General features: G+C 37.0%; 114 protein-coding genes, 1 tRNA gene and 1 pseudogene (2 of these 116 cut by a window edge). 73 read left to right on the top strand and 43 right to left on the bottom strand.

Translation table 11 applies throughout. The features are described from left to right. A protein-coding gene (locus ACLI50_RS04315) for a TonB-dependent receptor (protein WP_395973468.1) crosses the window boundary here: on the bottom strand, window positions 1–850 show its 5' portion. 1,760 nt of this gene lie to the left of the window's left edge; the window shows 850 of its 2,610 coding nt (coding positions 1–850); it begins with the start codon at window positions 848–850; the stop codon falls past the left edge of the window. Between the two features lie 373 nt (window positions 851–1,223). Between ACLI50_RS04315 and ACLI50_RS04310 the strand changes: the two genes are divergently transcribed. The 7 genes from ACLI50_RS04310 to ACLI50_RS04280 all read left to right on the top strand — a co-directional run bounded on the left by ACLI50_RS04310 (window position 1,224) and on the right by ACLI50_RS04280 (window position 6,790). Further along, the gene (locus tag ACLI50_RS04310; RefSeq protein WP_395973470.1) at window positions 1,224–1,619 is read left to right on the top strand and encodes a low affinity iron permease family protein; all 396 of its coding nucleotides are present in this window, start codon (window positions 1,224–1,226) and stop codon (window positions 1,617–1,619) included. Window positions 1,620–1,646: 27 nt separating this feature from the next. Further along, the gene (locus ACLI50_RS04305; RefSeq protein WP_411413236.1) at window positions 1,647–2,216 is read left to right on the top strand and encodes a CinA family protein; all 570 of its coding nucleotides are present in this window, start codon (window positions 1,647–1,649) and stop codon (window positions 2,214–2,216) included. Window positions 2,217–2,240: 24 nt separating this feature from the next. Continuing rightward, window positions 2,241–2,993 carry an SDR family oxidoreductase gene (locus ACLI50_RS04300; protein WP_411413235.1) on the top strand — a complete coding sequence of 251 codons (753 nt, stop codon included), beginning with the start codon at window positions 2,241–2,243 and terminating at the stop codon, window positions 2,991–2,993. An 11-nt stretch (window positions 2,994–3,004) separates the two neighbouring features. Next, window positions 3,005–4,483 carry an alpha-amylase gene (locus ACLI50_RS04295; protein ID WP_411413234.1) on the top strand — a complete coding sequence of 493 codons (1,479 nt, stop codon included), beginning with the start codon at window positions 3,005–3,007 and terminating at the stop codon, window positions 4,481–4,483. Between the two features lie 163 nt (window positions 4,484–4,646). Next, window positions 4,647–5,213, top strand: coding sequence for a YciE/YciF ferroxidase family protein (locus ACLI50_RS04290; RefSeq protein WP_395973476.1), 567 nt, complete (start codon window positions 4,647–4,649; stop codon window positions 5,211–5,213). Between the two features lie 227 nt (window positions 5,214–5,440). Further along, on the top strand, window positions 5,441–6,049 hold the full coding sequence (locus ACLI50_RS04285) for an alpha-ketoglutarate-dependent dioxygenase AlkB family protein (protein ID WP_411413233.1): 609 nt from the start codon (window positions 5,441–5,443) through the stop codon (window positions 6,047–6,049). 129 nt (window positions 6,050–6,178) lie between these two features. After that, window positions 6,179–6,790: a DUF4142 domain-containing protein gene (locus ACLI50_RS04280; RefSeq protein WP_411413232.1), complete on the top strand. Its 612-nt coding sequence runs from the start codon at window positions 6,179–6,181 to the stop codon at window positions 6,788–6,790. A gap of 122 nt (window positions 6,791–6,912) precedes the next feature. On the opposite strand, the gene ACLI50_RS04275 is transcribed toward ACLI50_RS04280, so the two are convergent. After that, window positions 6,913–7,374 (bottom strand): PA2169 family four-helix-bundle protein, encoded by a 462-nt coding sequence (locus tag ACLI50_RS04275; protein WP_202842374.1) that lies wholly within the window; start codon window positions 7,372–7,374, stop codon window positions 6,913–6,915. A gap of 256 nt (window positions 7,375–7,630) precedes the next feature. Here ACLI50_RS04275 and pnuC point away from each other — a divergent pair, with 256 nt between their 5' ends. Together pnuC and ACLI50_RS04265 are read left to right on the top strand one after the other, a co-directional pair. Further along, a complete protein-coding gene (pnuC, locus tag ACLI50_RS04270; RefSeq protein ID WP_411413231.1) occupies window positions 7,631–8,227 on the top strand; it encodes a nicotinamide riboside transporter PnuC in 597 nt (198 codons plus the stop codon). Further along, window positions 8,214–9,245, top strand: a complete 1,032-nt coding sequence (locus ACLI50_RS04265; RefSeq protein ID WP_411413230.1) for an acyl-CoA dehydrogenase family protein — start codon at window positions 8,214–8,216, stop codon at window positions 9,243–9,245. Before pnuC ends, ACLI50_RS04265 begins: the two co-directional genes overlap by 14 nt. Before the next feature lie 494 nt (window positions 9,246–9,739). On the opposite strand, the gene ACLI50_RS04260 is transcribed toward ACLI50_RS04265, so the two are convergent. Continuing rightward, the gene (locus ACLI50_RS04260; RefSeq protein WP_411413229.1) at window positions 9,740–10,276 is read right to left on the bottom strand and encodes a GNAT family N-acetyltransferase; all 537 of its coding nucleotides are present in this window, start codon (window positions 10,274–10,276) and stop codon (window positions 9,740–9,742) included. 163 nt (window positions 10,277–10,439) lie between these two features. On the opposite strand from ACLI50_RS04260, the gene ACLI50_RS04255 reads away from it, so the two are divergent. The 5 genes from ACLI50_RS04255 (at window position 10,440) to ACLI50_RS04235 (ending at window position 17,128) form a co-directional block, all read left to right on the top strand. Continuing rightward, window positions 10,440–10,513, top strand: a tRNA-Ala gene (locus ACLI50_RS04255). A gap of 411 nt (window positions 10,514–10,924) precedes the next feature. Then, entirely contained in the window at window positions 10,925–11,359 is a 435-nt protein-coding gene (arr, locus tag ACLI50_RS04250; RefSeq protein ID WP_411413318.1) for an NAD(+)--rifampin ADP-ribosyltransferase, read from the top strand. Window positions 11,360–11,751: 392 nt separating this feature from the next. Further along, complete coding sequence (locus ACLI50_RS04245) at window positions 11,752–14,769, top strand: sensor histidine kinase (protein WP_411413228.1); 3,018 nt, start codon at window positions 11,752–11,754, stop codon at window positions 14,767–14,769. Then, window positions 14,766–15,380 (top strand): response regulator transcription factor, encoded by a 615-nt coding sequence (locus tag ACLI50_RS04240; protein WP_343641082.1) that lies wholly within the window; start codon window positions 14,766–14,768, stop codon window positions 15,378–15,380. Before ACLI50_RS04245 ends, ACLI50_RS04240 begins: the two co-directional genes overlap by 4 nt. A 161-nt stretch (window positions 15,381–15,541) precedes the next feature. Then, the gene (locus ACLI50_RS04235; protein WP_110008795.1) at window positions 15,542–17,128 is read left to right on the top strand and encodes an autotransporter outer membrane beta-barrel domain-containing protein; all 1,587 of its coding nucleotides are present in this window, start codon (window positions 15,542–15,544) and stop codon (window positions 17,126–17,128) included. 336 nt (window positions 17,129–17,464) lie between these two features. Here ACLI50_RS04235 and ACLI50_RS04230 read toward each other — a convergent pair whose 3' ends face one another. Continuing rightward, window positions 17,465–18,148 carry a hypothetical protein gene (locus tag ACLI50_RS04230; RefSeq protein ID WP_062669796.1) on the bottom strand — a complete coding sequence of 228 codons (684 nt, stop codon included), beginning with the start codon at window positions 18,146–18,148 and terminating at the stop codon, window positions 17,465–17,467. Window positions 18,149–18,533: 385 nt separating this feature from the next. Between ACLI50_RS04230 and ACLI50_RS04225 the strand changes: the two genes are divergently transcribed. Next, window positions 18,534–18,902 (top strand): hypothetical protein, encoded by a 369-nt coding sequence (locus tag ACLI50_RS04225; protein ID WP_202842359.1) that lies wholly within the window; start codon window positions 18,534–18,536, stop codon window positions 18,900–18,902. A gap of 38 nt (window positions 18,903–18,940) precedes the next feature. On the opposite strand, the gene ACLI50_RS04220 is transcribed toward ACLI50_RS04225, so the two are convergent. Then, the gene (locus ACLI50_RS04220; protein WP_395973490.1) at window positions 18,941–19,576 is read right to left on the bottom strand and encodes a hypothetical protein; all 636 of its coding nucleotides are present in this window, start codon (window positions 19,574–19,576) and stop codon (window positions 18,941–18,943) included. Between the two features lie 154 nt (window positions 19,577–19,730). Here ACLI50_RS04220 and ACLI50_RS04215 point away from each other — a divergent pair, with 154 nt between their 5' ends. The 17 genes from ACLI50_RS04215 (at window position 19,731) to ACLI50_RS04135 (ending at window position 35,311) form a co-directional block, all read left to right on the top strand. Beyond that, window positions 19,731–20,303: a C40 family peptidase gene (locus tag ACLI50_RS04215; protein WP_062669794.1), complete on the top strand. Its 573-nt coding sequence runs from the start codon at window positions 19,731–19,733 to the stop codon at window positions 20,301–20,303. Window positions 20,304–20,516: 213 nt separating this feature from the next. After that, window positions 20,517–20,858, top strand: a complete 342-nt coding sequence (locus ACLI50_RS04210; RefSeq protein WP_411413227.1) for a hypothetical protein — start codon at window positions 20,517–20,519, stop codon at window positions 20,856–20,858. Window positions 20,859–20,861: 3 nt separating this feature from the next. Next, the gene (locus ACLI50_RS04205; protein ID WP_411413317.1) at window positions 20,862–21,128 is read left to right on the top strand and encodes a methyltransferase family protein; all 267 of its coding nucleotides are present in this window, start codon (window positions 20,862–20,864) and stop codon (window positions 21,126–21,128) included. A 71-nt stretch (window positions 21,129–21,199) separates the two neighbouring features. Beyond that, window positions 21,200–22,012: a 2,3,4,5-tetrahydropyridine-2,6-dicarboxylate N-succinyltransferase gene (locus ACLI50_RS04200; RefSeq protein WP_089691708.1), complete on the top strand. Its 813-nt coding sequence runs from the start codon at window positions 21,200–21,202 to the stop codon at window positions 22,010–22,012. A gap of 29 nt (window positions 22,013–22,041) precedes the next feature. Further along, entirely contained in the window at window positions 22,042–23,211 is a 1,170-nt protein-coding gene (locus ACLI50_RS04195; protein WP_411413226.1) for a glycosyltransferase family 87 protein, read from the top strand. A gap of 5 nt (window positions 23,212–23,216) precedes the next feature. Beyond that, window positions 23,217–24,146, top strand: coding sequence for a glycosyltransferase family 2 protein (locus tag ACLI50_RS04190; protein WP_227942718.1), 930 nt, complete (start codon window positions 23,217–23,219; stop codon window positions 24,144–24,146). A gap of 1 nt (window position 24,147) precedes the next feature. Next, window positions 24,148–24,924, top strand: coding sequence for a polysaccharide deacetylase family protein (locus ACLI50_RS04185; protein WP_411413225.1), 777 nt, complete (start codon window positions 24,148–24,150; stop codon window positions 24,922–24,924). After that, a complete protein-coding gene (locus ACLI50_RS04180) occupies window positions 24,921–26,018 on the top strand; it encodes a glycosyltransferase family 4 protein (protein ID WP_202840132.1) in 1,098 nt (365 codons plus the stop codon). Before ACLI50_RS04185 ends, ACLI50_RS04180 begins: the two co-directional genes overlap by 4 nt. Before the next feature lie 245 nt (window positions 26,019–26,263). Continuing rightward, window positions 26,264–27,121 (top strand): ATP phosphoribosyltransferase, encoded by an 858-nt coding sequence (hisG, locus tag ACLI50_RS04175; protein WP_202840133.1) that lies wholly within the window; start codon window positions 26,264–26,266, stop codon window positions 27,119–27,121. A 212-nt stretch (window positions 27,122–27,333) separates the two neighbouring features. Continuing rightward, a complete protein-coding gene (gene hisD / locus ACLI50_RS04170) occupies window positions 27,334–28,608 on the top strand; it encodes a histidinol dehydrogenase (protein WP_411413224.1) in 1,275 nt (424 codons plus the stop codon). A 436-nt stretch (window positions 28,609–29,044) separates the two neighbouring features. Beyond that, on the top strand, window positions 29,045–30,070 hold the full coding sequence (hisC, locus tag ACLI50_RS04165) for a histidinol-phosphate transaminase (protein WP_411413223.1): 1,026 nt from the start codon (window positions 29,045–29,047) through the stop codon (window positions 30,068–30,070). Between the two features lie 83 nt (window positions 30,071–30,153). Continuing rightward, window positions 30,154–31,248, top strand: coding sequence for a bifunctional histidinol-phosphatase/imidazoleglycerol-phosphate dehydratase HisB (gene hisB / locus ACLI50_RS04160; RefSeq protein ID WP_411413222.1), 1,095 nt, complete (start codon window positions 30,154–30,156; stop codon window positions 31,246–31,248). Between the two features lie 2 nt (window positions 31,249–31,250). Then, window positions 31,251–31,829 (top strand): imidazole glycerol phosphate synthase subunit HisH, encoded by a 579-nt coding sequence (gene hisH / locus ACLI50_RS04155; RefSeq protein WP_411413221.1) that lies wholly within the window; start codon window positions 31,251–31,253, stop codon window positions 31,827–31,829. Window positions 31,830–31,831: 2 nt separating this feature from the next. Further along, a complete protein-coding gene (hisA, locus tag ACLI50_RS04150) occupies window positions 31,832–32,554 on the top strand; it encodes a 1-(5-phosphoribosyl)-5-[(5-phosphoribosylamino)methylideneamino]imidazole-4-carboxamide isomerase (RefSeq protein ID WP_227942710.1) in 723 nt (240 codons plus the stop codon). Beyond that, entirely contained in the window at window positions 32,547–33,299 is a 753-nt protein-coding gene (gene hisF / locus ACLI50_RS04145; protein WP_343638629.1) for an imidazole glycerol phosphate synthase subunit HisF, read from the top strand. Before hisA ends, hisF begins: the two co-directional genes overlap by 8 nt. Next, complete coding sequence (gene hisIE / locus ACLI50_RS04140) at window positions 33,296–33,883, top strand: bifunctional phosphoribosyl-AMP cyclohydrolase/phosphoribosyl-ATP diphosphatase HisIE (protein WP_411413220.1); 588 nt, start codon at window positions 33,296–33,298, stop codon at window positions 33,881–33,883. Before hisF ends, hisIE begins: the two co-directional genes overlap by 4 nt. Before the next feature lie 63 nt (window positions 33,884–33,946). After that, a complete protein-coding gene (locus tag ACLI50_RS04135) occupies window positions 33,947–35,311 on the top strand; it encodes a S41 family peptidase (RefSeq protein WP_411413219.1) in 1,365 nt (454 codons plus the stop codon). 88 nt (window positions 35,312–35,399) lie between these two features. On the opposite strand, the gene ACLI50_RS04130 is transcribed toward ACLI50_RS04135, so the two are convergent. From ACLI50_RS04130 to ACLI50_RS04105, 6 genes are all read right to left on the bottom strand, one after another. Next, window positions 35,400–36,569, bottom strand: coding sequence for a M28 family peptidase (locus tag ACLI50_RS04130; RefSeq protein WP_411413218.1), 1,170 nt, complete (start codon window positions 36,567–36,569; stop codon window positions 35,400–35,402). A 195-nt stretch (window positions 36,570–36,764) separates the two neighbouring features. Continuing rightward, window positions 36,765–37,940, bottom strand: coding sequence for a M28 family peptidase (locus ACLI50_RS04125; protein WP_395973513.1), 1,176 nt, complete (start codon window positions 37,938–37,940; stop codon window positions 36,765–36,767). A gap of 58 nt (window positions 37,941–37,998) precedes the next feature. Further along, window positions 37,999–39,180 carry a M28 family peptidase gene (locus ACLI50_RS04120; RefSeq protein WP_411413217.1) on the bottom strand — a complete coding sequence of 394 codons (1,182 nt, stop codon included), beginning with the start codon at window positions 39,178–39,180 and terminating at the stop codon, window positions 37,999–38,001. 351 nt (window positions 39,181–39,531) lie between these two features. Continuing rightward, window positions 39,532–39,876 carry a 50S ribosomal protein L20 gene (gene rplT / locus ACLI50_RS04115; RefSeq protein ID WP_002979659.1) on the bottom strand — a complete coding sequence of 115 codons (345 nt, stop codon included), beginning with the start codon at window positions 39,874–39,876 and terminating at the stop codon, window positions 39,532–39,534. 118 nt (window positions 39,877–39,994) lie between these two features. Further along, complete coding sequence (rpmI, locus tag ACLI50_RS04110) at window positions 39,995–40,192, bottom strand: 50S ribosomal protein L35 (RefSeq protein ID WP_034694453.1); 198 nt, start codon at window positions 40,190–40,192, stop codon at window positions 39,995–39,997. 230 nt (window positions 40,193–40,422) lie between these two features. Beyond that, window positions 40,423–41,244 (bottom strand): alpha/beta fold hydrolase, encoded by an 822-nt coding sequence (locus ACLI50_RS04105; RefSeq protein ID WP_076594815.1) that lies wholly within the window; start codon window positions 41,242–41,244, stop codon window positions 40,423–40,425. 976 nt (window positions 41,245–42,220) lie between these two features. Between ACLI50_RS04105 and ACLI50_RS04100 the strand changes: the two genes are divergently transcribed. From ACLI50_RS04100 to ACLI50_RS04090, 3 genes are all read left to right on the top strand, one after another. Further along, a complete protein-coding gene (locus tag ACLI50_RS04100; protein WP_411413216.1) occupies window positions 42,221–44,689 on the top strand; it encodes a tetratricopeptide repeat protein in 2,469 nt (822 codons plus the stop codon). Window positions 44,690–44,750: 61 nt separating this feature from the next. Then, complete coding sequence (locus ACLI50_RS04095; protein ID WP_411413215.1) at window positions 44,751–46,958, top strand: tetratricopeptide repeat-containing sensor histidine kinase; 2,208 nt, start codon at window positions 44,751–44,753, stop codon at window positions 46,956–46,958. Between the two features lie 2 nt (window positions 46,959–46,960). Continuing rightward, window positions 46,961–47,590, top strand: coding sequence for a response regulator (locus ACLI50_RS04090; RefSeq protein WP_411413214.1), 630 nt, complete (start codon window positions 46,961–46,963; stop codon window positions 47,588–47,590). A gap of 81 nt (window positions 47,591–47,671) precedes the next feature. Here ACLI50_RS04090 and ACLI50_RS04085 read toward each other — a convergent pair whose 3' ends face one another. Together ACLI50_RS04085 and ACLI50_RS04080 are read right to left on the bottom strand one after the other, a co-directional pair. After that, window positions 47,672–48,238 carry a hypothetical protein gene (locus ACLI50_RS04085; protein ID WP_120231060.1) on the bottom strand — a complete coding sequence of 189 codons (567 nt, stop codon included), beginning with the start codon at window positions 48,236–48,238 and terminating at the stop codon, window positions 47,672–47,674. Between the two features lie 86 nt (window positions 48,239–48,324). Next, complete coding sequence (locus ACLI50_RS04080) at window positions 48,325–49,398, bottom strand: resolvase (RefSeq protein WP_411413213.1); 1,074 nt, start codon at window positions 49,396–49,398, stop codon at window positions 48,325–48,327. Between the two features lie 158 nt (window positions 49,399–49,556). Between ACLI50_RS04080 and ACLI50_RS04075 the strand changes: the two genes are divergently transcribed. Next, window positions 49,557–50,120, top strand: coding sequence for a hypothetical protein (locus tag ACLI50_RS04075; protein WP_411413212.1), 564 nt, complete (start codon window positions 49,557–49,559; stop codon window positions 50,118–50,120). Between the two features lie 96 nt (window positions 50,121–50,216). Here the strand turns inward: ACLI50_RS04075 and infC are convergent, their stop codons facing one another. Both infC and thrS read right to left on the bottom strand, forming a co-directional pair. Beyond that, window positions 50,217–50,717 carry a translation initiation factor IF-3 gene (infC, locus tag ACLI50_RS04070; protein WP_027372223.1) on the bottom strand — a complete coding sequence of 167 codons (501 nt, stop codon included), beginning with the start codon at window positions 50,715–50,717 and terminating at the stop codon, window positions 50,217–50,219. A 164-nt stretch (window positions 50,718–50,881) separates the two neighbouring features. Beyond that, entirely contained in the window at window positions 50,882–52,801 is a 1,920-nt protein-coding gene (gene thrS / locus ACLI50_RS04065) for a threonine--tRNA ligase (RefSeq protein WP_227942696.1), read from the bottom strand. Between the two features lie 242 nt (window positions 52,802–53,043). Between thrS and ACLI50_RS04060 the strand changes: the two genes are divergently transcribed. Beyond that, window positions 53,044–54,018: a dipeptidase gene (locus ACLI50_RS04060; RefSeq protein ID WP_202840163.1), complete on the top strand. Its 975-nt coding sequence runs from the start codon at window positions 53,044–53,046 to the stop codon at window positions 54,016–54,018. A 169-nt stretch (window positions 54,019–54,187) separates the two neighbouring features. On the opposite strand, the gene ACLI50_RS04055 is transcribed toward ACLI50_RS04060, so the two are convergent. After that, window positions 54,188–55,732: a hypothetical protein gene (locus ACLI50_RS04055; RefSeq protein WP_288444622.1), complete on the bottom strand. Its 1,545-nt coding sequence runs from the start codon at window positions 55,730–55,732 to the stop codon at window positions 54,188–54,190. 148 nt (window positions 55,733–55,880) lie between these two features. Here ACLI50_RS04055 and ACLI50_RS04050 point away from each other — a divergent pair, with 148 nt between their 5' ends. The 4 genes from ACLI50_RS04050 to leuB are packed head-to-tail and all read left to right on the top strand — an operon-like array spanning window position 55,881 to window position 60,191. Next, a complete protein-coding gene (locus tag ACLI50_RS04050; protein WP_082798676.1) occupies window positions 55,881–57,044 on the top strand; it encodes a 2-isopropylmalate synthase in 1,164 nt (387 codons plus the stop codon). A 29-nt stretch (window positions 57,045–57,073) separates the two neighbouring features. After that, window positions 57,074–58,462, top strand: a complete 1,389-nt coding sequence (leuC, locus tag ACLI50_RS04045) for a 3-isopropylmalate dehydratase large subunit (protein ID WP_216444644.1) — start codon at window positions 57,074–57,076, stop codon at window positions 58,460–58,462. A gap of 15 nt (window positions 58,463–58,477) precedes the next feature. After that, a complete protein-coding gene (gene leuD / locus ACLI50_RS04040) occupies window positions 58,478–59,086 on the top strand; it encodes a 3-isopropylmalate dehydratase small subunit (RefSeq protein ID WP_062669734.1) in 609 nt (202 codons plus the stop codon). After that, a complete protein-coding gene (gene leuB, locus ACLI50_RS04035) occupies window positions 59,067–60,191 on the top strand; it encodes a 3-isopropylmalate dehydrogenase (RefSeq protein ID WP_110008826.1) in 1,125 nt (374 codons plus the stop codon). The genes leuD and leuB overlap by 20 nt, the downstream gene beginning before the upstream one ends. Before the next feature lie 96 nt (window positions 60,192–60,287). On the opposite strand, the gene ACLI50_RS04030 is transcribed toward leuB, so the two are convergent. From ACLI50_RS04030 to ACLI50_RS03985, 10 genes are all read right to left on the bottom strand, one after another. Next, a complete protein-coding gene (locus ACLI50_RS04030; protein WP_062669731.1) occupies window positions 60,288–60,473 on the bottom strand; it encodes a hypothetical protein in 186 nt (61 codons plus the stop codon). 72 nt (window positions 60,474–60,545) lie between these two features. Further along, the gene (locus tag ACLI50_RS04025; protein ID WP_227944270.1) at window positions 60,546–61,151 is read right to left on the bottom strand and encodes a DUF4230 domain-containing protein; all 606 of its coding nucleotides are present in this window, start codon (window positions 61,149–61,151) and stop codon (window positions 60,546–60,548) included. 3 nt (window positions 61,152–61,154) lie between these two features. Then, window positions 61,155–61,718 (bottom strand): TlpA family protein disulfide reductase, encoded by a 564-nt coding sequence (locus ACLI50_RS04020; protein WP_202840171.1) that lies wholly within the window; start codon window positions 61,716–61,718, stop codon window positions 61,155–61,157. Window positions 61,719–61,721: 3 nt separating this feature from the next. Further along, complete coding sequence (locus ACLI50_RS04015; protein ID WP_110008830.1) at window positions 61,722–62,189, bottom strand: pyrophosphohydrolase domain-containing protein; 468 nt, start codon at window positions 62,187–62,189, stop codon at window positions 61,722–61,724. 231 nt (window positions 62,190–62,420) lie between these two features. Continuing rightward, entirely contained in the window at window positions 62,421–62,840 is a 420-nt protein-coding gene (locus tag ACLI50_RS04010) for a hypothetical protein (RefSeq protein WP_343638573.1), read from the bottom strand. 10 nt (window positions 62,841–62,850) lie between these two features. Beyond that, entirely contained in the window at window positions 62,851–63,564 is a 714-nt protein-coding gene (locus ACLI50_RS04005) for a hypothetical protein (RefSeq protein WP_411413211.1), read from the bottom strand. 456 nt (window positions 63,565–64,020) lie between these two features. Further along, entirely contained in the window at window positions 64,021–66,240 is a 2,220-nt protein-coding gene (locus ACLI50_RS04000) for a zinc-dependent metalloprotease (RefSeq protein ID WP_411413210.1), read from the bottom strand. Between the two features lie 189 nt (window positions 66,241–66,429). Continuing rightward, on the bottom strand, window positions 66,430–69,360 hold the full coding sequence (locus ACLI50_RS03995) for a reprolysin-like metallopeptidase (RefSeq protein WP_411413209.1): 2,931 nt from the start codon (window positions 69,358–69,360) through the stop codon (window positions 66,430–66,432). 372 nt (window positions 69,361–69,732) lie between these two features. After that, window positions 69,733–70,230 carry a DinB family protein gene (locus ACLI50_RS03990; protein ID WP_343638565.1) on the bottom strand — a complete coding sequence of 166 codons (498 nt, stop codon included), beginning with the start codon at window positions 70,228–70,230 and terminating at the stop codon, window positions 69,733–69,735. A gap of 23 nt (window positions 70,231–70,253) precedes the next feature. Continuing rightward, window positions 70,254–71,393 (bottom strand): acyl-CoA dehydrogenase family protein, encoded by a 1,140-nt coding sequence (locus tag ACLI50_RS03985; protein WP_110008837.1) that lies wholly within the window; start codon window positions 71,391–71,393, stop codon window positions 70,254–70,256. A 192-nt stretch (window positions 71,394–71,585) separates the two neighbouring features. Here ACLI50_RS03985 and ACLI50_RS03980 point away from each other — a divergent pair, with 192 nt between their 5' ends. The 6 genes from ACLI50_RS03980 (at window position 71,586) to ACLI50_RS03955 (ending at window position 78,699) form a co-directional block, all read left to right on the top strand. Beyond that, a complete protein-coding gene (locus ACLI50_RS03980) occupies window positions 71,586–73,499 on the top strand; it encodes an endonuclease (RefSeq protein WP_411413208.1) in 1,914 nt (637 codons plus the stop codon). Window positions 73,500–73,953: 454 nt separating this feature from the next. Continuing rightward, window positions 73,954–74,559 carry a SatD family protein gene (locus tag ACLI50_RS03975; RefSeq protein ID WP_110008839.1) on the top strand — a complete coding sequence of 202 codons (606 nt, stop codon included), beginning with the start codon at window positions 73,954–73,956 and terminating at the stop codon, window positions 74,557–74,559. Between the two features lie 2 nt (window positions 74,560–74,561). Continuing rightward, window positions 74,562–75,257: a DUF3307 domain-containing protein gene (locus tag ACLI50_RS03970; protein ID WP_202840186.1), complete on the top strand. Its 696-nt coding sequence runs from the start codon at window positions 74,562–74,564 to the stop codon at window positions 75,255–75,257. 36 nt (window positions 75,258–75,293) lie between these two features. Continuing rightward, the gene (purC, locus tag ACLI50_RS03965; RefSeq protein WP_110008841.1) at window positions 75,294–76,016 is read left to right on the top strand and encodes a phosphoribosylaminoimidazolesuccinocarboxamide synthase; all 723 of its coding nucleotides are present in this window, start codon (window positions 75,294–75,296) and stop codon (window positions 76,014–76,016) included. Between the two features lie 99 nt (window positions 76,017–76,115). Beyond that, complete coding sequence (gene purF, locus ACLI50_RS03960) at window positions 76,116–77,615, top strand: amidophosphoribosyltransferase (protein WP_411413207.1); 1,500 nt, start codon at window positions 76,116–76,118, stop codon at window positions 77,613–77,615. A gap of 136 nt (window positions 77,616–77,751) precedes the next feature. Next, on the top strand, window positions 77,752–78,699 hold the full coding sequence (locus ACLI50_RS03955) for a glycerophosphodiester phosphodiesterase family protein (RefSeq protein ID WP_343638556.1): 948 nt from the start codon (window positions 77,752–77,754) through the stop codon (window positions 78,697–78,699). Window positions 78,700–78,788: 89 nt separating this feature from the next. Here the strand turns inward: ACLI50_RS03955 and ACLI50_RS03950 are convergent, their stop codons facing one another. The 6 genes and pseudogenes from ACLI50_RS03950 to aroB form a co-directional block, all read right to left on the bottom strand. Then, window positions 78,789–79,508 carry a porin family protein gene (locus ACLI50_RS03950; RefSeq protein WP_137904080.1) on the bottom strand — a complete coding sequence of 240 codons (720 nt, stop codon included), beginning with the start codon at window positions 79,506–79,508 and terminating at the stop codon, window positions 78,789–78,791. Window positions 79,509–79,872: 364 nt separating this feature from the next. Next, complete coding sequence (locus tag ACLI50_RS03945) at window positions 79,873–80,568, bottom strand: porin family protein (RefSeq protein ID WP_202840190.1); 696 nt, start codon at window positions 80,566–80,568, stop codon at window positions 79,873–79,875. A 446-nt stretch (window positions 80,569–81,014) separates the two neighbouring features. Further along, complete coding sequence (locus ACLI50_RS03940) at window positions 81,015–81,608, bottom strand: porin family protein (protein ID WP_227942044.1); 594 nt, start codon at window positions 81,606–81,608, stop codon at window positions 81,015–81,017. A gap of 188 nt (window positions 81,609–81,796) precedes the next feature. Continuing rightward, window positions 81,797–82,412 (bottom strand): annotated as a pseudogene (locus ACLI50_RS03935) (porin family protein). Between the two features lie 228 nt (window positions 82,413–82,640). Next, window positions 82,641–83,288: a porin family protein gene (locus ACLI50_RS03930; protein WP_110008847.1), complete on the bottom strand. Its 648-nt coding sequence runs from the start codon at window positions 83,286–83,288 to the stop codon at window positions 82,641–82,643. Window positions 83,289–83,563: 275 nt separating this feature from the next. Beyond that, window positions 83,564–84,610, bottom strand: a complete 1,047-nt coding sequence (gene aroB, locus ACLI50_RS03925; RefSeq protein ID WP_395973542.1) for a 3-dehydroquinate synthase — start codon at window positions 84,608–84,610, stop codon at window positions 83,564–83,566. Window positions 84,611–84,712: 102 nt separating this feature from the next. Here aroB and ACLI50_RS03920 point away from each other — a divergent pair, with 102 nt between their 5' ends. Beyond that, complete coding sequence (locus ACLI50_RS03920) at window positions 84,713–85,894, top strand: pseudouridine synthase (protein ID WP_228449368.1); 1,182 nt, start codon at window positions 84,713–84,715, stop codon at window positions 85,892–85,894. An 84-nt stretch (window positions 85,895–85,978) separates the two neighbouring features. Here ACLI50_RS03920 and pncA read toward each other — a convergent pair whose 3' ends face one another. Beyond that, window positions 85,979–86,584 (bottom strand): bifunctional nicotinamidase/pyrazinamidase, encoded by a 606-nt coding sequence (gene pncA, locus ACLI50_RS03915; RefSeq protein WP_202840198.1) that lies wholly within the window; start codon window positions 86,582–86,584, stop codon window positions 85,979–85,981. 214 nt (window positions 86,585–86,798) lie between these two features. Between pncA and ACLI50_RS03910 the strand changes: the two genes are divergently transcribed. The 5 genes from ACLI50_RS03910 (at window position 86,799) to ACLI50_RS03890 (ending at window position 90,117) form a co-directional block, all read left to right on the top strand. Continuing rightward, complete coding sequence (locus tag ACLI50_RS03910; RefSeq protein ID WP_343638544.1) at window positions 86,799–87,941, top strand: DEAD/DEAH box helicase; 1,143 nt, start codon at window positions 86,799–86,801, stop codon at window positions 87,939–87,941. Window positions 87,942–88,155: 214 nt separating this feature from the next. Further along, entirely contained in the window at window positions 88,156–88,692 is a 537-nt protein-coding gene (locus tag ACLI50_RS03905) for a YfiT family bacillithiol transferase (RefSeq protein WP_202840202.1), read from the top strand. Next, window positions 88,686–89,147, top strand: a complete 462-nt coding sequence (locus tag ACLI50_RS03900) for a DUF1569 domain-containing protein (protein WP_262896820.1) — start codon at window positions 88,686–88,688, stop codon at window positions 89,145–89,147. The genes ACLI50_RS03905 and ACLI50_RS03900 overlap by 7 nt, the downstream gene beginning before the upstream one ends. Then, a complete protein-coding gene (ytxJ, locus tag ACLI50_RS03895) occupies window positions 89,144–89,524 on the top strand; it encodes a bacillithiol system redox-active protein YtxJ (protein WP_110008852.1) in 381 nt (126 codons plus the stop codon). The genes ACLI50_RS03900 and ytxJ overlap by 4 nt, the downstream gene beginning before the upstream one ends. Beyond that, the gene (locus ACLI50_RS03890; RefSeq protein WP_110008853.1) at window positions 89,521–90,117 is read left to right on the top strand and encodes a Crp/Fnr family transcriptional regulator; all 597 of its coding nucleotides are present in this window, start codon (window positions 89,521–89,523) and stop codon (window positions 90,115–90,117) included. The genes ytxJ and ACLI50_RS03890 overlap by 4 nt, the downstream gene beginning before the upstream one ends. 137 nt (window positions 90,118–90,254) lie before the next feature. Here ACLI50_RS03890 and ACLI50_RS03885 read toward each other — a convergent pair whose 3' ends face one another. Next, on the bottom strand, window positions 90,255–91,676 hold the full coding sequence (locus ACLI50_RS03885; RefSeq protein WP_343638537.1) for an aminotransferase-like domain-containing protein: 1,422 nt from the start codon (window positions 91,674–91,676) through the stop codon (window positions 90,255–90,257). Window positions 91,677–91,773: 97 nt separating this feature from the next. Between ACLI50_RS03885 and ACLI50_RS03880 the strand changes: the two genes are divergently transcribed. From ACLI50_RS03880 to ACLI50_RS03810, 15 genes are all read left to right on the top strand, one after another. Continuing rightward, window positions 91,774–92,658, top strand: coding sequence for a DMT family transporter (locus ACLI50_RS03880; RefSeq protein ID WP_343638535.1), 885 nt, complete (start codon window positions 91,774–91,776; stop codon window positions 92,656–92,658). A 639-nt stretch (window positions 92,659–93,297) separates the two neighbouring features. After that, the gene (locus tag ACLI50_RS03875) at window positions 93,298–93,894 is read left to right on the top strand and encodes a Crp/Fnr family transcriptional regulator (protein ID WP_202840207.1); all 597 of its coding nucleotides are present in this window, start codon (window positions 93,298–93,300) and stop codon (window positions 93,892–93,894) included. A 56-nt stretch (window positions 93,895–93,950) separates the two neighbouring features. After that, window positions 93,951–94,349, top strand: coding sequence for a hypothetical protein (locus ACLI50_RS03870; protein ID WP_411413206.1), 399 nt, complete (start codon window positions 93,951–93,953; stop codon window positions 94,347–94,349). A 267-nt stretch (window positions 94,350–94,616) separates the two neighbouring features. Next, window positions 94,617–95,420, top strand: coding sequence for a KGG domain-containing protein (locus ACLI50_RS03865; RefSeq protein ID WP_343638527.1), 804 nt, complete (start codon window positions 94,617–94,619; stop codon window positions 95,418–95,420). Window positions 95,421–95,492: 72 nt separating this feature from the next. Continuing rightward, complete coding sequence (locus ACLI50_RS03860) at window positions 95,493–96,080, top strand: ferritin-like domain-containing protein (RefSeq protein WP_343638525.1); 588 nt, start codon at window positions 95,493–95,495, stop codon at window positions 96,078–96,080. A 47-nt stretch (window positions 96,081–96,127) separates the two neighbouring features. Continuing rightward, complete coding sequence (locus tag ACLI50_RS03855; RefSeq protein WP_202840211.1) at window positions 96,128–96,445, top strand: hypothetical protein; 318 nt, start codon at window positions 96,128–96,130, stop codon at window positions 96,443–96,445. A gap of 15 nt (window positions 96,446–96,460) precedes the next feature. Further along, window positions 96,461–96,838 (top strand): hypothetical protein, encoded by a 378-nt coding sequence (locus tag ACLI50_RS03850; RefSeq protein WP_110008860.1) that lies wholly within the window; start codon window positions 96,461–96,463, stop codon window positions 96,836–96,838. A gap of 58 nt (window positions 96,839–96,896) precedes the next feature. Then, window positions 96,897–99,035, top strand: coding sequence for a catalase (locus tag ACLI50_RS03845; RefSeq protein WP_411413205.1), 2,139 nt, complete (start codon window positions 96,897–96,899; stop codon window positions 99,033–99,035). 49 nt (window positions 99,036–99,084) lie between these two features. Beyond that, a complete protein-coding gene (locus ACLI50_RS03840; RefSeq protein ID WP_343638517.1) occupies window positions 99,085–100,263 on the top strand; it encodes a zinc-dependent alcohol dehydrogenase in 1,179 nt (392 codons plus the stop codon). Between the two features lie 36 nt (window positions 100,264–100,299). Continuing rightward, window positions 100,300–100,800, top strand: coding sequence for a CinA family protein (locus ACLI50_RS03835; RefSeq protein WP_343638515.1), 501 nt, complete (start codon window positions 100,300–100,302; stop codon window positions 100,798–100,800). A gap of 4 nt (window positions 100,801–100,804) precedes the next feature. Then, the gene (locus tag ACLI50_RS03830) at window positions 100,805–101,602 is read left to right on the top strand and encodes an SDR family NAD(P)-dependent oxidoreductase (protein ID WP_343638512.1); all 798 of its coding nucleotides are present in this window, start codon (window positions 100,805–100,807) and stop codon (window positions 101,600–101,602) included. 8 nt (window positions 101,603–101,610) lie between these two features. After that, window positions 101,611–102,360 carry an SDR family oxidoreductase gene (locus ACLI50_RS03825; RefSeq protein ID WP_411413204.1) on the top strand — a complete coding sequence of 250 codons (750 nt, stop codon included), beginning with the start codon at window positions 101,611–101,613 and terminating at the stop codon, window positions 102,358–102,360. A 40-nt stretch (window positions 102,361–102,400) separates the two neighbouring features. Then, window positions 102,401–102,565 (top strand): hypothetical protein, encoded by a 165-nt coding sequence (locus ACLI50_RS03820; protein ID WP_157885741.1) that lies wholly within the window; start codon window positions 102,401–102,403, stop codon window positions 102,563–102,565. A 24-nt stretch (window positions 102,566–102,589) separates the two neighbouring features. After that, a complete protein-coding gene (locus ACLI50_RS03815; protein ID WP_411413203.1) occupies window positions 102,590–104,119 on the top strand; it encodes an FAD-dependent oxidoreductase in 1,530 nt (509 codons plus the stop codon). Window positions 104,120–104,192: 73 nt separating this feature from the next. Continuing rightward, window positions 104,193–104,849, top strand: a complete 657-nt coding sequence (locus tag ACLI50_RS03810) for a DUF6766 family protein (protein WP_411413202.1) — start codon at window positions 104,193–104,195, stop codon at window positions 104,847–104,849. Here the strand turns inward: ACLI50_RS03810 and ACLI50_RS03805 are convergent. Beyond that, the gene (locus tag ACLI50_RS03805; RefSeq protein WP_411413201.1) at window positions 104,831–105,634 is read right to left on the bottom strand and encodes an AraC family transcriptional regulator; all 804 of its coding nucleotides are present in this window, start codon (window positions 105,632–105,634) and stop codon (window positions 104,831–104,833) included. The two genes, ACLI50_RS03810 and ACLI50_RS03805, sit on opposite strands and share 19 nt — an antisense overlap. Before the next feature lie 115 nt (window positions 105,635–105,749). Between ACLI50_RS03805 and ACLI50_RS03800 the strand changes: the two genes are divergently transcribed. Next, complete coding sequence (locus ACLI50_RS03800; RefSeq protein ID WP_343638503.1) at window positions 105,750–106,886, top strand: Atu1372/SO_1960 family protein; 1,137 nt, start codon at window positions 105,750–105,752, stop codon at window positions 106,884–106,886. Window positions 106,887–107,031: 145 nt separating this feature from the next. Here the strand turns inward: ACLI50_RS03800 and pdxR are convergent, their stop codons facing one another. Next, a complete protein-coding gene (pdxR, locus tag ACLI50_RS03795; protein ID WP_411413200.1) occupies window positions 107,032–108,459 on the bottom strand; it encodes a MocR-like pyridoxine biosynthesis transcription factor PdxR in 1,428 nt (475 codons plus the stop codon). A gap of 100 nt (window positions 108,460–108,559) precedes the next feature. On the opposite strand from pdxR, the gene ACLI50_RS03790 reads away from it, so the two are divergent. The 3 genes from ACLI50_RS03790 to ACLI50_RS03780 all read left to right on the top strand — a co-directional run bounded on the left by ACLI50_RS03790 (window position 108,560) and on the right by ACLI50_RS03780 (window position 110,303). Beyond that, entirely contained in the window at window positions 108,560–109,015 is a 456-nt protein-coding gene (locus ACLI50_RS03790) for a cupin domain-containing protein (protein ID WP_062669648.1), read from the top strand. Window positions 109,016–109,174: 159 nt separating this feature from the next. After that, window positions 109,175–110,065: a dihydrodipicolinate synthase family protein gene (locus ACLI50_RS03785; protein WP_411413199.1), complete on the top strand. Its 891-nt coding sequence runs from the start codon at window positions 109,175–109,177 to the stop codon at window positions 110,063–110,065. A 4-nt stretch (window positions 110,066–110,069) separates the two neighbouring features. Then, window positions 110,070–110,303, top strand: coding sequence for a thioredoxin domain-containing protein (locus tag ACLI50_RS03780; RefSeq protein WP_202840240.1), 234 nt, complete (start codon window positions 110,070–110,072; stop codon window positions 110,301–110,303). A gap of 100 nt (window positions 110,304–110,403) precedes the next feature. Here the strand turns inward: ACLI50_RS03780 and ACLI50_RS03775 are convergent, their stop codons facing one another. The 5 genes from ACLI50_RS03775 to ACLI50_RS03755 all read right to left on the bottom strand — a co-directional run bounded on the left by ACLI50_RS03775 (window position 110,404) and on the right by ACLI50_RS03755 (window position 112,872). Then, the gene (locus ACLI50_RS03775; RefSeq protein WP_411413198.1) at window positions 110,404–110,910 is read right to left on the bottom strand and encodes a pyridoxamine 5'-phosphate oxidase family protein; all 507 of its coding nucleotides are present in this window, start codon (window positions 110,908–110,910) and stop codon (window positions 110,404–110,406) included. Window positions 110,911–111,088: 178 nt separating this feature from the next. Next, window positions 111,089–111,451: a rhodanese-like domain-containing protein gene (locus ACLI50_RS03770; RefSeq protein ID WP_202840244.1), complete on the bottom strand. Its 363-nt coding sequence runs from the start codon at window positions 111,449–111,451 to the stop codon at window positions 111,089–111,091. After that, complete coding sequence (locus tag ACLI50_RS03765) at window positions 111,448–111,750, bottom strand: DUF3817 domain-containing protein (RefSeq protein WP_343638487.1); 303 nt, start codon at window positions 111,748–111,750, stop codon at window positions 111,448–111,450. The genes ACLI50_RS03770 and ACLI50_RS03765 overlap by 4 nt, the downstream gene beginning before the upstream one ends. A 2-nt stretch (window positions 111,751–111,752) precedes the next feature. Then, entirely contained in the window at window positions 111,753–112,211 is a 459-nt protein-coding gene (locus ACLI50_RS03760; RefSeq protein WP_343638486.1) for a hypothetical protein, read from the bottom strand. 70 nt (window positions 112,212–112,281) lie between these two features. Further along, window positions 112,282–112,872 (bottom strand): TetR/AcrR family transcriptional regulator, encoded by a 591-nt coding sequence (locus ACLI50_RS03755; protein WP_343638484.1) that lies wholly within the window; start codon window positions 112,870–112,872, stop codon window positions 112,282–112,284. A gap of 150 nt (window positions 112,873–113,022) precedes the next feature. Here ACLI50_RS03755 and ACLI50_RS03750 point away from each other — a divergent pair, with 150 nt between their 5' ends. After that, window positions 113,023–114,243 (top strand): MFS transporter, encoded by a 1,221-nt coding sequence (locus tag ACLI50_RS03750; RefSeq protein ID WP_202840252.1) that lies wholly within the window; start codon window positions 113,023–113,025, stop codon window positions 114,241–114,243. A 60-nt stretch (window positions 114,244–114,303) separates the two neighbouring features. Here ACLI50_RS03750 and pdeM read toward each other — a convergent pair whose 3' ends face one another. Both pdeM and ACLI50_RS03740 read right to left on the bottom strand, forming a co-directional pair. Then, complete coding sequence (pdeM, locus tag ACLI50_RS03745; RefSeq protein ID WP_411413197.1) at window positions 114,304–114,948, bottom strand: ligase-associated DNA damage response endonuclease PdeM; 645 nt, start codon at window positions 114,946–114,948, stop codon at window positions 114,304–114,306. Between the two features lie 49 nt (window positions 114,949–114,997). Continuing rightward, window positions 114,998–115,343 carry the 3' portion of a 2,3-bisphosphoglycerate-dependent phosphoglycerate mutase gene (locus tag ACLI50_RS03740; RefSeq protein WP_411413196.1) on the bottom strand. Its footprint extends 257 nt past the window's final position, so the window shows 346 of its 603 coding nt (coding positions 258–603); the start codon falls outside the window, past its right edge — the gene reads right to left on this strand; it ends in the stop codon at window positions 114,998–115,000.

Genomic DNA, 115,343 nt, shown 5'->3' with positions numbered 1-115,343 from the left:
TCAGCATTCCTGTTTGAGGGTTATATCTTCTTCCGTAAGTTCCAAATTGCTGTAAAGTGGCAACATTGGCTCCGGTTGCAGAAGACCTTCTCGTATCGTGTACCTGTGGTGCTCCGGTTGCAATTAAATTGAATGCATGTTTGTCATTAGGCTTAAATCCTGTTGAGAAAAACCATGAATAACCTTCTCCTTTTGTTCCGTTGATATATCCGTCACCTTGCCAGCGGGAAAGCAATACGGTTGTTCCCCACTTGTTTTTTAACCCTGAAGAGTACATGGCAGAAATTCTGGAGTAGTTATCGTTTCCAACTTCTCCTTTCACCATTGCTTTTTGCTCGGAATCGGTAGCTTTGGTAACAATATTGATCGTTCCTCCAACAGAAGGTACTACAAATTTAGAAGCACCCAATCCTCTCTGAATCTGAATATTGCTGGCAATATCAGCCAAACCGGTCCAGTTGGACCAATACACGGTACCTCCCTGCATGTCATTCACCGGCTGTCCGTTGATGATTACCGCAATGTTAGCTCCGTCAAAACCTCTCATGTTGATTCTGCTGTCTCCGAATCCTCCACCTACTTTCGTTACGTAAACGGATGGAGTAGACTTCATAATTTCAGGGAATTCTCTGTTTCCCAGTTTCTCCTGAATTTCTGCAGCCTTAATGTTGGAAACCGCAACAGGTGTTTTTCTCTCTTTGGCTGTTTGGGAAAGGTTTCTACCTACCAACATAACCTCATCAATAGATTTGGATTTCTCTAAAGAATCCTTCGTACTCTGCCCATAATATATGGCGGCCGTAGGTAATACAAGCGCTATAATAAGTCGCTTTTTAAAAGTAATGCTCATGAAATAAACTAGCGTGTTTGATTTTTAAGGCTGCAAAGATGGATAATTATTTTTTAATTAAGTATTAAATCTTAACGAAGTGATTTTATTCAGTTGTTGGAATATGCTTTATTTCTCACTTTTTGCAATGTGTTAATTATTCTACATATTTAGTTTACAGTTTGTTATAATAGAAAATGATAAAAGAATGGCTTGTTTTTAACGGGTAAAAATAATTATGCGGTTCTCCACATTTTTAAACAAAACTCAATATTGTTGGAAAATATACTATAATAATAGCTAAGTCATAAAAGGCATAGGTGACTTGAGTCATAATTTTTATACTGTTGTTTTGATAACTTGTATTACCATTTTATTCAAAATCGTGTTATTTATGAAAAAAAATTTTTTTGAAAGGTTTTCAGATCGTGTTGTCTGTATAACCGGAAGTCCGGGTGCTTTTATTACAGCAAGTTTACTGGTTATTGTCTGGGCTGTATGTGGACCTCTTTTCAATTATTCTGAAACCTGGCAGCTTGTTATCAATACGGGAACCACAATTGTAACTTTTCTAATGGTATTTCTGATTCAGAAAACTCAGAATAAAGACTCTAAGGCTATTCAGATAAAACTCAACGAATTGATAGCCTCCTACGAAAAAGCCAGTAACAGACTGGTGGATATTGAAGATCTGACGGAAGAAGAACTGGACAAGCTTCACAAATATTATGAGAAACTTGGACAACTATCTCAAGAAAAAGAACATTCACAGGATCCCGTGCAAAAATAGTCTTAATACTATTATAATATATATAGCATGATTTTAAAATCTTCTCAAATTGCCCACGCTGATTCATTGTCAGTGAAATCCCTGGTGCATTTCGTCATAGAATTGGAGAAACTGTTTAAACGTATCGGTGAATATCTTCTTTCCGGACAGGAAACTGTTTCAACGGCTGAAAGTGTTACAGCCGGATTTTTACAGTTTTCGTTTTCCCAGATGAAGGATGCCTCCCAATTTTTTAAAGGCGGCATGACAGCGTATACTTTAGAAGAAAAGGTAAACCTTCTTGATGTAGATGCTATGGAAGCAAGACAATATAACTCTGTATCTCCTCATATTGCTGAGACAATGGCGTTGCAGGCAGGTAAACTCTACAAAACCGACTGGTCTATTGGAGTAACAGGATATGCCACTCCGGTGGAAGAATCAGAAGGGAAGCTCTTCGCTTACTTTGCCATTGCTCACAAAGGAAAAGTGGTTCTTTCAGAGAAATTAGATCTGCACTCCAGAACCAAACCTGTTAATGCCCAGCTCTATTACAGTGAATTCATTCTGGGATGCTTTAAGCTGGAACTGGATAAGAACCGGAAAAACAAAGAATAAACCTATTTCAATAATAAACTACCTATGAAAGATTTACAACTGAAAAATAAATCTGTCCTTATTACAGGAGCAGACAGCGGAATTGGTAAAGCCATCGCTCTTTTATTTGCTCAGGAAGGAGCTGATATTGCCTTCATACACTATCATGATGCCAAAGATGCCATGAAGACAGTGGATGAAATAAAAAAAACAGGAAGAAAAGTCCTTTCGTTTGAAGGAGATATTAATAACAGCAAATTTTGCGAATCTGTTGTTAATGAAGTCGTTTCCAAACTGGGCGGAATAGATATCCTGATTAATAATGCCGGAACCCAGATTCCTTGTGAAAGTATAGAAAATCTTAAAGAAGAGGATATCCGCAAAACTTTCGATTCCAACATTATTGGAATGATCCTGCTCACAAAGATTGTATTTCCTTATTTAAAACAAGGGGATTCTATTATCAATACTACTTCAGCTACTGCCTATCTGGGACATGAAGAATTACTGGATTATTCAGCAACCAAAGGAGCCATCGTTTCGTTCACCCGTTCACTGGCATTACAGGCTAAACCTAAAGGAATAAGAGTGAATGCTGTTGCACCCGGACCGGTGGCCACGCCGCTTACGGAAAAAACATTCGGAGAAGAAGATGAAGATCAGAATAAACCGCCGCTAGAACGTAATGCTTCTACCGAAGAAGTGGCAGCAAGTTTTCTATTTCTTGCCACAGATGCTTCATCACAGATAACGGGACAGGTTCTTCATCCTAATGGAGGTTTAATTGTTAACGGTTAATCTTAACGGATATGAATGGAGTTATTATTCAGTTTTTCCATTGGTATCATCCCGGAAACCTATGGAATGAGTTTGCTGAAAAAGCAGAATATTTAAGAGATTTGGGGTTTACTGCCGTCTGGTTTCCTCCTGCCAATAAATGCAGTCTCAATAGGGAAGGGCGTGGCTATGATGTATATGACCTTTATGATTTGGGAGAATTTGATCAGAAAGGAAGTATACCAACACGATATGGGACGAAAGCTGAATATTTAATGGCTATAGAGAAAGCGCATGAAGCGGGAATGTCTGTGTATGCAGATATTGTTTTAAACCACAGGATGGGTGGAGATGAAGAAGAAAAGATTATGGTACATCAGCTGAATGAAGAAAACCGTAATGAAAGAATCTCAGAAAATATGGAGGTTTCGGCTTATACGAAATTTACTTTTCCGGGAAGAAAAGGAGTGTATTCGGACTTTATATGGGACTGCCACTGTTTCAGCGGTATTGACTATGTGATCAGAGAAGGTGAGGAGATGAAGGGGGTTTTTAAAATCCATAATGAATATGGTGAGGAGTGGACAGATGCCGTAAGTCATCAGTTCGGTAATTATGATTATCTGATGGGAGCTGACATAGAGTACCGTAATCCTTATGTTGTGGAGGAAATGAAAAACTGGATCAGATGGTATATGGAAACAACGAAAGTAGACGGTATCAGATTGGATGCCTTAAAACATATCTCCTCCGACTTTTTGAAAGACTGGATCTCCTATATTAAAACAGAAGTAAATCCTGAATGTTTTGTTTTAGGCGAATTCTGGAAAGACGAGGCAGAAAAAATTGAGTATTTTTCCGATAAAATGTCTGATCTTATCTCTTGTTTTGATGCTCCGCTGCATTATAATTTCTTTAAAGCATCACAGGATGGTAAAGATTATGATATGAGCCGGATTTTAAAAGGAAGCTTCCTGGAGAAGAAACCGGTATTCTCAGTTTCTTTTGTTGAAAATCACGATACACAGCAGCTTCAGGCTCTTGAATCTGCGGTGAAAGACTGGTTCAAACCCTTGGCTTATGCTATTATTCTTCTTACCGATGAAGCTTATCCCTGCATATTTTATCCCGACCTTTTTGGTGCAGATTATATCGATATAAAGGATGAGCAGGAAGTGCATATCATCATGCCGAAGGTTGAAGAGCTTCCGGGTCTGCTTGAAGCAAGAAAGCTTTTTGCATATGGTGAGCAGATCGATTATTTTGATCATCCCAACTGCGTGGCTTTTGTACGGAAAGGAGATGAAAAACATCCGGGATGCATTGTAATCATGTCTAATAGCGAAGAAGGTTATAAAGAAATAGAATTGGGAAAAGAACATGCGGATTCGGTTTATACCGATTTTTTAAAGAACCGTCATGAAGAAATTTATACGGATAAAGACGGGAAAGCGGTGTTTACTGTAAATTCGGGTTCGGTAAGTATATGGGTAAAAAAACAAACACCGTAATGATTGGCAAATTTTCAGGCCTTTTATTCTCTGCGAACAGCTATTCTAATTTTAACTTACCATATAAGCTCCTGTAATTTTAGATACCACATCTCAGTATTTTGGACAAAAATGGTCTTATAGTTGCAGATTTACCACCAATCAATCACTAAATTATTATAATATGGAAACTAAAACGGCAACCAAAAAAACACCAGCCAAAAAAGCAACAACAGCAAAAGCAAAAACTCCGGCTAAAAAAAATGCAGCCAAAAGTTTGGAAGATCTTTTTGAAGATGCGCTGAAAGATATTTACTGGGCTGAAAAAGCACTGCTGAAAGCGCTGCCGGCAATGATGAAAAATGCAACCAGTGAAAAGCTTAAACAAGGCATCGATAAGCACATCACAGAAACGGAAGGCCATGTGGAAAGACTGGAAGAATGTTTTAAAGCATTAGGGAAAAAAGCCCAGGCAAAGAAATGCGATGCTATGCAGGGATTACTGGATGAAGGAAAGAGCATTATGGAAGAAACAGAACCCGGAGCTGTAAGAGATGCAGGAATTATTGCAGCAGCACAAAAAGTTGAACATTATGAAATCGCCACATATGGTACACTTGCTGCATTCGCTAAAGTATTAAAAGAAGAGGATTGTCTTAAAAATCTTTTAAGTACACTGGAAGAGGAAAAAAAATGTGATGAACTGCTTACAAAAGTTGCTGATACCAATCTTAACAGCAAAGCAATGTAAATACAATCTTTATAAAAGAGGAGACCGATTTTTTCAGGTCTCCTTTTTATTGAAATCCGGAAAGGTTTAAAATGCAGCATTTTTATCTTGGTTAATTTTGTATCTGTTTTAGTATATTTGTGGATATGATTTGTATCAATTTGGTTTTTTATAATGAACCGTAATTGAATAACAAAACTGTTATACTGTAAAAGAAAACTGTATTCTGCCATTTATAAAGTTTAAAAATGACCCAACTTAGCCTGTTCGACTCAGCAGATCTGTACGAATTTCCAAAAGACCTTCTGGAATACAGAGAACATTTCCTGAATCAGGAAGAAGCTGACCATCTTAAAATTCATCTGCTTGAAACAGCTCCGTGGAAACAACGTACCCAGAAAATGTATGATAAAATGGTGCTGACACCACGCTTAACCGCCTGGTATGGAGATGAGAAAAATGCCTATCCTGCAGACAATGAACTGGATGCCCATCATTGGACACCCGAACTGTTTTCTTTAAAACAAAGAATAGAAGAAACATTTGGGTATCAGTTCAATTCCGTATTATTAAACCTTTACAGAGATCATAACGATTCTGTTGCCTGGCATCGGGATAAGGAAAGCAGATATGGGAAACGTCCGGTGATTGCATCAGTAAGTCTGGGGCAGACCAGAAATTTTGATTTCAGGAAAAAAGACCATCATCAGAGTAAATACAGCCTGCCTCTTCCTCACGGATCATTATTGATTATGAAAGGAGACCTTCAGGAAAACTGGGAACATCGTATTGCCAAGTCTCTAACCGCTATGAAGGAGCGTATTAATCTTACATTCCGGTTGGTTAACAAGTTGTAAGATATTTATTCATAATGTTTTATGATTAGGTTAGAAGTGTTGTAATCGGTTTTTGGCAGATAAATTGTTGCATTTATAAACAAAGTCATTGTTTGACTTCATTAATATCACCACTTAAAATTTATTATTATGAAAAATCTTGTAGTAACAATTTTTGCATTAGCTGCTTTAACGGCCTGCAAAAAAAACGAACCGACAACCACGAGCCAATCTGAGGAAAGTACCACAATGTCTGCCCCTGCAGAATCCGGGATGACGGTAAGCGACTCCACCAAAATGTCAGACACCAAAGATCAGAAAAGTACTCTCAGTGATCAGGACAAAAAGTTTGCAGATGCTGCAGCCATAGGAGGACTGATGGAAGTAATGATGGGAAAACTGGCCACAACAAACGCTGAAAACTCAGTGGTAAAATCTTTGGGAGCAATGATGGTAACCGATCATTCCAAAGCGAATGACGAGCTTAAGAATTGGGCATCAGGAATAGGGTATACCTTACCCACAAGTCTGGATGCCGAAAAGCAGAAGATGTATGATGACCTGAAAGCTAAGAAAGGTAAAGACTTTGACAAAAAATATACAGATCTAATGGTCAGTGATCATAAAGAAGATGTGGAAGCATTCAAAAAAGAGGCGTCAGAAGGAACAGAAGCCTCATTAAAATCTTTCGCAGCGAAAACCCTTCCGACACTTGAACATCATTTGCAGGAATCGGAAAAAGCTAAAAATGCAGTCAAATAATATTGAGTTTTTATGACCTGCATCATAAGTATGAGCATACAATATTTAATAATTTTGAATTGATTAAATATTATTTTGTTCTTGATTATAGTAAGCTCCTCTTTTTAAGAGGAGTTTTTTGATTATTCTTTCTTTTTATATTCTTCAATTTTCTTAAACTGTCTGTAAGAATCTTTAAGGATGCGAAGCTGTTCAGACACAATCTCAGTACTTTTTGGGCTGAGCTCACCTGTGTCCAGGGCATTTTGATAGGCTTCAATAGCTGCTTTTTCGCCAAACACTACATTTTCTAATGTAGATTCTATCAGGTTTCCCATGGTAAAAGAATTTTTAATGTCAATCCATGTTCTGTGAACAGCTCCTGCCATGGACGTTGAGTCCTCCGGAGTACCTTGCTTTTCTGTGATGAGGTTGATCAGTTCATTTTTCATGATTTTCGACTGCGAAATCATATGTTCGTACTCATCTTTTACATCCGGATACATTTCCCAGACTTTTCCCTCAACTTTTTCAAAGCCTTCCTTTCTGTCGTTGGTAATGTGTAGTAAGTCATTAAGTACTGATATTTCCTGCTGATGATCCATAATATAATTTTTAAAGTGAGCTATAAAATTAAAACTTACCTGACGGACTCTTTATAATCCTGATCATATCTCAAAAATAATAGGCTAAAGTCCTTTCTTTTTTCAACAAAAAGCTGCACCTTTGCCCAACAATGGGGTGCTACAGATAACGGTGGCTGAGATGATACCCAGGAATGTATTTCCACACCTGATCCGGATAATGCCGGCGTAGGGATTGCTTACTGATCATCTCATCATTTGATTTCTAATAATTAATATGATGCAGGACATTTTAAAACAAATTACCTTACCGGAATGGTTCGGAGTATTATTTTCAGTAATCCAGGTTTTACTGGCCCGTAAAAACAATGTCAACAACTATCTTTTCGGAATTGCAGGTATTCTGCTTACGCTGTATGTGATGCTTACTTCCAAGCTGTACGCTGAATTTACCTTAAACCTTTATTATCTGATCATGAGCATCTACGGATGGCTGTACTGGAAATTCGGGAAACAAAGATCCGAAATGGAAATCTCTGTTACCTCAACTGCAGAAAAATGGATTACCGGAGGAATTGTTCTGGGAACTTTTATCTTATTCTGGTTCTTCCTGACTCATTTTACCGACTCGGATGTTCCGGTCTGGGATTCTCTGGTGAGCGCCTTTGCCTGGGCGGGAATGTGGCTGATGGCTAGAAGAAAAATTGAAAACTGGGTAATACTGAATGTCAGTAATCTTATTTCAATCCCGCTAATGATTCATAAAGAATTATATCTCTATGCTGTTTTAACATCGTTTTTATTTTTAGTGGCCATTTCCGGATATATAGAATGGCAGAAAATCATTAAATCCAAAGCTAATGCTGAGTATTAAAGAGATCAGGCAAGAACTTCAGGGCGCCTCTGTAATTTCTGATAAAGTAATGCAGCATATTCATGAGGAAGGACTGCTTAAGATCTGGGTTCCCCAAAAATATGGCGGACTCGGCTACCGTTTTGAAGAGGGGCTTAAAGCCTTATTTGGCTGGGCTGAAACCGATGGAAGTTTCGGCTGGATGATGACACTTTGTGCCGGTGCCAATTACTTTTCGAGAAATATCAAGTCTGAAATTGCTCAATTACTCTTCACTCATTCTGAAACCTGCTTTGGAGGAAGCGGAATGGTTGGCGGGACGGCAGAAAAACAGGATGACAGCACTTATCTGATCAACGGTTCATGGAATTTCGCAACAGGAGCACCTCATCTGACGCATTTTACATTGAATGCCAAAATTACAGAAAATGGAAAACCTTTAATGGATGGTCATGGCAATGGAATAATTCGATCATTTATTATTTCGAAAGAACACGCTGAGGTTATTCCCAACTGGAAATCTATGGGAATGAAGGCCAGTGGCACCTATTCATTCACTGTTGAAAATGTTCTCGTTAATGAAGATTATAGTTTTGTTTACGATACTTTTTTCACCAATGATATTCTGGACACTATTCCTTTTCGGATTTTTGCAGACTTGACACTGTTGGTCAACTATTTGGGAATGGCTTCTCATTTTATTGAAGAAGCAGAATATATTCGTCCTGAGATCCATTTCAAAAGTTTCGCAGAGTCTGTTGAAAAGCATTTGGAAAAAGTATTGCAAATTGCCGGAGAAGTAGAAAATATACTCGGTGATCACAAAAAGATTCCGGAGGATAAACAACACGTGATTCATCAGTATGGAGTAGAGCTGGTTCAAAAATTATCCCGTCAGATCCTTACTGTTTATACACAGTTGGGAATCCAGGCAACCGATACTGATTCTGCAGTGTATCAGATATTTTGCGATTATTTTACCGCAGCTATGCATTCCAATTTCAGGCCTTCTGCAGATGATCTGGACTTTTCTTTCTGAGTTAAAGTTTCAGAAAATATTTCTTTTAATAAGTATTTTATGTGAATATTTTGTTAATAATATTCTTTACGGTGAATATTGTACAATAAGTTTTAATTATTTCACTATATTTGGAATAAACTAAAGCCTGAAGTAAGCCCAACATAACACCTGCTAAAATAAGAGCAACCAGATTACAAAAACATTATGAAAGACTTATTTTCACTCAACGGAAAGAGGAAGGATCATGTAATTATGTATTTTAAAAAAGAGAGGTATCCATTGGTAGAAAATGATAACTGGATTACGGTTACAATTAAAGAATGGTACAGGACAATGATCATATCCTGCTTAATATGCAATGACTTAGTCACTTTAATTATCGTAAGAACAAAACTCACTCCATTTTACGAAAAATATACAGTACTGTAAGTTGATTTCTGTTGTTACTTTTGTAAAAATAGATGGCCGGAACTGTTGATGGTGATATTGATCCCCGGAAAGGAGTTGTATTCTTATCTGGCAGGCCATTCTTCCCGAAGAATCGCATAAATAACGTCATCAACCCATTTATTTTTCCAGAACAGACTTTTTACAAAATGACCTTCTTTTCGTAAACCGATTCTTTCCATCAATAGAATAGAAGCTGTGTTGTCCGGATCCACAGACGCTGTAATTCTGTGTTTATGTAAATCATCAAACAGGTGACTTATGATGCCTTTTAAAGCCTCAGAAGCATATCCTTTTCCCTGAAAAGACGTATTTAATGTAATTCCCAGTTCTACCTGTGCATTTTCATCTCCGGTAAAATGAACTCCGATATCTCCGATAACCGTTTTTGTTTCTTTATCCGTAATTAACAGCTGATACCAGCTTTCAGGCTGGTTGAATTCTTTAGTATTTCTCAGGATAAAATTTTCCACCTCTTCCAGCGTTTCAGGGATCCAGCCTTGAAATCTATTGGCTTCAGCATCGGAACGGTAGTCGAAAATGTCTTGTTGATCCTCAATCGTAATGTCCCGTAGAACTAATCTTTCTGTGTAGAGCTGCATAAGGTAATATAATTTCGGACAAAAATAGTGGTAATTGGTAGTTATTCAATGGGCAATTCAAGTTTTATGAAGATTAAAGCTAATTTATTTCAATAAAAACGATAAAATATTTGCAAATACCATTTAAATACTTACTTTTGTACCGCTTTAAAAACAAAAATACGGGGGATTGGCGCAGTTGGCTAGCGCGTTTGACTGGCAGTCAAAAGGTCACGGGTTCGAATCCCGTATTCTCCACTAAAGAGCTGTAATACAATATGTTACAGCTCTTTTTTATGATTAATGTTTTGTCCCGGCAATTCCAACAGAATACACTAGATTTGAAATAAAAAATTAAACATGGAATTTTCTCCTTTTAATCCTGTAATTAAGCTTTGTCTGCAAGGAATGGATTTTGAAGACAAAGGAATGCCTGAAAAAGCAGGTGAATTATTTTTGCAAGCCTGGGAAGAAGCTACGGATGACCATGAAAAGTTTCTGGCAGCTTATTATCTGTCACGTAACCAGAAAACCACTGAGGATCAGTTGAAATGGCTTGAAACTTCTTTAGAATTTGCTTTAAAAATTAATGATGATACCGTTAAAAGTGCATTGCCCGCTCTTTATCAGAATATTGCTCAATGCTGGGAGAAGTCGGGAGATACAGAAATGTCAAAAAAGAATGCGGAACTGGCATTACAGTTAAAAAACCATCCGTCCGATAAAGGACCTTTTTATCACGGAACAAAAGCAGATTTAAAAATAGGAGATTTACTGAAAGCAGGCGGAAGTTCCAATTATCAGTCTGACCTGAAAATGAATCATATCTATTTTACCGCTTTGGTAAACGGAGCAGGACTTGCCGCCGCATTAGCAAAAGGAGAGGGCACAGAACGTGTGTATATTGTAGAACCAACAGGAAATTTTGAGAATGATCCCAATGTTACCGATAAGAAATTTCCTGGAAATCCCACCCGCTCTTATCGTTCCGAAATGCCTTTGAAAATTATCGGAGAAGTGACAGATTGGACCAGACCAGCTCCTGAAGATCTTCAGAGATTCCGCGAAAAGCTGGAAAACCATAATGGGGAGATTATCAATTAGTCTCCGCATTTATTTTTGATGATCTTTAATATATTCCAAGATTTTATCAATAAGCATAGAGTTTCCACCTCCGTTATTTCGGAGATCAATAGCCCAATTTTTACTATTTCTTTTCTGATGCGGCAAATACTTTATCGGGCAACTTATTAAAATCATTCCTATTTCCAAACATACTTCTGAAATTCAGAAATGCCGATTTGTGATCAACAGTTTTGAATACATAAGGCTTTGCGATTACCGATATCAACCAGACAAGGGACCTTTGAACTTCATTTACGGTCTGTGGAAATATTTAGCATGAAAAATACCTACTTTATAGGTAATGTCTTATATTTTAGCAATAAAGTGTTTTAAATAAATTATCTTTACACTATTGGTAAAAATGATTGGTTTTGTGTAGAAATATTCTTACGGTTGGTTTTCTGTTTGCTTTTCTTTTGTTTTATTCTCAACAATACACGGTGCAGTTTTTCAATACAGATAACGGACTGCCTCAGAATAGTGTAAAAGATATTATAAAAGATAAATATGGTTTTATCTGGCTGACTACAGAAAACGGAATTGTAAGATATGACGGGCTTAATTTTTTTGTTCATAAAAAATTTCCACTCAATAGCCAGCGGTTTACCTATTTTTATGGTGATGCTGATAAGGACAGTATTTTTACGGCGGTAGATGATGGAAAAACGGTTTTAATCCATCAAAAAATTCCAAAAGTAATAAAAAGCATAAAAAGATGTCCAACAATTATTGTTAGGGAGAATATCAACTATCATCTGTGTATTTCAAATTACAGCTACAGTCCGTCTCCGGGAGTCTATTTTTTTATGGACTTCAAAAAAGGAAGGTATTTTATCACACAGAATTCCTTTGTTTATGAAGATTTTCTTTCAAAATCACAGGTTAAACTTGACGTGAAGCCGCTTTTTAAAAATGATCCAAATGCCTTTACAATAGGAGATATTCTGTTTTATATTGATCGGAATGCTAAAAAAGTTAAAAAAATAGAAGAAGGGAAAATTACCGGTTCTTATGATCTGCCCATTGTAGCGGATGTCAGAAGCAAAATTTTCTGGAACAGAACCAATGGACAAGGATTTGTCCTGAATAATAATATCCTTTACAGATGTATCTACAATAACGGAACGCTTAAATTATCAAAACTGATCCGGCTGGATCATATAGACGAAAGTAATCTGATGTGCATTTATTATGATGAAAAATATAAAAAACTTTACCTTGGAAGCAGTACAGACGGGCTCAAAATAGTGAGCTTAACAGATTTTACCTCTTCGAAAAAGAACATCCCAAAATCATCAGCTGTTTTTTATGCGATCCAGCCTTATAATGATTCGTGTGTAATTAATCCTGCAGGGGAAATCTACAACCGCTATGGATTGGTTAAAAGCAAAAACTTCGATAAAAGTATATCGTATTTTTTAAATTTTGACAGACAAGGCAATATTGTAACCCGGAGAGAACAAACTCTTTTTGTATACAGTAAAAAGTCTGATTTTACAGATTTTCAAAGTATTTCCACCGGAGAAGACACGTTGAATGATTTCTTCTTTGCCAATGGGAAATATTACGTACTGGCAGTGAAACAAAAAAAAGGGAATACCGAGTTCACAGGCACACTAAGCATTTATGAAAACTGGCCTTTTAAGTCATTAAAGAAAAAATACCTGTTTGCCAACGAACCAACCAAAATGGTATTGACAGAAGCAGGAGATATTCTGGTTGGTACGATAAAAGGATTGTATAAAATATCCGTCAATCATAACAAAATCTATAGTTTAAACGGTAAAAATGAATTATCAGTTCGTGATATCGTACTTACTGCAGACGGAAATATATGGGTAACCACGCTTGGAAAAGGTTTTTATCTTTTAAGAAACAACCGTCTTATAAAGCTGCCGGGTGATTCTGAAGGCAATCTTTTATCACCGCATACCCTGATGGAAGATCCTAATGGTTACTTCTGGATTCCAACCAATAATGGATTGTATAAAATAAGAGAAAGCATACTTTTAAAATACCTGCAAAACAGGAATTTTAAATTGAACTATTACAGATATTCAAAAGAAGCCGGCTTTAGTACCAACGAGTTTAATGGAGGAAGTAATATCAATAGCAACAAATTGAAAAACGGAGATTTTGTTTTGCCTTCATTAAGCGGACTGGTATTTTTTAACCCGCTGAAAGTTAAAAGTTATTATCCTGAAGCGATGTATATAGAAAGGGTTCTCGTTGATGATAAAGAAAGATTGTTTACAGATGTCCTGAAACTGAGTCAGGAGAACAGACGGGTTGAACTGTTTATCGATATCCCTTACTACGCAAACCCTGATAATATTGTCATTGAAGCAAAACTGGAAGACGATGGAACCAATAAATGGCTGTCTGTAGGAAAAGACCGGAAGTTTTTACTCAATAATCTTGGCCATGGCACCCATTTTCTTATCGTAAGGATGCTCGTTTCTGATAAGCAGGAATACGTTTTCAAAAAAATTAAAATTATCATTCCTCCCTTTTTTTATCAGACATTATGGTTTAAACTACTGATTGTTTTTATCTTTCTTCTTTTACTGTATGTATCCGTAAGATGGAGGACGAGCTTTCATAAAAAGAAAAACCGTGAGCTGGAGGAAATTATCCGCTTAAGAACCAAAACTCTTTCAGAAACTGTAGAAAATCTGGAAATCACTCAGATAAAGCTGGGAAAAGAAATTGAACAGCAGAAAAAGCTCATCGGAACAATTACCCATGATATTACCACACCATTGAAATTTATTGCTTTAACCAGCAAAGAAGCCTTGGACTATGATGAAAAGAATGCCTACCGTACTGAAAGAATTCTTAATTCTATTTACAAATCATCTAACCAGCTGTACAATTTTACAAAAACACTGAAAGAGTATGCTGATATTTATAATGAATACAGGAGTGATGAAACAGAGCTGTATTCTTTCTGTGATTTGGTGCAGGAAAAGAAAATCCTTTTTGATGAGATTGCAGCCAATCACAATACGACAATTGTTAATAATGTAGATGAAAAATTAATGGTGAAAATCAGTAAAAATATTCTTGCTGTGATTATTCATAATCTAATGGATAATTCTGTAAAATATACAAGAAACGGAACGATTATAATCACCGGGGCAGATGAGCCGGAAACTGTTATTCTGGAAATTACAGATACAGGAATCGGAATGGACGACCATAAAATTGAATATTATACCAAACTTCAGGAGAATATTGAAAATGAAAAGCTGCTATTGCAGAAATATGGTATGGGACTTCATCTCATCCTGCAGCTGCTCCAGATGCTGGAAAGTAAAATTATAATCAGAAGAAACGAGAACAAAGGCACTTCTTTCCAATTAATTATAAAAAAATCAAAAAAATGATTAAAAAGATCCTTATAGCAGATGATCATGATATTGTATTAACAGGAACCGCTATCATTTTAGAAGCACGCATTCCTGATGTACTGATAGATACCGCTTCAGATTATCCTGAAGCCCTCGATAAAATTTCCAGACAGAAATTTGATCTGCTTATTCTGGATATTAATATGCCTGAAAGCAGAAACAAAAAAATGATCTCAGAAATCAAACAGCTTGATCCTGCTTTGAAAATACTTGTTTTTTCGGCGTATGAAGAGGAAATAGCCATACAATATATCAAAGAAGGGGCAGATGGATACATTAATAAACTCAGTAAAGTAGATACAATTTCTGAAGCAGTCATGAAGATGTTTTCAGAAGGAAATTATTATCCTAATGGATTTGTCAATAAGCTATTGCAGCCGTCCGCACTGGATGCTGTAAAGAGTTTATCAGAAAGGGAATATGAAATTTTTATGCTCATGGTAAAAGGAAACGGAAACCTGGAAATTTCAAATGAGATGGATATTCAAATGTCTACAATTAGTACTTATAAAAAAAGAATCCATAAAAAACTGAAAACAAGTAATCTGGCTGATCTTATTAAACTGTATGAAGCTTACAAGTCCTGATACTGAATTTTATGAATAAAACAATTTTTTGAGTGTAGAAAATTTTCTACAATTTGCTTAGTTTTTTTCTACGCTTGGTGATGTTTCTTGTAGAATTTATTCTGATACTTTTACATTATGTTAAACAATTGAGTTTATTAATGTAAATAAAATAATGATAAATGTTTAAAATTTCTACAAAACTAATCTTTGCAATGATAGCCTTAAGTCCGGCTATTGCTTTTGCCCAGGCAGGAAATGTTGGGGTCAACACAGTGAATCCAGGTTCTACTATGGATATTAACGGATCATTGGCAGCTAATTATAAAGCGGTTACTACAGCCACTTATAATTTAGTATTATCAGACTTTCATGTTTCATACAATGGGAGTTCAGATGCTGTATTTGGTTTACCACCTTCTGTCAGTGGGGTTGGAAACTTCAAAGGGAGGATTTACAGAATTAAAAACAATACAAATTTTAAGATCACAGTGAATGCTGTAGCTCCGGAAACAATTAACGGAAATGCCAGTATTTCAGTACCAGCCAATCAGAGTGTGGAACTCGTGAGCACGGGTCTCACCGGAACAAATTCTACATGGGAACTTCTTTCAACAGGAACATCTTCAACAGGGGATTATATTATTGTGAAGCCAAACGCAGCCCAATCAGTATCTACAGGATCAGATGTGACATTTGGATCTGTGATTGCCTCCAATAATATTACTTATAGCGCAGGTGTTTTCAATCTGAAAGCAGGTAAAACCTATGTTCTCCGTTGTCAGCTTCATGCTACAGATTTTTCGCTGGCAGGTGGATTCTTCGTGTATGAATGGGTAGATGCTTCCAATAATTCCGTTCTTCCTTCCAGTACAACAGGGGTTGTTGATGCCATAAATAATTATCCGGCAACATCTATTGGCGGCCAGCCGGAAGCCTATGCTATTTACAGGCCAACAGTTGATACCTCTGTAAAAGTAAGGCTGGGAGGAGCCGGAACAGCACAGCTGAACCCTACAATAGGTTTTATGACGGTAACTGAGCTTGCAGGAGGTAATGGAAATGGCGGTACAACAATCATTAATAACAATATCACAGCAAGTAACGGTCTTAGTTTATCCGGGACAGATGTAAAATTGGGAGGAACCCTTTCACAGGCAACCGATATTGCAACAGCAGGAAATAATTTAAGTATCAATGGTACAGGAAAAGTCCTGGTGGGAACCAATACAGTGCCGGCGGGAGCTGCCAGTGCAAAAGTTGTTATTGATAACGGAACAGCCAATGGAGCACTTCAGATTAAAGACGGCACCCAGCAGCTGGGGTACGTACTGACCAGTGATGCTAACGGACTGGCTACATGGTCTTCCACTGTTACTACAGCATTTGCTGATAACTGGACATCTTACACTGGAACACTGGTTAATCCTTTTACCGGAAACTCAGGAGGAGATAACCTGCCAACAGGAATTTCTGTGAATATTCCTGCTAAAGGATGGTATTTTTTCCGTTCAGGAATTACAATAACTTCTACCTGTAATGATTACTGGTTTTACATTCCCGGGATAGGGGAAGTATGGAAAACATATTGTGGAACTGCCAGTCCCGATCCTATTAATTTTGTGCCAAGAGATCAAACCAGAGTATTATATTTTGCAGCCCCCGGTGTTTACCCTATAGTTGCTCATAAGACTAATCTTGTAGTTCCATCTGGGTTTAATGTTGGAAACCCTACTTTTTATCTGGATTTTGTAAAGTTCCAAAATTAAATTCCGGATAGTTATCAGACCAGAAAAGATTCTAAAAACATACTATGAAAACAAAAGCTGCGAGGTTAATTCTTTGCAGTTTTTGTTTACTTTTATTTCAAGCGGTAACATGATTTCTGATAAACAGAAATCATGTTACTGTAAAATTCTCAATATGACTGTACTCATAAAACCAGAGACGAATATATCATACATTTGGGATAAGTTTTTCATCATCCAATAATAGTTTCTAGCCTCTTTTTAGAGGCTTTTTTTCAAAAAAGAGGGTTCGTTGTATCAAAAAAACAGCCACAATGAAAATATTGTGGCTGCCTTTTTGAAATCAAATATCAACTATTATAAAGATCTGGAGCGGGCAATATTAATAAGGTACACAAGGTGTGCGTACATGCTTCGCTTTACAGACTCTACTTTTATATCTCCGGTGGCCTGATTGATGGTAGTAACCAAATCTGTATTACATTGACCCGCAAAATTTCCACTTCCTAAATAGTTCACTGTATTGGTACTTGGATAAGAGATTCTGGGATAGTCAGGTGCTGTCTGATTAGCCACAGCAGTTGCATTGGCAAACCCTTTATTATCAACATATCGGGCTGTCCATGTTCCTAGAAATTGTCCGTTTCCTGTATTAATTCCCTGCCCTACAATAATTTGAGTGTCAACAGGATTACTGAATCCCGCACAAGAAGAGTAATGGTTTACAGAAACGGTACAGGAAGAAGCATTGTCGCCAGGTTGGAAGCATTTTCCTTCGTATACAGTCGATCTTTGTTCACTGGAAGAGGTAGATGTGTTCAGTATAGCCTTTGGCGCAAAAATTTCTTCTGGAGAAATAAGCGTTAAAACTCCTTGTGCATCTGCCGCAACAATCTTTTTTTCAGCATTTGAAAGTCCTCTTACTCTTACCAGACCATTCACATCCAAAGTATGACTTGGAGTGGCGGTATTGATCCCAACCTGCGCTGTTGAACTTCCACAAATAGCAAGTGCTGCCAAAAATAATGTTTTTGTTTTCATGTTATTTTTTGAAAAAGGTTAAATTTTTCACTAATGTAAGAAATATCTTTAAAATAGAATGCAAACGGCATGAAATCTAATATAAACTAATTGTAAATGGATATTAAACATATTAATATTAAGTTTAACGTATAAATTTTAAAATAACTCAAAATTTATAGACACTCTATTTGTTTGAAAAATATTTGTATTTTAGCCGAAATATGTCGTTTTTTAATAAACATATTGGGTGCTAATTAAAATTCAGATAATTTGAATGAAAAAATTAGTAGATTTGCACGAAACAAAAAAATAATAAATATTAAGCAATATTCTCTCTGACTGGGTCTCTAGAAGGAAAGTACAGAAGAATAACAGGATTTTAGGTTATAAAACTACTGAAACTATGAAGAAACTTTTTTTACTTTTATTAACGGCGTTTTTATTTATCGGTTGCAGCTCTGATGATGATACTATTTATGATTATGTAGGAACATGGTCTGGTTCTTATGAAGGAGCAGACAAAGGAGTTTGGAACTTTGTGGTAGATGAAAGTGGTAAAGTGGTAGGAACAATGCATTCTGATGTTAATAATGAAAACTACAGCATTACCGGAAATTTAAGTGAGACAGGAGATCTTAACGCCAGAGTGGGGCTCCCTTCACAAGGAGATTTCAAAGGAACGTTAACCACAGAAAAAAAAGGAAACGGAAACTGGTCCAACTCACTTCCAGCACCTGCTGTATCAGGAAGCTGGAAAGGAGAAAAGAAATAAAACAAGAAGTCTGCAGAATATACTGCAGACTTTTTTATTTAAACAAATCCCATATGGGTAATTTTATCATTTTCACCCTTTAATGCTATAAAATAGAGAAGACCATCCTCAGAAAAATACTTTTTAAAAGATGGATTCTGTTGTGTGTTCCAGCTGATTATTTCTTCATTGCTTTCTATATTATAATTTTCAGAATCTAATTTCATCGTCATAATCACGGTATATTCTGATGTACAATGGTCATTTTTATACAGAACCTGATCTTCCATTCTTACACAATCTGAAACCTTCCTGACCGTTCCCCATTGAAAATCTCTCAGGAGTTTTCTTCCTTCTTCAGTCTTTAAGCCGTTTTCAACCGTTCTTTTTCCTCTTTCAGAAGTGTTATCTAAATCTTTGATAGCAGTCATCACCTTTGCAAATTTCTGGTAGAGTAGAGGATCACCTGTTTCTTTAACATATACTTCCAGACTTTTCCGGATCATTTTCCCCATTTTGGAACAGTGTCCGAATTCAGAACTGTTCTGTCTTACTTTCTCATAGGATGGATTCTTTTTAAACGCAGCTTTATTAAACCCGCTTTTCTTCCGAACCACATTTTTGCCATTCAGAGTATAAAATACCAGATCGCCTACTGCTCCTGTGATCTTGATTACACTTTCATAGGTTGCCATATCTTTAAAATAGAAATCAAATATACCAATAAATAATGAAAATCAAAATTTTAACATATATTTATAATATAGTTGTAGTATAGTTATACTATAATTAAATTATAAAATGTATATTTGTGGTAAATTTTGTTAATTAATTATAAATCAGAAGAATATGGGAGCGGAATTATTTCAACAAAAAATAAAAGTAAAGCAGTTGGTGGTTACCCTGGCAGCTGCTGTTTTTATGGTTTCCTGTGGATCCTCGAAAAGTGCTTCTGCGAGCAAAAAGTCAAATACAAAAGCCGTAGCGAAGGCTGAAAATCTCAGAAAACTGGATTCAAAATTTAATGGCAGTGTTTCCAGGTCCATCAATGATATTTTGAAAGATGCAGAAAAGTATATCGGAACACCATATAAATTTGGAGGAAATACTTCTTCAGGATTTGACTGTTCGGGATTTACGGTAAAAGTATTTGAAGAAAATAATTTTAATCTTCCCAGAAGATCTTCTGATCAGGCCGATGCCGGAAAGAATATTGATATCAAAGACGTAAAACCGGGTGATCTGTTGTTTTTTGCGACAGCCGGAGGAAGCAGAGTATCCCATGTGGGAATTGTTCATGATATTGGCCCTGATGGAGAAGTGAAATTCATTCATGCTTCTACCTCAAAAGGCGTAATCATTTCATCCCTGAATGAAAAATACTGGAATAAGGCCTATCTTCATGCTCAAAGAGTGTTGTAAATATTCTATCAATAGAAATGGGCTTTAGCCAAAACTTACATAATCTTCTTCTTTAACCACCCCGTCAAAAATTCTCTGAATTTTTGCCACACCTACGGTGGAGGGGAATTGCCAGGTTTTACAATTGCGCATTTCTGCAAATCAATAATATTCTTGTCATTGCAATAGCATTGCATCCCAAAACCTATGAAATTTGTCCAAAACTATTATCATATGGCAGATTTCATCAGATTCTTTATTCCTTTATATTTCATACTCTTCTTTATCATTTCCTTTGTTGGAATTAGTTATAAAGTAGCCAGACAGATTGGCAAAAATCCTAATGTTCTTCCCAAAGATGATTCTGCATATGGACTTGTGGGATTGTATTTTAAACTGGTTTTATTTGCTTTGTTTATCTATACAATACTTCTTTTATTTTTTCCGAAAGACATTTTCCCTGCTTTTAAAATCAATGTGCTGGAATATGATCTCATTCAATACATAGGGTTGGGTTTAATGATGATGGCATTGATTTGGGTTGTTATTGCCCAGTTACAAATGAAAAACTCATAGAGGATTGGAATTGATAACTCAGCAAAAACAGAACTGATAACTCACGGATTATTCAGGTTTTCAAGAAATCCTATATTTCTGGGAATGACCATAAGCCTTATTGGATTTTTCCTTGCTTTCCCTACCGTAATTGCTTTTGCTTTTCTACTGACGGGAAGTATGTTGATGCAGATCCAGATCAGGCTTGAAGAAGAGTATCTCTTAAAAGAACATGGAGAAATTTACATCGCCTACAAAAAGAAGGTGAGGCGCATGTTGAGTCTTTATTAAATGCATGATGTTACAACCTGTTTTGCTGAACTTTTTTGTATCTTTGGCCGGTATAATTTTAAATAAGAAACATGTCGTTACAACAAACTATTGAAAATATCTGGGACAACAGAGATTTATTGCAGAATGAAGACAGCCAGAAGGCAATTAGAGAGGTTATTTCTTTGGTTGATAAGGGTGAACTTCGTACAGCAGAGCCTACTGAAAATGGATGGCAGGTAAATGAATGGGTGAAAAAAGCGGTAGTAATGTATTTTCCGATCCAGAAAATGGAAACTATTGAAGTAGGTCCGTTTGAATTTCATGACAAGATGCCTTTAAAGAGAAATTATGCTGAAAAAGGAGTGAGAGTTGTACCGCATGCGGTTGCCAGAGAAGGAGCTTATATTGCTCCCGGAGTAATTATGATGCCTTCTTATGTAAACATTGGAGCTTATGTAGATTCAGGAACAATGGTAGATACATGGGCAACAGTAGGAAGCTGTGCACAGATCGGTAAAAATGTTCACCTGAGTGGAGGTGTTGGGATCGGTGGAGTATTGGAGCCGTTACAGGCAGCTCCGGTAATCATTGAAGATGACTGCTTTATCGGTTCAAGATGTATCGTTGTGGAAGGAGTTCACGTAGAAAAAGAAGCTGTATTGGGTGCTAATGTAGTATTGACCGCTTCTACAAAAATTATCGACGTTACAGGAGATACACCTGTTGAAATCAAAGGAAGAGTTCCTGCACGTTCAGTAGTTATTCCAGGAAGCTATACAAAACAGTATCCGGCTGGAGAATATCAGGTTCCATGTGCTTTGATTATCGGTCAGAGAAAGGAATCTACAGATAAGAAAACATCTCTGAATGACGCATTGAGAGAGAATAATGTAGCCGTTTAAGATTAATATTTTAATCTAATACCACAATCTTGAAAGAAAAATTTCTTAAAATACTATTAAACCCTAAATATATATTTGGGGTTTATCTTATTATATCTGTTGTTACAGCAATTTCCAAATACCTGAGAGGAGATTATGCGATCAATAATTATCTGATTTTTAAAAATGTATTCTTTAATACCATTCATCAGAAAAACTTATTTATCCATTATCCTGATCTTTATTTTGATCTGAATCATTATGGTGTATTTTTCAGTGCATTGATCGCGCCGTTTGCCATGATGCCGGATTGGCTGGGAATCTCACTCTGGAATATTGCCAATACTTTCATCTTTATCTACGGAATTTATAAACTGCCGTTTTCAGACAGCAAGAAAGCGATTTTCGGGCTGCTTTGTCTTCAGGAATACATTACAGCAGCATTAAGCCTTCAGTTTAATGTAGCGTTGACAGGACTTTTGCTGTTATCCGCAGTATATATTTACGAAAGAAAAGAAGTAAAATCTGTAACCGCAATTTTAATTGGAGTATTTGTGAAAATCTACGGGATTGTTGGATTGACACAGTTTTTCTTTATTAAAAACAAAACTAAATTTATTCTTTCAGGAGTTGTTATTGCCCTATTATTTTTCGTGCTTCCTATGGCGTATTCAAGCCCGCAGTTTGTGATTCAGTGCTACTCAGACTGGTTTCAGTCTATTGTAGAGAAGAATAATGAAAATCAGGTTCTGGGAAATATGCAGGACATCTCTTTAATGGGCTTTGTCAGAAGAATTTTGGGAGATGCATCTATTTCAAATCTTGTATTTTTAGCAGGCGGACTACCACTTTTTGTTTTGCCTTACATCAGAATTAAGCAATACAAGCATTATGCATTCCAACTGATGATTCTGGCTTCAACATTACTGTTCTTGGTATTGTTCAGTTCCAGTTCAGAATCTCCAACCTATATTATTGCGGTGGTAGGAGTGCTGATCTGGTTTTTCCTTCAGAAAGAAAGAACACCATTGATTATTGGATTGCTGGTTTTTGTCATTATTTTTACCTGTTTCTCCACTTCGGATCTTTTCCCGAAATTTGTAAAAGAGAATTATATCATCAAATATTCATTAAAAGCCGTACCTTGTATTGTGATCTGGTTGAGAGTGACTTATGAACTTCTGACTAAAGATTTTGAGAAAAATTACAGCCTGAATTAATACATATGAAGAAAATTTCAATTGTAATTCCCGCCTATAACGAAGAAGGAAATGTCGCAATGATTCATCAGAAAATTAAAGAAGTTTTTGATGGCTTAAGAAATTACGACTTTGAAATCATATTTGTCAATGATGGCAGCAGAGATAATACCCAGCAAAAATTAGAAGAACTTTCCAGTCAGTATGATGAAGTAAAGTTCATTGAATTTTCCCGTAATTTCGGACACCAGCCGGCTGTAAAGGCAGGTATGGACAATGCCCACGGAAATGCAGTCATTTCTATGGATGGAGATCTTCAGCATCCGCCGGCGCTTATTCCGGAAATGATTCGGAAATGGGAAGAGGGCTATGACGTCGTTTTTACCTTTAGAACGTATCCTAAAGAGATTTCTTTTTTTAAAAGAAAAACATCAGACTTATTTTACAAGCTTTTATCAAGCCTTTCAGATGTTAACTTAACGAAAGGCGGCGGCTCAGATTTCAGACTGTTGGATGCAAGTGCAGTTGAAGTGATGAGAAATTTTAATGAAGACGATCTGTTCCTTAGAGGATTAACGAGCTGGATGGGGTTCAAACAAACAGGAATCGACTTTACTGCAGCAGAAAGACTCTCAGGAAAAAGCAGTTACAACCTTAAAAAGATGTTTACTTTTGCCTTTACGGGAATCACTGCTTTCAGTGTAAAACCCCTTTATCTGGCAGCATATCTGGGCTTTTTATTCTCAGCGCTTTCAGTAATCGGATATGGAGCCTACGTAATTCATTCATTTATTGCCAAAACAGAGATTTCCGGTTGGGCATCTTTGATTATGACCATTGTTTTCTTTGGAGGACTTCAGCTGATTATCCTTGGTATCATGGGAATTTATTTGGGTAAAATATTTAAACAGGTGAAAGACAGACCTAATTATATTATTAAAAACAAAAATTTTTAAAATGGTTTTATTGAGTTTTGACATTGAAGAATTTGATATGCCATTAGAATATAAGGGTGAAATTCCCTTTGAAAAGCAGATTTCAATTTCACAGACAGGATTGGAGAGAATCCTCAATATCCTTAAAAAACATAATGCCAAAGCTACCTTTTTTTCCACGGTAGTTTTTGCAGAAAACAGCAAGCACCTTATTGAAAGGTTGCTACATGAAGGTCATGAGCTGGCCTCTCACACCTGGTTTCATTCAGAATTTGAAGACAAGCACCTGAAAGAATCAAGAGAAAGGCTGGAAGAGTTATTTTCGACAAAGGTGACCGGATTAAGAATGCCGAGAATGATGCCTGTAGACGAAAAAGAAGTGGAAAGAGCAGGATATTCTTATAATTCTTCTATCAATCCTACGTTTTTGCCTGGAAGATATAATAATTTAAAAGTATCCAGAACCTATTTCAAAGAAGGAAATGTGACTCAGGTGCCGGCTTCGGTTTCTCCTAACTTCAGGATTCCTTTGTTTTGGTTAAGCTTTCACAATTTCCCTTTGTTTTTGTACAAAAAACTGGCTTCGGATTGTTTGAAAAAAGATCAATATCTGAATATTTATTTCCATCCCTGGGAATTTGCAGAAATAAAAGATGAAGCTTTTAAACTTCCCGGATTTACGGTAAAAAACTCAGGAAAAGAGATGGTGGAAAGGTTTGATTCGTTTGTAGGCTGGCTGAAAGAAAAAGGCCATACATTTGGCACATTTCAGGAATTTCAAAAACAGATCCAACGATGAAGATTGCCTTTGATGCCAAACGGTTTTTCCACAATACATCCGGCCTGGGAAACTATTCGAGAGATCTTGTAAGAATTCTTTCCGAATATGAACCGGAGAATGAATATCTGTTATTGAACAAAAATAAGTCCGAGAGAGGGAAAGATATTCTGGAACGCCCGAATGTTCACTTTATTGAAACTTCAAAAGGAAACTTTTCACGTCAGCTGAAAATGGGTAAAGATGCCCAGAAGCAGGACTCAGATATTTTCCATGGATTATCGGGTGAACTTCCTTTAAAATGGGATTCAAAACCTATAAAAAAGGTCGTTACCATTCATGATCTGATCTTCGTAAGATATCCGCAGTATTATTCTTTTTTTGACAGGAAAATCCATTTCTGGAAATTCAAAAAAGCAGTTGATACCGCTGATAAAATCATTGCGATTTCGGAACAGACCAAAAGAGATATTATTCAGTATTTAAAAGTTTCTGAAACTAAAATTGAAGTCATTTATCAGGGCTGTCATCATGCTTTTAAAGAACAGCAGTCTCCGGAATTGATGAAAGCTGTCAAAGAGAAATTTAAGCTTCCCGAAAGGTTTGTACTGAATGTTGGAACCATCGAAGACCGCAAAAATCTTCTGAATGTTGTAAAAGCGATCAACGGTACAGAAATTCCATTGGTTGTGGTGGGACGAAAAACCGGATACTATCAGAAAATAGAACGCTTTCTGAAAAGAAACAAAATGGAAAAACAGGTGCTTTTCCTTGAAGGCGTTTCTATGGATGAGCTGGCCTGTCTCTATAAACTGGCAGATATTTTTGTTTATCCTAGCTTCTTTGAAGGCTTTGGAATCCCTGTCATTGAGGCACTTTTCTCCAAAACGGTTGTTGTTACCAGCAATACCAGCTGTCTGCCGGAAGCGGGAGGAAAAGACTCTGTGTACATCAATCCGGACAATGATCTCGATATTCGCGCCAAACTTAAATTTCTCTGGGAAAATGAATCCGAGCGAAAACGCCGTGAAGAAAAGGGTTTCGAGTTTGTTCAGAAGTTTAATGACGAACCCATTGCAAAGGAGCTGATAAATTTTTATCAAAAAATTCTCTGAAAAAACTTTGCATTTTAAAAATAAATCCTACATTTGCATCATATTCAATACAATGAAACCAACATTTTTAGCATTACATCATTATCATCATCATCTCTGCTAGACGGAATTGATTGATATAAGTATGTGCTAAAATCAAAAATAATTAAAACCGTCTGAGTAAATAGACGGTTTTTTTGTTTCCTGAATTCTCCTCAGAAATTTCAACAGATCAGTTTTTATTTGCTCGGACCCAAAAAGGCAAAATGAGTAAATTAAAAATTGCAATCCAAAAAAGCGGCCGGCTGTACGAAGAATCTCTTCAGCTTCTCAAAGACTGCGGAATCTTCGTCAACAACGGTAAAGACCAGCTCAAAGTTTCAGTAGATAACTTTCCGATGGAAATCATGTATCTCCGGAACTCAGACATCCCGCAATACCTCGAAGACGGGGTGGTGGATGTGGCCATTCTTGGCGAAAATCTTCTGGTTGAAAAAGGTAAAAACATCAAAACTATCCAGAAGCTTGGTTTTTCAAAATGCCGTGTTTCACTGGCTGTTCCCAAAGAAATAGAAACTGATGAGCTCTCTTATTTTCAGGGTAAAAAAATTGCGACCTCTTATCCTAACACCCTCAAAAACTTTTTAGAAAACCAGGGAATTGTATCAGACATTCACGTCATTTCGGGTTCTGTAGAAATAGCTCCTAATATCGGTCTGGCGGACGGAATATGTGATATTGTGAGTTCCGGAAGTACTCTATTTAAAAACGGATTAAGAGAAACAGTCACTTTGCTGAAATCGGAGGCAGTTTTGGCTCAAACGCCTCAATTATCAGCTGAAAAAGAAGCCATTCTTGAAAAATTTGTATTCAGAATCAAAGCAGTTTTAAAAGCAAAAAATTCAAAATACATTCTGATGAATGTTCCCAACGAAAAAATCCGGAAAGTAGCTGATGTTCTTCCTGTTTTAAAGAGTCCTACGGTGATCCCGCTTGCAGAAGAAGGCTGGAGCAGTATTCATTCTGTGATTGATGAAGAGCGTTTCTGGGAAGTGATTGATGAACTGAAAGAAAATGGTGCTCAGGATATCTTAATCATTCCAATTGATAAAATGGTTATTTAAAAAAATAAGAATGGTTAATGTTGGCCGATGCAAAGACGCAATAGAATAAAAATTAAGACTGTTTTAAGACGCAAAGATTTTATCTGCGATAAAATTGAATACTGTTTAATACTCACATACTTGCTGAAAATCTAAGATTTTCTTGCGCCTTAAAAAGATATAGGAATTAAAAACTTTGCGCCTTTGCGTAAAAAACAATTAAAAATAATACAATGAAAATATATAGATATCCCACAAAAGACAGCTGGAAAGACTTAGCAAAACGCCCTGTTTTGGAACAGAAAGAAATTTCAGGTCTGATCACAGAAATATTTGCAGAAGTTGAAAAAAATGGTGATAAAGCTTTAATAGAATTCAACAAAAAGTTTGATAAAGCAGAAACCTCAATCTTAAAAGTTTCTGAAATTGAGATCAAGGAGGCAGAAAATCAGATTCAAGATGAATTAAAGCAAGCCATTCAACAGGCGAAGGAGAATATTTCAACATTTCACGCCTCTCAGAAACAGGAGATTCAAAAAATTGAAACAACAAAAGGAGTGGTTTGCTGGCGTGAAAACCGTGCGGTAGAAAGAGTCGGGATTTATATTCCGGGAGGAACAGCACCTTTATTTTCTACTGTTTTGATGCTTGCAGTTCCTGCCAATCTTGCCGGATGTAAAGAAATAGTTCTTTGTACGCCGCCGGATCAAGATGGGAATATTAATCCTGCGATCCTGTATGCAGCAAAGCTTTGCGGTGTTTCAGAAATCTTTAAAACGGGGGGAGCACAGGCTGTTGCGGCAATGACTTTTGGAACAGAGAGTATTCCGGCTGTCAATAAGATTTTCGGTCCTGGAAACCAGTTTGTTGTAGCGGCCAAAGAATATGCACAACGGTATGGAGTAGCTATTGATATGCCTGCCGGACCGAGTGAAGTTCTTGTGATTGCAGATGAACAGGCTGTTCCTGAATTCTGTGCTGCAGATCTTCTTTCACAGGCAGAACATGGAAGCGACAGTCAGGTAGTTTTTATCACTACAGATCTTAAAGTTTTTAATGAAACAATAAGTACTGTTGAGCAGCAAATCAAAGAATTACCAAGAAATGAATTTGCGGCCCAGGCCTTGGAAAACAGTTCTTTCATTTTGATCAATACCCTGAAAGAAGCTCTTGAGTTCAGCAATCTTTATGCTCCTGAACACCTTATTCTGGCCATCAATGATTTTGAAAAATATATACCGGAGGTTCAGAATGCAGGTTCGGTTTTTTTAGGAAACTATTCTTGTGAGAGTGCAGGAGATTATGCCAGCGGAACCAATCACACACTTCCTACCAATGGTTATGCAAAGAATTACAGCGGCGTATCCCTGGATAGTTTTGTGAAGAAAATAACATTCCAGCAACTTTCCAGAGAAGGACTTCAAAATTTGGGAAAAACCATAGAGCTCATGGCTGAAGCAGAAGGTTTGTTTGCTCACAAAAATGCAGTTTCGATAAGATTGAAATAATTAATTGTTGGAAAACGCAAAGACGCAAGAGAATTATAATGAAAACCCTTTTTAAGACGCAAGGATTTTATCTCCGATAAAATTGAATGCCAAATATTTTGATCTCTCACAGATTCTCCAAATGAAGAAGGCAAATATGAAAAATCTGTGAAATTTGTGAAATCTGTGGAAAAAAATAATGACACATCACTTGCTGAAAATCTTTGATTTTCTTGCGCCTTGAAGAAACATAAAGATTAAAAAACTTTGCGCCCTTGCGTTTACCCAAAAAAGAATTTAAACCATTAAGAAAAATGAAACTTTTAAGTAAAATTAAGATTCAAATACATTTGAATTTAGCTCAATGCTTAATAAAGATCGGAAGATATTTTCTTCATTATTCTTAATAACTTAATTCATCTTAATGGTTTAAAAATAGTTTTAAATAAACAATGCAATGAAAAATAAAAGTATCAAAACTTTAGTAAGAGACAATATATTACAATTACAGCCCTACATCAGTTTCAGGGATCATAATGAATTTAATGCTCCTGTCATGCTGGATGCGAATGAAAGTCCTTTTGGAGAATGCAACCGCTATCCGGATTCAACCCAAAAAAAGCTTAAAACCAAGCTTGCAGAGCTTAAAAACCTTTCACCTTCACAGATCGCCATAGGAAACGGAAGTGACGAGCTGATAGACCTTATCATCAAAATTTTCTGTGAGCCTAAAAAAGATGCCATTCTGATGATGAATCCGTCTTTCGCGATGTATGGTTTCTATGCAGCCATCAATGAAAATAAAGTTCTGAAACTGGATCTGGATGAAAACTTCGAAATCGTAAAAGATAATTTCTTAAAGATGGCAGATGATTCTTCACTGAAGATTTTCTTTTTATGTTCTCCTAATAACCCTACCGGAAACAGTGTGGATGATATTGAATTTTACCTTCAGAATTTCAACGGCATTGTCGTGGTGGATGAAGCTTATATTGAATTTTCAGAAAAAAAATCAAGTCTGGAGCTGTTGAATCAATATTCCAATCTGATTGTATTGCAGACGTTTTCCAAAGCTTGGGGAATTGCCGGAGCAAGAGTAGGGATGGCTTATGCATCTGAAGAGATTATCAGCTTTATTAATACTGTAAAAGCGCCTTATAATGTGAATGTTTTGAGCCAGGAGCTGATTTTAAAAACGCTGGAGGATAAAAACAGACTTCAGGGAAACGTAAACCGTATTCTGGAAGAGAGAACATGGCTAAAACAGCAGTTTGAAGGAATTCAATGTATTTCCAAAGTCTTTTCAACGGATGCCAATTTTTTCCTGATCAGAATGGATAATGTGGATCGTGTATACGGAAAAATGCTTGAAGAAGAGATTTTAACCAGCAGAAGAGATCCTGCGATTCCCGGATGTATCAGAATTAATGTGGGAAACCGTACTGAAAATGAAAAATTAATTAACTTTTTAAAAGGAATGTAAAACATAAACCATTAAGAAAAAATGAAGATCATAAGAAATTTAAGATTCATTCATTTTAATGGTTAAAAAAATATAAAAAACATATGAAAAAAGTACTCTTTATAGACCGCGACGGAACGTTAATTATTGAACCGCCTACAGATTTTCAGGTAGATTCTCTGGAAAAGCTTGAGTTTTATCCGGGAGTTTTTCAAAACCTTGCAAAAATTGTCAATGAATTAGATTATGAATTGGTAATGGTAACCAATCAGGATGGGTTGGGAACTGAAAGTTTTCCTGAAGAAGATTTCATAAAACCACAGGAAAAAATGCTGCAGGCATTCGAAAATGAAGGGATCATTTTTAGTGATATTTTGATTGACAGAAGCTTTGAATCCCAAAATCTTCCCACCAGAAAACCCGGAGTTGGAATGCTCGGAAAATATATTTATGGGAATTACGACCTTGAAAATTCCTATGTAATTGGTGATCGAAGTACTGATGTTCAACTTGCTAAAAATCTTGGTACTAAAGCTATTTACCTTAACAAAAACTTAAATAGCGAAGCGGAGCTATCTACTTTAAAATGGTCGGAGATCTATCAGTTCTTAAAATCAGGAATGAGAAAGGCTAAAGTATCCAGAAAAACCAATGAAACAGATATAGAAATTACGGTCAATCTTGATGGAAACGGAAAATCAGATATTTCAACCGGGCTTAAATTTTTTGATCACATGCTGGACCAGATTGCCAGACACGGAAATATGGATCTTACGATTAAAGTGAACGGTGATCTTGCCGTAGATGAACACCACACGATAGAAGATACTGGAATTGTGCTGGGAGAAGCTATTTTAAAAGCCTTAGGAAAGAAAAAAGGTATTGAGCGATATGGTTTCCTACTTCCGATGGATGACTGTCTTTCTCAGGTGGCTATCGATTTCGGAGGAAGATCATGGCTGGTTTGGGATGCAGAATTTAAAAGAGAAAAAATAGGAGATGTACCTACGGAAATGTTTTTTCACTTTTTTAAATCATTTACAGATGCTTCAAAATCGAATCTGAACATCAAAGCAGAAGGGGATAACGAACACCACAAAATTGAATCCATCTTTAAAGCCTTTGCAAAGGCTGTTAAAATGGCAGTGAATCAATCAGATACTAATTACAGTCTGCCTTCTACAAAAGGAAGTTTATAAATATGATCGCCATAATAAAATACAACGGAGGAAACGTAAATTCCGTTCAGAATGCCCTCAACAGACTGAATGTTGATTCTGTGATCACCGATGATCCCGAACAGATTTTAAAAGCTGATAAAGTGATCTTTCCGGGTGTGGGAGAAGCTTCATCAACCATGAAACTGCTGAAGGAAAAAGAGCTTGATCTGTTGATTCCTGGTCTTACACAGCCGGTTTTAGGAATATGCCTGGGTATGCAGCTGATGTGCGGGGAAAATGAAGAAGGAGATACCGAAGGAATGGGGATTTTTGATATCAATGTCAGAAAGTTTCCGGCAAAGGATATTGTTCCCCATATGGGCTGGAATACCATTTCCGGACAGACTTCGCCACTGTTTTCAGGAATTGAAAAGAGTAGTGATGTGTATTTCGTTCACAGCTATTATTGTGAACTGTCAGACTATACAACATCGGTTTGTGATTATATCCTGCCATTCAGTGCTTCTTTGCAGAAAGACAATTTCTATGCAGTACAGTTTCACCCGGAAAAATCGGGAATAGTGGGAAATCAGATCGTTAAGAACTTTATAAATTTATAATCATGAAAATAATTCCGGCTATTGATATTATCGACGGGAAATGTGTCCGTTTGTCAAAAGGAGATTACAATACAAAGAAAATATATAATGAAGATCCTGTAGAAGTGGCAAAAGAGTTTGAAAGCTTTGGGATTCAATACCTTCATTTGGTGGATCTTGATGGGGCGAAATCAAAGCATATTGTCAACCAGAAAGTTCTGGAAAATATTGCCCGTTCTACTTCGCTGCATATCGATTTTGGAGGAGGGCTAAAAACTCAGGAAGATATTGAAACCGCCTTTAATTCCGGGGCAAAGCAGATCACTTTAGGAAGTATTGCCGTTCAGAATCCTGAATTTTGTTTTGGAATGATTGAAAAATATGGAGCGGAGAAGATCATTTTGGGTGCAGACTGTGAAAACAGAAAGATTAAAACATCCGGATGGCTGGAAGAAAGCGCTCATGATATCATTGATTTTATCCTTCAGTATCAGGAAAAAGGAATACAGACCGCTATTTGTACTGATATTGCAAAAGATGGGATGCTGGAAGGCCCCTCAACAGGGCTCTATATTGAGATTTTATATAAAACATCTGTTCAGCTGGTAGCAAGCGGCGGTATTTCAGGTATTGCTGATGTTTATAAGATGAAGGATATCGGCTGTGCGGGAACAATCATTGGAAAAGCAATTTATGAGGGAAAAATAAGTTTACAACAACTTCAAAATTTTATTGAAAATGCTTAAGAAAAGAATTATCCCATGTCTGGATATTAAGGATGGAGCGACTGTAAAAGGTGTTAACTTTGAAGATCTAAAAAGTGCCGGAGATCCGGTAGAACTTGCCAAAAAATATGAGCAGGAAGGAGCTGATGAGCTTGTTTTTCTGGATATTACAGCGACCATTGAAGATAGAAAAACATTTGTGGAGCTGGTAAAAGATATCGCGAAAGAATTAAGTATCCCTTTTACAGTAGGAGGCGGAATTTCGTCTGTAGAGGATGTGAGAAATCTTTTGGAGGCAGGAGCAGACAAGATCAGCATTAATTCTTCAGCCGTAAAAAATCCGGGTCTTATTTCTGATCTGGCCCAAGAATTCGGAAGCCAATGCGTTGTGGTAGCCATTGATACAAGACTGGTGGGAGATAAAGATCTGGTTCATATCAAAGGAGGAAGAGAAGCCACAGCACTTTTAACGATGGAATGGGCTCAAGAAGCAGCAGCATTAGGAGCAGGTGAAATATTGCTGACTTCCATGGATGGTGATGGTACAAAAAACGGTTTTGATATTAGGATTACAAAGCTGGTTTCAGAAAATATAAGCATTCCGGTGATTGCTTCCGGAGGCGCTGGTACCATTGATGATTTTGTTAAAGTATTTAATGAAACAAAAGCTACAGGAGGCTTGGCAGCCAGTATTTTCCACTTTAATGAAATAGGAATTCAGGATTTGAAACAACAGTTAAAAACTCAAAAAATTGAAGTACGATGAAAATAGATTTTAATAAAGATAATGGCCTTGTACCTGTGGTTATTCAGGACAACAGAACATTGCAGGTTTTGATGCTGGGCTACATGAACGAGGAAGCTTTTGAAAAAACACAGGCAGAAGGAATTGTTACTTTTTTCAGCCGTTCCAAAAACAGACTGTGGACAAAAGGTGAGGAATCGGGTAATTTTTTAACGGTAAAAAGTATTGACATCGACTGTGATCAGGATACCATTTTAATTAAAGCTGTTCCGAAAAATGTGGTTTGTCATACAGGCAGTTTTAGTTGTTTCGGGGAAAAAAATACTAAAGGATTTCTGTATGAACTGGAAGAAAAAATCTCTCAGAGAATAGATACGAAGGCTGAAGACTCATATACTTACTCATTATATCAGAGAGGAATCAATAAAATGGCTCAAAAAGTAGGAGAGGAAGCCGTAGAATTGGTTATAGAAGCAAAAGACAATAATGATGATCTCTTTAAAAACGAAGCTGCAGATCTGCTGTATCACTTTTTAATTTTATTGAAAGCCAAAGGATTTTCAATGGAGGAGATTGAAGAGATTCTTAAAAGCAGGAATAAATAAACAACTTTCTCAACTGTAACAAAAGTAAATATCAAGCCACTAATCCTTCGGAAACGAATATCTATGAAATTAAAATTAACCTTACTTGCAGTTTTGTTTGTTCAATCTGCTTTTGCTCAGAAAAACTGTAACGAACTTTATTCTCAGAAATTTACTAAGCAGCAGCTGGAGCAGGATATAGACTTTATTAAGGCCAAAATAACCAATGCACACGTCAATCCCTATACAGAAATTTCAAAATCAGAATTTGAAAAAAAATATACAGATATCCGTAATTCTCTGAAAGATGGCATGACGCAGAAGGATTTTTATTACCTAGCAAAGCCTTTGATTGTCACATTGAACGACGAACATAGCTCAATGTCTGACTTTTGTGTTACAGACAGCATTAGAAAAAGCATGAAAGTTTTACCGTTGAAATTCAAATATGAAAATGGCAAAATGCTTCTTACGGAAAACTATTCAGACAGTAAACCTACTATTGGTGACGAAGTGATTTCGCTGAATAATATACCAATTCATGAAGTCCTGGAGACCTGTGCCCAGACTATTCCGGGCGCTAAAGAAGAACGAATACCCATAGCCGTTGATCGGTTTTGGATAATGATTAATAAGTACTGTTACTTTATCACAGATGACTACAACCTGAAGTTTAAAAGCGGTCTGCAAACAGTGGTTAAAAGTATTTCTCTGGAACAGCTGAAAGCCAATGCTTCAAAGTCTCAGCCTAAGAGAAAAGAAGATCTTAAACCTCTTGATTATAAAAAAATAAAGGATTATGCTTATTTGACAGTCAATACTTTTGATGACAGAAATACATTCACTCTGGAAGAATGGAAAACAAAATTGGACAGTATTTTCAGTCAGATCAAAAAAGACAATGCTAAAAATTTAGTCATTGATGTTCACAACAATTCCGGAGGAAATTCTGCGGTTGGAAATTTGCTTATTAACTATTTTTCAGATAAAACGTATTATACTTATCAGGGAAAATTTAAAAAAAGTAAAGAATACGCTGATTATTTAAAAGCAAACAATAAAGAATCTGCAGAATATAGCAAAATAAAAGATGGTGATTACTATCCGATCCGTTCTCGTTCTGTAACAGCGGGTGAAAATCCGTTGCGATTCCATGGGAAGACTTATATCATTGTTGGGGAAAATACATTTTCCAGTGCTATGATGTTCAGCGTCATGGTTTTGGATAACAAATTGGCAGAAGTAGTAGGTGAAGCACCTGAAAGAGGACATCCCAATCATTTTGGTGAACTGATTAGCTTTCAGACTCCCAACACCAAACTTGATTTCCTTTTTGGGGTCAAGGAATGGATCAGGCCGGCAGGAAATATATTACCTAACAAGCTTATCCCTATAAAAGGTATTGATTTAAATAACAAAACAAGAGAACAGATTGTTGAAGAGCTTTAAAATTCTATGTGGTTGTATTTAATGCATAAAAACAAAACAGCAGGAATAGAATAACCCTGCTGTTTTTTATTATCAATGAATTGATTTCTTATCTTTCAATCATAATATTCTTAACAAGGGTTTCTTCACCCACTTTCAAAACTCCAACATAGATTCCGTTCTGAAGGGATGAAACATTAACCTTTCTTTCGTTATTGACTTTTAAAAGTGACCTTCCCAAAGAATTGCTGATTTCAAAACTGAAATCCATTCCCTTAAAATCCGGTAAGTCAATATTAATTAGATTATTGGCTGGATTAGGATAGATCTTTACAGCTTCCAGTGAATTTTTTGATGCGGGTTTGCTCATGGTAGTTGATGCTGCTGCAAAATGCTGTAGGGCACCCACGGTTGCTTTTCCGATCTTGTATACGTAAACAGGATCCATATTGGTGAAAGTATCCTTAGAACTGTGAGGATAAGTGCTTCTTATCCTTTCAAAAAATCCGGTAATCACTTCACCTTTCTGTTCGAAAGGAATATAATCCGTATCAGCTGCCGGATCTACGGCAGTCAGAAGAGGTGAGTAGAGTGCAGTACAATTTCTCAGTTGTTGTGTGACAGCTGCAGAAGCTGCATTATTACTGGATACTCCTCCCTGATCTTCATCACAATATACGGTGGTATTATTATTTCCTTTCACGCCGCCTACCTGATCCAGATTGAAAACCAGTTTGATATCCAATTTGCGGACACCTCCCTGATATACTACATTATTCACATAATGGCTGCTTCCTTTTAGCCCTTGTTCTTCCCCGGAAAAATGAATGAACTTTATAGAATATTCAGTAGGAACATTTCTCAGAATTCTTGCGGCTTCCAGTATAATTGAAGTTCCGCTGCCATTATCATTCACTCCCGGGCCATAAATGGTATCGAAATGTCCGCAGATAATAACATATTTGTTAGGATAAAGCGTTCCGGTTTTGGTAATAATTAAATTTTTCGAACTGGTGCTTCCAAAGGTAAAAGGACTTTCTTCTATCTGGCTGGCCGTATAACCGTAAGAAAGATACTTGTTTTTGATCCAGTTCAATGTATTGGTATTCGCTACTGAACCTGTTGTTTTTACCCCTAAATTACTAAACTCCTGAAGATTGGTGGTGATATTGGTTTGGGTAACCATATCTGCTCTGTCTTTGTAAGCCTGAATAAAAGTTTGAGCCGCAATACTCTGCATCATCAATGCTGAGCATAAAAGTGTTGTGAATTTTTTCATATATAATATTATTTGGTGACACGAATGTAGTAAATAAATCACAACGAAGTGTTTAATGTGTTAAAATAAAATAATATTTATTATGAATATCATATTAATTATCGTAATTACCTTATGAATAGTATAATGCAGTTCTGGCAAAAAAAAAGACCTTTGAATAGCTTCAAAAGTCTTTTTTTCGTATTGTATACTGGTTTATCTTTCAATCATCACTTTTCTGACAACCTTTTGATCTCCAATTTTTAAAATTCCGATATAAGCTCCGTTTTCCAGGCCTGAAGCATTAATACTTGTTTCATTGTTTCTCCTGAAAATGGAACGCCCCTGAAAATCTGTTATTTCAAAAGTGAAATTTTTAATTCCGGAGTCCGGAAGTTCAATATTGATAACATCTTTGGCTGGATTTGGATAGATTTTCACACTTTCCAACGTATTTTTTCCGATGGTTTCATTCGTTCCCAACGTACCGGTGGCAACGGCGAAATGCTGCAATGCTCCCACAGAAGCTTTTCCTATCTTGTAAATATAAACAGGATCAGTGTTGGCAAAAGTATCATTCACTGTATGTGGATAGGTACTTCTTATTCTTTCAAAAAAGCCTGTGATCACTTCACCTTTTTGTTCAAAAGGAATATAATCTGTATCAGCAGCCGGATCTACGGCAGTCAGAAGAGGAGAGTAGAGCGCTGTACAGTTTCTCAGTTCCTGAGTTACAGCAGCCGAAGCGGCATTATTGGAAGAAAGTCCGCCCTGATCCTCATCACAGTAAACGGTATTGTTGTTATTTCCCATAACACCACCTACCTGATCGAGATTAAAAACAAGTTTAATATCCAGAACACGGGTGCTGCTCTGATACGCTACATTGTTGACATAATGTTTGCTTCCCAGAAGTCCTTGCTCTTCCCCGGAGAAGTGAATGAATTTTATAGAATATTCAGTCGGAACATCTTTCAGAATTCTTGCTGCTTCAAGAATGATAGACGTTCCGCTTCCGTTATCATTGATTCCCAGGCCAGTGATACTGTCGAAATGTCCGCAAATGATTACGTATTTATTGGGGTATACCGTTCCTGTTTTGGTAATAACAAGGTTTTTAGAATTATAGCTCCCTGCTGTAAAAGGGTCTTCTCCAATCTGGCTGGCTGTATATCCGTAAGAAAGATACTTGTTTTTGAGCCATGTCAGCGCATTGGCATTAGCTGGTGAACCCGTGGTTTTCACCCCTAGATTAGCAAATTCCTGAAGGTAAGTGGTAATATTGGTTTGATTTACCATATCCGCCCTGTCCTGATAAGCCTGAATGAAACTTTGAGCTCCAATACTTTGCATAGCAACAGAAGCGAATAAAAAAGCAGCGATTTTTTTCATTGTATGAGAGTAATGCTGAATATCCTGAATGCAACAGATGCGGAATATTCGTCAGACATTATTGATTAATGATAATTTTTTTTGTGGTATTTCCCTTATCGGTTGTAACAGTAAAAGTATAAATCCCGTTTGTTAGCCCTGATGTATTTATTTTTTTCTGATTTTCAAGGTTTAAAACAGTATTTCCTGCCATGTCATTGACTTCAACTTTGAAGTGTTTTACTTTCTCCTGAAATTCTACAGTCACAAGATCTTTTGCAGGATTAGGATAGATCCTGATGGCTTCACCTGATTTTTGTACAGGGCTTTCGTTGGTACTTAACAGGTTACTGGATGTAGAGGCAACAGCAAAATGCTGCAAAGCTCCCACGGCTGCTTTTCCTACGTTGAAAACATAGACGGGATCCAGATTGGCAAAAGTATCACTTACGGTATGCTCATTATTACTTTGGATGGTTTCATAAAACCCGGTAATGGTATATCCTTTTGCTTCAAAAGGCATATAATCTGAGCTGTAAGCATACGAAAGATTCGTCTGAAGAGGAGAGTAAAGGGTAGTACAGTTCATCAGTTCCTGTGTTACAGCAGTAGAGGCTGCATTGTTGGAAGACACCCCACCAGTATCTCTTTCGCAGGTAATCGTATTATTGTTATTTCCAATAAGCCCACCCACCTGGTCAATATTTAAAACCAGTTTTATATCCAGAACCTGACTGCCATTCTGATAAGCTACATTATTTACATAATGGTTACTTCCCACAAGCCCCTGTTCTTCCCCGGAAAAATGAATAAACTTGATAGAATATTCCGTGGGAACATTTTTCAATATTCTTGCTGCTTCAAGAATAATGGAAGTTCCGCTTCCGTTGTCGCTTACTCCAGGACCTACAATTGTATCATAATGTCCACAGATAATAACATATTTGTTAGGGTAGACTGTTCCCGTTTTGGTAATAATTAAATTTTTTGAAGTGTTGCTTCCGTAAGTAAAAGAATCTTCGGACATGTTAGTTGCTGTATATCCGTAGGACAGATATTTGTTTTTAAGCCAGTCAAAAGCATTGTTATTGGCTGTTGTGCCAGTTTTTTTAATTCCAAAACCTGCAAATTCCTGAAGGTTTGTACTAATATTGGTTTGGGTAACCATATCTGCTCTGTCCTTATAAGCTTGAATAAAACTTTGTGCACTTATATTCTGCAGTGCAATGGATGTGAGCAAAAAAGCTGCAACTTTTTTCATTTTTGATACTTTCTTTAGAGATTGCTAATATAGCAATAAATCATCATTTATTGTTGATTATTAACTGGAATAGTGTTGATTTGTTTGATTTATCAATAATAATTTATCTTTTTATTAAATTTATTATTGTGTTAGGTTAAAATTCGCTAAATAAATAAAATTTAGGTAAATTTTTCTTTATTATTGAATATGTTTAATGATAAATTCATCTTTTGTGAATTCTAACTCATAAAGTTTACTGTTGTTATGGTAATTAGAATGGAATTTACCATATAAGAAATTGAAAAGTATATAACCAAAAAAATCCCGGGAAAACCCGGGACTTATATTGATAACAAAATCTATTCTACATTATTTTACTTGATCTACAACAGCTTTGAAAGCTTCAGGGTGATTCATTGCTAAATCTGCTAAAACTTTTCTGTTAAGTTCGATGTTGTTCTTTTTAAGAGCTCCCATAAATTGAGAGTAAGACATTCCGTGCTCTCTAGTTCCCGCGTTGATACGAGTGATCCAAAGTGCTCTGAAATTTCTCTTTTTCTCTTTTCTACCACGGTAAGCATATTGCATTGCTTTTTCTACCGCGTTTTTAGCTACAGTCCAAACGTTCTTTCTTCTTCCGAAATAACCTTTAGCGTGCTTAAAAATTTTCTTTCTGCGAGCTCTTGAAGCTACGGCATTTACTGATCTTGGCATAATTTAAATTGTTTTTTTTGAAAAGGGCGGCAGTGTTATTGCTCTTATTTGCACCGTTTCAGGGTTAAAATTGTGAATTTGTTTGAATTCTTATAAACCGAATATAGATTTATAAAAACTACTTAATTGCTAATTGACGTTGAACGCTTTTCTCATCCACTTTAGCTACGTAAGAAGTAGACGTAAGATTTCTCTTCTGCTTAGTTTCTTTCTTAGTTAAGATGTGGCTTTTGTAAGCGTTTTTTCTTTTGATCTTACCTGTTCCGGTAAGAGCAAAACGTTTCTTAGCACCTGATTTCGTTTTTAATTTTGGCATTGTTTTGCTTTTTTATTGTTTTTGTTATCAATATCTGTTTTGGCTACTCCTAAAGACATTAGGAATAATAGTGTGCAAAATTACGAAAAAAAAGTGATACACGAAAGGAATTTTTAATGTATATCAACAGGAAGGTCTTTTGGGTTGAATTATAAAGGCAAACCCATATCAATACGGATTTGCCTACAATGCTATACGTTCATAAAAACGTAATGATGTTCTTATTCTTATTATGATTTAAAAAACTCCAGAAGATCTCTGTTGATGGTTTCAGCCTCTGTAGTTGGCATTCCGTGTGGAAAACCAGGATAGGAAATCAGTTTTCCGTTTTTAAGAAGGGTAGCAGCTACCTTGCCTGTGGTTTCAAAAGGTACAATCTGATCATCTTCGCCATGCATTACCAATACCGGAACTTCTACGCTTTTAAGATCCTCGGTGAAATCTGTCTCAGAGAATGCTTTCACACAATCATAATGTGCTTTGATAGAACCGCTCATTCCCTGTCTCCACCAGTTTCTCTGAATACCTTCAGAAACTTTGGCTCCTTCTCTGTTGTATCCATAAAAAGGGAAGGTAATATCAATAAAGAATTGTTGTCTGTGTTTCGCCGTATTATTTCGGATATCATCAAAAACAGAGATGGGAACTCCATTAGGATTGTTCTCATTCTGAACCATAATAGGAGTTACTGCACTTACCAGAACAGCTTTTGCCACTCTTCCGTTACCATGCTTTGCTACATAGCGGATCACTTCACCGCCTCCTGTAGAATGTCCTACATGAATCACATCTTTTAAGTCCAGCGCTTCAACAATTTCTGCCACATCAGAAGCATAAGTATCCATATCATGTCCGTAAGGTGTCTGTTCGGATCTTCCGTGTCCTCTTCTGTCATGAGCAATTACTCTATAACCCTGTTCCAGAAAGAAGAACATTTGGGCATCCCAGTCATCACTTGATAATGGCCATCCGTGGTGAAAGAAAACCGGCTGTCCTTTCCCCCAATCTTTGTAATAAATTTCTGTTCCGTCTTTTAATGTAAGTGTGCTCATTGTTTCTTTTTTTTAATATTAATAAATAGTGTGTTTGATTTTTTATATCACAAATGTAGATAGAAAATCTTCAGAATACCTTGATCTAAGATAATAATTGATTAAAAATTTGTCAACAATAGTATTGTGTTGGTAACACTTTTCAAAGAGTAAATGGGTTGAAAATCTTTTTGTTATGAAGAAAAACACTCAAAAAAGTAAGGCAGCACAAAATATACCTGATAATTGGGATTGTGGTATTTGACGGTTCTCTCTAATATTGACGATGAATATGAAACATACAATTAAGGCAGGTTTGATCATTTCTATGTTCAGTCGAACCTGCTGAACTTATTGTTAACCTGTAAATTTAAACCCTTATGCTTTCATCTGCAGACTTACACCTGGAAAGAGCTTTATTTTTTGCTGTCTTAATTATATTTTTTGGAGCAGGATTCCTGTGCACGCTGATTACTTTCATTATCAATTTTATACAAAAGAAAGATAAAAAAGTGGTGTATTACCTTCTTATATTTCTTATTTCCGGCCTTATCGGAGTAGTTTTAACTGCATTTTATTGTTACATGATCTTATTTGAACAGGCCGAAACCTACAGGCCATAAAGAAGATGCGATGCATTATATTATGAAACAGACTAAACTAAAAACCACTGATATCAGGGATGTTTTTATACTGTCTCTATTTTTATCTTTGACCTAAAAATCTAATAAAGATAAAACGGTTAAAATCTCTCCCGGATAAACAATAATTTATAACTTTTATAGCTTTCTTTTTCACACCCGATTTAACGATAAATTCTTATTTCGAATAAACACTAAAAAACTATGGGTAAAAACACTAGCCAGATACAATGGAGTGAGGAAGAAGCTGTAAAAGTAATATTGCTGCGTATCTTTGGAATTATGCAGCTACTCTGGAGGTAACTTCAGGTAACAGGGAATGCTGTAATGCTTTCCGACATTATAAAATTTGACGAATGGCACACCGGATTTATTTATACAACTACGATCAGAAATCAAATCAGACATTCGATACCTATCTGGGCGAGTGGAACTATGAAATTCCATTATTGCTGTATCCTCTGCTCGCAGAAGACATCAAAGTGGAAGGCGTTGAATTTTTCTCCGATAAAAATCAGGGAATTGTTCAGTTGCGTTATTTTTTCAATCTGCTGGCAGATACTTATCAGCTTCATTACAAGAAGGCTTATTACGAACCCGTTAATAAAATGTTCGAGTTTCTGGAAGCTTTACCTTATGACACTTTTGTATTGAATGCAACAGATGTTTTCAATATGAACGAAGAAGAACATACGGTACAGGCAAAGGAATGGCTGGTAGAAATTCAGCAGAAAAGCAAGCTGTATAAAAAGGCTGTTAAAGCCCGCAATCTTTCGCTGCTGGATTCCTTGTTCTCACAGACAGGATATTCCTCATTTCTTGAAATTTTACAAACCGACTGGATTAATTACGGATTAGGATATTTTGAAGAGCTTGCCTATAAAAAAGCGGCATCTTCTGTATTTGAAGAGAACGGGAAATTCGGCCTTAAAGATGCAAAAGGTGCTGTTTTAGCTCCTGCGGTTTATGACGATATTTTTGAAGCAGATGATTACTACAATATATCGGTAATTCAAAAAGGGGCTTTGTTCGGTTACCTGCAAAGTGACGGAAAAGAATGGATTTCTCCGGTGTATGAAGATGCTTTTGACGTATTCGATTTTGGGCAGGAACCTTTAGGTGAAGTAAAAGTGAATGGAAAATCAGGGATTTTAAAAATCTATTCAAACACATGGATGGTTCCTGCGGAATACGATGCTATTGAAAGAACAGCCTATGGATTCTTTGGGGTAGAAAAAGACGGCAAATTTGGAGTTTACAGTGATGAAAACGGACTGGTTATTCCTGTTGAAAGCGAAAACCCTTATGAATATGATTATTTCCCTGAATTATTTTTCACCAGGCAAAAAGGTACCGGCAAACGAAAATATTATACGAAAGAAGGAAACTATCTCGGAGACTTTTTAGAAGGCAGCATCTCAAAAGCAAGTACCTGTTTCTGGATCAAACCGAACAAATTTGACAAAAAGGGTAGATTGATTGACGAGAAAGGGCACCTCATTATAGACGAAGCAGATCAGATGATCTTAATTGATAATTATGAAACTCTTGCTGTTCGTAAAGACAAAAGCTGGAAGATTTATCATGCTTTAAATCATCAGTTTCTGCTGGAAAATGAATCTGTTAGTAAAATAAAAGCACAGTACAATGCCGGATATAAAAATAATGTCTTTATCCTGGAAACCAACATAGGATCAGGACTTTTTGATGCAGGTAATGGAAATTGGTTAATCACTCCCCAACCGGAAATTAAGCAGATTCACTATCTGGAAAATGGATTTTTATCGGTTCAAAAAAATGAAGGGTATCAATTGTTCGATTTTGAGAATGGTCTGTCAGCCCAATTGTATGATTATATTTCCAATCCTTTGAATTACAGAACAGAAGAAGGTTTGTTGTTTCTGTATCAGGGTGAAAATATGTTGAGCATGCATGAAGACAAAAGCATTCACCGGGTAGAGGCTTCCGAATATGGTGCCGTTTATCTGGACCGGTATTCATTCCGGGGAAAAGATCTGGAATACTTTACTTCCTTTTATAACCGTTGGAAAAGCCAGACGGGTAAGAACGCCGAACAATTCATGGAGGTTGGAACGATTAAAAAAATGGCTTTTGACGAAAAGGAAAACCAGAATTACCACGAAGCACTTCGTCTTTTTGAGTTATCTGCTCAAAAGGGTGACATGGATAGTTTGGTAGAAATAGGGCTACTGCTTACGAATCCTGAAATAGAATCATTATTTGATCTGCAAAGAGGCATTACATATTACGAAAAAGCAGCACAACGAAACCATCCTATAGCCTGGAATAATATCGGGGCTTTATACCACAACGGAATAGGGTATTCTTTTAATATCAAAAAAGCAATTGAGGCCTATGAAAAGAGTGCCGAGCTTGGTGACGAAATGGCACTTGTCAACCTGGGTGATCTGTATTATTTTGGACAACACGTGAAGCAGGATTACAGTAAAGCTTTGGATTTTTATCAGAAAGCTGAGAAAAAATACGCCTACAATTACGATAAAATCTCAGAAATCTATTACCAGTTAAGAGACTATAAAAACCTTTTGGTGTACTTGAAGAAAGACTATGATCAATCTTATTCCGGGATTTATTACGGCATTATCTACGAGCACGGTATGGGAGTAAAAACGGATCTGAAGAAAGCCATTAACTATTATGAGCAGGCCAATATTTACAGTGCCTACGAATATGCAACTCAACGTTTGCTATATTATTATGGTGAAGATCCGGCCTTTAAAAATGATAAGAAATACCTGAAGTGGAGTGCTTTTGCTGAAAAGCATGGTTTCGAAACAGATTAGCAGGGATTTGCCTATATTTACGTTCCTTAATGGAATGCAATTTAATAAAGATAAGGGTTTGATGCACAGGTTATTACTTATATTTACTTTACTTATTTGTCCGTTTTTTGTTCAGGCACAGGATGTTTTAAGCAAATTAGAAAGAGAATACAGCCATGCCTCAAACAATACGGCAGAACAGCTCAACCTGGCTCCCAGGTACGCTACAGCACTATTTTTTCATAATCTTAAGTCCAAATCTTACCAGATTTTAGATACTAATATTTCCCTTGCTGCAAGACAGGCGGATGGAAAGTATGCCACAATTTTGTACGCGGTGCAGGCCATGAATTACCGGCTGGATAATAAAACCGCGGAGTCTTCAAAAAGCCTCGATATGGCAAAGGCCTACAGCTTAAAAACGAATAGTAATGAAGCAAAAGGTTATGTACAATATGCAAAAGGCTGGATTCTGGTACGCAATAATAAAACGACCGATGCTGTCGCTGCTTACCTGAAAGCGATGGAATATTATGAAAACTCACCAACCACTTCCACACTATATGGAAGATTGGGTAATGCAGCCAAGGAATTATCTGCCATTTATTCTGACCTGAATGAATATCAGCTGGAAGAAAAATACAGCAAACAATTTCTATTGTTAGCTTCCAAACAAAATGATCCCAATCTTATCTTTGATGCTTACATGCGGATGGGGTACGTATATGAACAAAAATATACACAGGAGCCATCCAATACAATGTTTCGAAATAAAACGGAACAGTATTATTTACAGGCTATTGCGACTTTTAATAAAAATAAAGATGCGATGCTTAGCAGAAACAGCCTTTCATATGCTGCCATCAATTTAGCTAATTTATATACTGGGTTTGACAGTAATAAAGCTATGCAATATGCGCAGTTAGCCAATAAAGTGAGTCTGGAGATTGGTGATGCTATTCACATTGCTTCTTCCTTTGGAATTCTGGCAGAATTGGCATTGCAGGATAAAAATTATGATTTAGCCAAATCTTATTTTCTGAAAGCCTCCATGGAAATTGGGAAAAGCCCGGTAAGAAATCATATGATAGAACTGTCTATCCTTGAATCTCTATCCAGAATTAGTGAAGAGCAGGGCAATTATAAAGAAGCACTGACTTATTATAAAAGCTATGTTGATCAATACAAGAGCATTTACGATCAGGAAAAACTGGATATCACCAAAAGATTAGAATCACAGTTTGATAAAGAGCGACAGGAGCAGAAATACATAAAGCTACAGCTCGAAAGCGACAAGAAAGCACAGGAAATCAAACTTATTAATATTTTGCGTGCACAGCGTGAACAGGTTTATAACAACTTAAAACTGGTGGAAGAAAACCAGCGTGAAAGACTGAAATTTTCAGAACTTGAATCCGAGAAAAAAGAACAGCAGCTTCGTTTGGCAAAACTGGAAACCCAACAGAAGAATAACGATATTAATACCTTTAAAAAACTCCTGGCGTTCAAGGAAAAGATCAATACGTACTACATTTTTTTTATTATCTTTTTCATTATTTTGATCCTCTTGTTGCTGTATGCCTATAAACAGCGTGCCAGGTCTATTAAACGAAGAGACGAACTGCATGCTTTAGCCATGGAACAGGAAAAACAAAACTCGAAAATATCTACCCTTACTGCATTGCTTGAAGGGCAGGAGCAGGAGCGTGGCCGTCTCGCCCGTGATCTCCATGACGGATTGGGAGGTTTGCTGTCCGGAACTAAGCATCAACTTTCTTATTTAAATCCTCATCAATCCGAAAATATTGAAGAAGGAATTTCAAAATCAATTGAACAGATCGATGGTGCTGTAGAAGAACTGAGAAGGGTGGCACATAATCTAATGCCTGATTTATTAACAAAATACGGTCTGGAAGTGGCTATTCAGGAGTTTGCTTCACGAATTTCCAATCATGCTCTGGAAATCCATACAGAGTTTATCAATTACAGCAATTCCATATCGAAGGAAAAGCAATTGATCATTTACAGGATTATTCAGGAACTGGTCAATAATGCGATAAAGCATGCCGAGACTTCTGAAATAATCATTCAGGTAAGCGAAGAAGAAAACCTAATAAATCTTACAGTAGAGGATAACGGTAAAGGTTTCGATCATACTAATTTAGACGTTAGAAAAACAGCAGGTTTTCACAATATAGAATTGAGAGTCCAGTTTTTAAAAGGAACCATGAATATCACCTCCGAATTAAATATTGGCACCAGTATAGAACTTCAAATCCCTATTCATTAAACATGATAAAAGTAGCCATAACCGACGATCATCCGCTTCTATTGGAAGGACTGAAAAATATTTTAGGCAACAATGAAACAATAGATGTCGTAGATTGTTTCAAAAGTGTCTCCGAAATGAATGCAGGCCTTGCAAAACAGGCGGTTGACATTCTGCTGCTCGACATTAATCTGGAAGATACCAACAGCATTGAACTCATCAAACCTTTAAAGAAAAAGTACAGCAGCCTTCAGATTATTATCCTTAGTGTTCATAACGAACTGCCTGTCATCAACAGTACTCTTACTGAAGGGGCTTTGGGATATATTCAAAAAAATGCTTCAGTTTCCGAAATTATCGAAGGAATTAATGCTGTATATAGCGGTAACAGGTTTTTATGCTCTCAAACCAAAGCTGTTCTGGAGAAAAAATCAACAGACGGATTAAGTCAGGTTCCGAAACTGACACGAAGAGAAAAAGAAATTCTGGGTGAAGCATCAAAAGGGCTTACTACCAATCAAATGGCGGAAAAGCTTTTTATAAGTCCGCACACGGTAGAAAGCCACCGCAAAAATCTTATCGAAAAATTTCAGACCTCCAACCTGAGTTCAGCTATAAAATTAGCTATAGAATACGGCTTGATTATCGAATAAAATAATCATCCCGAAAAAAGGCTGCTCACATCATGTAAGCAGCCTTTTTCTTATATAATCAAATAATTTGGGTGTGTACAGTTAATCTTTAAATTTCAACGCAGCCTGGAACAGATTCTTTTTGTCTACTAAATCATATTCGTCATTGTAAACCGGCTGATACATCAGGATGAAAACGCTGCCGTCAAAATCTTTTAAACTGATGGGCTGATCTACCATGATATCATAAAACCTTGTAATCGTACGGGTTGCAGTCCATTGCTTTGCATTGCCTTTAGGGTTTTTATCAAATCTGTGATCTTTTGCATCTGTATAATACCAGTAAGAAGGTGCGGAATCCATCAGAAACATTTCTTTATCCTTGTTGTAAAGCTCCTCGGCCATACCTGTATTCTGAAACCATGGAACCTCAGTATTCAAAACGCCCAAAGCTCCCGCATAGATGTCTTTATTTGTTGTGGCACCCACTAAAAATCCTTCCAGATTGGAAGACGTGATTTCAAATAAAAAAGGAGATTTTTTCAGTTCATAAACATCATTCACGGGTTCAATTACTTTTCCATCCTGTTTAATAACGACTTTTAACGACTGTGCAAAAGTCATAAAACTTAATAAACAAAAAAGAAGGGTCAAACTTAATTTTTTCATTGTATCTCTTTAAATAATTGCAGCAAAGATATTAGACTTTATTTCCCTGTACACTCGCTGATTTCAGGGGTTTTTAGCTCATCAAATTAAAACAGATCAGCCTTTAACTGGATTTTTATATAAGCCGTTTTCTGTTTTTTACCATTTCCAGAAGCTGAATTAAGAGGGTAGACTTCTGCGTAGAAAGTGTCATTATCGGTCCAGAAAGCCTTTTTATCATCTGCTATTTTAAAGTTGGTGAAATTCACATATAAAAGGTTGTCCTGTTTCTTAGTTTGAGGAAAGTATCTGGAAATAACAAAATTACTCCCCACATCATGATTGGATGAGACGAAGGTAACCCAGCCTTTGGAAGGAAGAATTTGCGGATAACCTTCGGTACTCAGTTCAAACATAACTGCATTTTTTAAACTGTAAAAAGAATAGTAGGAATCTGCAATTTCATCAGAATTTTCTTTGAATACTTCCAGGTTTAAATAGGTTGACCTTCCTACATATTCATTGGCAAGCGGTCCGGTCTCGGTAGAGACACTTTCATGTTGCGTAATTACATCTTCTCTGCCGTTTTCTTTATATACCCAGTTCTCTGCCTGCAGTTGTATATTGGGATTTTTTGTCAAATGTTCACCGATTTGTTTTTTTGAACTGGCTTTAAATTCATGTTCTGAAATCTCCACGATGGTTCCGAATTTCTTAAAAGATTTATTCTTAAAATCACTAGATTCTCTAAAAGTGCTGCTTCTGATCTCATAAAGGTCAACCCCATTTAACGTAAGTTCGTATGCCGGTGTGAATTCCGACTTCAGGACAAACGCTTCAATACTGTTCGAAATGTTATTATTAATGCTGTAATGAATAGAATAGAAGTCCTCAAACTCTTCAAATCCATAATAATTATCGAGTTTATTGTATGGTATTTTCAAATGGGCAGCATCTGTACTCGGAGCGGTAAAAAACTGTACAGAATCCAGTTTCGTAAATAATTGAAACGGTACCTCCTGAACATTGTCCACGCCTTGTATTTTTTTGAAATCGGCAAATGTTACCGTTTTCTGCTTTACTTCAGTTTTTACATTATGTGTTTCTGATGTTTTATCCTTCTGGTTACATCCTGCAAGAATTACCAGGGATGATATAAAGAATTGATTGATGACTTTCATTTTTATATTTTTGCGCAAATGTATCAGTATTAAGACCAGCAGCCAACAAAACCGCCTGATATAGGGAATAAATGGCCGAAAACAGGGATGTTTTGAACAAAGGATTTTGGAGAATTTTACAAAATGATAACCCCAATATTGTAATTTACTTTATAAGAATGAAAAACTTAATAATCAGCCTTTCGGTGGCGACTGCTTTATTAGCATCCTGTTCACCTTCTTCAGACAAAAAAACAGAAACAAATACTTCTCCGGAAACTCAAATAGAAGTGGCAGCATTTCAACCGGAACCCGTGAAGAATGATCCGGAAATAGTAGAAATACCCGGTGATTTTTCAACCCTGGTTCCTATTGACGTATTGAATAGTAAAAGCACTAATGTGCATGATAAATATGGGATAGAATTCTCAGGAAACTGTTATTCATGCGATCTGGCCAGCCTGTCCATCACAAAGAAGCAGATCAGATGGGCTAATGTCTGTGATGAAAAAGACACTTTTGAAATTGATGATTTTTCATACACTACTGAAGGAAACAAAACGATTTTTAAAACACCGGAAAGAACCTATATTTTAACTCAAATAGATAAAGCACCTGTCTATGAACTCGTTATAGAAGGTAAAAAGCTGGAGTTAAAAAACAAGAGAGTTTCGAAATATTTTACCACCAAAAAAGTTTTGCCCCTTTTCACAGAGCATGATTGCGGGGATTTTGAAGGATAAACAGCAGAGTAGCCTCCGGCACAATCTTTTTTAAAACATTAGCATAAAAAAACCTCAAATTACTTTGAGGTTTCTTTATATAAAATAATGACTTAATTATTTTGCTGGTTTTTTAGGACTCATCATCATAATCATCCTTTTTCCTTCAAGTTTAGGAAGCTGGTCTACTTTACCCACATGCTCAAGTTCCTGAGCAAGTTTTAAAAGCAAAATTTCTCCCTGGTCCTTAAAGATAATCGAACGTCCTTTAAAAAATACGTAGGTTTTTAATTTAGAACCTTCTTCAAGGAATTTTTCAGCATGCTTCTTTTTGAATTCGTAATCGTGGTCATCAGTCTGAGGTCCGAAACGGATCTCTTTTACAACCACTTTTACCTGCTTGGCTTTAAGTTCCTTCTGTTTTTTCTTTTGCTCGTATAAGAATTTCTTGTATTCCAATACTCTTGCAATAAATGGTTCTGCCTTGTCAGAAATTACTACTAAATCCAATTCTTGTTCCGCCGCAATTTGTCTTGCTTTGTCAATTGGATAAATTCCTGGCTCTACGTTATCGCCCACTAAACGAAGCTCTCTCACACGAATTTTATCGTTGATCAAGTGAGCGTCCTCTTGTACCGGACGTCTCTGTGGGCCCCTGTTGTTAAATCTTTGTGCTATTGTATTATAATTTTATTGGTTAATTACTTAATTTAATTGATTTAAATATTTAAAATTGAAAGATTTTATTAATTTTTTAATCCTTCAATCTTTTTATTTAAAATTTAGATTGCTGCCTCTTTTTTGAAGTAAGCAACGAAATCCTCCAGCTTCATCGCTCCAAGATCTCCTTCACCACGTCTTCTTACAGAAATCGTGCCTTCTTTCTCTTCATTTTCTCCTACAACAAGCATGAAAGGGATTTTCTTCAATTCAGCATCACGGATCTTTTTACCTGTCTTCTCATTTCTTTCATCAATCTGACCGCTAATATCGTGATTTTCCAAAAATTGTGAAACTTTTTTTGAATAATCTACATATTTTTCACTGATTGGTAGAATAATAAACTGATCCGGGCTTAGCCATAACGGGAAATCACCTGCAGTGTTTTCCAGCAGAATAGCGATAAAACGCTCCATAGAACCGAAAGGTGCTCTGTGGATCATCACCGGTCTGTGCTTTTCATTATCATTTCCGATATAGTGAAGATCAAATCTTTCCGGTAAGTTATAATCTACCTGGATTGTTCCTAACTGCCATTTTCTTCCTAAAGCATCTTTCACCATGAAGTCAAGTTTAGGACCATAAAATGCTGCTTCTCCGTATTCGATAACTGTTTTTAAGCCTTTCTTTTCTGCTGCATTGATGATCGCACTTTCTGCTTTCTCCCAGTTTTCATCAGAACCGATATACTTTTGTTTGTTTTCAGGATCTCTTAATGAAACCTGAGTTACAAAATCTTCAAAACCTAAAGATTTGAAAACATAAAGCGTTAAATCAATTACTTTTTCAAATTCTTCAGAAAGCTGATCCGGAGTACAGAAAAGGTGAGCATCATCCTGAGTAAATCCACGAACTCTCGTTAAACCGTGAAGCTCTCCACTTTGCTCATATCTGTATACCGTACCGAATTCTGCATATCTTTTTGGTAAATCTCTGTAGCTCCATTGTGAAGTTTTGTAAATTTCACAGTGGTGAGGACAGTTCATCGGCTTCAACAGGAATTCTTCTCCTTCATTCGGCGTTTTAATCGGCTGGAAGCTGTCTTCTCCATATTTGTCCCAGTGTCCTGAAGTTACATATAATTCTTTTGCCCCGATATGTGGAGACATTACGAATTCATAACCTCCTTTTTTCTGAGCATCAGAAAGGAAATTCTCCAGTTTTCTTCTTAAAGCAGTACCTTTTGGCAGCCAAAGCGGTAAACCTGCACCTACTTTTTCAGAGAATGCGAAGATTCCAAGTTCTTTACCTAATTTTCTGTGGTCTCTTCTTTTAGCTTCTTCCAGTCTTTCAAGATATTCTGTAAGATCTTTCTGCTTCGGGAAAGAAATACCATATACTCTTGTTAATTGTGGGTTCTTTTCATTCCCTCTCCAGTAAGCTCCTGCTGCATTTAATATTTTAACCGCTTTTACGATTCCTGTATTCGGGATATGACCACCACGACATAAATCTGTGAAGTTATCGTGGGTTACAAAAGTAATTTCCCCATCATTAAGATTAGAGATCAATTCCACTTTGTAGGGGTTATCTGCATACGTCTTCAAAGCTTCTTCTTTTGAAACCGGATATAAAGAGAAGGTTGAGCCTTTCTTCGCATTTTCCAGGATCTTTTTCTCAATCTTCTCAAAATCTTTTTCAGATAGACTTTCATCCCCGAAATCTACATCATAGTAGAATCCGCTTTCGATAGCAGGACCGATGGTCAACTTAGCATCAGGATAAAACTCAAGGATTGCCTGCGCCAAAAGGTGAGCAGAAGAGTGCCAGAAAGCCTTCTTTCCAAGATCATCATTCCAGGTCAAAAGCTGTACCGTAGAATCCGTGGTTATAGGTGTGGTCGTTTCTACTTGTTTGTCATTAACAATTGCGGAAATGGTGTTTCTAGCCAATCCCTCGCTTATAGATTTTGCCACATCAAGGGGAGTCACTGCTCCCTCGAATTCTTTGACACTATTGTCTGGAAGTGTAATTTTTATCATTGTTTACTAAGAAATTTTAAGAGGCAAAAATACGGAATTTTTAGATAAAATACTATATTAGCATATATTTAGAATGAGAATTAATATTAAAAATGTAAAAGATGCAGATGGTTTTAGTCTCACTGAATTCCATATTTCGTTTTTCATAGAAAAATACCTTTGATTTTTTATTCAAGATAACACCAATATTAAGATACTTAGTCTATTTGTAAGTCTTTAAAAACAAATTAATTACAATTAATATGAATGCTATAAATGTTGACCTTCACTGCGATTTATTATGCTATTTGCTAGAGCCGGGTTCATTAATTAACGACAAAGAACTTGGATGCTCACTTCCTTATTTAAAAGAAGGAAATGTAAAGCTTCAGGTGATGGCTATATACTCCGCGACAGGGCAAAATAGTACTGCTTACGGAGCAAAACAGAGCGAAATATTTTCAGATCTCCTGCAAAATGAAAGTTTTTTCTTATTCGATGGTAACAATTATAAAAATCCTGAAAATATAGGCAAAGTAGGAGTTATCGCTTCTATTGAAAATGCATCCGGCTTCTGTGGCGAAGATGACACTTTGGAAACGGGTTTTAAAAATCTGGAAGCGATCATTGAAAAAACACAACGAATTCTTTATCTTGGAATAACCCATCATACTGAAAACCGCTTTGGAGGAGGAAATAATTCCGATGTAGGGTTGAAAGATGACGGTAAAGTTCTGCTTGACTATTTCTCAGAAAAAAACATTGCTATTGATCTTGCCCACACCAGTGATCAGCTTGCCTATGGAATTCTTAATTATATTGATCAGAGAAACTACAAAATTCCTGTTATCGCAAGCCATTCCAACTACAGACAGGTACATGATAAAAAGAGAAATCTTCCCGATGAACTGGCGAAAGAAGTGATTAAAAGAAAAGGGCTGATCGGACTCAATTTTATCCGCAATTGTGTCGATGATACAAATCCGGAAATGTTATATGAACATATTCAGTACGGCCTTGATTTGGGTGGAGAAGATGCAGTTGCGTATGGTGCCGATTTTTTCTTCTGTAAAAACCATCCTGATAAATCCCGTCATCCATTTTTCTTTAAAGGATATGATGATGCATCTGCATTTAATGCTATCAATAAAGAAATTGAGAAGCGTTTTTCACATGAACTGATGGAAAAAATCAGCCATAAAAATGCATTGAGTTTTATAAAGAAGATGTATAAATAAAATCATCATCCGATTACATCACAGCATAATTAACAGGTCGCTCCGGATGAGCGACCTGTTAATACCTAAATCTATAAAAGATTATATTAAAAAATGTTTTTTGATGTTTTATTTTACATGAAATAAAACATTGTAAATTATTGAAAAATATATTTTTATATATTCTTATTTAATGCTTTCTTTTATACTTTACTTTCTGCTTGATAATCTCAATTACGTCCACATTCTGAACTTTAGATTTAATCCATCCGTGGATGTCAATATAGAATAACGAACGTCTATAATATTCATTATTGGAATATTCTTCCAGCTTTTTATCAAAGCTTTCAAAAGCTTTTTGTCTCTGATCCGGGATTTGATTATTCAGGTTCTTAAAAAACTGAATGCTTTCAAAATGGAATTCTTCCGGCTTTTTCATTTTCTTCGCAAATTTCAAAGTAGAAGCAATAAATTCATCATAATCTTCATCATTGCCAGACTCATATTTTGCCATTAAGATCAGAATTCTTGTATGGAACAAGAGGTCTTCCTGTACATTTCCTTTGGATTCTATAACCCTCATAGAATATTCAATGGACTTTTCAAACATTTTACTTCCGAAGAACATGGCGGCCATTTTAAGGTAAAGAATCATAAAATGGTGCTCATCAATCCTCTCTCTGAGCTTTTCCATTTTTAATTCCACTTCAGGAATAAGTTTGGTTCCTGTGAAGAATTCTCCTTTTACAAAGTGAATATTCATCAGCGTATTGTACTGAGTAAGAAAAATAAGAGACTGAAGGTTCTCATTCTGAACAAAATTCTCCGAATGAACCATTGTATTGAAGTTCTGGAAATGTTCCTCCAGAATATCAATATTTCCGTATAAAAACAAAATTTTCAGCAAATACGTATTCCCTTTGATATACCAGACAGGATGGCTATAGATCATTTCAGGTTTCTTGTGAAAAAGATCGACCCATTGATAAGCATATTTCAAGGTATATTTATAGTCTTGTAAAAGCTGGTTTTTCCAGACATGGGCTTTGTAATACCATAATTTCTCTGTGAAATTCAATTTCTCAGGATTAATGTTTTTAATCTCGGAGTTAAAAACGTCCATGACTTCCTGCCGGTCTGCATCGTTTTTTACATAACCATGGGTCAGCATTTCGCTATATAATTTCAACGAAAGATTGGATAATTTTGTTGTATAACGATTTTGTTTACTGATCTCCTGAGATTGTTTGATAAGCTCTTCTGCACGGCCTTCGATACTTCGTGTAATGAATTGTGATTCAATTACTTTTTCAAGGTCGATAATCTCCGAAGCGATACTTTTTTCATCCAGTTCCAGTGCCGTTTGTTTGGTTTTATCCAATATTTTTAAAGCCTGCTTGTAAAGCCCTTTCTGATACAGAATGTTGGCGAAATCCAACTGTTCACGAAGCTGGATTCTGTAGTTCTGATGACTCGGGTTCATTCGAAGGCTTACAAGAATCTGTTTATAAAGATGGGCTTTAAGATTAGAAAGCTGTTGTTTTGTAGATATCTTTTTCTCAATAATAATACTTTCATCATATTCTTTCATCTTATCCATCTCAGAAAATAACAATAGGAATTTGGCATCTACGTTAATTCCGAGGCGGTTTACGTAGAGCTTAAACTGTCTTTTTTCAGAGGTCGTCAATGACTTTACCAATACAAACAAAAAATCTTTCTGCAATTCTGCCATTGTAAATTTTGGGGAATTAAATTATTGATTAACAAATAAATATAATTGTTTTCTAAGCTGTTGAATATTGTAATTTTCAGAAAAAGTGAAAAAGAAAAAATATCGCAAGCTGTAGTTTTGATCCAAAATTAAGTAAAAAACTTCACTTATGAATTCCGAAAAAATCGAAATATTTGATACGACACTGAGAGATGGGGAGCAGGTTCCGGGATGTAAACTGAATACGGAACAGAAGCTGATTATTGCTGAAAGGCTTGACGAATTAGGAATTGATATCATTGAAGCAGGATTCCCGATTTCCAGCCCGGGAGATTTTGAATCAGTTTCAGAAATTTCAAAACTGGTGAAAAATGCAAAGGTATGCGGACTCACAAGAGCGAACAAAAAAGATATTGATGTAGCAGCAGAAGCGCTGAAGTTGGCAAAGAAACCAAGAATCCATACAGGAATCGGGACTTCGGATTCTCATATTAAATACAAATTCAACTCAACAAGAGAAGATATTATTGAGAGAGCAGCAGAAGCAGTAAAATATGCGAAAACATATGTTGAAGACGTTGAATTTTATGCTGAAGATGCAGGAAGAACGGATAATGAATATCTGGCGAGAGTGTGTGAAGCGGTGATCAAAGCAGGAGCAACTGTCCTGAATATTCCTGATACCACAGGATATTGCCTGCCGGAAGAGTATGGTCAGAAAATAAAATATCTTAAAGAAAATGTAAAGGGAATTGAAAAAGCAGTGCTTTCATGTCATTGCCATAACGATCTGGGACTGGCTACTGCCAATTCTATTGCCGGAGCAATTAATGGAGCCCGCCAGATTGAATGTACGATCAACGGATTGGGTGAAAGGGCAGGAAATACAGCACTGGAAGAAGTCGTCATGATTTTAAAACAGCATAAAAATCTGAATCTGCATACTGATGTGAATTCCAGAATGCTGAATGAAATGAGTGCTATGGTTTCTGATCTGATGGGAATGTCTGTACAACCAAACAAAGCCATCGTAGGAGCTAATGCCTTTGCTCACAGCTCAGGAATTCATCAGGATGGGGTGATTAAAAACAGGGAAACATATGAAATTATAGATCCTGCAGAAGTAGGTGTGAATGCCTCTTCAATCATTCTTACAGCAAGAAGCGGACGTTCAGCATTGGCTTACCGTTTCAAGCATATCGGTTATGAGGTTACCAAAAATGAACTTGATTATCTGTATCAGGAATTTTTGAAAATCGCTGACCTTAAAAAAGAAATAGACAACGATGATCTGAGTGTTATGATGGATTCTTTCGCCAGAAAAATAGGATAGGTTTGATTTAAATCAAGATAAAGTAAACAATGAACAACAGTAAAAAGACACTTTTTGATAAAGTATGGGACGCCCATGTGGTAGAAACCATTCCTGACGGACCTCAGATCATTTATATCGACAAACATCTTATTCATGAGGTAACCAGCCCTCAGGCTTTTGCAGAACTTGAATCCAGAAATCTGGAAATCTTCAGACCGGAACAGATTGTAGCTACCGCGGATCACAATGTACCTACCTTGCATCAGGATCAGCCTATTAAAGATGATCTTTCAAGAAATCAGGTAGAACAGCTTACAGAAAACTGTAAAAAAAATAATATTGAACTTTTCGGATTGGGACATCAATATCAGGGAATTGTTCATATCATCGCTCCGGAATTAGGGATTACCCAGCCGGGAATGAGCATTGTGTGTGGTGACAGCCATACCTCTACCCATGGTGCATTTGGCTCAATTGCCTTTGGGATTGGAACCAGCCAGGTAGCTCAGGTATTTGCCAGCCAGTGTTTATTACTGAACAAGCCGAAATCAATGAGAATTACCGTCAATGGTAAATTAAACGAAAATGTTCAGCCTAAAGATGTGATTCTTTATATCATTTCAAAAATAGGAACAGACGGCGGAACAGGATATTTCTGCGAATATGCAGGTAATGTCTTCGAAGAAATGTCAATGGAAGGAAGAATGACGGTCTGCAACATGAGTATTGAAATGGGTGCGAGGGGCGGAATGATTGCTCCGGATGAAACTACTTTTGAATACGTAAAGGGAAGAAAATTCGCCCCGGAAGGAGAAGACTGGAATGAAAAAGTAGCCTATTGGAGAACCTTGAAAACAGATGAAGGCGCTGTTTTTGATCAGGAACTCAGCTTTGATGCTTCGGATATTTATCCTATGATTACCTACGGTACTAATCCAGGAATGGGGATTTCAATCCGCGAAGTGATTCCGGCACCGCAAAATGAATCTGAAGAGAAAGCTTTACAATATATGGGACTGGAAGCCGGACAGGCAGTTAACAGTATCAAGGTTAATTATGTGTTCATAGGAAGCTGTACCAATGCAAGAATAGAAGATTTCCGTTCTGCAGCCCAGTATATTAAAGGGAAAAGCAAATCTGAGGCTGTAAAAGCGCTGATTGTTCCCGGATCTCAACAGGTGGTTAAACAGATTTATGAGGAAGGTTTGGATAAAATATTCAGTGATGCAGGATTTCAGATTCGTCAGCCGGGATGTTCGGCATGTCTGGCGATGAATGATGATAAAATCCCGGAAGGAGAATATTGTGTTTCCACTTCCAACAGAAACTTTGAAGGCAGACAGGGACAAGGTTCAAGGACAATTCTTGCCAGCCCGCTTACCGCAGCAAAAGCAGCCATAGAAGGTAAAATATCAGCTTTTGAAAGTTTAAACTAAACAGATTAAAAGTAAATGCAAAAATTAGTTGTTTTAAAATCCCGCGCAGTTCCACTGCCGGCAGAAAATATAGATACAGACCAGATTATTCCGGCAAGATTCCTGAAAAGTATAGACCGAAAAGGGTTCGGAGAGAATCTGTTCAGAGACTGGAGATTCAATATTCATACTGGGGAACCTAATCCGGACTTTGTTTTAAACAATCCCAAATTCGGTGGTGAGATTCTTGTTGCAGGAAATAATTTCGGTTGTGGAAGCAGTCGTGAGCATGCAGCCTGGTCTTTAACGGATTATGGATTCAAGGTCATTGTTTCAAGTTATTTCGCAGATATCTTTAAAGGAAATGCTTTGAATAACGGGCTTCTTCCTGTAAAAGTTTCCGAAGAATTTTTAAAAGAAATTTTAGAGGGTATCAATGAAAATCCTGATAATGAAATCGCTATTGATGTAGAACTACAGTCCATCAGCTTTAAAGATACCACAGAAACCTTTGAATTAGATTCTTATAAAAAAATATGCCTGCTGAACGGCTATGACGATATTGATTTTTTAATCAGCAGAAAGCAGACGATCACAGAATTTGAATTAAAAACACAAAAAGCAAATGAGCGACAATTATTTTAAAATCGCGGTTCTTCCCGGAGATGGGATTGGCCCGGAAATCATCGGTGAAAGCATTAAAATATTAGATGCTATTGCTGAAGCTTTTCAATGTAAATTCCATTTTGAATATGGATTAATCGGTGCAGAGGCTATTTTTAAAACTGGAAATCCTTTGCCCGAAGAAACGCTGAAAATCTGTAAAGAGTCTGATGCTGTACTGTTCGGAGCTATTGGTGATCCGGTTTTTGATAATAATCCGGAAGCGAAAGTAAGACCTGAACAGGGATTATTGAAACTTCGCAAGGAGTTAGGATTGTTTGCCAATATCCGTCCTTTAAAAACCTATGCCTCTCTCATTGATAAAAGCCCATTGAAAAGAGAAATTATTGAAGGCGCTGACATTCAGATTTTCAGAGAACTGGTAAGCGGAATCTATTTCGGTGAAAAATTTACAGATCCGGAAGGTGCTTACGCTTATGATGTCTGCAAATACAGCCGTGAAGATATTATTCCGATTGCGCATATGGCATTTCAGGAAGCGCAGAAAAGAAAGAAAAAGCTTACGCTTATCGATAAAGCCAATGTTTTGGATACGTCAAGATTGTGGAGAAAGACGTGTCAGGAAATTGCACCGGAATATCCGGATGTGGAGCTTGATTATATGTTTGTAGATAACGCAGCCATGCAGCTGATCCTTAATCCTAAGCATTTTGATGTCATTGTAACGGAAAATATGTTTGGTGATATTATTTCCGATGAAGCAAGTGTGATCGGAGGTTCTATCGGATTATTACCATCTGCTTCAGTAGGAGAGAAGAATGCTTTGTTTGAGCCTATTCACGGATCTTATCCACAGGCGAAAGGGAAAGGAATTGCCAATCCTGTTGCTTCTATTTTAAGTGTGGCGATGATGCTGGATCATCTTGGTTTAAAGACCGCAGCCGAAAAATTAAGACAGTCGGTAGAGCATGCTATTGAGAATAAGTATGTCACAATCGATCTTAATAGCAAACAGTATTACTCCACAAGTGAAGTGGGAAGCTTTATTGCCGATCATATCAGATATTCTGAAAAGTCTTATTACAATTTTGAAAATATTAAGATCGGAAAATCGACCATTGTATAGAAACAAAAGTTCAGTTAGATAGTTAGAAAGAAAAGTTCCGCCTCGTATGAGACGGAACTTTTCGTTTTTCCTTATAATAAAGCCTTAAAAGCTCTTTTATTTTTTTGTGTTATCCGTTTTTCCTGATTTGTTTTTGGAAGACTTCTGAACATCTTCTTTGTCAATATCAGGTGGATTGGTCTTTTTTGATGCTGCAGGAATATTCTGGAAATCCTGATTTTGCTTTTGGGTTTCTGCGGTATTGGCAGATTCTTTCCTGGTGGTTTTTCCTTTTGTATCCATGAGTTTGAATTTTAAATGTAAACAATATGGATAGTATCATTCAAAGGGTTTGCCAAACAGAAATATTTTAACCTAAAGTCCCAGAATACCAATTTTCCCCGTTTTATCTTCTATTTCATAATTCAAAGCCTTGGCCAGAACAAAAATATTATTCAGGTTTTCCATGAGTTGTTTGCGGCCTTCACTTCTCAGTTGATTCTGATCAATTGATTTCTCTGCGGTTTCCTTAGCTTTAGCGGTAACATTTTTAATATCCTTCTCCGAAATCCTGTTAAAAAAAGAATCATCCAAAGACTGAATTTCAACGCTAGGTGTAATTCTGATTTCAGCATCAGGAAGCTCGGTAATCACCAGCTTTTTGTTGATGGAATCTACTTCAATCTTCATTTTGTTGAGATCATAAGAAACCTGTGCATTAGTCTTTGTGTAGGTAATAATACTGTTGCTGGAAACTTCTTTTCCAAAAACCTCATAACCCATTTTGGTTTTCTGCATGCTGGATGTATTCTGTTCCATGACCACCATCTTATTCATCTTGGAAATCTGATTGGTCAGGATATAATAATCTGACTTTTCAGTTTTATTTCCAAGGTTCAGGCAGGATTTCAGGCCAAAAAAGAGCAGTACCATTGCGCCGGCACCTGCAGCAAAAGATAATATTGTTCTATAATTTCTCAAAATCTATTTAAAAATTTCTTTGATAACAGACGAATCGTTCTTTTTCAGAATTTGAACCAAATCCCTTTCAATATATCCTGTCGTAGGCATTTCGATAATTCTGCCCACTTCTTTTCCATATCTTTTCAGGATAATGGTAGGAACTTTCTGAAGATTGTAAAGACTTTCATCCCCGGTAGGAGATTCTTTCTTACGGTTAACAGCAATAATATTCAATTTACTTTCCGGATAACTTACGGCTTCCAATATTTTCATCAGTCTTGGAAAATCTCTGTGGCTGTCTTCACACCAGGTTCCCATGAAAACGATAATATCATAGGTTCCGATTTTCTCTTTTTTTAATTCACTGACTGCCTTTTGATCAAGAACATACTCATCATGTTCTTTCACATACCAATCTGCATAAGGAGCTTTTAAAAACTGCTCTTTCAACTGGTTTCCCAAAAGCATTTTGCCATCATTCTGGGTTTCAACTTCACGGTTTACCACTACTTTTTGTGCAGTAAGCTGCTGTGAAGCCAAAAACAAGGTTGAAAAGGCAACAATATTGGTAATAATTTTTTTCATATTTTATTTTTCGATAATTGATTTTAAATCAGCAGGAGAGTAGTATTTGTTTTTTAATACTTTATGATCTGCCTTTCTGTAAACATTAAATTTTTCTCCGGACTTTTCATAAAAAGATTCTACTTCCTTCGCTTTGTAAAATTCTACAGTTTCCTCTGCCTGTTCTTCATTATCACATGCTTTCGACATATTGGAGCGTTGAACTTCGTTGAATAGCTCTACAAATTTGTTGCCAAGTCCGAATTCCAGTACCGCACCACTCAAAACATACTGAAGATCACACAATGCATCAGCAATTTCTACAATATTATTGTCAGCAATTGCCTGCTTCAGTTCGTTTAATTCTTCCTGTAAAAGTTCTACTCTCAGATTGCATCTTTCCGGAGAAGGAATTTGTGGGGTATCTAAAATAGGGGCTTTGAAAGTAGTATGGAATTCTGCTACTTGGTTCAGACTATCAATTTTATCCATGAATTTTTTTATTTCCCACAAAGATAGAAAAGGATTTGCAAAATGTGAAATGTACAGCAGGAAATGTAAAAATAAAGTGTCTGGGAAAATGTTTTTGAATATACAATCCTATCTTTAAACCAAAAACTGCAAAAATCTGTATTATCAATGGGGAAATTTTATCCATGAAAATTAAAAAACCACAACTGTAAAAATTGTGGTTTTATTTTGAAGTGATTCAATTATACTCAATTATTTAGATTCTTCATATTTCCAGACTCCGGAGATGGTAAGTATCATCAAACCCGGCTGCTTTTCTCCATAGCTGAATAGACAGATGAACCTGGAATGACAGGAAGAACAGTCGGTTCCAAAATATAAAGTTGGCAGATCGTTGACTGTCAATTCTCCGAAATGAAACATTCTTTGAGAGGTTCCGTTGATCATTCCGTGGTTTAGCAATTCATTTTTAGATACTACTTTATCTTCATGATACAGCTGCAGAACAGGAAATCCTGATTCATAAGGTGCTATTGCAATTCTATTTTTGTTTCCGCAATGAGAGCAGGTGAAAGTGGTTGTTGCTGATGGGAGAGCTTCATCATTGATAAAGACGTTTTTTTCAACAGAAGCTTTCCCGGTAATGTTTATTTTTTCTGATAATGAATACATCTGAGCAGATTTATGGCTGAATAACTGTGCCTGCTAAGTTAGGATATTTTCCGCTTGGGCTTCTCTTAATGGTAATTTTAATATAGCCTTCTTCTGCCAGCTTATTCCATGTTTTCTGGTAACCTGTATTGATATCGAGAGGAATTTTCCACATCGTTTGTTTACCTTTTCCTGCCTGGCTGAACCACGGAATAATGTCTGCTGTCTGGGTTTTAAACTGCATGGAGTTGTTCAGTACATCAATTTCATAATAAAAATCGTATTTGTCTTCAGGCTGGTTTAGAGCTCTTTGTGTAAAAGTATAAACATATCCGTTGATGATAGGGCTTGTAAAGCTTCCTCCTAATGTAGGAACCCCGGTTCCGTTATAACTGCCGACTGCACCGCTGTATCTGTCGAACTTCTGCCCAACCTGTAAAGGAACATCATCAACAATATTATAACCTCCGTTGGCAGGCGGCCATCCGCCATTTAAATTATTAGCCTTAAAAAGAGATTCCAGCTCGCTCCATTTTCCTCTTTTGTATAAATCATAAGCTTGATTTCTTATGGCTTGGCTTACCGAATTATTGGAGTCATAGGTTACTGCCAGTTCATCTGCATTTTTGTAGAATACGGTGGTCACATCCGGATTGACGTCTATTACTTCATCATCGTCAGAGCTACAGGCAACCGAGAACGAAGTAATGGCTAGAAAAAAAATGTACTTAAATAAATGTTTCATATTAAAAATTTTAAATATTTTAAAATTACAGAGGTATTTGAAGGGTACCTTTTTGAAACATCGTTTTCCTGATAAAGATCTTAAGTAAATACTGACGTAAGTATTGCTGATGTTTTCCAATCTATAGCAGAAATTTTAAGGACCGGAATCTGGATTAATAATGTGATTTTTGACCGTAAATAACCAATTCATGCCAAAATAAATTCAAAAGAAGCAATAACATCAGATGTCAAAAACGATCTGGAGCTCCCTTAAATACAATCTGGGTAAACGGTACAATGAAATATTGTTATGCGATAAATTTAAATTAAAAAACTTAAATGCTGGTAGTTTTATCTAAAATAAATTATTATTCTGAAATTAATTGTAATGATAAATAGATTTAAGATCATATTTTGTATTTCACTAAATAAAAAAGCTGCCCAAATGAGCAGCTTATTGTTTGAACTTTATTTTTTACTTTTTAATAAATTGTTTTGTAAATCCTGCGATTTGGATGATGTAAGTTCCATTGGTTAGTTTATTGACATTAACCGTTCCGCTTTCAAGGTTTCCTCCACTTACAAGCCTGCCGGACATGTCGTAGATTTTATATTCTTCATTACTGGTATTGGTAAGGGTAAGAATATTTTTTGCAGGATTGGGATACAGTTTGATTTCTGTAGAGGATGGAGCAGCATCTTCATTAGAATTTTTTACAGAAATATTGGCATTATTGATATCAAAGAAAATATGATGGCTTCCTTTGATCATTATTCTTCCGGAGTTGGTTAAAGTATCAGGAATTGTAATATTCTCCGAACCATCATTAGGAGTTCCGGTCAAAAGTGTCGTCCATGTGCTGCCGTTATCTGTTGACCAGAGGATATCTACATTGGCGGTATTCACACCATTTGCTGTAGTGCCTGCTACATCCCATGTAACCGTTTGTGAGCTTCCTTTTACATAAGAAACAGCAGTGTTTTGTGAGGTTATCATAAATGGTCCGGCTGCCGGATCAACAGTGAGTTTTGTATCATCAGAATTGTTGCCTCCGCCTCCGGCTTTATTATCGCGAACAGTAAGTCTGAAATTTAAAGCTCTGGCTACAGAAGGAAGTGCTTCAACATCTATTTCTGTTCCTGCTGTTTTGAGAGAACCTGCCAGAATGGAGGACATTGTCGGAAAATATCTTACCGGAGAAGCTGAAGGTCTCCATGATCTGAATACTGGCCCCCGAGTTTTTGATTCCTGTGCTGCAGAATTAGCTCCTGTTTCAGAAGAAGTTCCTTTATCCATCTGTTCCCAGATATAGGTAAGCTGGTCTCCGTCAGCATCAGTTCCTGATCCGGTAAGCATAAAAGGAGTACTTTTAGGAATAATATAATCAGGACCCGCATTGGCTGTAGGAATTGAGTTACCGGTACTGGTATTTACAGAACAGGTTTTTGCTTTGATATTATTGGTGATCTGTTCAATGCTTATGGCATGAAAAAACGGATCAGAGTTATTCTGAACATCATAACTGGTGACACCCGCATAGCCCATAATGGTAGATCCTGAACCTGGCTCCACAGATTTTAAATCCGGTTCAACGCGATAAGAAGATGTATGATTTCCGCCGAACTGATGTCCCATTTCATGAGCTACAAAATCGATATCAAAAGTGTCTCCCGAAGGATTACCGTTGGCCGGAGAAGTGTATCCGCTTCCCTTATAGCTGCTTGGGTAGGTTATACCCTGACTTTGGTAAGTAGACATGTCATTGTCACAAATACATCCGATACATCCTGCATTGCCGCCACCACCGTCTCTGCCAAAAAGGTGTCCTATGTCAAAATTATTATTTCCGATGGAAGAGCTCAGATTGTTCATCAGCTCCAGATTCCAGTTTTTCATTTGTGAAGAGGAAGAATAAGGATCTGTAGCGGCATCGGTATAGATAAGATCATCATTATTGGCAATCAGGACCATTCTCGCTGCAAAATCATTTTCAAAAATACCATTCACGCGGGTCATGGTATTATTCATGGCTGCTAAAGCCTGAGCTTTTGTTCCTCCAAAATAAGAAGTATATTCTCCTGTGCAGGAAAGTGCAAGTCTGAACGTTCTTAATGTAGCATCATCCGCATTTTTATGGGTTACGACATTTAAATTACCTTTTTGAGCAGCATCAGAAACTGTACATTCGAGTTTGTTCAAATGGTCTTTTCTGTCAGACTTTTTATAAACAATATAAGTGGAAAGGTCTTTGGTATAAGGCTGAATAAAAACGGCAGATTGATCTTTGTAGATTTCCATAGAAGATAATCCTAAAGGAGAGATGCTGAAATAAACTTTTGAAGCAGGATCTTCGACACCTTCACCGATATAAGATTTGATATCCGGATATTTAGAAGCGAGTTCCGGTTCAAAATTAGAATTTTCCGTTACCCTGAAACTTTCCATTCTCCCTGTTGAATTGGGAAAAAAGATAATGACTTCGGATTGCCCTGCTAATCTTTTTGGAGCCTTTGCTAATACATTTTTTAATCCGCTTATATTCAGATGAAAAAGCTGCGGATCTTCAAAAACTGACATATTTTCAAGAACGGGAGAGGATATTTTAATGGAGCTTGAAGTCCATAAACGATCGGTCTGTGCAAAAGAAATACCCGACAATGCGAGCATTCCCGTCATCAATAATTGTTTTTTCACTTACATGTATTTTCGGCAAAAATACTAAAAAAACTTACTGAAAATGTATTCTTTATATGAATTTTTTATCGGATATACCGATACGAAAAGGTGATAAAGTGAGAGATGGTATAAAATTTAAAAAAAAGAAAAACCGTTCTGTGCAGAACGGTTTTTCACATCGTTTAATTTTAAAAAGTCTATTCGTTACTAATTTTTAATAAATCTCTTAGAAGATTCTCCAATTTGAATCATATAAGCTCCTTTGATAAGGTTGCTTACATTCACAGAGCCCCTTTGAAGTTTTCCTGAGTCAATTAGTTTTCCACCCATATCGAAGATCTTATAATCTTCTGATGCTGTATTGGAAATATATAGTATATCTCTCACAGGGTTTGGATAAAGCTTCACATCCGTGATCAGATCATTTGTATTATGAAGATCTCCTTTTCCTGAAGAAACAATATTAAGGGTGTAATCTTCCACCTGTCCGTAAGTGAATGCTTCACATGAAGATGTAGGAATTGAGCTGTACTTCATCATTACTCTCATTCTAGTAGATCCAACTGTGGCAGTAGCAGGAATTGTAATAGATCCTGTAACAGGGCTGGTTGTAGAACCTGCTTTTGTCCATGCCAGCTCTCCGCTGTCTGTGAAGTCTCCGTCTCCGTTATAATCAATATAAACTGCGTAGGCTTCGCTGTATTTTGTAGAAGTCCACACCGGAGTAATGGAAATTGTATAAGCACTTCCTCTTGTAACATTGGTAGAAACTGAAGTGAAGTTTTCGTATCCTGCAGTTCCTGTAGACGTATTATTGATAGATCCGAATGTCACATTTCCAATTCTCTCATCTGCTGTATTTGAGGCCGAAGAAGAACAATAAGTAACTGTTCCTCCGGAAAGAGTTGTAACACTTACGGTGTTGCTGGAAACAGAAGCATTTCCTGCCGCATCTTTTGCTTTCACAGAGAAAGAATACGTAGTTGCCGGTGTAAGTCCTGTTACAGTATATGTAGTAGAAGCCGTAGAACCAATTAATGAAGCTCCCTGGTATACATCGTATCCGGTAACACCAACATTATCTGTAGCTCCAGACCATGAAAGGTTAGTGGTTGTAGCTGTAGTTCCTGAAGCAGCAAGGGTAGGAGCTGTAGGAGCAACCGTGTCAGGAGTTCCGGAACCTGCATTTACAGAGATGTTAGCATTGTTAACATCAAAGAAAATGTGATTTGATCCTTTTACCATAATTCTTCCTGTCGTTGTATTGGCATTAGGAATGGTCACTGCCTGTGAGCCATCATTCGGAGTTCCTGCCAATAGAGTAGTCCATGTATTTCCACTGTCTGTTGACCAGAGGATATCCACATTAGCAGCATTTACACCGTTGGCTGTAGTTCCTGCCACATTCCATGTTACTGTCTGAGAACTTCCTCCGGCGTATGTTGTTGCAGAGTTCTGTGAAGTGATATTGAATGGTCCGGCAGTTCCGTTAACAGTGATAACAGCATCATCGGAATTATTTCCTGAACCTCCTGCTTTGTTATCACGAACAGTAAATCTGAAGTTTAATGTTCTGGCAACTGAAGAAAGAGCCTCAACTGTGATTTCAGAACCTGCGGTAGTGGTGGCACCTGCTAAAACAGAAGCCATTCTTGGGAAATATCTTACCGGTGCAGTAGTAGGAGTCCATGATCTGAAGTTAGGTCCTGAAGCTTTTGTAGCACTTGCAGCGGAACTTGCTCCTGTCTGGGAAGAAGAAGCGTTGTCCATTTGTTCCCAGATATAGGTTAAAGAATCTCCGTCAGCATCTGTTCCTGTACCTGTAAGAACAAACGGAGTTCCTTTTGGAATGGTATAATCTAATCCTGCATTAGCTGTAGGAATTGCATTTCCGGTGTTGGTATTAACAGAGCAGGTTTTAGCTTTAATATTATTGGTGATCTGCTGGATGCTTATTGCATGGAAAAATGCGTCAGAATGCGGTTGAATATCCTGGCTGGTAATTCCTGCATAACCCATGATTGTTGATCCTGATCCTGGCTCCATATTGGCACCTGTACCTTCATTGTTCATGGAGAAGGTGTGGTTTCCACCGAACTGGTGTCCCATTTCATGAGCTACGTAGTCGATATCAAAATTGTCTCCCGAAGGAATAGCATCTGCCGGAGAGGTATATCCGCTTCCTTTTGATCCGTTTGTACAGATACAGCCGATACAGCCTGCATTTCCTCCACCTCCGGAAGCTCCGAACAAGTGACCGATGTCATAATTAGCTTCTCCAATTACAGACGTTAAAGTGCTTTGCAGCTGGGAATTCCAGTTGCTCATTCCTGAAGCTGCGGAATAAGGGTCTGTAGATGCATTGGTGTAGATGACAGCGTCATTGTTGGCGATAAGAACCATTCTCGCTGCGAAATCTTTTTCAAATACACCGTTTACACGGGTCATTGTAGTATTCATCGCTGCTAAAGCCTGAGCTTTTGTTCCTCCGAAATACGTGGTGTATTCACCTGTGCAGGACAGTGCCAGTCTGAATGTTCTCAGTTTGGCATCATCAGCATTAGGTCTTGCAGCAAGAGAAGAATTGGAAACTCCTTTCTGTGCGGCATCTACCACTGTACATTCAAACTTGTTGAGATCATCTTTTTTGTCAGATTTTCTGTATACTACATACGAAGAAAGATCTTTGGTGTAAGGCTCGATGAAAACGGCCGATTTATCACCATAAATTTCCATGGAGGACAGTCCTAGCGGAGAAACACTGAAATAGACTGTGGAATTAGGATCATCCAGACCTTGTCCCACATAGGATTTGATGTCCGGATATTTGGCTGCCAGCTCAGGGGCAAAATTGGAATTCTCCCTCACTTTAAAATTTTCCATTCTGCCTTCAGAATTTGGAAAAGAAATAATGATTTCAGATTTTTCGCCTGCAGCCAGCCTTTTGGGAGCTTTTGCCAGAATGTTTTTCAATCCGTTGATATCCAGGTTGTAAACCTTTGGATTGCTGATACTGGTTTTGTTTTCAAAGATCTCTGATGAAGTTCTTTTTGAACCTTCAGACCAAAGACGGTCAGTCTGTGCGAAAGAAATACCCGAAATAAGGAGCATTCCAATCAGCGTTAATTGTTTTTTCATATTAAATATTAAATTTGATTGTGGAATGTCAAATCTAATAAAAAATTTATTACGAAAAACAAAATTTTTTAAGGAATATTTAGACTTTGTATATAATATATTATGTAATACATTGTATATAATGGAAAATGCTCATTAATAAAAGAAAAATAAAAGTTGTAAAATGAATTTTAATTTTAAAAAAATAACATATCGATTTTTTATTTGTTAATTTATTAAATTGAGACAAAAATTTTATTAATAATTCAATTATTCATGAATAAATTTTAATAAATTACATTTAATGAATACTATTGTGCCGCTCTGTGTTCTCCCTACAAAAAAAGCTGTTTCAAAATGAAACAGCTTCTATTATATTGATGCAATGTTTAACTACATTTTATCATCAGCAGTAGGTCCGTAAAGTCCAGGAACTTTGTTTCCGGTTGATCTTAAATAAACAACCAGCTCACCTCTGTGATGGTACAAATGATTATAAAGAAAAGCTCTTATCACCTGAACCTTTGGCATAGGAGGGAAAAGTACATTTCCGTTCATTTCCATTTTCCACTCGTTGAAATAGGTATTTTCATCAGAGTTTTCAAGAGCTTTCTGTGCGTTGGCAACATTCTCCTCAAATTTTGCAAGAATATTTTCTGCTTTGGAAATATCTCCTTTGTCATACCTGTAAGTTCCCATATCGAAAACGTCCTGATTGAAAGTGGATTCATACCAGTTGTATACTTCAGCAATGTGAGAAGCAAGCTGACCGGTTGTCCAGTTTTTTTCGGACGGTTTCCAATCCAGTGCGCTGTCGGGGATTGCCTGTAAGATTTTTCTGGTGTTTTCAGCTTCATGCAGAAATTCACCTAAAAGTGCCTGTTTAATCATTTGTATCGGTGTTATTTTTAAAATTATTTTGTAATATCTCTTCCAATGACAAGTCTCTGGATCTCAGACGTTCCTTCTCCAATAGTACAAAGTTTGGAATCTCTATAAAACTTTTCAGCAGGGAAATCTTTCGTATAACCATATCCTCCGAAGATCTGAACTGCATTGTTTGAGATTCTTACACAAGCTTCAGAAGCATATAGTTTAGCCATAGCTCCTTCTTTTGTCATTTTTTGTTTTGCATTCTTAAGAGTAGATGCTCTCTGGATAAGAAGTTCAGCAGCATCAATTTCTGTTGCCATATCTGCCAGCATAAAGTTGATTGCCTGGAAATCTGCAATAGGTTTTCCGAATTGATGTCTTTCTTTTGCATATTTCAAAGCTGCTTTATAAGCTCCTCTTGCAGTCCCTAAGCTTAATGCAGCAATAGAAATTCTACCGCCATCCAACACTTTCATAGCCTGCTTGAAACCTTCTCCAACTTCACCTAAACGGTGAGAATCCGGTACGCGTACATTATCAAAAATTAATTCTGCTGTTTCAGAAGCACGCATCCCTAATTTATTTTCTTTTTTTCCGGAAGTAAAACCAGGCATTCCTTTTTCCAAAACAAAGGCTGTAGAATTATTTTTAGCTCCTTTTTCACCTGTTCTCGTCATTACTACGGCAATATCACCTGAAATAGCGTGGGTGATAAAGTTTTTAGCTCCGTTGATGATCCACTCATCACCATCTTTTACAGCAGTTGTAGACATACCTCCTGAATCAGAACCTGTGTTGTGCTCTGTAAGTCCCCAAGCTCCGATTACTTTTCCGGAAGCCAGCTGAGGAAGCCATTTGTGTCTTTGTTCTTCATTTCCAAATTCATAAATATGGTTGGTGCAAAGTGAGTTGTGTGCTGCTACAGAAAGACCAATAGATGGGTCAACCTGAGAAATTTCGTCCAGAATAGTAACATACTCATGATAGCCTAAGCCGGAACCTCCATATTGTTCAGGAACTACAATTCCCATAAAACCCATCTCACCCAACTGGTGGAATAAGTCTTTTGGAAATGTTTGGCTTTCATCCCATTCCATAATATTCGGTCTGATGTTCTTTTCTGCAAATTCTCTAGCCGTCTCCGCTATCATTTTGATGTTGTCAATAGTCTCAGTATTCATATAATAATAGTTAGTTCCCAAAGATAACCAAATTGATGGAATGCTAAAGAAAAATTATTTTCCCAGCATTATTAACGACCAATACATCTAATTTTCAATTTTTTATATTTTGAGAATTAATACTTTCTTAATAAAATATTCTGGCATATTCGTTTTTTATTTCACTATTTTTAGTTTCCCAATTTTTAAGGCATGAAAAAAATTCTACTTCCAATCCTTTTGATTTCTTCTTATAGTGCTGCGCAGGCACCTGCGGGGTATTATGATGGAACAGCCGGACTGACGGGATATGCCCTGAAATCAAAGATCCACGATATTATTTCAGAAAAAATGATCAACTGGCATTATGACGATCTTAAAGTGTTATATGCCCAGACTGATCTGGATAAATATTATGATCATGATGCTTCCAATACTCAGTATCTGCTGGATATCTATTCTGAAATTCCGTCTGGGCCGGATTCTTATGAATATACTACAGATCAGTTGGTAGCAGGTGTTGGTGCGGAAGGTTTGGGGTACAACCGGGAACATATGATGCCGCAGAGTACATTCAGTACAAGCTCATCTATCAGTGATTATCCTATGTATTCGGATCTGAATTTTATAATTCCTGTTGATGGATGGATCAACCAGCGAAGAAGCAATTATCCATATGGAACAGGAAATAATACCAATCATTATATTTTTTCCAACACTTCGAGAATATCTAATGCAGCGATTCCCAATTACCCTTATACTGGAAGAGTGTATGAACCTATTAATGAATTCAAAGGTGATATTGCAAGGTCATTGTTATACTTTGCAGTACGCTATGAAGGAAAGTTAGGTTCATTCAATACCGCTTATACCACATCTGCCAATCTTACTCCTGCTACAGACCAATGTCCGTTGGACGGAACGGAAGAAAGAGCAGTTGATCTTGCCTATATTGCCATGCTGAAACAGTGGAATACGGCAGATCCGGTTTCGCAAAGAGAAATTGACCGGAACAATGCTGTTTATACTATACAAAAAAACAGAAACCCATTTATTGATCATCCTGAGTGGATTGATATGATCTGGTCCGAAACACCTGATACTATTGCTCCTGCGGCTCCCGGATCACTGGTTTCAACCCAGCAGAATGCTTATTTTGTGAATCTGAGCTGGACGGCTTCTCCTGATGCGGATATTTTAGGATACAGGATTTATATGAATGGATCTGTAACGCCTGTTGCCACTACAAAAGGGACTTCCATCAGCATCGATCACCTGAGCCCGTCAACCACCTATACTTTTACGGTGAAAGCCTTTGATAAAGCATACCTGGAATCTCCATTCAGTAATATGGTAACAGCCTCAACAATTGCTTCGGATTCCTATGCCCCGGATCTTATCATTACCAAATATATATCCGGAACAAATACGGAATCTGTGAAAAATAATGCGCTGGAAATTGTCAATAAAACAGGACATGAGGTTAATTTAAATAATTACAGAATTAATATTCAGTTTAAAAATAATATATCAGGAGATTTCTATAATGGTGACACATACGAATTGGAAGGCAAGGTAGGAAACAACGAAACTTTTGTTATCCTGAATCCGAAAGGCACTTTATCATGCTATACTCTTGACGAGGCAAGATTTGTAACTGCTTCTGATCCGATGATGTTTGCGGGAGGAAATTATGTGGAACTTGCGTATAATAAAACGGTTACAGTGGATGCTATCGGGGTAAAATACACGACCAATAATAACGGGAACGTATCTTTATACAGAAAAAACACCATCAATCAACCCAATAATACTTTTACTAGCAGTGAATGGGATTCTTATCCGTCCAATTACTGTCAGAATCTGGGAGGCACATTGTCTACAGCGGAATTGATGACTGTTAATAATGAGTTTACAATATATCCGAATCCTGTTTATGATTATCTGTATGTGAACGGAGAAGTTACCCATATAAAGACAGCCCAAATCATAGATCTTTCGGGAAAAGTGATTTATACTGAAAAAGATCCTTTCAGGTATAAAAAAGATATTTCTGTACAAGGGATTCCAACGGGAACTTATTTCCTGAAGCTTGATGAAAAGGTACATCAGTTTATTAAAAGGTAAATAAAATCAAATTTGAATACTATAATTTTTGTGACAAGCCAAACCTAACAGGTTTTAAAAACCTGTTAGGTTTATTTTTATATTGTGTAATTTAAAAGATTGCTTTGCTTTACCCACAATGACTGTCCTAGCCCTGATAGCAGCGGTTACCCCGGAGTAGAAGTGTGAGAGTTGTAGGGTTAAGGAGTTGGAATAGATAGGCGCGAGGAGTATGAGCGGATAGCAGGAACAGCTTCTTACTATAAAAAAAGTATAAAAAGTAGAGTTAAAGTCGACACCATAATAAAAGATTGAACATTTTTTTGCTGTTTTGCTATTCAGTAGTTTTATATAAAGCCTTAAAAACCTTATGTTTACTATATCATTGATATAAGCTGATTCACTAATAATCAATATCTATAAGTGTTTCTGCTTATATTTTTTATATATAAGTAATTATGCTTATATTTGCAGTATGATAGCGGTCATTACCGGTGATATTATAAATTCACAGCATGCGGACACTGAAGTTTGGATTACCAGGCTTAAACATCTTCTCGAAAAATGGGGAAGCGCTCCTCACACATGGGAAATCTACAGAGGAGATGAGTTCCAGTTCAAATGCAGAATTGATGACGTTTTCTGGCGTTTTCTAGCCATAAAATCTCTTATTAAAAGTGTTGAAAATTTAGATGTAAGGATGGCCATAGGTATTGGTGAGGAAAGTTTTTCTTCTGAGAAAATCACTGAATCCAATGGTACAGCCTATGTCAATTCCGGGAGACTGCTTAATGACCTTAAAAGTGACGGGCATACTGTTGCCATCAAAACATCAAGTGATCCGGTGGACAGAGATCTTAATATCCTGTTGAAATGGTCGTCCAAGGATTTTGATAACTGGACAATGGCTACGGCAGAGATCATTCATGAGATGATTATGAATCAGGATATCACTCAGGAAGATCTTGCTAAGAGATTTGCTATTTCACAGTCTTCGGTAAGCCAGAGACTGAAACGAGCCAACTATGAGCTCATCGTGGAAACCAATCAGTATTTCAGAAAGAAAATCTCAGAATTATAGGCATGATCTTCATCAAACTCATATTGGCACATTTACTCGGAGATTTTATACTTCAGCCAAATTCATGGGTTGCAGATAAGGAGAACCATAAACTGAAAAGTAAGTTTTTATACCTTCATATTCTGATTCACACTATTTTAAGCCTTGTTTTCCTTTGGGATCTTCAGCTTTGGTGGGTCGCTGTATTGGTGGGAATTACTCACTTTATGATTGATGCTTCCAAACTTATATTTCAAAATGTAAAGACTAAGAAAAGATGGTTTTTCATTGATCAGCTGCTGCATGTTTCAGTGATTGCCGGAGTTTCTTTTTATTTCCAGGAATTCAGTTTTGGCTTCGTACAAAATCAGGAATTTTTGAAGGTAATTATGGCGGCGCTGTTTCTGACAACACCTGCTTCTATTTTTATCAAAACCTTATTGTCATCCTGGACACCTGCTCCGGATGGCCCCAACACTATTCAAACCGAATCTTTATCAAGTGCCGGAAAATATATCGGAATTTTAGAACGTCTGCTGGTTTTCACTTTTATTATGGTGAATCATTGGGAAGGCGTAGGTTTCATGGTAGCTGCCAAATCTGTTTTCAGGTTCAGCGACCTTGCACAGGCAAAACAGAGAAAACTTACGGAGTATGTATTAATTGGTACACTGCTGAGTTTTGGACTGGCTGTCTTAACAGGAATAATAATAAAATAAATCAATAAATCTAACTACAATTTAGAAAGTAAAATTATGAGTCAAAAGAAAGAAATGTTGTACGAGGGGAAAGCAAAACAAGTATTTGCAACCGATAATCCTGATGAAGTAGTAGTACGTTTCAAAGACGATGCTACAGCATTTAACGCTCAAAAAAGAGGTCAGGTAGACCTTAAAGGGGAAATGAACAACGCAATCACAACCCTTATTTTTGAATACTTAAATGAGAAAGGGATTAAAACTCATTTCATCAAAAAATTAGACGAAAGAGAGCAGCTGGTAAGAAAGGTTTCTATCATTCCTTTGGAAATGGTGGTAAGAAACTACTCTGCAGGAAGCATGGCGCAAAGATTAGGAGTGGAAGAAGGAATTAAATCTCCTGTAACGATCTTCGATATCTGTTATAAAAAAGATGAATTGGGAGATCCGCTTATCAATGATCACCATGCCGTTTTCTTAGGAGCAGCTACTTACGAAGAACTTGACGAAATGTATGAGTTATCTTCAGATATCAATGATATCCTTATCGACCTGTTTGACAAAATCAATATCATCCTGGTAGATTTCAAAATCGAATTAGGTAAAACTTCAGACGGTGAAATCATCTTAGCAGACGAAATCTCTCCTGATACTTGCAGACTTTGGGATAAAGATACCATGAAGAAATTAGACAAAGACAGATTCAGAAGAGACTTAGGAGAAGTTACTGAGGCTTATGTTGAAATCTACAACCGTCTTAAAAATCTTTTACAGAAATAAGATTTAATTTATTTAAAGATTAAACCATTTAAAAATTAAACAGGCTGTAATCTTTTTAATCATTAAATTTTTTAATCTTTTAATTTAGAAAAAATAGAAATGAAAAGTTTAGACATTCATAAAAGTGAATATTTAAAACAGTTTAAAACCCAGACCTACGGAAGAAATCTTTTCAGAACTCAGGAAGAGGAAAGACTGGATGCTCCTAATGAAGAATGTGGGATCTTCGGAATGTATTCGGATAATGATCTGGATACTTTCTCTCTTTCACAGTTTGGCCTTTTTGCATTACAGCACAGAGGTCAGGAGGCTTGTGGTATTTCCGTTTTAAAGGATGGAAGAATCACAAACATGAAAGACGAAGGACTGGTTTTAGATGTTTATAAAGACATTCAGGAACCTGAAACTTTTATGGGAAATTCTGCAATTGGGCATACCCGTTATACCACTGCAGGAGATAAGAAGAAATATAATTTTCAGCCATTTTTCGCGAAAAACGAATATGACCAGATTATACTTTCTATAGCACACAATGGTAATCTTACCAATGCCAAAGAATTAAAAGCAGAATTAGAAGCTGAAGGCGTAGTTTTCAGAGCGACTTCCGATTCTGAAGTTATCCTGAGACTGATTCAGAAAAACCTTGATTTAGGTCTTCGTGGAGCGATTAAAGCAACCATGGAAAAGATTGAAGGAGCTTATTCTGTAGTAGGGATGACCAGAAACAAATTCTTTGCATTCAGAGACTTCAACGGTATCCGTCCGTTAGTATTGGGGGCTATTGATGAAAAATCTTATGTAGTAGCTTCAGAATCTGTAGCATTGGATGCTGTAGGTGCTCAGTATGTACGTGATATCCTTCCTGGTGAGATCATTTATACCAACGAAAACGAACCTGGAAAACTTCATTCTTATATGATGGATGAAGCGAAAGGTAAGCAGAGAATCTGTTCTTTCGAATATATTTATTTCGCAAGACCTGACTCTACCTTAGAAAATATCAATGTTTACGAGATCAGAGAAAAATCCGGAGAGAAAATCTGGGAACAGGCTCCTGTAGAAGCTGATCTGGTAATTGGAGTTCCGGATTCCGGAGTTCCGGCTGCTATTGGTTTCTCTAAAGCTTCAGGAATACCTTTCCGTCCGGTTTTGATCAAAAACAGATATATCGGAAGAAGTTTCATCGTTCCTACACAGGAAATGAGAGAAAGGGTAGTGAATCTTAAGCTGAACCCGATCATTTCTGAAATGAAAGACAAGAGAGTAGTCATTATTGACGATTCTATTGTTCGTGGAACAACATCTAAAAGACTGGTTAAAATTTTAAAAGATGCAGGAGTAAAGGAAATCCACTTCAGAAGTGTTTCCCCTCCAATTATCGCTCCTTGCTACCTTGGAATTGATACTCCGTCCAAAGATGATCTGATTTCTGCCAATATGACTACGGAAGAACTTAAAAATTACCTGGGAGTAGACTCCTTAGAGTTTTTAAGTATCGATAACCTGAAAGATATTTTAGGATCAGCCAACCACTGCTTCGGATGCTTTACAGAAGAATATCCTGTAGGAAAAGGAGAAGAAGTTGATTTATTCAATTAGTCTCTTTATTGAAATATAAAAAGGACCGGGTGTACAACCTGGTTCTTTTGTTTTAGAAATGTAGCAAAAGCTTAATATTCCTTTATTATACAATATACAGTGGAGTTTTAATTTTGTAAGATTAAAACTTCAGGATATGAAAAATGCACTATTCACGGGTATTTTTATTGTATTTACCCAATTTTATGCTTCACAATCTTTTGACAGGCAGGCACACCGCGGAGGAAAATCCCTTTACCCGGAAAATACAATACCGGCTATGAAAAACGGATTAAAAATGAATGTTTCCACATTGGAAATGGATCTGGCCATAACAAAAGATAAAAAAGTAATTCTTTCCCATGATGCTTTTCTTTCACCTGAATTGGTAACAAAACCAAATGGAACCTATATTCCCAAGGATTCGGGGTTTTATTATAAAATTTATGAAATGTCTTATGCAAAGATCAAAACCTTTGATGTAGGAATGAAAAAACTGGAAAACTATCCTGATCAAAAGAAAATGAAGGTTCAGAAACCTCTCTTTTCAGACGTCATTGATGCATCTGAAGCTTATGCCCGTGAATTGAAAAGGCCGTTACCTTATTATAATATAGAAACCAAAACACGTCCTTTCTCAGACAATATATTCCATCCCGAACCCAAAGAGTTTGTGGATCTGATGATGAAGATCATTATTGAAAAAAAGATCCAGGATAGGGTGATCATTCAGTCTTTTGATCCAAGAACACTGGAAATTCTTCATAAAGAATATCCTGGAATAATGACTGCTTTACTCGTAGAAAAGGTTGATGATAAAAAGCTGGCCCAGCAGCAGGCTTATTTTAAAAATATTCCGGTAGAAAAGTTCAGAATGTATCCTGATCATATGAATGGAGTAGCCGGAGATATGAAGTTCCTGAGTTTTACTCCTACAATTTACAGCCCGGAACATAATCTTGTAACGCCCCAATTAGTAAAGGAATGCCACTCATTAGGCATGAAAGTAATCCCATGGACTGTGAATACCAGAGAAAGATTAAAGGAATTAAAAGAAATGGGAATAGATGGGGTGATCAGTGATGATCCGAGAATATTTGAATAAAACTTTTGATATAAATAGCCGGAAGAAAATCTTCCGGCTATTTTATGCGTGCAAGGTTAATGCACTTCGGTTAAAAAATTGGTTTCTAATTAGAATTTGTAGTTAAGACCTAACTGAAATACTCTGTTGTTGTTTTCAGCAGCAGGTCTGCTTTTATCAATTTTTGTCAAGCTATTTACATATCTTGCGCTGATACCGATGTTAGATGTGATATCATATCCTAAACCAAGACCCAATCCGAAATTGAATTTATTGATCTGATCTTTGTCGATATCTTCAGTATTAGAACTTGTAGTGGTTGTAGTAACACCTCCTGTAGTACTTGCTACACTTCTTTCTCCTTTAGTCTTTCCGTTGATGAAATAACTGAATTCAGGTCCGGCTTCAACGTAAAATTTCTCTGTAGGTCTCATCTGAAGCATCAATGGAACTGAAATATAGTTCATCTTTACTCTACCTTCTTCTTTAGTTTTTACATTCGTAATTCCATTATCAGTTTCTGTAGATGAAATTACATCTTTTGCTCCCATTTGGTTGTATAATACCTCTGGCTGTAAGCTGAAATGTTTTGAAAGTGGAATATTAACGAATGCACCTGCGTGGAAACCTAGTTGTTGTGTGTTGATTCCAAACTTTTGCTCACTGAAATAAGCTGAGTTTCCTCCGGCCTTGATTCCGAATCTAATGGGTTGTACATCTTTTTTTAGTGGTGATGCATTGACTGTTTTAGTTTCCGTCTTTGTTTCTGTCTCCTGAGCGAAAGCTAGTGTACCAGCAGTTAATGCTAATCCTAAAAATAACTTCTTCATAATTTTATTTTTTAATTTTACTATTTGTGTGTCGGATATCTCTCAATCAGACTCCAAGTATTTTGCAAATTGCTTGCCAAAGTCGAAAAATGCCTGTTTAAAGGGCTTTTGAGATGGTTTTTGAAAAGTTTATTTTAAACCATTTATCCCTTTTTGATGAATAAATATTTTATATAATGAATGTTTTGTGAAAATAGTTGAAGGCTCATTACACTTTATTATTGATAATTGAAATAATAAAAAAAATTGAACTGGAATTGGCTTTTCCATGAATTAAAAGGACTTCCGGGTACTTTTTAAGAATAAAAATAAAAATACCGGACTTTTTAAAGCCCGGCACCAGTTTTGAAAATAATAAATATCTCTATTTAAATCGGTATACTACTCCTACCTGAAGTGCATTATTTCTTACTTTATCACCGTCGTTGTATTTGTAAACTTCGGTAAGCCCAGCCGTAAATCTTGCGGTTACGCCAAAGTTTTCAGTGAAATAATATCCGGCACCAATACCTAATCCTACATTGAAACGATTAAAAAGGCTTTTTGAAATGCTCTGTGAAATATATTCCGTACGCTGTACTGTAACTGAATTTCCGGTAGTCTCGATAGTGGTTAAATCTCCTTTTGTCTTTCCTCCCAGCAGATATCCGAATTCAGGACCTGCTTCTACATAAAGCTGCGGAAGAATATTGTATTGAACCATTACAGGAAGAGAAAGGTAATTTAATGTTGTCCTATAATCATAGTGTTGTGTCTTTCTGTAGTTTCCCGAGCTGGTTCTGTAGTTATAGTCTGATTTTGATCCCAGCTGACTGAAAAGAAGCTCTGGCTGGATGCTGAATTTCTCAGAAACAGGAATATTCGCAAACACTCCTGCATGAAAACCTGCTTTGATTTTCTCATTGTTATCATATTCATAGCCATCTCCTCTGGTAAGTGTAGAACCGTTAAAACCTGCTTTAACACCAAAAGTGACAGGAGAAGATTTTGACTGATGTTTTTCCTGCGCATTCGCGAAAAGGCAACCTGCAATTACAATTACTGCAAAGAGTTTTTTCATGATTTAAAGTTTAATTTTCTTTTTTGGATCAAAATATCTGCCACAAAAGGATAAAGTGATAAAAGTCATAATAAGCGAAAAAGTCAGGCGTAAACTAATAAACCTGACTTTTTCTATTGAAATCAAAATGTATCTTATTTGAACAGACAAAATATTTTCCATATTCTGTTGTGTACTCATATTGCCAGCTTGGCTGACACAGTTCCGTTAAAGTTTAATGGTAATAGTTAGATTGTAATTCTGATATTCAATTGAATATCAAATGAATCAAAGCATACTCATTGTGAAACATAAACCGTAAGTTGGAAAAATTCCGGATAGAGTACAATCAATTATTCTACAGGCAAATTTCTTGCCAAAATATCGGGACAAATAAAAAAACCGGATTATATTAAATCCGGCTCTGTATTGATGAGAAGTCTGCTTTAAAAAGCTAAACTGATTTCTTAAAATTTATATGCTAAACCTACCTGGAATACTCCGTTTTTAGCTTTGTCTTCAGATAGATCCGGTCTGTCTTTGGCAACATCCGTTAAACCAGCCACATATCTTGCGGTAATACCGATATTGTCTGTGAAATAATATCCTGCTCCAAGACCAATTCCGAAGTCGAAACCTTTGAACAGATCTTTAGCATCTGCAGAATTGGAATCAGCTTTCAGTTTTGAGTTAATCAAAAAGCTGAATTGAGGTCCTGCTTCCACGTATAGGTTAGGAAGGGCATTATATTGAAGCATTAACGGTACAGAAATATAATCCAGGTTTACTTTTATATCATTAGTCCCTTTAATTTTTGCACCCATTCCGTTGTATAACACTTCTGGTTGGAAAGAGAAGTCCTGAGCTACAGGAATATTGGCAAATAATCCTCCGTAGAATCCCGCTTTTGAATTGAAATCATTCTCGGTAAGAGTTGAAATATTAAGACCCGCTTTCACACCAAATCTAACTGGAGAAGAAGAAGCAGTAGAAGTTGAAGTCTTCTGAGAGAAAGCAAAAGTACCTGCTACAAGCGCAAGGCCTAAAAAAATCTTTTTCATAAGTTTATTTTTAATAGTTATTAAGTTTTATTTAACATTTCTTTAAGAAACAAACTACGTGCCAAAATCAATTTATGTTCTTAATTTTCTACTTAGTATACATTTTTTAAGAATATTTTTTTATCTGCGGTAAAAAAGCCGGATTAAAATTAATCCGGCCTCCTTGTCATTAAAAAACTTAGTAAACTTTAGAATTTGTAGTTTAATCCTATCTGGAATACGCCATTTTTTACAGATCCCTCTCTGTCATATCCGTACTGATATTTTGTTTTTACAATATCAGATAAGCCTGCGGTATATCTCACATTCACCCCAATATTTTTGGTAAAAAAATAACCCGCTCCCAATCCGATCCCAAAATCGAAAGATTGAGTTCCATTTTTAAGAAGGCTCGTAGAAGCAGTTTTCTTTAATCTGGCATCAATCAAAAAGTTAAATTGCGGGCCTGCCTCTACATACAGATTAGGAAGTGCCTTATATTGGAACATGACAGGAACAGAAAGATATTCTAAATTAAGCTGGGTATTATTATCTCCTTTTCCTTTTGCCCCCGTAGCGCTATATAAAACTTCCGGCTGCACTGAAAAATCCTTAGCTACAGGAATATTGGCAAATACACCACCATAGAATCCTGCTTTTGACTTCATATCCATATTGGAAAGGGTAGAAATGTTCAGACCTGCTTTCAAACCGAATTTGATTTTAGAAGATGTGGATGGAGTAGTAGCTTCAGTAGATGCAGAAGTGCTCTGAGCAAAGTGAAGTACCTGCGATAATGGCCAGGCCTAGAAAAATCTTTTTCATAGATTAGTTTAATTTTATGTTGTTTAACGTTCGCGAAGCAACAAACAATATGCTGTCAAACCCCATGAATATAGACTTTATATGTTTTTAACGAATGAAAAATCAACTATATGGGATGTATTGATGGTGAATTATTAACTCCATATTATTTTAACATAAAAAAAGACCAGATTAAAAAATTAATCTGATCTTTTCTATTGAATATAAAATTTGTTAGTGAATGTAAGCTTATTTGAATTTATAAGCTAAACCTACCTGGAATACATTGTTTTTTACAGCATCACCAGAATTATTCTTGTAAATGTCAGTAAGACCTGCAGTATATCTTGCTGTAATTCCTAAATTAGGAATGAAGTAATATCCTGCACCAATACCGATACCAAAGTTAAAAGTCTGGAAATCATCTTTGTCAAGAGTGGCAACTTGTGTATTGTTACTGTTGTTTGTTGAACTTTTTAACTTATCTTTAGCGCTTACAAGAAATCCAAATTCAGGACCTGCTTCAAGGAAGAACTCAGGTGTTGCATTATACTGGAACATTACCGGTACAGCAACGTATCCTAAATTTCTTGAATATTCGCTCTTATAATTATTACCAAGTACTGAATATTCTCTTGTTACTTTTGAACCTAAGTCATTATAAAGAACTTCCGGCTGCACACTAAAAGAACTTGCTAATGGGATGTTGGCGAAAACTCCTGCATTAAAACCAATTTTTGATTTAGAATCACTTAAATCTGCACCGTTAGAAAGTGAAGAAACGTTCATTCCTCCTTTTACCCCAAATGTTACCGGATTAGAAGATGTGTTTCCTGTCTGTTGAGCGAATGCGAATGTTCCTGCAGTTAACGCTAATCCTAAAATTAACTTTTTCATAACTTTAATTTTTTAATTTTACTCTTTCTTAATTTTAAATTTTACTACTGTTCAGCATTTTCAGTTGAACGCTGAGTATCTTTCAAATTGCTTGCCAAAAATATTTTTTATGATTAAAATCAATAAAAAAACCACTTAGCGTTTAAGTGGTTTTAATTTTATACATTTGATTATTAATGACTTAAATCTTTAAATAAACATTTGTTTAGATGTTGTCTAAATTGACATTTTTGTCAAAAGTGATATTCTAAAATGAAATTATTTTATGAAAATTACTAGGCATCATTCAGTTTTCTATAAAAAGATAAAGCTTCAATGATATTTTTCTGGCTGCACTGATGATCATAGTTGCAGAAACCTATCCCTGTAAGCAGAGAAAAGTTGATTTTACTGTCTGTATTCTTTTTATCATTCAGTAATAATGCGGTAATATTTTCATCTTTAAAATCGCTGATGTCGAGGTATGGATAGTATCTCTGGATGTTTTCAATGATAATTTTTGAATCTTCTTCAGAGATAAGATTTTCAAGATATGCCAGATGAGCTTCGGCAATCATTCCCATCGCAACTGCTTCCCCATGAAGAATAGGATTTTCCTGCTGTAAACATAAACTTTCCACAGCATGTCCGATGGTGTGCCCGAAATTAAGCGTTTTTCTGATATTCTGTTCGTGGAAATCCTGATCTACTACATTCTGTTTAATATTCATAGAAGCCTGGATATGAGGAACAACGGTTTCCACTTCCAGTTTACGGATCTGAATCAGCTGGTCCCAATGATTTTTATCAGCAATTAGTCCATGTTTCAGCATTTCTGCAAATCCGCTTCTTAATTCTTTAAAAGGCAGTGTCTCTAAGAATTTTGGATAAATAAAGATTTGTTCAGGAAAAGCAAAAGTTCCAACCATATTTTTATAGTGCATCAGATCAATCCCTGTTTTTCCTCCTATGGAAGCATCACACATCGATAAAAGGGTAGTAGGGATATTAATGAATTGGATTCCTCTTTTATAAGTAGAGGCAACAAATCCTCCCATATCGGTAATTACACCACCACCAAGGTTGATAACCAGTGCTTTTCTGTCTGCCTGCATTTCCGTAAGAATTTCCCACAGCTGATTGGCTGTCTGGATATTTTTCATTTCTTCTCCGGCTTCGATCTCTAAAATTTCAAAGCCAAGATCGGTTTCCATATTGCCCAGAAGAACCGGAAGACAGTATTCATGAGTATTTTCATCTACAAGAATAAAAATTTTACTGAAAGATTTCTGGTGAAGAAACTCGTTGAGCTGTGAAAAATTATCGTTTAATATTGTTATCATCTTTGATTGTATGTAAAGTTAAAAATGTAAACTATAGTGCAAAGTTATGATTCTTAATTTTTAACTCGTAACTAAATTACTATCTTTGCATAAATTTTTAGAATGAGCAGAGATAATAATAATTCAGATAGACCAAAGAGACCAAGAATTTCAACCAAGAAAAGTTCTGATGATTCTCGTGCTTCCAGATCTGGAAATTCTTCAGGATCAAAACCTTTTAAAAAGCCTTTCTCTAAAGACGGAGGAAAAAAAGGGCCGGAACATAAAGGATCCAACTCAAGATTTGAAAAGAAACCTTTTAAAAGAAATACGGACAGTTTCGAAAATTCCAATGACGATTTTGGTTCAAAATCTGAAAGAAAACCTTATATCACCAACAAAAGTGAGAGCTATGAGAAAAAATCTTTCGGAAAACCTAAGAGAGGCGGAAAAAATTTCGATACAAGAGATAAGTATGAAAGAGGCAGTCTGAAATACGGAAGAAGACCTTCCAGCGGTGATGACAGAAATGATGACAAAACGAGATCTTTTGTTCAGAAAAGGAGATTGAATAAAATTGAAAAAGACGTTAACAAAGACAGTATCCGTCTTAATAAGTATATCGCTAATTCCGGAATCTGCAGCAGAAGAGAAGCTGATGAGCTGATTACTCAGGGATTGGTAGAAGTCAACGGAAAGGTGGTAACTGAAATGGGATATCAGGTACAGAAAACAGACAGAGTTGTTTTTGACGGACAAAGCATTACTCCTGAAAAGCCTGTATATGTACTGTTGAATAAGCCGAAAGGGTATATTTCTACTACCAAAGATGATAAAGCCAGAAAAACTGTAATGGATCTTGTTGCGAATGCTTCTCCATACAGACTTTTCCCGGTTGGAAGACTGGATCGTTCCACAACAGGAGTTATCTTACTGACCAATGACGGTCACATGACTAAAAAACTGACGCATCCTTCTTTTGATGCCAAAAAGATTTATCATGTAACATTAGATAAAAAACTTACCGGTGAAGATTTACGTCTTATTGCAGAAGGTATCCGTCTTGATGAAGGAGTAGCTGTTGTTGATCAGATTTCATATATTGAGGGGAAACCTAAAAATGAAGTCGGAATTGAGATCCACATCGGATGGAACCGTGTTATCAGAAGAATTTTCCAAAGATTAGGATACGAAGTGGAAGCTTTAGACAGAGTAATGTTTGCCGGATTAACGAAGAAGAATATCAAAAGAGGACACTGGAGAATCCTTACAGAACTGGAAGTAAACAACCTTAAAATGCTTTAAACAGTACTTTTGAGAGTAAAGAATAAAAAAGCGCAGAAAATAATTCTGCGCTTTTTGTTTTTATATCGTTGTACGTCTTATTTATTATCCCAGAACAGTTACTCCTTTCTCAATCATTTCATAGATGGCATCTCTGGCATTGTCTGGTTTTACATTTACTGCACGTGTTCCATTGAAATGAAGACAGGTTATATATCCATTAGCTACTGCATCCTGTGCAGTGAACTTAACACAATAATCTAATGCCAGTCCTACGATTTCTACCAATTGGATGTCGTGATATTTTAAGAAATCATCCAAACCGGTTTTCATAAAGTGATTGTTATCCTGGAAACCGCTGTAGCTGTCAATTTCAATATTTTTACCTTTTTGTATAATATGGGTTACTTTATCTCTGTTCAGATCTTTATGGAATTCTGCTCCGAAAGTCCCCTGAATGCAATGATCCGGCCACATAAATTGCGGAACTCCATTGAGAATAATGCTTTCCCCCACCTTTCTTCCATTGCTGCTTGCAAAACTTTTATGACCTGCAGGATGCCAGTCTTGTGTAAGAACCACCTGATCATATTCATTTTCCTCCATCAAGAGATTGATGTATGGAATAATTTCGCTGGCTCCAGGGACAGCAAGTGCTCCGCCTTCACAAAAGTCATTCTGTACATCGACTATTATTAACGCTTTTTTCATATATTGATTTCTCGAATTTTTGATAAATTTACAAAACTAATCTTCAAAAATTTGTCCAAACCCTAATTATCGGACAAATCGGCAACATAAATTTTTCAATGCTTATCAACGAAGAACTTAACACTTAAAATAATTGAATTTTGTCTGCAACGTATGCTGTTTTGAGGCATGAACCAAATATCAATAGCGTATCTTTGCGGGAAATAAGTATTTTATGTCATTTGAATCGTTAGGATTATCACACAATATTATTCGTTCTGTCAAAAAGTTAGGGTATTTAAAACCGTTTCCAATCCAGGAGCAGGCTGTTCCTGTCATTTTGCAGGGAAAAGATCTGATGGGAATTGCGCAGACAGGTTCCGGGAAAACGGCGTGTTTTGTGATGCCGATTTTAGAAAAATTACAGAATGCAGAAGTAAAAAAAGATCGTAATGTTCAGGTTCTAATATTGGTTCCTACCCGTGAACTGGCTATTCAGATCGATGAAGTTTTCAGGGCATTCACTGATAATCTAAAGAGAGAAGTCCGTACAATGGCTGTGTACGGAGGTGTTTCTATCAATCCACAGATGAAGGGAATGTTTGGTGTGGAAGTTTTGATTGCCACACCGGGACGTCTGTTAGACCTAATTGATCATAATGCATTGAGTATTTCAGGCATTAAACATTTGGTGATTGACGAAGCCGATAAAATGTTTCAGCTCGGCTTTGGCGAAGAAATGAATAAACTTTTTGCCATGATGCCTGTGGCGAAACAGACTACTTTATTTTCAGCAACCCTGAATGATAAAGTTTCAGAAATGAAAGAACGTCTTTCCATCAATCCTGCGATTATAGAAATTAAAAAAGAAGAGGTTGAAATTGATAATATCGAACAGCTGGCATACCATGTTGCTCCCGAAAATAAAGGACCTTTTTTACGATATTTAATTAAAGAAAAGAAAGTTGAAAAAGCACTTGTTTTCGTCTCATCTACAAGGTCTGCGGATAATCTGGTAGAGAAACTTAAAAAGAATAAAATAAAAGCTGTGGCCATTCATAGCCAGAAGTCACAGGGAGCGAGAAGAAACAACCTGGAAGAATTTAAAGTAAACGGAGCCCAGATTTTGGTGGCTACAGACTTAATTGGACGGGGAATCCATATTGAATCTCTGCCATGTGTTATCAATTATGAATTGCCGCGTTCACCTCTGGATTATATTCACCGTATTGGAAGAACAGGACGCGCCAACGAAAAGGGAATCGCAATCAGTATTCTGACGGATGATGAATTACAGCATTTCCGGGTGATTCAAAAGAAAATGGGTAGAAAAGTAACCCTGCAAAGAACAGAAGGTATTGATTTACATGGATATTAATCATTTATAATAAATAAAAAGGGTTTCAGTGTATACAATTGAAACCTTTTTTAATAAAAAAATCGGTACCACAAAAATTATTATCGGTACAATTAATGCTTTATTCACTTTAAATTCTTGAATTTTTGATAAATTCGCACAAGCTGAAATTCGTATATTATTCTAATAAATAATAATACAGATCGGCAATCATTAAAAAATTAAAACCTGAGCAATGAGTGATTTAGAGAAAAAAAAGTTCCCGATAGGACCGTTTGAAGTGCCAGAAAACATCTGTGATATCACATTGGATACTTATATCAAAGTCATTAAAGACTTTCCCGGCCGGCTAAAGAATCTCATTGAACACTTTACAGACGACCAACTGGATACACCTTACAGAGAAGGAGGCTGGACGGTAAGACAGCTGATAAATCACCTTTCAGACAGTCATATGAACAGTTTTATCCGCTTTAAACTGGCTCTCACAGAAGATAACCCTACCATAAAACCGTATAACGAGGCAAAATGGGCAGAGCTTCAGGACAGCTTTCATATGCCTGTAAAACCTGCTATGAGAATGTTAAAAGGAACCCACCAGAGATGGGTAGTGCTTCTTAAAAGCCTTACCAATAAACAGTTTGAAAGGACTTTCCATCATCCCGAGCATCAGAAAAATTATAATTTAAGAGAAAGTCTTGCATTGTATGTGTGGCACTGTGATCATCATTTTGCTCATATTGAAAACCTGAAGATTGAGAAAGGTTGGTAAGGAAGAGTCTCAATAATCCAATATACTATCAGGAAATTATAGATAGAATTTCTTTGTTATCTGAAAACTCCACCGGAAGATGGGGAAAAATGAACGTGTGCCAAATGCTAAAACATTGTGATCTGGTTCTTCAGGTAGCTTTGAAAAATCTGGAACTTCCCCGTATCAATCTCTTGTTTGGAACAATAGGGGTTTTTACTAAAATAGAAATGTATGTTTTCAATAATGGAATTCCGAGAAACATGCCTACTTTTCAAAAACTAATCGTTAATTTTGAATGTGATTTTGATGAATCAAAAACCAATCTGCTGAAAACGCTGGAAGAATTCCGGGAAGCCTGTGAAAATGGCAATTTGCCGGATCACCACAGACTATTCGGAAACATGACTGAAAAAGACTGGACATTTTTAGAATACAAGCATCTTGATCATCATCTAAAACAATTTAATGTATGAGTTTTTTTGATAAAATATTCGGTGGGAAAAGTGAAAACCCTGAGCAAAAAACATTCTGGAAAAAGATAGAATCTGAAGAGGATCTTACAAAAGCTATAGAAGATTCTTTTCAAAATAAGATCGCCATATTCAAGCATTCTACAAGCTGTTTTATCAGCAGAACTGTTCTGAAAAATTTTGAAAAAGAAGTAGAGAATTCAGAGCAGCCGGTACATGTATACTATCTGGATTTATTGGCTCACCGACCTGTTTCCAACAAAATAGCCGCAGATTTTGAGATCAGACACGAAAGTCCGCAGCTGATTGTCATAGAGAACGGAAAACCTGTTAACAGTGCTTCACACCAGGATATTTCTTTAAGCCAGATTGTATCATGAAGAATATAAATAATTATTTAGCCAAAGTTTTAAATGTTCCACTTCAGAATGTGAACACCTGCAGCCTGCACTATGAGGTAAAGAAAATTCCAAAAAATCAGTTTCTTCTTCAGTATGGTGAAATTTGCCGTCATATATTCTTCGTAGAAAAAGGGCTTTTAAAAATGTATTCCATTGATAAAAACGGAAAAGAACATATTATACAGTTTGCTCCGGAAAGCTGGCTGATTTCTGACCGAAGCAGTCTTTATTTCAATGAAAAGTCTATTTATTATATAGAAGCCGTGGAGGATTCTGAGGTTTTGTTTCTCCATCCTGACTTCTTCAACAAACTGGTAGAACAATTTCCGAACAGCATCGAAAGAAGTGATTTTCTCCTTCAGAAACATATCAGAAGTCTTCAGAACAGGATCAACTCTTTACTGGGAGAGACTGCAGAAGAAAGGTATATGAAATTCATCAAAATGTATCCGGATTTACTGCTGAGAGTTCCACAATGGATGATTGCATCTTATCTGGGAATTACTCCTGAGAGTCTGAGCCGCGTTAGAAAAGAACTGGCAAGAAAAAATTTCATCCCGGATAATAAATAAAAAAAGCTGGAAGATGGGAGAGGGAAGCTTGAAAGTTCTGGTCAACACAAAAGAACTTTAAACACCCTTATTACTAAGAACTGAGATAAGCTATTCTTAAGACTATAATGACTTCCATCTTCCAGCCTCTATCTTCCTTACCTCAAATCAATCTTTTTGGCAAGCTGTCCAACCTGTCTGAGTTTGGCCTGTGTATTTTCCGACCATGGAAGTCCTATGCAGAGTCTCATACAATTTTCAAACTGCTGCTGAAAAGTAAACATTCTTCCGGGAGCGATACTTATGTTCTGTTTGATGGCCAGATCATATAATTCTGTTGTACGGATATTTTTATCAAATTCTATCCATAAAGACAAGCCTCCCTGTGGACGGCTGGTTTTCGTACCTTCCGGAAAAAATTCTGCAATGGTCTGAACATAATTCTGATAATTGATCTGTAATGTTCTGCGCAGCTGCTGAAGATGCTTTTCATATTTTCCGGATTTCAGGAAATTAGCCACCGCTTCATTCACAATGGAAATAGAAGAGGTAGAGTGCAGAAGCTTCAGCTTCATGATTTTGTCTTTATATTTCCCGGGAGCAATCCAACCTACACGGTAACCGGGAGCCAGAGTTTTTGAAATAGAGCTGCAATACAGGACATTTCCGTCTTTATCAAAAGATTTACAGCATTTCGGACGGCTGGAACCAAAATAAAGGTCTCCATACACATCATCTTCTATCAACGGAATATTATTTTCAGAAAGTATTTTTACAATTTCTTTTTTATTTTCATCAGGCATGCAGCTTCCCAACGGTGAATTAAAATTGGGAATCAACAAGCACAGATCTATTTTGGGAATTAATTTTTTTAAAGCCTCAATTTCTATTCCGGTAGTAGGATGGGTAGGAAGCTCCAGTACCTTTAATCCCAACCCGTTGGCCAGCTGAAGAATTCCGGGATAGCAGGGACTTTCGATCGCGACGGTATCTCCTGGTTTTCCTAAGGCCATCAAGCAGAAAGAAAGGGCATTCATTCCGCCATTGGTGGTAATGAGATCATTTTCGCTAAGATTGCCTCCCCATTGTAAGGAACGTACTGCAATCATTCTTCTTAATTTCAGATTTCCCTGAAGTTCCTCGTATTCGGTACCACCGTCTTTTAATTCCCTGGTGGCATTCACAATTTCTTTTTTTAGTTTAGCCTGAGGCAAAAGATCTCCGGAGGGAATTCCGATAGAGAAGAAGGTAAGATCCTTTTTACCCATATTTTCATATACTTTACTGATCAGCTCATCCGGTTCATCATTATTGGCGATTAATGACGGACGGCTTACTTCCGGCAAAGGGAGCTTTGCGGAGAGCAGCTGGCTTACAAAATAACCGGACTGCGGTTTGGATTCTACCAAAGACTGGGATTCCAGTTCCAGAAAAACACGCTTGGCTGTATTCATGCTTACCTGATGCTCCTGGCATAGCATTCTCACCGAAGGAAGCTTGTCTCCGGCCTTTAGAATACCATTTCTGATCTGTCCTGCAATGCCGTCTGCAATTTCTGTATATAAAAATTCTTTACTCATATTGTTAAACTGTGCTCATGCAAATATACAAAACTGATACTGTGTTTATCGAATTATCCTTTCTAATTTTGAACATCAATTAAAAAGCTTGAATACAATGTTGACAAAACAACTATCAAAAGATGAAAATATAAATGGCTGGATCAATGGCTTTATAGGAGTTGTATTATTTAGTGGAGGATTGCCGGCCACTAAGTTGGCCGTAATGGAAATGAGCCCCATTTTTGTAACAATTGTTCGTGCAGCTGTTGCAGGAATTCTTGCGCTTATCGTATTATGGCTGGGTAAAGAAAAACGGCCTGTTAAAAAAGATTTAATTCCATTATTGTTGGTTTCCCTGGGCTGTGTGGTAGGTTTTCCGCTTCTTTCTGCATTGGCACTTCAATATCTTACTTCAGCCCATTCTATTGTTTTTCTGGGAATGCTGCCTTTGGCAACGGCTGTATTTGGAGTGATGCGTGGTGGCGAAAAGCCCCATCCTGTATTTTGGTTTTTCTCTATTACAGGAAGTCTTTTGGTGATTGGCTATGCTGTCTCGCAAGGAATATCAGCATCACCCGTTGGCGATATTCTGATGCTGCTTGCCGTTATTTTATGCGGAATGGGGTATGCTGAAGGCGCTAAGCTATCTAAAACATTAGGCGGATGGCAGGTAATTTCCTGGGCTTTAGTATTGGCACTTCCTGTTATGATTCCTTTATTTTTTATTTATTTTCCTGATGATATTGAAAATGTTAGTTTTCAGGGGTGGTTTGGAATGGCTTATATTTCGCTTTTCAGCATGTTTATTGGATTTATATTCTGGTATAAAGGATTGGCACAAGGCGGAATTGCTACTGTTGGACAGCTGCAGCTGCTTCAGCCTTTCTTTGGCTTGGCACTCGCTGCCTGGCTTCTTCGTGAGCAGGTGAGTTTGGGAATGCTGGGGGTGACTGTGGGTGTCATCTTATGTGTTGCAGGAACTAAAAAATTTGCGAAATAATTAAATATAAAGCATTATGACTTAAGTTATAAGAAGACAGCTTCATAATAGTCTACCTTTGATTCATCACCACAAAATAGAGCATTATGAAGTTTATTATATCAAGCCTGCTTATAGGATTTATGGTCCTGAGCTGTAAAAAAGAATCCAAAACAGAAACCCAATGTTACAACAGATACTGTCATAGCTGATACCATCAGAACGGATTCTGTTTCCACGGTAAATCCAATCCCTTCCGATACAGTACACAGTGATACGGTTTCCTCAGAAAAACTTACAGATACCACGACAACCCCTAAAAATAAAATTCCAAAGAAATAGCAGTTTTTTCTGTTATTACTTTGAAAAACCCGTTTTTATTAAGTAAAAATGGGTTTTATTATTTTGTATTTCTACAAATTGTTGAAATTACAGCTTAAATATGTGGTATCAAAAAATCAATTTAATTGCATTTTTAGTGGTAATACTTAACCAATAAATAAAATATACAATTAGAGTTATTAATATTTTTAACTTTTTTTAACTTTTAAAACAATCATTAAGGTGTACTTTTTGCACTCATTAAGTATCGATTACCAATATATATTTTACTAAGATTAAGAAGAGGAGAAGAAGAAAACAACACCAAAAACAACTATTATGGTTATCGACGAAAACATTTTGATTTCAGCGGGAGCAGAAACGAGACACTATAACCCTTCAGAAGTGATATTCTGCGAGGGGGATATACCCAATTACTACTACCAGATTATTAACGGAGAAGTAAAACTCAATAATTATAATGAGGAAGGAAAAGAATTTATTCAGAATATTTTATCCGACGGAGAAAGCTGTGGAGAATCTATTCTTTTTATAGAAAAACCTTATCCTATGAATGCTGAAGCTATTACAGAATGTACTGTTTTAAGGCTTCATAAATCCATTTTTTTCAATCTGCTGAACCAAAACCCCGAATTATACATGGAGGTCAACAGTTTTCTCTCCGAACGCCTTTACTATAAATTCATCATGATGCAGAATCTTTCATCGCAAAATCCTTCGATACGACTTAGAGGACTGATGGATTATTTGAAGAGTTTCCAGAAAGATGCACGTCCTTATTCATTCCTGATTCCTTTAACTAGACAACAGATGGCTAGTCTTACAGGTTTGTGTGTAGAAACCGCAATAAGGACCATCAAACATATGGAAAGGGATAAAATCGTAAGAATTGAAAATCGTAAAATTTTATATTAGCATTCATTTGACATAGAAAATTTTGTGATTTTTTTCATTTAAATCTTTCTGAAGATATGAAAACGATAAGCTGTATGAATATTGATGAAAGTCTCCTGTACTCCATGAGTGCAGAGGACAGGAACTATAAAAAACGGGAATCAGTTTTCAAAAAAAAGGATTCCCGTATTATAAGACTTTCCAAAAATATTTTCTTTGAAATGACAGACGGGAATCCTTATCTTTCAATGGAAGTGAATGCCTGCTTATCGCAGGAAATCTATTATACTTTAAAAATGGGACAGAGTCTTGCATCAGAAAATGCTGTGCGGAGGCTGAAAGGTTTACCGGATTACCTGAAAAGCTATCACCATGAAGACTGTCTAAAATATTCCACATTGAATTGGCAGGACAACAGATTGTCAATCCTACGGACATGCATATGGAAAATGTATTCCGGGCTCTTGAAAAGATGAAAAAATCTGGCAGAATTATCATAAATGACTGAAAAATTTTGTATTAATCCGCATTAACATGATCCAGGTCATAAAAAAGTGAATTATTCTGACGTACATTTGAAATATAAATTTTCAATCCAATTTTCTAAACCTTAGTAAAAAAGGAACGTAAAAAGCATTTGCTTTTATTATCATTTTAAAATTACCGACATCCAACTGTTGCCGTCTAATACTAGTCACGGGCTGCAATACACATCACTAAATATTAATAAAAAAAATTCAGTTATGAACACTAGAAATTCAAGAAACCGCAGTTCAAGAGGACAGTCACATTCATCAGAAAACCTTGAAGAAGTATATCAGTTAGGATATGATCATGGTTTCAACGATGCAACCAGAGATGAAGATTATGATGATGATTTTTCAGAATATGAAAATTATTTTGATAATGAAAATGAGGATTATGACGATGACTACGATGAAGATGATTATGATGAATACGACGACGATTATGATGATGAAGAAGATGATGATTATGACGACGAAGAAGAAGACGATGATGATGATCAGAGAGGCCGTAGAGGAGGAAGAGGTGGTTCCAGAGGCGGAAACGGTAACCAGCAGAGAGACAGCCAGGGAAGATTTACTTCTGGTAGAGGTGGTTCTCGTGGAGGAAACTCCGGTGGTGGTTCCCGCGGACGTTCAAGTTCTGGTTCCGGCTCCAGATCAGGAGGCAGAGGCAGGTCATCATCAGGAGATGGTACTTCAAGAAGAGGTTTCGCTTCCATGAGTAAAGCTGAGCGTACAAGAATAGCCAGAATGGGAGGCCAAGCTTCCCACGGAGGCGGAAGATCTTCAGGCTCAGGTTCCAATTCAGGAAGAGGAGGTTCATCCAGATCAGGAAACAACAGTAACAGCTCAGGAAGAGGAGGCTCGAACTCCAACTCTAATTCAGGAAGTTCAAGAAGAGGATTTGCTGCAATGAGTAAATCTGAGCGTACAAGAATAGCCAGAATGGGAGGCCAAGCTTCCCACGGAGGCGGAAGATCTTCAGGTCGTTCCGGATTCGGAGGCAGACGTAATTCATAATTCTTTTTCCAGGATTGCCTCTTTAGCCATATATAAAGAGGTAATCCTTTAATAACAAACACCATTTACACCATGCCCAATAAAATATTAGAAACCAATACGGCAGTTTCTGCTACCAAAAAAGGTACGGCAGACAAGACAACTGTCAACCAGGATGAAATGAAAAATTCACCCCTTCACAAGTTCTTTGTGAGTGCCCTGAAGGACATTTATTTTGCTGAAAATGCCATTCTGGATGCATTGGAAAAAATGCAGGAAGCAGCTACTGCTGAAGAATTGAAAGATGCTTTTGAAGACCATCACCTTCAGACTCAAAAACATGTTAAGCGTTTGGAAAAAGTTTTCAAACTCATTGATGAAAAGCCTGAAAAGAAAGAATGTAAGGCTATCAAAGGGATTATTGAAGAAGGGGAAGAAGTCATCAAAGCTACAGAAGACGGTACCGCAACAAGAGATGTTGCCCTTATTATTGCAGCACAGAAAGTAGAACATTACGAAATTGCCACTTATGGCGGATTGGCCCAGCTTGCCATAACTATGGGACATGATAAGGCAGCCGATCTGCTTGAAAGAACGCTTCAGGAAGAAGAAGACACAGATTCTTATCTTACAGATATTGCAGAAACATCCATCAACTTTGATGCAGAACAGGAAGACTAAACTATGTAATAAGCCATGTAGCTTGTTCTATATGGCTTATTTTAATCATGAAATCAAAATATATGGAATGCCAGAAAATAATAAAAACACTGAGACATAAGGATTTTATAAAAATACCGAATACAGGGAAGTGTTTTGAAGACGGGGCAGCAATCTATGCAAAAGAGATCAAAAAAAATATTTTTCTTTTATTTATTATTCTGAAAGATATTGATATTGAAAATATACAGGCATTAATTGCTCACTTCGACTGCTTCGGCAGTATCGGATTAAAAGAACCGGAACAGATCATGTTTTATTTATCCATAAAAGATAAAAATGACCTTCATTATTTTGAAAAATATCTGGAAGCTTCTAATAACTAAAAACCATTCTTAAATATGACTTTTGAAAACGACACTTTACAACATTCCGGCCTGAATGACAAAAATAATGCAATAGAGAATGAGTCTTTATTTCCGTCTATTATGAATTCTTACGGAGTTACAGCTTTTCTGATTAAGTCTTTAGAAAAGATTAAAAATAATGCTACCTGTGAAGTCCTGAAAGGAGTGATAGACAATTATATGGAAGAATACATCCTCAATATCCGTGAGTTTCATTTTAATAACACAACGAAAACCACAGATTTGGATGCTGAAATAAGATATGAGTCTCCTGCCTTCACCTTGTATGCCAAAACAGCGTATTACAAAGTTCTGAAGGAAGAAGAATATATCAACAGACTTCTTGAAATTCTGGGAAATAAAACAGATTAATTGCTGCGGCCCCATTATTTAACTGCTTTTGAAAGAAAATACCAACCACAAAAAGATTATGAATATGAACACCAACGAACACAACAAAAAAGCAGAACAGCTGGATCTACACAGCACTTCCAATGAAAATGAAAAGCTGACCACCAATCAGGGCTTAAAGATCAACAACAACCAGGATTCTTTAAAAGCTGGCGAACGTGGCCCTTCATTGCTGGAAGATTTTATCCTGCGGGAAAAGATTACCCACTTTGATCATGAAAGAATTCCTGAAAGAGTAGTGCATGCCAGGGGTTCCGGTGCACATGGCGTTTTTAAGCTTACTAAAAGCCTTGCAGAATACACTAAAGCAAAATTTTTAACAGAACTGGGAAAGGAAACTCCTGTTTTTGTACGGTTTTCAACTGTTGCGGGTAGCAAAGGAAGTACCGATCTCGCAAGAGATGTCCGTGGTTTTGCGGTAAAATTTTATACCGAAGAAGGAAATTATGACCTTGTTGCCAATAATATACCGGTATTTTTTATTCAGGATGCTATCAAATTTCCTGACCTCGTACACGCTGTAAAACCGGAACCAGACAATGAAATTCCTCAGGCCGCATCTGCCCATGATACATTCTGGGATTTTATTTCACTGATGCCCGAAAGTATGCACATGATCATGTGGCTGATGAGCGACAGAGCTATTCCGAGAAGTCTGAGAATGATGGAAGGCTTTGGAGTACACTCTTTTAAATTTATCAACGAGGCAGGAAAAGTACATTTTGTAAAATTCCATTTTAAACCCAGGTTAGGCGTTCATTCCGTAGCCTGGAACGAAGCTCAGATGATTTCCGGAGTAGATTCTGATTTCCATAAGCGGGATCTTTGGGAGGCCATAGAAAACGGGGATTATCCGGAATGGGATTTCGGTGTGCAACTTATTCCTGAAGAGGATGAGCACAAATTTGATTTTGATCTTCTTGACCCTACCAAAATAGTTCCTGAAGAAGAAGTTCCTGTACAGCTCTTCGGAACATTAACACTTAACAGAAATCCGGATAATTTTTTTGCAGAAACCGAGCAGATTGCTTTTCACCCGGGACATATCATTCCTGGGATAGATTTCACCAATGATCCGCTGCTGCAGGGAAGATTATTTTCATATACCGACACCCAGCTTTCAAGACTGGGATCTCCCAATTTCCATGAAATACCGATCAACAGATCTATCAATACGGTTCATAACAACCAAAGAGATGGTCATATGAGACAGCAGATCGTGAAAGGAAAAAGCAGTTATGAACCGAATTCCATAGGCGGCGGATGTCCTTTTCAGGCAATGATGTCTGAAGGCGGCTTTACCTCCCAGCAGGAAAGAGTTTCCGGAGTGAAGATCAGAGAAAGAAGTAAAAGTTTTGTGGATCATTATTCACAGGCAAAATTATTCTATAACAGCCAGTCTGCACCGGAGAAAACACACCTTCAGAATGCATTGGTCTTTGAATTATCAAAAGTAACCCGTCCTGAGATCAGGGAAAGACTGGTAGGACAGCTTGCCTATATTGATACGGATCTTGCCTGGAAGGTAGCAGAAAAATTAGGAGTGGAAGTTAAAAAACTGGAATGGCTCAATCAAAGTCTGCCGGCAGATAGTAATATGATAGAACTTCAAAGCGAAGAAAGAGAACCTCATACAAAGATATCCGATGCTTTAAGTATGAAGAATACGGTAAAAAATACAATTAAGAGCCGGAAAATAGGCTTTATTCTGGCTAACCGTGCTGATGGTGGAGCTGTCAATGATCTTAAAGCAAAGCTTGAAGCAGAAGGTGCCAGAGTTGAACTGATTGCAACAAGTGTTGCTCCCGTAAAACTGAATGACGGTTCAGAACTGACTCCGAAACATTCTCTTAGCAGTACGGCAAGTGTCTGTTTTGATGCCCTTGCGATCTGCCCGGGAGAAGATTCCGTAAAAGAGCTGATGATTGCTGAAAACAAACATCTGGTTCTGCATTTCATCAATGAAGCTTATAAACACTGTAAAGCAATTTACTTCGGAAAAGATACGGAGGTGCTTTACCACAATTCCAATGTAGCCGCTAAACAACATGAGGATCCCGGAATCACTACATGGGAAGACGGAGATCCGGTAGATAAATTCATCCAGGCTATTGCCCAACACAGAGTCTGGGATATTGAAAAGGAGAGAAACGCGTAATCATAAAACACCCTTCACACCAACACCAATCACTTTAAATATTTAGATTATGAAAGCAGCCGTTTTTCATTCACCAGGTAATATTACCTGTGATACCGTAGAAGATCCCAGAATTCTGGATGAAAATGATATTATTCTGAGAGTAACTTCCACAGCGATTTGTGGCAGTGATCTCCATATGTATTCAGGAGGAATTCCGCAGGCCAGACCCATGGTAATGGGACATGAATTTATGGGTATCGTAGAAGAAACCGGGAAAAACATCAGTCACCTGAAAGCAGGCGACAGGGTAGTAGTTCCTTTTCCCATTGCTTGTGGAAGCTGTTTCTTCTGCCAGCATGATCTTCCCACCGCATGTGAACACAGTAATCCCGATTATTACGGCCCGGAAGGAGGTATTTTTAAAGAAAAAGGCGGAGCTCTTTTCGGATACACCGACCTGTATGGAGGATATGACGGTGGCCAGGCCCAATATGTAAGAGTTCCCTACGCGAATTTTGGTCCCAGAAAAGTTCCGGAAAATCTTAGTGATGAACAGGTTTTATTTCTTACTGATATTTTCCCAACAGGCTACACAGGAGTGATGTGGGGAGAGCTTAAAGGAGGAGAAACTGTTGCTGTTTTTGGAGCAGGCCCCGTAGGGACAATGGCCACAAAAAGCGCTGTTCTTCATAACGCCAGTAAAGTTATTGTAATTGATACGCTTCAATACCGATTAGACAGAATCAAAATGCTTACAGGATGTGAAACCATTTTGTGGGAAGATGCTGAAAGCACTATTGAACACATCAGGGATATGACAGACGGGCGGGGTGCAGATCTATGTATTGAAGCCGTAGGTTTTGAACCGGAAAGAAGTTTTATAGACCGTGCAAAAGCTGTTTTAAACTTTGAGAAAGGCTCTGTCAAAGTACTGGAAGCATGCATGAGTGCGGTAAGGAGAGGTGGCATTGTTTCTGTTCTGGGAGTTTATCCCGTTAATTATGACAATTTCAGACTTGGACAGATTTTTGACAAGGGAATTACACTTAAAGCAGGACAGTGCAATGTTCATCCTATTATAGACAAGCTCATGGATTATGTGGTGACAGGAAAAATCACCCTTAATGATGTTATTACCCACCGTTTATCTCTTGATGAAGTAAGCAAAGGATACGAAATTTTTGATAAAAAAGAAGACGGATGTGTAAAGGTCGTTCTTGACCCCTGGAAGCTGACAGGCTTTTAAAATAAATTATCAACCAATCACTCAAAATTTAATAGTATGGACTTTCAAAAAAATCTTCTCGAATATATAAGTCAATCACTGATGACCACGGATGAAACCATTTCAATTGCAGAAAGTGTCACTTCAGGATGTTTGCAGCTGGCTTTTTCACAGATGCCAAATGCTACCATGTTCTACAAAGGAGGAATGACAGCCTACACATTGCCGGAAAAAGTAAAACTACTAAAGGTTAACAGACAGGAGGCCGAAGAATGTGACTGCGTTTCAGAGAATATTGCAGAGACGATGGCTTTAAATGTCGCAAAACTTTACGAATCCGACTGGTCTATCGCTACAACCGGATACTGTACACCAATCCGGAATTCCGGGTATAAAATTTTTGCCTATTTCTCATTCTCTTACAAAGGTGAGATCATCCTGACTAAAAAACTGGAATTACATCCTAAAACTCAAGCCCTGAATGCCCAGCTATATTACACCGAATTTATTTTGGGGTGTTTTAAAAGTGAACTCAACAGGCTTTTAATCTTAAAATAAATCTATGGAACGCAAAAATCAATATGCACTCATTACAGGTGCTACCAGCGGTATAGGCTACGAACTGGCAAAACTGTTTGCAAAAGACGGTTATGACCTTGTTATTGTGGCCAGAGATCATGAAGAGCTGAAAAGAAAAGCCGATGAATTCAAAAATTACGGAGTGAATGTAATCAGCATCTCCAAAAATTTATTCTTACAGGAAGAAGTCTATTCTCTTTATTCCGAATTAAAAATGAATGGAATAAGCCCTGAAATATTAGTGAATGATGCCGGGCAGGGAGTGTACGGGAAATTTCAGGATACGGATATCCACAGGGAAGTAGACATTGTTCAGTTAAATATCATTTCAGTCATCATATTGACCAAACTGTTTTTAAAGGACCGGCTGCCCGAGGGGTCAGGAAAGATTTTAAATCTGGCATCTGTAGCCAGCAAAGCTCCCGGCCCGTGGCATTCGGTATATCACGGTACTAAAGCATTTGTATTATCATGGTCTGAGGCCATCCGTGAAGAGCTGAAAGATTCCGGAATTACTGTGACGGCTCTTTTACCGGGACCTACCGATACCGATTTCTTTAATAAAGCGGATATGAACAGAAGCAAAATACTTGAAGACCGTGATAATCTGGCATCTCCGGAAGAAGTGGCTGCTGATGGTTATCATGCTCTGATGAATGGTGATGATAAAATAATATCAGGGTTAAAAAACAAACTTTCTGTAGCAATGGCGAATATAGCCAGTGACAGTATGGCGGCTCATAGAATGGCAGAAATGCAGAAACCTTCAACAGAAGAATAAAAAGACTTATGATAGGAAAACTAGACAATAAAACAGTTTTGATTACCGGTGCAGACAGCGGAATAGGAAAGGCTGTTGCCCTTCTTTTTGCCCTGGAAGGTGCAGATATTGCCATTATTTATCATTCCAGTGACAACGACGCCGGAAGAACAAAAGCGGAAATTGAGAATCTGAATAGAAAGTGTCTCATTTTCAAAGGAGATATCAATGATTATGATTTTTGTGAAGAAACGGTAAAAGAAGTGATCTCGGCATTCGGAAAAATTGATATTCTCATCAATAATGCCGGAATTCAGTTTCCTGCAGAAAGTATTGAGCAGCTTGAAGAGAAAAACATCAGACAGACCTTTGATTCCAATATTGTCGGAATGATTTTATTAACGAAAGTCGTATTTCCTTATTTGAAACAAGGAAGCTGCGTTATCAATACCACTTCCGTTTCCGCATATCAGGGACATCCTGAACTCCTTGATTATTCTGCAACAAAAGGCGCTATTGTTTCCTTCACCCGTTCTCTGGCACTGCAGGCAAAACCCAAAGGAATCAGGATCAATGCCGTTGCTCCGGGACCAGTGGCTACACCACTTACCGAAGAAACTTTTGATGAAAAGAAAGAAAATCCCAATAAACCTCCTTTGGAGAGAAATGCTACTCCTGAAGAAATCGCTTTAAGTTTCCTGTTTCTGGCAGGTGATGATGCGTCACAGATTACGGGCCAGGTACTACACCCCAATGGAGGACTGATAGTAAACGGTTAAAATATATCAAGTATAAAATAACATGAAAATAGTTAAAAATATGAAAACTACAGCACTTATTTTAGGCGTTATCAGCCTGTTTGCTTTTACTTCCTGCCGATGTAATATTGATGAAGACGAAAACAAGAAAAGGGATCAGAAAAGCAGTTCGTCCAATACCGATAAATCCGGTCTGCCCGAAAGTGATACCCTGAGTATCAGATAAGTTTAACAATAAAATATTCTGATAATGTACAGAGACGGTGCAAGAAAAAGTATTTGGCAGGAAGAGATCAGAAAATTTTCTACAGAAACGGATCTCAGCTCATTATTTGATGTTGCCATTGTAGGAGGTGGAATTACAGGAGTTTCAACAGCACTTAAACTTCAGGAATCCGGAAAGAAATGTGTTATTCTTGAAGCAGCCAATATAGGATTTGGAACTACAGGTGGCACAACAGCTCATTTGAACGATTTTTTTGATACAACCTTTAATCAGGCTATCCGTGATTTTGGACTGGATAATGCCAAACTGTATGCACAATCCGGAACTGATGCCATCAGTATTATTGAAGGTAATATTCAGAAATATCAGATCAGTTGTGATTTCACAAGAAAGTCAGCTTACCTTTTTGCCCTGGATGAAAAACAGGAAGAACAGTTGAAAGATATTGTAGAAGGAGCAGCCAAGGTAGGTCATGAAATGAGTTATGTGAATGAAATTCCTTTTCCCATCCCATTCAGAGAAGCGGTGCTTATTCCCGGGCAGGGGCATTTTCATCCGGTAAAATATAGTAAGGCGCTCTGCGAAGCTTTTATAAAACTGGGCGGCTCTATTGTAGAAAACTGCCATTGTGAAGAACATGATGAGCAAAATGATTTTGTAATTTTAAAAACTTCAAAAGGGGAAATAAAGGCCTCAAATGTAGTCTATGCTACCCATATTCCGCCTGGAGTCAATCTTCTTCATTTTACAAACGCTCCCTACAGAAGCTATGCCATGGCTTTTACCATGAAAAATGACAAATACCCGTGGGAGCTTGGTTATGACCTTTGCGAGCCCTATCATTACTACCGTATTCAGAATATTGAAGGCGAAAATCTATTGATTGCAGGAGGAGAAGATCACAAAACAGGGCATGCTGATGATACCGGAGAATGTTTTTCAAGACTTGAAAATTATGTCAGAAAATATTTTGAGGTAGAAACAGTCTATTACAGCTGGTCCAGCCAATATTACGAGCCAGTGGACGGATTTCCCTATATAGGAAAACTTCCCGGAAGCAAAGAAAGAATTTTTGTGGCAACAGGCTTCAGAGGAAACGGAATGATCTTCGGAACACTTTCGTCACAGATCCTGCATGACCTTATCCTGACAGGAAAAAGTAAATATGGAGACCTGTTCAATCCTTCCAGAATCAAACCTGTTGCAGGATTTTCAGATTTTGTAAAAGAAACGGCAACTATGGCCTTTGATTTTATAAAAGATAAGATTTTAACCGAGAAAATTGATTCTTTTTCAGAAGTCGGTGAAGGTGAAGCGAAAGTGATCAAATATGAATCAGAATCTTATGCTCTTTACAAAGAAAATGACGGCACTTTACATCTGCTCAGAAGTACCTGTCCGCACGCAGGATGTGAAGTCCGGTGGAACAGTGCGGAGCTGAGCTGGGATTGCCCATGTCACGGTTCCCGGTTTAATGTCAACGGAAAAATCCTTACCGGACCCACCACAAAGAACCTCCAGAAGGTATTCCCTTATCAAAAACGTGATTCATAAACTCCAAACTTTAAACCTTAAACTTTAAACCTTAAACTTTAAATATTGAACTCTAACCCTTAAACTCAGAACTATGTCACGCACCAGTTTCCTGTATCGCAACAGCTTAAGTATTGTTCTGATTACTCTGATGATTATTTTTCTTGCAGGACAATTTTTTATGGGCTGGAAAACAGAAAATAAAGAACTCATTGAAAACGGCCAGCCTATTTTAAAGATCGGTGAATACATTCATAGCGGTCATTTTATACAGGCTACTTTTGAAAACTGGGAAAGCGAATTTCTCCAGATGATGCTGTATGTTTTATTAACGATTTCTCTGAGGCAAAAAGGCTCCAGTGAATCAAAATCTATGACAGAAGAGGAAGATGTTGACAAAGAACCTGTACCACATCCCAAAGCGCCATGGCCTGTAAAAAAAGGCGGAATATGGCTGAAACTCTACAAGCATTCATTATCAATTGCCTTTGCTCTCCTTTTTCTGGCGAGTTTCATTTTCCATTTCTATGGCAGTCTTAAGGATTTTAATGATGAACAAATGATGAAAGGTAAACCTGCTGTAACGGCCATTCAATACATTTCAGAATCGCGGTTCTGGTTTGAGTCTTTTCAAAACTGGCAGAGTGAATTCCTGGCGGTTGCTTCCCTGGTTCTTCTCTCTATATGGCTTCGCGAAAAAGGTTCTCCGGAATCAAAACCCGTTGATATGCCTCATGATGAAACGCCTTGATTTTTATTCACTTTCGGCTTTGTCTGCATAATGGCAAAATACGACGATGTAAAAGCTGACAAACTCTGATAGCCCACTTTATAGGCTACTTCACTCAACGTGTACTGTCTGGTATCTATCAGTTCAATACTTTTTAAAATCCTTGTCAGCTGAAGGTATTTCTGTATCGTAATTCCCGTTTCATTTTTAAAAATTCTCTGGAGGCTCCTCACAGACATTTGTACTTTTTCTGCAAGAGCATCCATGTCCGGATTATATTTAAAATTGGAATTAATTTCATTGCATACAGGAATCAGTCTTGAATCCGTAGGAACAGGAATCTGCAGACTGCTGCTTTCTTTGCAGAAATTGGGAAGGCTTTTTAAAATAGCTTTAAAAAAAATGTCCTGTTCTTCATTTTCATCCAATAACTGGTTCCATTTTGAGGCATACAAAAGCATTTCTTTTAAAACAGCAGGAACAGCAAATACCTGAACATGCCGGTAAAATTCATCTTCAAAAACGGATTTGAACAGGAATACCATCAGATTTACTGTTTGTGCCTCAGAAGTGATCTTATGGGCTTTTTCCGAAGGAATCCAGATGACATGATGCTGGGGAACAAGATAAATTTTCTGGTCGATATGGAAGTACTGGTAGCCTTCTTCCACAAAAGTGAGCTGAGCCCGGCTGTGCTTGTGCTCATAATCATCATGTTTCCAGTTTTTTTCACACCATACATAAGCTTCCTTGTTGATAGAATCTACAAAGTGGCTTTCCGTTTTTTCAATCAGTCCGCATTTCATTTTGTCGTTTTGAATGTATATTTTGGCAAATTTAATAAAAACGACAATAGTAATTTTGTACTGTCACTGTCATGGTACAGGATTTAACACATAAAAAAACTATATCTTATTCAGAATGAAAAAACTATGTCTTTTTTTTATCTTAATTTTATTATCAAATACCACCCACATCATGGCACAAAATAAAGCTAACATACTGGTTCTTATTCATTCGGACAATGGCGGAACCTACGAACTGGCTAAGGAACTCGCCAAAGGAATTGAAAGTGAAAATAACGCAGTTTCCCATATAAAACTTGTCAAAGCATCACAAAATCCAAACCTGAAAAATCTTCCGGTTGCAACACCAGATGAGCTGGCCCATTATGACGGAATCGCTTTTGGTTCACCGGTTTATTTCGGAAATATCAGCACAGGAATGAGTGAATTTTTATCCGGAACTGTTCAGCTCTGGACCAATCATGCGTTGGAAGGAATTCCGGCTACTGTTTTTATGTCTGCCGGGAGCGGAGCAGGAAAGGAGCTTGCTCTTCAGGCGTTCTGGAACAGCCTTGCCGTCCACGGAATGGTTCTCGTGTCTAATGGAATACGTGGAACAGAAGAACTGAACAAAGCCATTCCGCAAGGAAATACTGTTTTGGGAATTACCAGCATGGCTTCTTTAAAAGATGTGGAAAGACCTACGAAAGGAGAGCGGAATATGGCTGAAATTCAGGGAAGAAATTTTGCAAAAATAACATTGGCATTAAAAGATACGCATCCTAAAAAAACGTTAGCTGTTACGGAAAATCATCAGAATTTTGGTGAAATATTAAAACAGAAAAACATTATTCTTCCACAGGTTCCAAAGCCGGCGGGAAATTATCAGCCGTTCGTCCGTTCCGGAAATCTTGTATTTATCAATCAGGTTGCTTTAAAAGACGGTAAAATTTTCAATCCGGGTAAATTAGGTGTTGAAGTGAATGAGCAGCAGGTAAAAGACGCTGTAAAAGTAACCATGCTGAATGTGATTTCAGTGTTAAATGAAGCTGTAGGAGGAGATTTGAGCAGAGTAAAACAATGCGTGCAGCTTACGGGAATTTTCAATACAAAAGATGATTATACAAAACATGCTGATCTGATGAATGTGGCTTCTGATCTGGCTGTTGAAATCTTCGGGGAAAAAGGAAAACATGCCAGAGCTACCTTGGGAGCTTCTTCCATTCCTGTGGGCTCTTCTGTAGAGATTCAGGCGGTTTTTGAAGTAGAATAATTTTCCGGTCTAAACAACAAAATCACAAAAGTTTAAAACACTTAAGTTGATTTTTAAGTTTAAAGATAACCTGCTGAGAAGTTCACATAAGTTAAAAAAATATTTGATTTTTTGATTATATAAATATCGTGTAAATCTATGGAAGTTAAAAACCCGAGATAATCTCTGCGATAACTGGGATACTTTGCTCCAGCTGCTCTTCAGAAAGTGCTCCGTAACTTAACCGGAATCCGTTTGCCTGGCTTTTACTGTATTGTTTAGGATGAATAATCTTAATATTTTTTTCCAGTAAAAGCTTTGTTACAGCATCCCAATCCATCCTTGTTTTGGGAACAATCCAAAAGGCAAGGCCTCCTTCAGGCAATGTAAAGTCAGCAATATCTTTCATGTATTTTGTCAACAGTTCAAAGACAAAATCTCTTTTGTTTTTATAATGAACAGTGGCCTTTCTGATGTGCTTTTTTATGGCTCCTTCTTTAATCAGCTGGAGAACTGCCTGTTCCATGATAACATCTCCATGTACATCAATAATTTTTCTCAGATCACCAATTCTTTTTAATAATTCCTGATTTTTAGTGGCCAGATAACCGATCCTTAAAGCCGGAGCTACCACCTTGCTTAAAGTTCCGATGTATACATAATTGTTCAGTTCGGGAAAGCTTGAAATGGGGAGAATAGGGCGGTATCCGAAGTGAAACTCATTATCATAATCATCTTCAATAATGGTTATATTGTATTGGTTGGACAGCTCAATTAATTGTAATCGTCTTGCCAGACTCAAAGTAACTGTAGTAGGGTATTGTCTGTGAGGAGTAATATACAGGGCTTTAATATTCTGATGTTGCTTTAAAAGCTTTTCAACAGTCTCCATATGGATTCCTTCCTGATCTACAGGGACCGACAAAAGCTTTGCTCCTGCATACTCAAATGCCTGCCATGCAGGCTGATACCCCGGATCTTCCACAATAACCATGTCTCCGGGATTTAAAAGTGTCTGAGCGGTAAGGAACATTCCCATCTGGCTGCCCCTTGTAATGGAAATTTCATTTTCATGAATATGCATTCCACGCTGGTGGTTGAGCATCTGAGAAATCATTTTTCTGAATTCTGTGTCACCATGTTCATTTCCATATCCCATCATCTGCCACTTGGCTTTGATGCCGAAAATTTGTCTGTAGGCTCTGGCCAGCTCTGTCACAGGGGCAATTTTACTGTCGGGATGTCCATCATCGAAATTGATTACAATTCCACTAAACATTACCTGCTGATGAGATGGGTTATGTAATGCCTCTGCATTCTTTTCATGCAAAGCCGGGAGCCTTTCCGATACGAAAATACCTTTCCTTTCTCTGGAAATTACCCACTCTTCATTGATCAGTACCTGATAGGCTTCTACAACAGTATTCCTGTTAATCTTCAAGGTCTGGGCAAGATTTCTGCTTCCCGGAAGTGCGTCTCCGGTTTTTAACCTTCCTGAACGTATATCAGAGATGATCGTATCCGCAATCTGTAGATAAACAGCTTTTTCAAGCTTTTTATCAATTTCTAATTCTAATTTCCAAGGGCGTAACATCTGGACTATCTATTTATATAAAAACTGAATCATTTAAATAGTCCAAAGATAGAATAATTTTGTCATGCAATAAAGCACAAAACCCTAATAATTTAAAATCATGGACAAGAAACAATTCAGTTCTAAAGACTTTCACGAAACCTTTGCAAGACCAAAGTATGTAAAACCGAGTCATTTGATTCATAAAAATGTAGAAAATGCAGGAGAACACAATCAGTTTTCAACAGAAAGAAAACACCCGGTTTTTTTTGTAGATCTTCCGAGTAAAAATGTAAGCATGACGATTGGCGGGCTTACCCCCGGACAACAAACCAACAGACACCGCCACACCTATGAAACCGTTTTATTTGTCATTGAAGGGAAAGGATGGACAGAAGTAGAAGATGAAAGAGTATATTGGGAAGCCGGAGATGCGGTATATATTCCTTCATGGGCATGGCATAAACACCAGAATCTCAGCGATACGGAACCTGCCAAATACATTGCCTGCGAAAATGCGCCTCAGCTGCAGAACTTAGGAGTTGCTTTAAGAGAGGAAGAAGGCAGAGACCTTTAATATCAGAATTAAACCATTAAGATATCTCATTATTAAACTATTTTGATACCGGATATAATTTTTGATTTTCCTTTCAAAGCGAAGCTTACTTAATCCTCTTAACAGCTTAATACTTTCTTAATGGTTTAAAATCATTTTCAATTTTAAAATCAGCAAAACATGAAAAATGTTCCATTCAAAGGGATAATTGCTTATCCCATAACACCTTTTGACCCAAATGAAAAAGTAGATATTCCTCTTTTTAAACACCTGGTAGAAAGACTGATCACTTCCGGAAGCCACGGAATTGCTCCATTGGGAAGCACCGGGGTAATGCCTTATTTATCTGACGAAGAAAAAGAAGAAGTTACGGAAGCTACTTTACAGCAGGTAAAAGGCAGAATTCCAACGCTTGTAGGCGTTTCCAACCTTACAACTGAGAAAACCATTCATCATGCTCAGTTCGCAGAAAAAGCAGGAGCCGATGCGGTGATGATCATTCCTATGAGCTACTGGAAACTTACCGATGATGAAATTGTAACGCATTATGATGCGGTAGCAAGCAAAATATCGATCCCGATTATGGCATACAATAATCCGGCAACTAGTGGAGTAGATATGTCTCCGGCTTTGTTGAAAAGGCTGCTTGAAATTCCCAACGTAACGATGATTAAAGAAAGTACAGGAGATGTTCAGAGAATGCATTACCTGAGAAGAGAACTGGGGGAAGATGTTGCATTCTACAACGGTTCCAATCCTTTGGCTCTGGCGGCATTTTCTGCGGGAGCAAGGGGATGGTGTACGGCAGCTCCTAATCTTATTCCTGAACTGAATATCAGCCTTTATCATGCGGTGGAAGAAGGTGATCTTGAAAAAGCAAAAACGATTTTCTATCAGCAGTTTGACCTTTTAAAATTTATTGTAAACAAAGGATTGCCGAGAGCAGTGAAATCAGGTCTGAATATTCTGGGTGAAGATGGGGGAAATCTGAGAAGCCCTCTGAAACCGCTTCACGAAAAAGAAACCGAAGAATTAAAAAACATTATGAAAACCCTTATCAATCCAGTATAATCTTATGAAAAAATCCATTTTTTACCACGCAGGATGCCCTGTATGTATCAGTGCTGAGCATGATATCGTTAACCTTATAGGTTTGGAAAATGTAGAAATTATCCATTTGGGTAATGACAGAAGCAAAATTGAGGACGCGGAAAAAGCTGGCGTAAAATCTGTGCCTGCTTTAGTGACCCCTAACGGCAATGTGCTTCATATTAATTTTGGAGCTTCTATGGAAGAGGTGAAAAATTAACAGTATTAATTTTGTAATATAAACGGCTCAATTTCTTGAGCCGTTTTTTGTTTTCCCGCTGTAAAATCTGTGGGAAAATGTATTGCTTATTCAGAGCTTTTTAAATCGTTGCATTTCCTTCTACACCATCCGAATTATCGGTTTTGTTTCCTGTGATTGCGGCCGCAACAAAACTAAACAGACTTACCAGTTTTCCTGCTTTAGTATCCCAGTAATAGGTTTCTTTAGGTTCCACACGGATAATCGTAACATTGGGATCGTCTTTACCATCAAACCAGGCCTTAGCCATGGGAGACCATTTATCTTCTATGGTTGCTTTGTCCTTATAAACAGAAGCTTCTCCATACACCGAAAGATACTGGGAGTCGCTGTTGTTCATAAAAAATAACTGTACTCTACGGTCTTCTTTGATTTCAAAATTCTTATTGCTGGTTCCACTGCTGATAAACCACAAATTTCCGCTGTCGTCTGTTTCCTGAAGGGTCATTGGTCTTGAATTCACAGGAACGGTTTCCAGTTCTGTACAGAACATGCATATTCTCGCACTTTCCGAGAGTTCTTTGATCTTTTTGATCGCTTCAAGGTGGGTAAGGTTTTCTGTTGACATATTAAATATTTTAAGTGATTAATGTAAATTAAAAGAAATTTATTCAACAGAATGATGAATAATTTGCTTAAGTCTTTCAAATACCCGACCAAAAAGAAATAAAATGTGGTACCTAAGCTTAATTTATTTATAAAATTCGGTTCAAAGTTAATCTCTCCTTAAAATAATGATCGAAAGATTATTGTTTCTTACTTAATGTTGTCTGAAGATCACTCCATGCGCCTCCGTTGTATACACGTTTAAATCCTTTTTCTTTCAGAATAGTTTCAACTTTTACACTTCGAAGTCCGTGTGAACATACTGTTATATACGTTTTTTCAGGATCCAGTTCTCCATACCGTTCTCTGATTGTCCCTAAAGAAATATTAATGGAACCTTCTATATGCCCTGTCTGGTATTCTTTTTCAGTTCTTACATCAAGAATAACAGCTCCTTTTCTGATGAGTTCGGGCAATCCATTGTCCAAGGTCTGCATCCGGTAAACCCTATACACAATGTACAGAATAAAAACTGCACCCAAAATGAGGAGAATACTTTTCATAGCTTGCTCAGTATTTTTTTGTCAATATAAAATGTCCCGAATGGAATAAAGCAGGCAAGAATTACCTTCCAGGTTATTTCTTTACATTTCCAGTTTTGTTCTACACCTACACTCAATGTGTTGAACAGGAAAAGCAGGAATAATGTTCCATGAACAGGGCCGATAAGCCTTACAAACAAGGGATTTCCCATCCAGTATTTCACCGGAACAGCAATAAATACCAAACTCAGGAGTGAAATTCCTTCCAGGATCGCCAGAATTCTCAGTCTGCCGATTTTTGTTTTAAATAAATTGATCATAATTATCTGAAATAAGGTCTGTTTGCAAAAGGAGAAAATGGCCAGGGAATGGCAATGAAAATAATGATCATCGCACAGGAAAACCAAATGCCCATCGTTTTGAATTTTTCTTTATCTGAAAGCTTTCTTTTAGCCAGCGCTGAGCCAATTGTGATAATGACAATCGCTGTAATCATCAGTACGATATGGATTAACCCGAAAAACAGATGTTCAAATGAATCTTTAGCTTCATTAAAATGTTTCCAGAAGTATTGAATCACAGGGCTTTTGAGATAAAAAATCATTCCTATAATCAGTTGGATATGAGCAATTGTAGCGGTCCAGTGTCTCACAGAATTATCTATTGCTGTAAATTTCCGGTCTGAGAAATATCCTTTAAAAGCCCGGAAAATTGCGTAGACTAAACTTATTAAAACCAGCCAACGGGTTTGGGAATGTAAAAAAGTCAGGGTTTGATACATGGGTTATTTTTTGAACAGAGCAAAGGTAAAACAAAAAACATACTACTTAGTATGTTTTTTAATAAAAAAATTACTGAAGGCTTTTAAAATAAGACTTAAGCCCTTTTAAATAAGTGAGATATACTTCTTTTGAGTTTTCAAGTTTGCCCAGATTTCTTACTCCCCAATACCCAGAAATCACAAAAACACTCACTTCTTTTGCACTTACTTCTTTTTTGATTAATCCGGCATTTTTACCTCTTTCAATACTTTCTGCAAGCGCCAGTTCCCATTCTTTTGACAGTTCGTGAAGAGCCTGGGTAAAGGCGTTATGCCATGGAGCCATTTGCTGCACAAAATTAGAAGTAGGGCAGCCGTATTCCACTTTTAAAAAATCATTTTCCATCAAAAGATGGTGCATGATATCATAAATGCTTTTTAAAGGATCCGGATTGTTGTGAAGAGTGTTAATGAAAGTTTTTCTGAAGTTGGGTTTCATCAGATCTGTGATAATAGCCAGCCCCATTTCATCTTTGGTTTTAAAATGATAATAGAAAGCACCTTTCGTCACCCGAGTCGTTGCAATAATTTCATCAATGCTTGTAGTCTGAAAACCTTTCACATAGATCAATTTGAACGCTTTCTGGAGAATAGTAAGACGGGTTGCTTCTGATTTCTTCATTAAAACTGCTGATTATTGTTGCAAAGAAACAAATTTTACAGGGAAAATAAAACTATCATTATTCTGATACTTTGATAGAATTTAAATAATTTTTATAATACAAATATTCATCGGAAATTTGCCTTGTCAATATCAACAAATTACAAGACAATGAATTTTCAAAAAGAAATACAGATCAATACTGAAGCACAGACAGCCAAAAGAGGTCTTCCTGCTGCTTTATGGGCATTAACAATAAGTGCATTCGGAATAGGAACAACGGAATTTGTCATTGTAGGACTTCTTCCCACAGTAGCTTCAGACCTTGGAATTACCATTCCTTCAGCAGGGCTTCTGGTAAGTCTTTATGCGATAGGAGTAGCTATCGGAGCACCCATCTTAACAGCTCTCACAGGGAAAATGCCGCGTAAGATGCTGCTGGTATCGATCATGCTGCTATTCGTTATTGGAAACGGACTGGCTTCTATTGCTCCCAGCTTTATAACTTTAGTGCTGGCCAGAATACTTACAGGATTGGCCCATGGGGTTTATTTTTCTATAGGTTCTACCATTGCAGCTTCACTGGTTCCTGAAGAGAAAAGAGCTACCGCAATTTCCATCATGTTTGCCGGGCTTACACTCGCCATAGTAACGGGAGTTCCGCTGGGAACATTCATAGGACAGCATTTCGGCTGGAGAGCAACTTTCATCGGCGTTTCGATCCTTGGAGTTATCGGATTGATCGCCAGTTTATTATTGGTGCCTAAAAATCTTAAGAATGGAAAAACAGCTTCTTTAAAAAGCCAGTTTAAAGTACTGGGCAACAGACGTCTGATTTTTGCTTTTTTAATGACCGCAATGGGATATGGAGGTACGTTTGTGGTATTTACGTATCTGTCACCTATTTTACAGAAAATTACAGGGTTTCAGGAATCCACAGTCACTTTTATTCTTTTGATTTATGGAATTGCCATTGCCCTGGGAAACCTGATTGGAGGAAAAGTAGCCAATAAAAATCCTCTGAATGCCCTTTTATGGATGTTTGCTGTACAAGGACTCGTATTGCTGGCATTTTATTTCACCGTAAATAGCCCTGTTTTCAGTATCATTACACTTTTCCTTCTGGGAGCATTATCATTTGCTTCGGTTCCCGGACTTCAGCTGTTGGTAGTCCAGATTGCAGAAAAAGAACTGCCCGGAACTGAAGACGTTGCTTCGGGGATTAATATTGCTGCTTTTAATATTGGTATTGCCATCGGATCCTATGCAGGTGGAATGATTGTAACATCCTCTTTAGGACTGGCAAGCACACCATGGATAGGAGCTTTGTTCCTGTTGGTTACGGTTTTAATAACCATCTACAGTATCCGTTTAAGCAAGAAGAATATATAGTTTTTTACCCCTGTCAAGGTTTTTACGTTGACAGGGGTATTTTTTAATAGTAAAAGAACCTTAAATCTCATAAATATCTGCATCCGTAAACACAAAAAATGTACTTTTCTTAGGCAGATTTTTCGTGTCCAGCCCTGTGAATTCACTGAATGCAGGCAGTAATAACTGATTGCTGCTTAAAGCAAAACAGGGAAGCCTGATATTCTTTACTGCAGAATTCAGTACAATTCCCGGATGGATATGTCCGGTAATCTGAAATCCGGATCTGGATACATCAAAATCATGAATGAACGTAATATCATCTATTTCCAGCCATTCAGCTTTATGATTAAAACATAACTTTTTTTCCAGCTTTTTTGAAATCCGGTCATGATTTCCTTCAATAAGATAAAACTCAATATCAGGGTATTGATTTTTCCACATACAGAATTCATCCACATCAGAATTATCTCCGGCATGAAGCAAATCTCCAACCACCACAAACTTTTCCGGCTGAAAATATTCAATCAAAGCGGATAATCTTTCCAGATCACTTTTCATAATATGATTGGCCAGTGCAATGCCGTTTTTTCGGAAATGAGCGGTCTTTCCGATGTGAAGATCGGAAAGAATCAACGCTTTTTCTTTTTGCCAGAATGCCGCCCGCTGATTGGTCAGAATGAAAGTTTCGTTTTGAATGGAAATATTTTTAGTTGCTATAAACACTTGATAGATTGAAAAATTGAAGGTTTAAAGGTAAGCTATTTAAACCGGATCAACTAACTTTCCGGCTGACGTGAAATTTTTCATCAAAAATATAGGTCAGAGGAAAACCGGTAGCAATCTCTCTTTCTAAGATCTCTTCGGGAGAAAGATGCTCCAGATACATAATTAAGGCACGAAGACTATTTCCGTGGGCCACAATTAATACATTTTTGCCTTGTTTCAATAACGGCTGTATCTCTCTTTCAAAATAAGGGATCACTCTGTTATAAGTATCTTTAAGACTTTCTCCGCCGGGAGGAACTACATCATAAGACCTGCGCCAGATGTGAACCTGCTCAGCTCCATATTTCAGCGCTGTGTCTGCTTTATTTAATCCTTCAAGGTTTCCATAACAG

Origin of the sequence: Chryseobacterium cupriresistens, assembly GCF_046614675.1 — a bacterium.
In the GTDB taxonomy this organism is placed as follows: Bacteria; Bacteroidota; Bacteroidia; order Flavobacteriales; family Weeksellaceae; genus Chryseobacterium; species Chryseobacterium cupriresistens.
This window is presented reverse-complemented; position numbering and strand designations above follow the sequence as displayed.

Bases quoted from the DNA above. Each gene is read 5' to 3' on its own strand.
- ACLI50_RS03970 (WP_202840186.1), top strand. From the start codon at position 74,562: ATGATCTTCATCAAACTCATATTGGCACATTTACTCGGAGATTTTATA.
- ACLI50_RS04135 (WP_411413219.1), top strand. From the start codon at position 33,947: ATGAAATTAAAATTAACCTTACTTGCAGTTTTGTTTGTTCAATCTGCT.
- ACLI50_RS04055 (WP_288444622.1), bottom strand. From the start codon at position 55,732: ATGGCAGAATTGCAGAAAGATTTTTTGTTTGTATTGGTAAAGTCATTG.
- hisIE (WP_411413220.1), top strand. From the start codon at position 33,296: ATGAAAATAGATTTTAATAAAGATAATGGCCTTGTACCTGTGGTTATT.
- ACLI50_RS03820 (WP_157885741.1), top strand. From the start codon at position 102,401: ATGAAAACTACAGCACTTATTTTAGGCGTTATCAGCCTGTTTGCTTTT.
- hisH (WP_411413221.1), top strand. From the start codon at position 31,251: ATGATCGCCATAATAAAATACAACGGAGGAAACGTAAATTCCGTTCAG.
- ACLI50_RS04100 (WP_411413216.1), top strand. From the start codon at position 42,221: ATGGCACACCGGATTTATTTATACAACTACGATCAGAAATCAAATCAG.
- ACLI50_RS04220 (WP_395973490.1), bottom strand. From the start codon at position 19,576: ATGGCAACCTATGAAAGTGTAATCAAGATCACAGGAGCAGTAGGCGAT.
- ACLI50_RS03810 (WP_411413202.1), top strand. From the start codon at position 104,193: ATGTCACGCACCAGTTTCCTGTATCGCAACAGCTTAAGTATTGTTCTG.
- ACLI50_RS03855 (WP_202840211.1), top strand. From the start codon at position 96,128: ATGAAATCAAAATATATGGAATGCCAGAAAATAATAAAAACACTGAGA.
- ACLI50_RS03850 (WP_110008860.1), top strand. From the start codon at position 96,461: ATGACTTTTGAAAACGACACTTTACAACATTCCGGCCTGAATGACAAA.
- ACLI50_RS04015 (WP_110008830.1), bottom strand. From the start codon at position 62,189: ATGGATAAAATTGATAGTCTGAACCAAGTAGCAGAATTCCATACTACT.
- ACLI50_RS04265 (WP_411413230.1), top strand. From the start codon at position 8,214: ATGCTGAGTATTAAAGAGATCAGGCAAGAACTTCAGGGCGCCTCTGTA.
- pdxR (WP_411413200.1), bottom strand. From the start codon at position 108,459: ATGTTACGCCCTTGGAAATTAGAATTAGAAATTGATAAAAAGCTTGAA.
- ACLI50_RS04260 (WP_411413229.1), bottom strand. From the start codon at position 10,276: ATGCAGCTCTACACAGAAAGATTAGTTCTACGGGACATTACGATTGAG.
- rpmI (WP_034694453.1), bottom strand. From the start codon at position 40,192: ATGCCAAAATTAAAAACGAAATCAGGTGCTAAGAAACGTTTTGCTCTT.
- ACLI50_RS04005 (WP_411413211.1), bottom strand. From the start codon at position 63,564: ATGAAACATTTATTTAAGTACATTTTTTTTCTAGCCATTACTTCGTTC.
- purF (WP_411413207.1), top strand. From the start codon at position 76,116: ATGAAAAGTTTAGACATTCATAAAAGTGAATATTTAAAACAGTTTAAA.
- ACLI50_RS03920 (WP_228449368.1), top strand. From the start codon at position 84,713: ATGAGCAGAGATAATAATAATTCAGATAGACCAAAGAGACCAAGAATT.
- ACLI50_RS03930 (WP_110008847.1), bottom strand. From the start codon at position 83,288: ATGAAAAAGTTAATTTTAGGATTAGCGTTAACTGCAGGAACATTCGCA.
- ACLI50_RS03825 (WP_411413204.1), top strand. From the start codon at position 101,611: ATGATAGGAAAACTAGACAATAAAACAGTTTTGATTACCGGTGCAGAC.
- ACLI50_RS03910 (WP_343638544.1), top strand. From the start codon at position 86,799: ATGTCATTTGAATCGTTAGGATTATCACACAATATTATTCGTTCTGTC.
- ACLI50_RS03775 (WP_411413198.1), bottom strand. From the start codon at position 110,910: ATGTCAACAGAAAACCTTACCCACCTTGAAGCGATCAAAAAGATCAAA.
- ACLI50_RS03785 (WP_411413199.1), top strand. From the start codon at position 109,175: ATGAAAAATGTTCCATTCAAAGGGATAATTGCTTATCCCATAACACCT.
- ACLI50_RS04235 (WP_110008795.1), top strand. From the start codon at position 15,542: ATGTTTAAAATTTCTACAAAACTAATCTTTGCAATGATAGCCTTAAGT.
- ACLI50_RS04275 (WP_202842374.1), bottom strand. From the start codon at position 7,374: ATGGATCATCAGCAGGAAATATCAGTACTTAATGACTTACTACACATT.
- ACLI50_RS03760 (WP_343638486.1), bottom strand. From the start codon at position 112,211: ATGTATCAAACCCTGACTTTTTTACATTCCCAAACCCGTTGGCTGGTT.
- ACLI50_RS04095 (WP_411413215.1), top strand. From the start codon at position 44,751: ATGCACAGGTTATTACTTATATTTACTTTACTTATTTGTCCGTTTTTT.
- ACLI50_RS03800 (WP_343638503.1), top strand. From the start codon at position 105,750: ATGAAAAAACTATGTCTTTTTTTTATCTTAATTTTATTATCAAATACC.
- ACLI50_RS04200 (WP_089691708.1), top strand. From the start codon at position 21,200: ATGTCGTTACAACAAACTATTGAAAATATCTGGGACAACAGAGATTTA.
- hisB (WP_411413222.1), top strand. From the start codon at position 30,154: ATGAAAAAAGTACTCTTTATAGACCGCGACGGAACGTTAATTATTGAA.
- pncA (WP_202840198.1), bottom strand. From the start codon at position 86,584: ATGAAAAAAGCGTTAATAATAGTCGATGTACAGAATGACTTTTGTGAA.
- ACLI50_RS04030 (WP_062669731.1), bottom strand. From the start codon at position 60,473: ATGGATACAAAAGGAAAAACCACCAGGAAAGAATCTGCCAATACCGCA.
- ACLI50_RS03885 (WP_343638537.1), bottom strand. From the start codon at position 91,676: ATGAGTAAAGAATTTTTATATACAGAAATTGCAGACGGCATTGCAGGA.
- ACLI50_RS04125 (WP_395973513.1), bottom strand. From the start codon at position 37,940: ATGAAAAAAATCGCTGCTTTTTTATTCGCTTCTGTTGCTATGCAAAGT.
- ACLI50_RS04210 (WP_411413227.1), top strand. From the start codon at position 20,517: ATGGCAGATTTCATCAGATTCTTTATTCCTTTATATTTCATACTCTTC.
- hisF (WP_343638629.1), top strand. From the start codon at position 32,547: ATGCTTAAGAAAAGAATTATCCCATGTCTGGATATTAAGGATGGAGCG.
- ACLI50_RS04105 (WP_076594815.1), bottom strand. From the start codon at position 41,244: ATGAGCACACTTACATTAAAAGACGGAACAGAAATTTATTACAAAGAT.
- aroB (WP_395973542.1), bottom strand. From the start codon at position 84,610: ATGATAACAATATTAAACGATAATTTTTCACAGCTCAACGAGTTTCTT.
- thrS (WP_227942696.1), bottom strand. From the start codon at position 52,801: ATGATAAAAATTACACTTCCAGACAATAGTGTCAAAGAATTCGAGGGA.
- ACLI50_RS03750 (WP_202840252.1), top strand. From the start codon at position 113,023: ATGAATTTTCAAAAAGAAATACAGATCAATACTGAAGCACAGACAGCC.
- leuC (WP_216444644.1), top strand. From the start codon at position 57,074: ATGAACAACAGTAAAAAGACACTTTTTGATAAAGTATGGGACGCCCAT.
- ACLI50_RS03860 (WP_343638525.1), top strand. From the start codon at position 95,493: ATGCCCAATAAAATATTAGAAACCAATACGGCAGTTTCTGCTACCAAA.
- ACLI50_RS04240 (WP_343641082.1), top strand. From the start codon at position 14,766: ATGATTAAAAAGATCCTTATAGCAGATGATCATGATATTGTATTAACA.
- ACLI50_RS03980 (WP_411413208.1), top strand. From the start codon at position 71,586: ATGAAAAAAATTCTACTTCCAATCCTTTTGATTTCTTCTTATAGTGCT.
- ACLI50_RS04230 (WP_062669796.1), bottom strand. From the start codon at position 18,148: ATGAAAACAAAAACATTATTTTTGGCAGCACTTGCTATTTGTGGAAGT.
- ACLI50_RS03755 (WP_343638484.1), bottom strand. From the start codon at position 112,872: ATGAAGAAATCAGAAGCAACCCGTCTTACTATTCTCCAGAAAGCGTTC.
- ACLI50_RS03830 (WP_343638512.1), top strand. From the start codon at position 100,805: ATGGAACGCAAAAATCAATATGCACTCATTACAGGTGCTACCAGCGGT.
- ACLI50_RS04225 (WP_202842359.1), top strand. From the start codon at position 18,534: ATGAAGAAACTTTTTTTACTTTTATTAACGGCGTTTTTATTTATCGGT.
- hisA (WP_227942710.1), top strand. From the start codon at position 31,832: ATGAAAATAATTCCGGCTATTGATATTATCGACGGGAAATGTGTCCGT.
- ACLI50_RS03875 (WP_202840207.1), top strand. From the start codon at position 93,298: ATGGTTATCGACGAAAACATTTTGATTTCAGCGGGAGCAGAAACGAGA.
- ACLI50_RS04310 (WP_395973470.1), top strand. From the start codon at position 1,224: ATGAAAAAAAATTTTTTTGAAAGGTTTTCAGATCGTGTTGTCTGTATA.
- hisD (WP_411413224.1), top strand. From the start codon at position 27,334: ATGAAAATATATAGATATCCCACAAAAGACAGCTGGAAAGACTTAGCA.
- ACLI50_RS04215 (WP_062669794.1), top strand. From the start codon at position 19,731: ATGGGAGCGGAATTATTTCAACAAAAAATAAAAGTAAAGCAGTTGGTG.
- ACLI50_RS04295 (WP_411413234.1), top strand. From the start codon at position 3,005: ATGAATGGAGTTATTATTCAGTTTTTCCATTGGTATCATCCCGGAAAC.
- ACLI50_RS03990 (WP_343638565.1), bottom strand. From the start codon at position 70,230: ATGATTAAACAGGCACTTTTAGGTGAATTTCTGCATGAAGCTGAAAAC.
- ACLI50_RS04290 (WP_395973476.1), top strand. From the start codon at position 4,647: ATGGAAACTAAAACGGCAACCAAAAAAACACCAGCCAAAAAAGCAACA.
- ACLI50_RS03805 (WP_411413201.1), bottom strand. From the start codon at position 105,634: ATGAAATGCGGACTGATTGAAAAAACGGAAAGCCACTTTGTAGATTCT.
- rplT (WP_002979659.1), bottom strand. From the start codon at position 39,876: ATGCCAAGATCAGTAAATGCCGTAGCTTCAAGAGCTCGCAGAAAGAAA.
- ACLI50_RS04300 (WP_411413235.1), top strand. From the start codon at position 2,241: ATGAAAGATTTACAACTGAAAAATAAATCTGTCCTTATTACAGGAGCA.
- ACLI50_RS03975 (WP_110008839.1), top strand. From the start codon at position 73,954: ATGATAGCGGTCATTACCGGTGATATTATAAATTCACAGCATGCGGAC.
- ACLI50_RS04090 (WP_411413214.1), top strand. From the start codon at position 46,961: ATGATAAAAGTAGCCATAACCGACGATCATCCGCTTCTATTGGAAGGA.
- ACLI50_RS04280 (WP_411413232.1), top strand. From the start codon at position 6,179: ATGAAAAATCTTGTAGTAACAATTTTTGCATTAGCTGCTTTAACGGCC.
- ytxJ (WP_110008852.1), top strand. From the start codon at position 89,144: ATGAGTTTTTTTGATAAAATATTCGGTGGGAAAAGTGAAAACCCTGAG.
- ACLI50_RS03905 (WP_202840202.1), top strand. From the start codon at position 88,156: ATGAGTGATTTAGAGAAAAAAAAGTTCCCGATAGGACCGTTTGAAGTG.
- ACLI50_RS03790 (WP_062669648.1), top strand. From the start codon at position 108,560: ATGGACAAGAAACAATTCAGTTCTAAAGACTTTCACGAAACCTTTGCA.
- ACLI50_RS04180 (WP_202840132.1), top strand. From the start codon at position 24,921: ATGAAGATTGCCTTTGATGCCAAACGGTTTTTCCACAATACATCCGGC.
- ACLI50_RS04185 (WP_411413225.1), top strand. From the start codon at position 24,148: ATGGTTTTATTGAGTTTTGACATTGAAGAATTTGATATGCCATTAGAA.
- ACLI50_RS03890 (WP_110008853.1), top strand. From the start codon at position 89,521: ATGAAGAATATAAATAATTATTTAGCCAAAGTTTTAAATGTTCCACTT.
- ACLI50_RS04130 (WP_411413218.1), bottom strand. From the start codon at position 36,569: ATGAAAAAATTCACAACACTTTTATGCTCAGCATTGATGATGCAGAGT.
- ACLI50_RS04010 (WP_343638573.1), bottom strand. From the start codon at position 62,840: ATGTATTCATTATCAGAAAAAATAAACATTACCGGGAAAGCTTCTGTT.
- leuB (WP_110008826.1), top strand. From the start codon at position 59,067: ATGAGCGACAATTATTTTAAAATCGCGGTTCTTCCCGGAGATGGGATT.
- ACLI50_RS04085 (WP_120231060.1), bottom strand. From the start codon at position 48,238: ATGAAAAAATTAAGTTTGACCCTTCTTTTTTGTTTATTAAGTTTTATG.
- ACLI50_RS04020 (WP_202840171.1), bottom strand. From the start codon at position 61,718: ATGAAAAAAATTATTACCAATATTGTTGCCTTTTCAACCTTGTTTTTG.
- pnuC (WP_411413231.1), top strand. From the start codon at position 7,631: ATGATGCAGGACATTTTAAAACAAATTACCTTACCGGAATGGTTCGGA.
- ACLI50_RS04120 (WP_411413217.1), bottom strand. From the start codon at position 39,180: ATGAAAAAAGTTGCAGCTTTTTTGCTCACATCCATTGCACTGCAGAAT.
- ACLI50_RS03765 (WP_343638487.1), bottom strand. From the start codon at position 111,750: ATGATCAATTTATTTAAAACAAAAATCGGCAGACTGAGAATTCTGGCG.
- ACLI50_RS04305 (WP_411413236.1), top strand. From the start codon at position 1,647: ATGATTTTAAAATCTTCTCAAATTGCCCACGCTGATTCATTGTCAGTG.
- ACLI50_RS04075 (WP_411413212.1), top strand. From the start codon at position 49,557: ATGAAAAACTTAATAATCAGCCTTTCGGTGGCGACTGCTTTATTAGCA.
- ACLI50_RS03780 (WP_202840240.1), top strand. From the start codon at position 110,070: ATGAAAAAATCCATTTTTTACCACGCAGGATGCCCTGTATGTATCAGT.
- ACLI50_RS03945 (WP_202840190.1), bottom strand. From the start codon at position 80,568: ATGAAAAAACTCTTTGCAGTAATTGTAATTGCAGGTTGCCTTTTCGCG.
- ACLI50_RS03770 (WP_202840244.1), bottom strand. From the start codon at position 111,451: ATGAAAAGTATTCTCCTCATTTTGGGTGCAGTTTTTATTCTGTACATT.
- ACLI50_RS04190 (WP_227942718.1), top strand. From the start codon at position 23,217: ATGAAGAAAATTTCAATTGTAATTCCCGCCTATAACGAAGAAGGAAAT.
- ACLI50_RS03865 (WP_343638527.1), top strand. From the start codon at position 94,617: ATGAACACTAGAAATTCAAGAAACCGCAGTTCAAGAGGACAGTCACAT.
- ACLI50_RS03845 (WP_411413205.1), top strand. From the start codon at position 96,897: ATGAATATGAACACCAACGAACACAACAAAAAAGCAGAACAGCTGGAT.
- hisG (WP_202840133.1), top strand. From the start codon at position 26,264: ATGAGTAAATTAAAAATTGCAATCCAAAAAAGCGGCCGGCTGTACGAA.
- purC (WP_110008841.1), top strand. From the start codon at position 75,294: ATGAGTCAAAAGAAAGAAATGTTGTACGAGGGGAAAGCAAAACAAGTA.
- ACLI50_RS03985 (WP_110008837.1), bottom strand. From the start codon at position 71,393: ATGAATACTGAGACTATTGACAACATCAAAATGATAGCGGAGACGGCT.
- arr (WP_411413318.1), top strand. From the start codon at position 10,925: ATGTCAAAAAAGAATGCGGAACTGGCATTACAGTTAAAAAACCATCCG.
- ACLI50_RS04080 (WP_411413213.1), bottom strand. From the start codon at position 49,398: ATGAAAGTCATCAATCAATTCTTTATATCATCCCTGGTAATTCTTGCA.
- ACLI50_RS03995 (WP_411413209.1), bottom strand. From the start codon at position 69,360: ATGAAAAAACAATTAACGCTGATTGGAATGCTCCTTATTTCGGGTATT.
- ACLI50_RS03880 (WP_343638535.1), top strand. From the start codon at position 91,774: ATGTTGACAAAACAACTATCAAAAGATGAAAATATAAATGGCTGGATC.
- ACLI50_RS03950 (WP_137904080.1), bottom strand. From the start codon at position 79,508: ATGAAGAAGTTATTTTTAGGATTAGCATTAACTGCTGGTACACTAGCT.
- leuD (WP_062669734.1), top strand. From the start codon at position 58,478: ATGCAAAAATTAGTTGTTTTAAAATCCCGCGCAGTTCCACTGCCGGCA.
- ACLI50_RS03840 (WP_343638517.1), top strand. From the start codon at position 99,085: ATGAAAGCAGCCGTTTTTCATTCACCAGGTAATATTACCTGTGATACC.
- ACLI50_RS03815 (WP_411413203.1), top strand. From the start codon at position 102,590: ATGTACAGAGACGGTGCAAGAAAAAGTATTTGGCAGGAAGAGATCAGA.
- ACLI50_RS03835 (WP_343638515.1), top strand. From the start codon at position 100,300: ATGGACTTTCAAAAAAATCTTCTCGAATATATAAGTCAATCACTGATG.
- ACLI50_RS04285 (WP_411413233.1), top strand. From the start codon at position 5,441: ATGACCCAACTTAGCCTGTTCGACTCAGCAGATCTGTACGAATTTCCA.
- hisC (WP_411413223.1), top strand. From the start codon at position 29,045: ATGAAAAATAAAAGTATCAAAACTTTAGTAAGAGACAATATATTACAA.
- ACLI50_RS03940 (WP_227942044.1), bottom strand. From the start codon at position 81,608: ATGAAAAAGATTTTTTTAGGCCTTGCGCTTGTAGCAGGTACTTTTGCT.
- ACLI50_RS03870 (WP_411413206.1), top strand. From the start codon at position 93,951: ATGAAAACGATAAGCTGTATGAATATTGATGAAAGTCTCCTGTACTCC.
- ACLI50_RS04060 (WP_202840163.1), top strand. From the start codon at position 53,044: ATGAATGCTATAAATGTTGACCTTCACTGCGATTTATTATGCTATTTG.
- ACLI50_RS03955 (WP_343638556.1), top strand. From the start codon at position 77,752: ATGAAAAATGCACTATTCACGGGTATTTTTATTGTATTTACCCAATTT.
- ACLI50_RS04050 (WP_082798676.1), top strand. From the start codon at position 55,881: ATGAATTCCGAAAAAATCGAAATATTTGATACGACACTGAGAGATGGG.